At 37.6% G+C, this 115,343-nt stretch carries 109 protein-coding genes, 3 tRNA genes and 2 pseudogenes (1 of these 114 running past the window's edge); 54 read left to right on the top strand and 60 right to left on the bottom strand.

The window, feature by feature from the left end:
• Nucleotides 1-339, bottom strand: partial view of an IS30 family transposase gene (locus tag H4J70_RS00570; RefSeq protein WP_182244793.1) — the beginning only. 615 nt of this gene lie to the left of the window's left edge; the window shows 339 of its 954 coding nt (coding positions 1-339); it begins with the start codon at nucleotides 337-339; its stop codon lies beyond the left edge, outside the window.
• A 208-nt stretch (nucleotides 340-547) separates the two neighbouring features.
• Between H4J70_RS00570 and H4J70_RS00565 the strand changes: the two genes are divergently transcribed.
• The 18 genes and pseudogenes from H4J70_RS00565 to H4J70_RS00480 all read left to right on the top strand — a co-directional run.
• A complete protein-coding gene (locus tag H4J70_RS00565) occupies nucleotides 548-958 on the top strand; it encodes a hypothetical protein (protein ID WP_182250476.1) in 411 nt (136 codons plus the stop codon).
• A gap of 127 nt (nucleotides 959-1,085) precedes the next feature.
• Nucleotides 1,086-1,367 (top strand): hypothetical protein, encoded by a 282-nt coding sequence (locus H4J70_RS00560; RefSeq protein ID WP_182245197.1) that lies wholly within the window; start codon nucleotides 1,086-1,088, stop codon nucleotides 1,365-1,367.
• Between the two features lie 109 nt (nucleotides 1,368-1,476).
• The gene (locus H4J70_RS00555) at nucleotides 1,477-1,926 is read left to right on the top strand and encodes a DUF6174 domain-containing protein (protein WP_182244792.1); all 450 of its coding nucleotides are present in this window, start codon (nucleotides 1,477-1,479) and stop codon (nucleotides 1,924-1,926) included.
• 121 nt (nucleotides 1,927-2,047) lie between these two features.
• Entirely contained in the window at nucleotides 2,048-2,386 is a 339-nt protein-coding gene (locus H4J70_RS00550) for a PDZ domain-containing protein (protein WP_182250475.1), read from the top strand.
• Between the two features lie 134 nt (nucleotides 2,387-2,520).
• On the top strand, nucleotides 2,521-2,895 hold the full coding sequence (locus tag H4J70_RS00545) for a hypothetical protein (protein ID WP_182215136.1): 375 nt from the start codon (nucleotides 2,521-2,523) through the stop codon (nucleotides 2,893-2,895).
• Nucleotides 2,896-3,017: 122 nt separating this feature from the next.
• Nucleotides 3,018-3,416 (top strand): DUF1801 domain-containing protein, encoded by a 399-nt coding sequence (locus H4J70_RS00540; protein WP_182221961.1) that lies wholly within the window; start codon nucleotides 3,018-3,020, stop codon nucleotides 3,414-3,416.
• A gap of 97 nt (nucleotides 3,417-3,513) precedes the next feature.
• A complete protein-coding gene (locus H4J70_RS00535; protein WP_182250474.1) occupies nucleotides 3,514-3,894 on the top strand; it encodes a hypothetical protein in 381 nt (126 codons plus the stop codon).
• A 103-nt stretch (nucleotides 3,895-3,997) separates the two neighbouring features.
• The gene (locus H4J70_RS00530) at nucleotides 3,998-4,252 is read left to right on the top strand and encodes a hypothetical protein (protein ID WP_182250473.1); all 255 of its coding nucleotides are present in this window, start codon (nucleotides 3,998-4,000) and stop codon (nucleotides 4,250-4,252) included.
• A gap of 103 nt (nucleotides 4,253-4,355) precedes the next feature.
• Nucleotides 4,356-4,814, top strand: coding sequence for a hypothetical protein (locus tag H4J70_RS00525; RefSeq protein ID WP_182250472.1), 459 nt, complete (start codon nucleotides 4,356-4,358; stop codon nucleotides 4,812-4,814).
• 133 nt (nucleotides 4,815-4,947) lie between these two features.
• Nucleotides 4,948-5,391 (top strand): hypothetical protein, encoded by a 444-nt coding sequence (locus tag H4J70_RS00520; protein ID WP_182250471.1) that lies wholly within the window; start codon nucleotides 4,948-4,950, stop codon nucleotides 5,389-5,391.
• Between the two features lie 64 nt (nucleotides 5,392-5,455).
• Nucleotides 5,456-5,809 carry a hypothetical protein gene (locus tag H4J70_RS00515; protein WP_182221957.1) on the top strand — a complete coding sequence of 118 codons (354 nt, stop codon included), beginning with the start codon at nucleotides 5,456-5,458 and terminating at the stop codon, nucleotides 5,807-5,809.
• Nucleotides 5,810-5,980: 171 nt separating this feature from the next.
• The gene (locus tag H4J70_RS00510; protein WP_182250470.1) at nucleotides 5,981-6,316 is read left to right on the top strand and encodes a hypothetical protein; all 336 of its coding nucleotides are present in this window, start codon (nucleotides 5,981-5,983) and stop codon (nucleotides 6,314-6,316) included.
• 411 nt (nucleotides 6,317-6,727) lie between these two features.
• Entirely contained in the window at nucleotides 6,728-7,036 is a 309-nt protein-coding gene (locus tag H4J70_RS00505) for a peptidylprolyl isomerase (protein ID WP_182250469.1), read from the top strand.
• A gap of 375 nt (nucleotides 7,037-7,411) precedes the next feature.
• Nucleotides 7,412-7,879, top strand: a complete 468-nt coding sequence (locus H4J70_RS00500; RefSeq protein WP_182250468.1) for a hypothetical protein — start codon at nucleotides 7,412-7,414, stop codon at nucleotides 7,877-7,879.
• Nucleotides 7,880-7,951: 72 nt separating this feature from the next.
• Nucleotides 7,952-8,359 (top strand): ribonuclease E inhibitor RraB, encoded by a 408-nt coding sequence (locus H4J70_RS00495; RefSeq protein ID WP_182250467.1) that lies wholly within the window; start codon nucleotides 7,952-7,954, stop codon nucleotides 8,357-8,359.
• 114 nt (nucleotides 8,360-8,473) lie between these two features.
• The gene (locus tag H4J70_RS00490) at nucleotides 8,474-8,887 is read left to right on the top strand and encodes a hypothetical protein (RefSeq protein WP_182250466.1); all 414 of its coding nucleotides are present in this window, start codon (nucleotides 8,474-8,476) and stop codon (nucleotides 8,885-8,887) included.
• Between the two features lie 78 nt (nucleotides 8,888-8,965).
• Complete coding sequence (locus tag H4J70_RS00485) at nucleotides 8,966-9,319, top strand: hypothetical protein (RefSeq protein ID WP_182250465.1); 354 nt, start codon at nucleotides 8,966-8,968, stop codon at nucleotides 9,317-9,319.
• Between the two features lie 144 nt (nucleotides 9,320-9,463).
• Nucleotides 9,464-9,559, top strand: a pseudogene (locus H4J70_RS00480) (hypothetical protein); the annotation flags it as partial.
• A 266-nt stretch (nucleotides 9,560-9,825) separates the two neighbouring features.
• On the opposite strand, the gene H4J70_RS00475 reads toward H4J70_RS00480, so the two are convergent.
• Nucleotides 9,826-10,026: a hypothetical protein gene (locus H4J70_RS00475; RefSeq protein ID WP_182250464.1), complete on the bottom strand. Its 201-nt coding sequence runs from the start codon at nucleotides 10,024-10,026 to the stop codon at nucleotides 9,826-9,828.
• Nucleotides 10,027-10,575: 549 nt separating this feature from the next.
• On the opposite strand from H4J70_RS00475, the gene H4J70_RS00470 reads away from it, so the two are divergent.
• Nucleotides 10,576-11,463 (top strand): alpha/beta fold hydrolase, encoded by an 888-nt coding sequence (locus tag H4J70_RS00470; protein ID WP_182250463.1) that lies wholly within the window; start codon nucleotides 10,576-10,578, stop codon nucleotides 11,461-11,463.
• Nucleotides 11,464-11,553: 90 nt separating this feature from the next.
• Here the strand turns inward: H4J70_RS00470 and H4J70_RS00465 are convergent, their stop codons facing one another.
• The gene (locus H4J70_RS00465; protein ID WP_182221948.1) at nucleotides 11,554-11,997 is read right to left on the bottom strand and encodes a hypothetical protein; all 444 of its coding nucleotides are present in this window, start codon (nucleotides 11,995-11,997) and stop codon (nucleotides 11,554-11,556) included.
• Nucleotides 11,998-12,268: 271 nt separating this feature from the next.
• On the opposite strand from H4J70_RS00465, the gene H4J70_RS00460 reads away from it, so the two are divergent.
• Nucleotides 12,269-12,679, top strand: coding sequence for a hypothetical protein (locus tag H4J70_RS00460; RefSeq protein ID WP_182250462.1), 411 nt, complete (start codon nucleotides 12,269-12,271; stop codon nucleotides 12,677-12,679).
• A 353-nt stretch (nucleotides 12,680-13,032) separates the two neighbouring features.
• Here H4J70_RS00460 and H4J70_RS00455 read toward each other — a convergent pair.
• From H4J70_RS00455 to H4J70_RS00445, 3 genes are all read right to left on the bottom strand, one after another.
• Nucleotides 13,033-13,109, bottom strand: a tRNA-Pro gene (locus H4J70_RS00455).
• A gap of 98 nt (nucleotides 13,110-13,207) precedes the next feature.
• Nucleotides 13,208-14,899, bottom strand: a complete 1,692-nt coding sequence (locus tag H4J70_RS00450) for a DUF3413 domain-containing protein (RefSeq protein WP_182250461.1) — start codon at nucleotides 14,897-14,899, stop codon at nucleotides 13,208-13,210.
• A gap of 64 nt (nucleotides 14,900-14,963) precedes the next feature.
• Complete coding sequence (locus tag H4J70_RS00445) at nucleotides 14,964-15,176, bottom strand: DUF1414 domain-containing protein (protein ID WP_070373583.1); 213 nt, start codon at nucleotides 15,174-15,176, stop codon at nucleotides 14,964-14,966.
• Nucleotides 15,177-15,255: 79 nt separating this feature from the next.
• On the opposite strand from H4J70_RS00445, the gene yejK reads away from it, so the two are divergent.
• From yejK to H4J70_RS00425, 4 genes are read left to right on the top strand one after another with little or no spacing between them, the layout of a single operon-like run.
• Nucleotides 15,256-16,332 carry a nucleoid-associated protein YejK gene (gene yejK, locus H4J70_RS00440; RefSeq protein ID WP_070373582.1) on the top strand — a complete coding sequence of 359 codons (1,077 nt, stop codon included), beginning with the start codon at nucleotides 15,256-15,258 and terminating at the stop codon, nucleotides 16,330-16,332.
• Between the two features lie 29 nt (nucleotides 16,333-16,361).
• On the top strand, nucleotides 16,362-17,408 hold the full coding sequence (pyrC, locus tag H4J70_RS00435; protein ID WP_182215164.1) for a dihydroorotase: 1,047 nt from the start codon (nucleotides 16,362-16,364) through the stop codon (nucleotides 17,406-17,408).
• 19 nt (nucleotides 17,409-17,427) lie between these two features.
• Entirely contained in the window at nucleotides 17,428-18,306 is an 879-nt protein-coding gene (locus H4J70_RS00430) for a 6-carboxytetrahydropterin synthase (RefSeq protein ID WP_182221945.1), read from the top strand.
• On the top strand, nucleotides 18,299-19,129 hold the full coding sequence (locus tag H4J70_RS00425; RefSeq protein WP_182243531.1) for a M23 family metallopeptidase: 831 nt from the start codon (nucleotides 18,299-18,301) through the stop codon (nucleotides 19,127-19,129). Before H4J70_RS00430 ends, H4J70_RS00425 begins: the two co-directional genes overlap by 8 nt.
• Nucleotides 19,130-19,208: 79 nt before the next feature.
• Here H4J70_RS00425 and H4J70_RS00420 read toward each other — a convergent pair whose 3' ends face one another.
• The 3 genes and pseudogenes from H4J70_RS00420 to icd all read right to left on the bottom strand — a co-directional run bounded on the left by H4J70_RS00420 (nucleotide 19,209) and on the right by icd (nucleotide 22,433).
• Nucleotides 19,209-20,450, bottom strand: coding sequence for a tyrosine-type recombinase/integrase (locus tag H4J70_RS00420; RefSeq protein WP_182250460.1), 1,242 nt, complete (start codon nucleotides 20,448-20,450; stop codon nucleotides 19,209-19,211).
• Nucleotides 20,451-20,832: 382 nt separating this feature from the next.
• Nucleotides 20,833-21,046 (bottom strand): annotated as a pseudogene (locus H4J70_RS00415) (cold shock domain-containing protein); the annotation flags it as partial.
• A 136-nt stretch (nucleotides 21,047-21,182) separates the two neighbouring features.
• Nucleotides 21,183-22,433, bottom strand: coding sequence for an NADP-dependent isocitrate dehydrogenase (gene icd / locus H4J70_RS00410; RefSeq protein ID WP_182215173.1), 1,251 nt, complete (start codon nucleotides 22,431-22,433; stop codon nucleotides 21,183-21,185).
• A 309-nt stretch (nucleotides 22,434-22,742) separates the two neighbouring features.
• Between icd and H4J70_RS00405 the strand changes: the two genes are divergently transcribed.
• On the top strand, nucleotides 22,743-22,979 hold the full coding sequence (locus H4J70_RS00405) for an RNA-binding protein (protein WP_070373576.1): 237 nt from the start codon (nucleotides 22,743-22,745) through the stop codon (nucleotides 22,977-22,979).
• Nucleotides 22,980-23,071: 92 nt separating this feature from the next.
• On the opposite strand, the gene H4J70_RS00400 is transcribed toward H4J70_RS00405, so the two are convergent.
• The 3 genes from H4J70_RS00400 to H4J70_RS00390 all read right to left on the bottom strand — a co-directional run bounded on the left by H4J70_RS00400 (nucleotide 23,072) and on the right by H4J70_RS00390 (nucleotide 27,257).
• Complete coding sequence (locus tag H4J70_RS00400) at nucleotides 23,072-25,303, bottom strand: NADP-dependent isocitrate dehydrogenase (RefSeq protein WP_070373575.1); 2,232 nt, start codon at nucleotides 25,301-25,303, stop codon at nucleotides 23,072-23,074.
• A gap of 271 nt (nucleotides 25,304-25,574) precedes the next feature.
• Entirely contained in the window at nucleotides 25,575-26,681 is a 1,107-nt protein-coding gene (locus H4J70_RS00395; protein ID WP_182250459.1) for a hypothetical protein, read from the bottom strand.
• A gap of 18 nt (nucleotides 26,682-26,699) precedes the next feature.
• Nucleotides 26,700-27,257: a phosphoribosyltransferase gene (locus H4J70_RS00390; RefSeq protein WP_146800083.1), complete on the bottom strand. Its 558-nt coding sequence runs from the start codon at nucleotides 27,255-27,257 to the stop codon at nucleotides 26,700-26,702.
• Nucleotides 27,258-27,401: 144 nt separating this feature from the next.
• Between H4J70_RS00390 and H4J70_RS00385 the strand changes: the two genes are divergently transcribed.
• The 3 genes from H4J70_RS00385 to deoD all read left to right on the top strand — a co-directional run bounded on the left by H4J70_RS00385 (nucleotide 27,402) and on the right by deoD (nucleotide 30,354).
• Nucleotides 27,402-28,307 carry an endonuclease/exonuclease/phosphatase family protein gene (locus H4J70_RS00385; RefSeq protein ID WP_182221940.1) on the top strand — a complete coding sequence of 302 codons (906 nt, stop codon included), beginning with the start codon at nucleotides 27,402-27,404 and terminating at the stop codon, nucleotides 28,305-28,307.
• A 97-nt stretch (nucleotides 28,308-28,404) separates the two neighbouring features.
• Nucleotides 28,405-29,400, top strand: coding sequence for an adenosine deaminase (gene add, locus H4J70_RS00380; RefSeq protein ID WP_182243529.1), 996 nt, complete (start codon nucleotides 28,405-28,407; stop codon nucleotides 29,398-29,400).
• 249 nt (nucleotides 29,401-29,649) lie between these two features.
• A complete protein-coding gene (gene deoD, locus H4J70_RS00375) occupies nucleotides 29,650-30,354 on the top strand; it encodes a purine-nucleoside phosphorylase (protein WP_146800086.1) in 705 nt (234 codons plus the stop codon).
• 111 nt (nucleotides 30,355-30,465) lie between these two features.
• On the opposite strand, the gene H4J70_RS00370 is transcribed toward deoD, so the two are convergent.
• The gene (locus H4J70_RS00370; protein WP_182243528.1) at nucleotides 30,466-31,686 is read right to left on the bottom strand and encodes a phosphopentomutase; all 1,221 of its coding nucleotides are present in this window, start codon (nucleotides 31,684-31,686) and stop codon (nucleotides 30,466-30,468) included.
• 256 nt (nucleotides 31,687-31,942) lie between these two features.
• Here H4J70_RS00370 and udk point away from each other — a divergent pair, with 256 nt between their 5' ends.
• From udk to upp, 5 genes are all read left to right on the top strand, one after another.
• Nucleotides 31,943-32,593, top strand: a complete 651-nt coding sequence (udk, locus tag H4J70_RS00365) for a uridine kinase (protein WP_070373568.1) — start codon at nucleotides 31,943-31,945, stop codon at nucleotides 32,591-32,593.
• Between the two features lie 37 nt (nucleotides 32,594-32,630).
• Nucleotides 32,631-33,875 (top strand): NupC/NupG family nucleoside CNT transporter, encoded by a 1,245-nt coding sequence (locus H4J70_RS00360; protein WP_182215181.1) that lies wholly within the window; start codon nucleotides 32,631-32,633, stop codon nucleotides 33,873-33,875.
• A 24-nt stretch (nucleotides 33,876-33,899) separates the two neighbouring features.
• Nucleotides 33,900-34,673, top strand: a complete 774-nt coding sequence (gene deoC / locus H4J70_RS00355; RefSeq protein ID WP_182230899.1) for a deoxyribose-phosphate aldolase — start codon at nucleotides 33,900-33,902, stop codon at nucleotides 34,671-34,673.
• A 24-nt stretch (nucleotides 34,674-34,697) separates the two neighbouring features.
• The gene (locus H4J70_RS00350; RefSeq protein WP_070373565.1) at nucleotides 34,698-35,273 is read left to right on the top strand and encodes a thymidine kinase; all 576 of its coding nucleotides are present in this window, start codon (nucleotides 34,698-34,700) and stop codon (nucleotides 35,271-35,273) included.
• A gap of 80 nt (nucleotides 35,274-35,353) precedes the next feature.
• Nucleotides 35,354-35,980 (top strand): uracil phosphoribosyltransferase, encoded by a 627-nt coding sequence (gene upp / locus H4J70_RS00345; protein ID WP_182230898.1) that lies wholly within the window; start codon nucleotides 35,354-35,356, stop codon nucleotides 35,978-35,980.
• Nucleotides 35,981-36,086: 106 nt separating this feature from the next.
• Here upp and deoA read toward each other — a convergent pair whose 3' ends face one another.
• From deoA to H4J70_RS00330, 3 genes are all read right to left on the bottom strand, one after another.
• Complete coding sequence (gene deoA / locus H4J70_RS00340; RefSeq protein WP_182221936.1) at nucleotides 36,087-37,388, bottom strand: thymidine phosphorylase; 1,302 nt, start codon at nucleotides 37,386-37,388, stop codon at nucleotides 36,087-36,089.
• A gap of 12 nt (nucleotides 37,389-37,400) precedes the next feature.
• Nucleotides 37,401-37,820 (bottom strand): cytidine deaminase, encoded by a 420-nt coding sequence (locus tag H4J70_RS00335; RefSeq protein ID WP_070373562.1) that lies wholly within the window; start codon nucleotides 37,818-37,820, stop codon nucleotides 37,401-37,403.
• A 160-nt stretch (nucleotides 37,821-37,980) separates the two neighbouring features.
• Entirely contained in the window at nucleotides 37,981-41,121 is a 3,141-nt protein-coding gene (locus H4J70_RS00330) for a TonB-dependent receptor (RefSeq protein ID WP_182250458.1), read from the bottom strand.
• Between the two features lie 661 nt (nucleotides 41,122-41,782).
• On the opposite strand from H4J70_RS00330, the gene H4J70_RS00325 reads away from it, so the two are divergent.
• The 4 genes from H4J70_RS00325 (at nucleotide 41,783) to H4J70_RS00310 (ending at nucleotide 46,001) form a co-directional block, all read left to right on the top strand.
• Nucleotides 41,783-42,427 (top strand): TetR/AcrR family transcriptional regulator, encoded by a 645-nt coding sequence (locus H4J70_RS00325; RefSeq protein WP_259367747.1) that lies wholly within the window; start codon nucleotides 41,783-41,785, stop codon nucleotides 42,425-42,427.
• Between the two features lie 54 nt (nucleotides 42,428-42,481).
• Nucleotides 42,482-43,663 carry an endonuclease/exonuclease/phosphatase family protein gene (locus tag H4J70_RS00320; protein ID WP_182250457.1) on the top strand — a complete coding sequence of 394 codons (1,182 nt, stop codon included), beginning with the start codon at nucleotides 42,482-42,484 and terminating at the stop codon, nucleotides 43,661-43,663.
• A gap of 28 nt (nucleotides 43,664-43,691) precedes the next feature.
• On the top strand, nucleotides 43,692-45,095 hold the full coding sequence (locus H4J70_RS00315) for an alkaline phosphatase (protein ID WP_182221933.1): 1,404 nt from the start codon (nucleotides 43,692-43,694) through the stop codon (nucleotides 45,093-45,095).
• 507 nt (nucleotides 45,096-45,602) lie between these two features.
• Nucleotides 45,603-46,001, top strand: a complete 399-nt coding sequence (locus tag H4J70_RS00310; protein ID WP_070373558.1) for a type II toxin-antitoxin system HicB family antitoxin — start codon at nucleotides 45,603-45,605, stop codon at nucleotides 45,999-46,001.
• A 262-nt stretch (nucleotides 46,002-46,263) separates the two neighbouring features.
• On the opposite strand, the gene bioD is transcribed toward H4J70_RS00310, so the two are convergent.
• Genes bioD through bioB form a run of 4 tightly spaced genes read right to left on the bottom strand, consistent with a single transcriptional unit; the run spans nucleotide 46,264 to nucleotide 49,952 of the window.
• Entirely contained in the window at nucleotides 46,264-46,953 is a 690-nt protein-coding gene (gene bioD, locus H4J70_RS00305) for a dethiobiotin synthase (protein WP_182215192.1), read from the bottom strand.
• Complete coding sequence (bioC, locus tag H4J70_RS00300; RefSeq protein ID WP_182215194.1) at nucleotides 46,946-47,731, bottom strand: malonyl-ACP O-methyltransferase BioC; 786 nt, start codon at nucleotides 47,729-47,731, stop codon at nucleotides 46,946-46,948. The genes bioD and bioC overlap by 8 nt, the downstream gene beginning before the upstream one ends.
• Nucleotides 47,731-48,870: an 8-amino-7-oxononanoate synthase gene (locus H4J70_RS00295; RefSeq protein WP_182244670.1), complete on the bottom strand. Its 1,140-nt coding sequence runs from the start codon at nucleotides 48,868-48,870 to the stop codon at nucleotides 47,731-47,733. The genes bioC and H4J70_RS00295 overlap by 1 nt, the downstream gene beginning before the upstream one ends.
• A 35-nt stretch (nucleotides 48,871-48,905) precedes the next feature.
• Nucleotides 48,906-49,952, bottom strand: a complete 1,047-nt coding sequence (gene bioB / locus H4J70_RS00290) for a biotin synthase BioB (protein ID WP_070373554.1) — start codon at nucleotides 49,950-49,952, stop codon at nucleotides 48,906-48,908.
• Nucleotides 49,953-50,064: 112 nt separating this feature from the next.
• Between bioB and bioA the strand changes: the two genes are divergently transcribed.
• Nucleotides 50,065-51,366 carry an adenosylmethionine--8-amino-7-oxononanoate transaminase gene (gene bioA, locus H4J70_RS00285; RefSeq protein ID WP_182215200.1) on the top strand — a complete coding sequence of 434 codons (1,302 nt, stop codon included), beginning with the start codon at nucleotides 50,065-50,067 and terminating at the stop codon, nucleotides 51,364-51,366.
• A 49-nt stretch (nucleotides 51,367-51,415) separates the two neighbouring features.
• Here the strand turns inward: bioA and H4J70_RS00280 are convergent, their stop codons facing one another.
• Nucleotides 51,416-51,679 (bottom strand): hypothetical protein, encoded by a 264-nt coding sequence (locus H4J70_RS00280; RefSeq protein ID WP_259364644.1) that lies wholly within the window; start codon nucleotides 51,677-51,679, stop codon nucleotides 51,416-51,418.
• Between the two features lie 303 nt (nucleotides 51,680-51,982).
• On the opposite strand from H4J70_RS00280, the gene asnS reads away from it, so the two are divergent.
• Complete coding sequence (gene asnS / locus H4J70_RS00275; protein ID WP_070373551.1) at nucleotides 51,983-53,383, top strand: asparagine--tRNA ligase; 1,401 nt, start codon at nucleotides 51,983-51,985, stop codon at nucleotides 53,381-53,383.
• Between the two features lie 66 nt (nucleotides 53,384-53,449).
• Here asnS and H4J70_RS00270 read toward each other — a convergent pair whose 3' ends face one another.
• Together H4J70_RS00270 and H4J70_RS00265 are read right to left on the bottom strand one after the other, a co-directional pair.
• Nucleotides 53,450-53,869, bottom strand: coding sequence for an N-acetyltransferase (locus H4J70_RS00270; RefSeq protein ID WP_182204314.1), 420 nt, complete (start codon nucleotides 53,867-53,869; stop codon nucleotides 53,450-53,452).
• A 17-nt stretch (nucleotides 53,870-53,886) separates the two neighbouring features.
• Nucleotides 53,887-54,435 (bottom strand): NAD(P)H nitroreductase, encoded by a 549-nt coding sequence (locus H4J70_RS00265; RefSeq protein WP_182215208.1) that lies wholly within the window; start codon nucleotides 54,433-54,435, stop codon nucleotides 53,887-53,889.
• 270 nt (nucleotides 54,436-54,705) lie between these two features.
• On the opposite strand from H4J70_RS00265, the gene sppA reads away from it, so the two are divergent.
• Nucleotides 54,706-56,592, top strand: a complete 1,887-nt coding sequence (sppA, locus tag H4J70_RS00260) for a signal peptide peptidase SppA (protein WP_182230894.1) — start codon at nucleotides 54,706-54,708, stop codon at nucleotides 56,590-56,592.
• Nucleotides 56,593-56,712: 120 nt separating this feature from the next.
• Complete coding sequence (ansA, locus tag H4J70_RS00255) at nucleotides 56,713-57,723, top strand: asparaginase (protein WP_182250456.1); 1,011 nt, start codon at nucleotides 56,713-56,715, stop codon at nucleotides 57,721-57,723.
• A 371-nt stretch (nucleotides 57,724-58,094) separates the two neighbouring features.
• Here ansA and H4J70_RS00250 read toward each other — a convergent pair whose 3' ends face one another.
• From H4J70_RS00250 to lrp, 12 genes are all read right to left on the bottom strand, one after another.
• A complete protein-coding gene (locus H4J70_RS00250) occupies nucleotides 58,095-60,920 on the bottom strand; it encodes a DUF349 domain-containing protein (RefSeq protein WP_182250455.1) in 2,826 nt (941 codons plus the stop codon).
• Complete coding sequence (locus H4J70_RS00245; RefSeq protein ID WP_070373547.1) at nucleotides 60,917-61,207, bottom strand: YeaC family protein; 291 nt, start codon at nucleotides 61,205-61,207, stop codon at nucleotides 60,917-60,919. The genes H4J70_RS00250 and H4J70_RS00245 overlap by 4 nt, the downstream gene beginning before the upstream one ends.
• Nucleotides 61,208-61,256: 49 nt before the next feature.
• Entirely contained in the window at nucleotides 61,257-61,583 is a 327-nt protein-coding gene (locus tag H4J70_RS00240; RefSeq protein WP_182244672.1) for a zinc ribbon domain-containing protein, read from the bottom strand.
• A gap of 139 nt (nucleotides 61,584-61,722) precedes the next feature.
• Entirely contained in the window at nucleotides 61,723-63,213 is a 1,491-nt protein-coding gene (locus tag H4J70_RS00235) for a sodium:alanine symporter family protein (RefSeq protein ID WP_182244673.1), read from the bottom strand.
• Nucleotides 63,214-63,344: 131 nt separating this feature from the next.
• Nucleotides 63,345-64,472 (bottom strand): carboxypeptidase family protein, encoded by a 1,128-nt coding sequence (locus H4J70_RS00230; RefSeq protein WP_182215217.1) that lies wholly within the window; start codon nucleotides 64,470-64,472, stop codon nucleotides 63,345-63,347.
• A 73-nt stretch (nucleotides 64,473-64,545) separates the two neighbouring features.
• The gene (locus H4J70_RS00225; RefSeq protein ID WP_310733602.1) at nucleotides 64,546-65,031 is read right to left on the bottom strand and encodes a TlpA disulfide reductase family protein; all 486 of its coding nucleotides are present in this window, start codon (nucleotides 65,029-65,031) and stop codon (nucleotides 64,546-64,548) included.
• 147 nt (nucleotides 65,032-65,178) lie between these two features.
• Nucleotides 65,179-66,459: a serine--tRNA ligase gene (serS, locus tag H4J70_RS00220; protein ID WP_070373544.1), complete on the bottom strand. Its 1,281-nt coding sequence runs from the start codon at nucleotides 66,457-66,459 to the stop codon at nucleotides 65,179-65,181.
• A 49-nt stretch (nucleotides 66,460-66,508) separates the two neighbouring features.
• Complete coding sequence (crcB, locus tag H4J70_RS00215; RefSeq protein ID WP_146800116.1) at nucleotides 66,509-66,910, bottom strand: fluoride efflux transporter CrcB; 402 nt, start codon at nucleotides 66,908-66,910, stop codon at nucleotides 66,509-66,511.
• Complete coding sequence (locus H4J70_RS00210) at nucleotides 66,903-68,231, bottom strand: replication-associated recombination protein A (protein WP_182221977.1); 1,329 nt, start codon at nucleotides 68,229-68,231, stop codon at nucleotides 66,903-66,905. The genes crcB and H4J70_RS00210 overlap by 8 nt, the downstream gene beginning before the upstream one ends.
• 46 nt (nucleotides 68,232-68,277) lie before the next feature.
• On the bottom strand, nucleotides 68,278-68,970 hold the full coding sequence (lolA, locus tag H4J70_RS00205; RefSeq protein WP_182230892.1) for an outer membrane lipoprotein chaperone LolA: 693 nt from the start codon (nucleotides 68,968-68,970) through the stop codon (nucleotides 68,278-68,280).
• Between the two features lie 46 nt (nucleotides 68,971-69,016).
• Complete coding sequence (locus H4J70_RS00200) at nucleotides 69,017-71,542, bottom strand: DNA translocase FtsK (protein WP_220470349.1); 2,526 nt, start codon at nucleotides 71,540-71,542, stop codon at nucleotides 69,017-69,019.
• Between the two features lie 140 nt (nucleotides 71,543-71,682).
• The gene (gene lrp / locus H4J70_RS00195) at nucleotides 71,683-72,165 is read right to left on the bottom strand and encodes a leucine-responsive transcriptional regulator Lrp (protein ID WP_182244674.1); all 483 of its coding nucleotides are present in this window, start codon (nucleotides 72,163-72,165) and stop codon (nucleotides 71,683-71,685) included.
• A gap of 134 nt (nucleotides 72,166-72,299) precedes the next feature.
• Between lrp and ald the strand changes: the two genes are divergently transcribed.
• From ald to infA, 6 genes are all read left to right on the top strand, one after another.
• Nucleotides 72,300-73,421, top strand: coding sequence for an alanine dehydrogenase (ald, locus tag H4J70_RS00190; protein WP_182244675.1), 1,122 nt, complete (start codon nucleotides 72,300-72,302; stop codon nucleotides 73,419-73,421).
• A gap of 160 nt (nucleotides 73,422-73,581) precedes the next feature.
• Nucleotides 73,582-74,421: an isopenicillin N synthase family oxygenase gene (locus tag H4J70_RS00185; protein WP_070373539.1), complete on the top strand. Its 840-nt coding sequence runs from the start codon at nucleotides 73,582-73,584 to the stop codon at nucleotides 74,419-74,421.
• Nucleotides 74,422-74,584: 163 nt separating this feature from the next.
• Nucleotides 74,585-75,541, top strand: coding sequence for a thioredoxin-disulfide reductase (trxB, locus tag H4J70_RS00180; protein ID WP_070373538.1), 957 nt, complete (start codon nucleotides 74,585-74,587; stop codon nucleotides 75,539-75,541).
• Between the two features lie 68 nt (nucleotides 75,542-75,609).
• Nucleotides 75,610-76,260: a leucyl/phenylalanyl-tRNA--protein transferase gene (aat, locus tag H4J70_RS00175; protein ID WP_231907399.1), complete on the top strand. Its 651-nt coding sequence runs from the start codon at nucleotides 75,610-75,612 to the stop codon at nucleotides 76,258-76,260.
• A 1-nt stretch (nucleotide 76,261) separates the two neighbouring features.
• Nucleotides 76,262-76,963 (top strand): arginyltransferase, encoded by a 702-nt coding sequence (locus H4J70_RS00170; RefSeq protein WP_182250454.1) that lies wholly within the window; start codon nucleotides 76,262-76,264, stop codon nucleotides 76,961-76,963.
• An 84-nt stretch (nucleotides 76,964-77,047) separates the two neighbouring features.
• Nucleotides 77,048-77,266 (top strand): translation initiation factor IF-1, encoded by a 219-nt coding sequence (gene infA, locus H4J70_RS00165; RefSeq protein ID WP_011043571.1) that lies wholly within the window; start codon nucleotides 77,048-77,050, stop codon nucleotides 77,264-77,266.
• A gap of 100 nt (nucleotides 77,267-77,366) precedes the next feature.
• On the opposite strand, the gene H4J70_RS00160 is transcribed toward infA, so the two are convergent.
• The 3 genes from H4J70_RS00160 to H4J70_RS00150 all read right to left on the bottom strand — a co-directional run bounded on the left by H4J70_RS00160 (nucleotide 77,367) and on the right by H4J70_RS00150 (nucleotide 80,168).
• Nucleotides 77,367-77,837, bottom strand: coding sequence for a low molecular weight protein-tyrosine-phosphatase (locus tag H4J70_RS00160; protein ID WP_182215224.1), 471 nt, complete (start codon nucleotides 77,835-77,837; stop codon nucleotides 77,367-77,369).
• 201 nt (nucleotides 77,838-78,038) lie between these two features.
• Nucleotides 78,039-79,574 carry a Na+/H+ antiporter NhaC gene (gene nhaC / locus H4J70_RS00155; protein ID WP_182250453.1) on the bottom strand — a complete coding sequence of 512 codons (1,536 nt, stop codon included), beginning with the start codon at nucleotides 79,572-79,574 and terminating at the stop codon, nucleotides 78,039-78,041.
• Between the two features lie 138 nt (nucleotides 79,575-79,712).
• Complete coding sequence (locus tag H4J70_RS00150; protein ID WP_182215228.1) at nucleotides 79,713-80,168, bottom strand: hypothetical protein; 456 nt, start codon at nucleotides 80,166-80,168, stop codon at nucleotides 79,713-79,715.
• Nucleotides 80,169-80,613: 445 nt separating this feature from the next.
• Between H4J70_RS00150 and H4J70_RS00145 the strand changes: the two genes are divergently transcribed.
• The gene (locus H4J70_RS00145) at nucleotides 80,614-80,817 is read left to right on the top strand and encodes a hypothetical protein (RefSeq protein WP_182244678.1); all 204 of its coding nucleotides are present in this window, start codon (nucleotides 80,614-80,616) and stop codon (nucleotides 80,815-80,817) included.
• Between the two features lie 352 nt (nucleotides 80,818-81,169).
• Here H4J70_RS00145 and H4J70_RS00140 read toward each other — a convergent pair whose 3' ends face one another.
• From H4J70_RS00140 to H4J70_RS00100, 9 genes are all read right to left on the bottom strand, one after another.
• On the bottom strand, nucleotides 81,170-81,898 hold the full coding sequence (locus H4J70_RS00140) for a PRC-barrel domain-containing protein (protein WP_182244679.1): 729 nt from the start codon (nucleotides 81,896-81,898) through the stop codon (nucleotides 81,170-81,172).
• Between the two features lie 303 nt (nucleotides 81,899-82,201).
• Entirely contained in the window at nucleotides 82,202-85,243 is a 3,042-nt protein-coding gene (locus tag H4J70_RS00135; protein ID WP_182244680.1) for an efflux RND transporter permease subunit, read from the bottom strand.
• 2 nt (nucleotides 85,244-85,245) lie between these two features.
• Nucleotides 85,246-86,364 carry an efflux RND transporter periplasmic adaptor subunit gene (locus tag H4J70_RS00130; protein WP_182250452.1) on the bottom strand — a complete coding sequence of 373 codons (1,119 nt, stop codon included), beginning with the start codon at nucleotides 86,362-86,364 and terminating at the stop codon, nucleotides 85,246-85,248.
• Between the two features lie 88 nt (nucleotides 86,365-86,452).
• Entirely contained in the window at nucleotides 86,453-86,923 is a 471-nt protein-coding gene (locus tag H4J70_RS00125) for a Dps family protein (RefSeq protein ID WP_182244682.1), read from the bottom strand.
• A gap of 225 nt (nucleotides 86,924-87,148) precedes the next feature.
• The gene (gene putA, locus H4J70_RS00120; protein ID WP_182250451.1) at nucleotides 87,149-90,973 is read right to left on the bottom strand and encodes a bifunctional proline dehydrogenase/L-glutamate gamma-semialdehyde dehydrogenase PutA; all 3,825 of its coding nucleotides are present in this window, start codon (nucleotides 90,971-90,973) and stop codon (nucleotides 87,149-87,151) included.
• A 133-nt stretch (nucleotides 90,974-91,106) separates the two neighbouring features.
• A complete protein-coding gene (locus tag H4J70_RS00115; protein WP_182250450.1) occupies nucleotides 91,107-92,792 on the bottom strand; it encodes a thiamine pyrophosphate-dependent enzyme in 1,686 nt (561 codons plus the stop codon).
• Nucleotides 92,793-92,890: 98 nt separating this feature from the next.
• Nucleotides 92,891-93,388 (bottom strand): pyridoxamine 5'-phosphate oxidase family protein, encoded by a 498-nt coding sequence (locus H4J70_RS00110; protein WP_182215241.1) that lies wholly within the window; start codon nucleotides 93,386-93,388, stop codon nucleotides 92,891-92,893.
• Between the two features lie 334 nt (nucleotides 93,389-93,722).
• On the bottom strand, nucleotides 93,723-94,430 hold the full coding sequence (locus tag H4J70_RS00105) for a Crp/Fnr family transcriptional regulator (protein ID WP_182215242.1): 708 nt from the start codon (nucleotides 94,428-94,430) through the stop codon (nucleotides 93,723-93,725).
• A 418-nt stretch (nucleotides 94,431-94,848) separates the two neighbouring features.
• Nucleotides 94,849-95,613: a Crp/Fnr family transcriptional regulator gene (locus H4J70_RS00100; RefSeq protein ID WP_182215244.1), complete on the bottom strand. Its 765-nt coding sequence runs from the start codon at nucleotides 95,611-95,613 to the stop codon at nucleotides 94,849-94,851.
• 540 nt (nucleotides 95,614-96,153) lie between these two features.
• On the opposite strand from H4J70_RS00100, the gene H4J70_RS00095 reads away from it, so the two are divergent.
• Nucleotides 96,154-96,603, top strand: coding sequence for a universal stress protein (locus H4J70_RS00095; protein ID WP_182215246.1), 450 nt, complete (start codon nucleotides 96,154-96,156; stop codon nucleotides 96,601-96,603).
• A 391-nt stretch (nucleotides 96,604-96,994) separates the two neighbouring features.
• Nucleotides 96,995-99,733, top strand: coding sequence for an aconitate hydratase AcnA (gene acnA / locus H4J70_RS00090; RefSeq protein ID WP_182250449.1), 2,739 nt, complete (start codon nucleotides 96,995-96,997; stop codon nucleotides 99,731-99,733).
• Between the two features lie 168 nt (nucleotides 99,734-99,901).
• Here acnA and H4J70_RS00085 read toward each other — a convergent pair whose 3' ends face one another.
• From H4J70_RS00085 to H4J70_RS00070, 4 genes are all read right to left on the bottom strand, one after another.
• Nucleotides 99,902-100,117, bottom strand: coding sequence for a hypothetical protein (locus H4J70_RS00085; protein ID WP_182215249.1), 216 nt, complete (start codon nucleotides 100,115-100,117; stop codon nucleotides 99,902-99,904).
• A 139-nt stretch (nucleotides 100,118-100,256) separates the two neighbouring features.
• A complete protein-coding gene (hflC, locus tag H4J70_RS00080; RefSeq protein ID WP_070373525.1) occupies nucleotides 100,257-101,240 on the bottom strand; it encodes a protease modulator HflC in 984 nt (327 codons plus the stop codon).
• Nucleotides 101,237-102,355: an FtsH protease activity modulator HflK gene (gene hflK / locus H4J70_RS00075; protein ID WP_182215250.1), complete on the bottom strand. Its 1,119-nt coding sequence runs from the start codon at nucleotides 102,353-102,355 to the stop codon at nucleotides 101,237-101,239. The genes hflC and hflK overlap by 4 nt, the downstream gene beginning before the upstream one ends.
• Before the next feature lie 466 nt (nucleotides 102,356-102,821).
• On the bottom strand, nucleotides 102,822-103,331 hold the full coding sequence (locus H4J70_RS00070; protein WP_182215252.1) for a DUF1269 domain-containing protein: 510 nt from the start codon (nucleotides 103,329-103,331) through the stop codon (nucleotides 102,822-102,824).
• Between the two features lie 567 nt (nucleotides 103,332-103,898).
• On the opposite strand from H4J70_RS00070, the gene H4J70_RS00065 reads away from it, so the two are divergent.
• Both H4J70_RS00065 and H4J70_RS00060 read left to right on the top strand, forming a co-directional pair.
• Nucleotides 103,899-104,354 (top strand): cytochrome C, encoded by a 456-nt coding sequence (locus tag H4J70_RS00065; RefSeq protein WP_182250448.1) that lies wholly within the window; start codon nucleotides 103,899-103,901, stop codon nucleotides 104,352-104,354.
• 17 nt (nucleotides 104,355-104,371) lie between these two features.
• On the top strand, nucleotides 104,372-104,566 hold the full coding sequence (locus tag H4J70_RS00060) for an MBL fold metallo-hydrolase (RefSeq protein ID WP_220466035.1): 195 nt from the start codon (nucleotides 104,372-104,374) through the stop codon (nucleotides 104,564-104,566).
• Between the two features lie 193 nt (nucleotides 104,567-104,759).
• Here the strand turns inward: H4J70_RS00060 and H4J70_RS00055 are convergent, their stop codons facing one another.
• The 9 genes from H4J70_RS00055 to rlmKL all read right to left on the bottom strand — a co-directional run bounded on the left by H4J70_RS00055 (nucleotide 104,760) and on the right by rlmKL (nucleotide 114,644).
• Nucleotides 104,760-105,005: a CDGSH iron-sulfur domain-containing protein gene (locus H4J70_RS00055; protein ID WP_070373520.1), complete on the bottom strand. Its 246-nt coding sequence runs from the start codon at nucleotides 105,003-105,005 to the stop codon at nucleotides 104,760-104,762.
• A 380-nt stretch (nucleotides 105,006-105,385) separates the two neighbouring features.
• Nucleotides 105,386-106,210, bottom strand: a complete 825-nt coding sequence (locus H4J70_RS00050) for a LytTR family DNA-binding domain-containing protein (RefSeq protein WP_182250447.1) — start codon at nucleotides 106,208-106,210, stop codon at nucleotides 105,386-105,388.
• Nucleotides 106,207-107,280 carry a sensor histidine kinase gene (locus H4J70_RS00045; RefSeq protein WP_070376930.1) on the bottom strand — a complete coding sequence of 358 codons (1,074 nt, stop codon included), beginning with the start codon at nucleotides 107,278-107,280 and terminating at the stop codon, nucleotides 106,207-106,209. Before H4J70_RS00045 ends, H4J70_RS00050 begins: the two co-directional genes overlap by 4 nt.
• Before the next feature lie 120 nt (nucleotides 107,281-107,400).
• The gene (hinT, locus tag H4J70_RS00040) at nucleotides 107,401-107,751 is read right to left on the bottom strand and encodes a purine nucleoside phosphoramidase (protein ID WP_182250446.1); all 351 of its coding nucleotides are present in this window, start codon (nucleotides 107,749-107,751) and stop codon (nucleotides 107,401-107,403) included.
• 20 nt (nucleotides 107,752-107,771) lie between these two features.
• On the bottom strand, nucleotides 107,772-108,425 hold the full coding sequence (bluB, locus tag H4J70_RS00035; protein ID WP_182250534.1) for a 5,6-dimethylbenzimidazole synthase: 654 nt from the start codon (nucleotides 108,423-108,425) through the stop codon (nucleotides 107,772-107,774).
• Between the two features lie 106 nt (nucleotides 108,426-108,531).
• Complete coding sequence (locus H4J70_RS00030) at nucleotides 108,532-110,328, bottom strand: DUF3466 family protein (RefSeq protein ID WP_182250445.1); 1,797 nt, start codon at nucleotides 110,326-110,328, stop codon at nucleotides 108,532-108,534.
• Between the two features lie 24 nt (nucleotides 110,329-110,352).
• Nucleotides 110,353-112,260: an ABC transporter ATP-binding protein gene (locus H4J70_RS00025; protein ID WP_182215263.1), complete on the bottom strand. Its 1,908-nt coding sequence runs from the start codon at nucleotides 112,258-112,260 to the stop codon at nucleotides 110,353-110,355.
• 3 nt (nucleotides 112,261-112,263) lie between these two features.
• The gene (locus H4J70_RS00020; protein WP_182243499.1) at nucleotides 112,264-112,509 is read right to left on the bottom strand and encodes a glutaredoxin family protein; all 246 of its coding nucleotides are present in this window, start codon (nucleotides 112,507-112,509) and stop codon (nucleotides 112,264-112,266) included.
• Nucleotides 112,509-114,644 carry a bifunctional 23S rRNA (guanine(2069)-N(7))-methyltransferase RlmK/23S rRNA (guanine(2445)-N(2))-methyltransferase RlmL gene (gene rlmKL / locus H4J70_RS00015; RefSeq protein ID WP_182221907.1) on the bottom strand — a complete coding sequence of 712 codons (2,136 nt, stop codon included), beginning with the start codon at nucleotides 114,642-114,644 and terminating at the stop codon, nucleotides 112,509-112,511. The genes H4J70_RS00020 and rlmKL overlap by 1 nt, the downstream gene beginning before the upstream one ends.
• A 363-nt stretch (nucleotides 114,645-115,007) precedes the next feature.
• Here rlmKL and H4J70_RS00010 point away from each other — a divergent pair.
• Both H4J70_RS00010 and H4J70_RS00005 read left to right on the top strand, forming a co-directional pair.
• Nucleotides 115,008-115,084, top strand: a tRNA-Met gene (locus tag H4J70_RS00010).
• A gap of 150 nt (nucleotides 115,085-115,234) precedes the next feature.
• A tRNA-Met gene (locus H4J70_RS00005) sits at nucleotides 115,235-115,311 on the top strand.
• Nucleotides 115,312-115,343: the final 32 nt, after the last annotated feature.

Here is a 115,343-nt window from a genome sequence, read left to right as displayed (position 1 = left end):
AGTTTCATGACTGAAGCAGCGAAGACCTTGCTGCTTGAGGTGCCCCGTTATTTGCTCAGGGCTCCATTGTTTATGCAATAACCGCCGAACAATGGCGTAATCTTTCTGAGTAAAGTGCTGATTTCGTCTAGAGCGACTACGCCGAGCTTTTGTCCGTCGCTGTGCTTTACTTGGTCTATATGAGTCATCAATAATCCAACAACTATTACGATTTACCTCTCGATAAATAGTACTTCTGTCTCTATTCATTGCTTTTGCAATATTAGTAAAGCTTAAGCCTTGCCTTTTTAAGGCGGCTAAAGTATATCTATCACCCTCGGTGAGCTGCTTGTATTTCATAGTGTTTTACTTCTTGGCGGGAGCAAAAAACTAAGGATATCGCAGTTCATCGTTTTTATTAACTTGGGTGTCGCACTTAGTATATGAATTCGGCCCTTATAACAAGGCGTTCAAACGGACAAAAAACAGTTGGCTGTTTCACTCCGTTCACATTTTAGCCAACAATTTTTTGCCGCTTAACGTGGCGTTAGGCTTCAAAGGAATCTGCGTGTACCGAGTTATTATGATGTTGTTCGTTTTAATATTTTGCTTAGGATGTACAACTATTAACTCCATCTCTTCTCTTCCAAGAGAAAAAGCAGAGCCTGAATTTGTTGTACAAAAAAACGTGGAAGGGGAGATTTATCATTTCGATGTAGGTATAACGCTTTCTGAGTTAAATTTAATTTTGGATGAGTTAAGTGATAAATATCCTAAGATACTTATTAATACAAATAACTTTACTATTTCTAAACTTTCTAAAATAACTTCCAATAACACAACATATACAAGAATCGTTATTGAGTACTATTATAAACAGATAAAATCCATGCACGGTGGTCCATACCAAAAGTTTGTAGTTTGGAAAAATGAAAGCAGCTTACTAATATTTCCTAAAAATAAGAGTTGGCCTATTTAATAACCAAAAGCCTAACAAGCTATTCAAGACGGACGCTAAACAGTTGGCTAGCTTCGTTCCTCGCATTTTAGCCAACAATTTATCGCCGCTTAGTAAGGCGTTATAAGTATCCAAAAGGGAAGTGTTTATGTCACAGGATGAGATCAAATCAATCGTTAAAAAATATAAATTCAAATCGGTTAAAATCTTAATGGGTTTTTTATTAATAGCTGTTTTTGCAAATTGGTACTTAATTAATTTAAGTATTGAACGTCATGCTGAGTTAGGTTTACCTTATACAAGTAGCGATTCTGGTTTTATTTGGGGTGCAATAAGCACAGGGTTATATACAGTTTTGGCCTTATGTTTTTATTCTATCGAAAAAATATTGTTAAAACTGTTAATCAAACCTAAAACAGAGTCAGAGTAAAATACTTATAACAAGCCACTCAAGTAGGACAAAAAACAGTTGGTTGTTTTCACTCCGTTCAACATTTTAACCAACAATTTTTTGCCGCTTAATGGGGCGTTAGAGTTTTATGCAAATATTCGATAGTCGCAATCCATATTCAGTATTCTTTGTATTAGGAACTATAATAGTTTTTATATTTAGTTTTTGGGGTGTTGGTTATCAATCCGTAAGCTCTCAAACAAACGAAAAAATACAAAGACAATTAGATATTTGGCAACAAAATGAGCCTGAAAGGTATAGCTATGTTGCCCAAGAAGGTTGTATGTATGTAGCAGGTTCAAAAGTTCTTGTTGTAAATGACGTAGCACTTTTTGAAAAACTAGGTGAACACGAACACAATTTAGTAATAAATGATCTTTTTATAGCTGCAAATAAAGGGTTATTTGAAGCTGCAAGCATGGACATTAAATATCACCCTAAATATGGATTTCCAGAAGTCATTGAAATTGATTGGAATAAAGACATAATGGATGATGAGTGCTTTTACGAAATTAGTGAATTCAAAATCATCGAGTAAAAAACTATAAGCCATTCAAGCAGGACTTTTAACAGTTGGTTAGGTTCCGCTTCGCTCCACATTTTAACCAACAATTAAAAGCCTCTTAATGGGGCGTTATATTTTAAGGATAAAATCTACCATGAGAGTATTAATCACAATTTTGTTAACTATGTTTTCTTTCTATACTTTTGCAGAGGAGCAAGGTGAAAAAGGTTTTAAAATGGATGTAAATGTATCTGGATTTTTTAGTCCTGAAGTAACTAAAGCTACTATCAAATCAGTTGTTCAAGGTTCTTCCGCTGAAAAAGAAGGGCTTAACGTTGGCGATGACGTAGTTGCAATTGATGGCTGTAAAATTCCTGGCTGTTCAGCTTCAACAGCTAAGAGCTATTTACAAAAGAAAGTTGGTGATAATGTCGTTTTGAGTATGTTGAAGCCTAACGGTGAAACATATGAAGCCAATATCACTCTGCAATAAAAATATAACAAGTCGTTAAAGCAGGACAAATAATTGTTGGCTTTTGCTCCTGCGTCGCTTATTTTAGCCAACATATTATTTGCCTCTAAAAGTAGGCAATAGGTTTAACCATACATTGGAGTTCTTTTTAAATTATGGAAGAAGTAATAGTAGAAAAAAATATCGAAGTCGAATCAGTCGGTACAAATAAAGCGAAGAATGAAACATTGACAACAGAGCTTCATTTTGAATTATTAAAACAATATGCGTGGCTTTCATCTGCTGTCATTGGTGCAATAATAATTCTTATACAATTAAACGTTGTTGTAATTGGAAATGGTATCTATGTTTCATTAGCTTTTTTAGCTCTATCAATATTTTTTTCTTTGGTTGGGCAAGACCATATTGTTGATTCACTGCTCAAAGGTAAAAACATATATGAAATGTCTAAAATTTTAAAGGTTATTCGTGGAGCTTCTATGGGGTTTTTGGGCCTTGGTGCAGGTATTTTTTCTGCAGGCTTTCTTTAAACCTAACAGAACTTCAAACGGAAAAATTACAGTTGGCAGTTTAACTCCGTTCACATTTTAGCCAACTATTATTTGCCACTTAATATGGCCGCAAGGCATTTCGATAATTTTGGAGCAGTCAAATGGATGAAATCAACAATTTTATATCGTGCATTGAAAATGAGACCAGAAAATCGGATTCATTTGCGTTGTTATCTTTTTTGGAAAGAGTATCTGGGTATAAGCCTTATTTAAGTGGCAGCATAATTGGCTTCGGTAAATATCACTATAAATACGATAGCGGTCGTGAAGGAGATTCCGCAGTAATCTCGTTCTCTCCTAGAAAACAAAACTTAGTGGTTTATATAATGCCTGGTTTTGACAAAATCGAAGACTTATTACAGGAACTAGGTAAACATAAGCTGGGCAAATCTTGTTTGTATATTAATAAACTATCCGATATCAAACTGGATGTTCTCGAAAAAATAGCTAAGTTATCCGTTCAGTATATGCAGCAAAAATATAGGTGTAAAAATGCCTAAGAGATTAAACAAGGACAAAAAAAGTTGGCTATTTCACTCCTTTTGCAACATTAACCAACAATCTTTTGTCGCTTAACGTGGCGTTTGGAGTGTCTGGATGGTTCTAATCTACATGTTCTTTGTTTTATTGTATCTTGCGCCAATTGTAATATTTGTTTATCTTAAATTATCAAGAAAAAAATTAGCGTTTCCATCGAAAATCAGTCTTTATATTTTTGCCATTTCATACGGCTTAATAATATATTCAGTCTTTGGATATGAAGTTTATTTAGAATTTCAATTAAATAAGTTCGATCTTAATAATGACGGTATGTTTAATGGTTTAGAAATTACCGCATCTCAAGAGCTAGCGATGAGTAAGGTCATATCCGATACGGGAAGAACATTTGCTCCGCTTACAGGCTTTATATGTTCTGGTCTTATTAGTTTATTATCACTTTTAATACTTAAGTCGCTTGGTTTGGGTAAAAGTACCTAATAAGAAAATCAACAGGACTAAAACAGCAGGCCGTTCTCTTGGCTCCATTTTAGCCCACTATTTTTAGCCTGTTATTTGGGCGTTATATTTTACAAGGACGAGCATGGCACTTTTTAAACTATTTAAAGGCAAAGAAATTGGCGCATTAGGTCAAATAGATGCGTTAGCTAAAACTTTAATAAAAACTAAGGTTAATGTACATAAGCTAGGCTTAGAAGACGGTTCCGTTGGTGTTGGTCTAAACATAGTATCTAAAGGTTTTTTGTCTTATTCTTCTTTACCTATTTCACTTAATGAAGCTCAAGCTAAAGAATTGGTTAATAAAATTAATGAAGCATTCAGTTTGAAGTCACTATAAGCCATTCAAGCAGGTCTTTTTAACAGTTGGTTAGGCTCTGCTCGCTTCACGTTATAACCAACAATTAAATTTCCCCTTAGCGGGACGTTAGGTGTACCTAAAATTGAAAGCAATAATAGAGTTAACGTTTCTGCGTGATGACACAGCAAAGGTTTGGATTACTGCCAATAATGGACGTTTTTCGGGGGAAACTGAACAGTATATAAATGCGGATGTTTTACAAACACTATCTGAACAACTAGTTGGATTCCCGAAATCAAATTCTGATGAAGTGATATTTGAAATTGGAGAGAAAGGCTCAATTTATGGACATTGTAAATTTAAATTTTATTGTTTTGATTCCGCTGGTCACACAGCAGTTATAGTGTCAGTATCAAACGAAATAGCTGGTAATGAATCTGCTGATAACATTTGCTTTGCCAAATTTAAGATCCAGTTTGAGGCATTATCATTGGACGAATTTAGTTCTTCAATAAAGCGTGCTCTAAATTCTGGTGAAGGTAAGTCAGTATTATTGGGTATCAATACTTACACACAAAACATACCGAGCCATTACTCCTAACAATTCGATCAAGAGTGAAAACTTACAGTTTGCTGTTTTCTACTCCTTTCAACATTTTAGCAAACTATAAATTTCCCTTATCGGGGCGTTAGGGAGCAGAGATAGTCTCTGTGAATTATCAAGGAGTTGCGAAATGATTAAGTTTTTATTTTTGTGTTTGTGCATAATACCTACTGTTGTATTAGCTGCTAATGATGAATTTTATGACACAAGTACGATTCAAGAAGTAGAATCTATTTATTGGCTAAATCAAAAGCAAGATAGTGCAATTATTTATGCTAGATGGGAAAATTTTAAATTAATAAAAAATTTTATTGATACCGTAGTATTAACGGCTACAACAACCAAAAATCCAGTCAACCTAGAAAGTGCTGACATATTGTTGTTAATGTCTCCAAATCAGAATGAATTGTTTAAAGTGTACTTTACTGATGGCTTCATCACTATAAATGGACAATCATATACTGCAGACTCAGCAGTAATATCTAAGTTTAGAAGAATTAATAATAGTAGGATTGTTAAGGGGGATTCAATAATTCCCAAGGCATTAAAACGCGCTTTTAAATCAAATAGTTAGAGGTGAATGGTGTTAACTGCTCTCTGACAAGCGCTCAAGCGAGTGTTATATGTATAGGATAGTCATGTTCAAACTGATAGTTTTAAGCTCAATCTTTATAGTCTCAATATTTTCACCTAAGGCGAAAAGTGATGAGTGTAATCTTACTGGTATTTGGGATCACTCAGCTAAACCGGCAAAACTTTTTATTGATTTAACTAAAGGTGAAATCTCAGTTTATTCTCATAACTTAAACCCTGAGTCCATTGGTTTAGTTGTATTAAAAAGTCTGAAGATAGACTCAACGAAATCTTCTTGGGATGCAAAAATGTATAGTGCAGCTGAAGGTTCATTTGTCGATGTCCAAATAACGGCAAAAAGCTGTAATCAATTAAGTGTTGGGTTTCAAGGCGAAGAAGTATTAGGACTAGTTAGGTAATTTACATATACAAGCTATTTAAGCGGGAAAAATTGTAGTTGGCTGGTTCCGCTTCGCATCATATTTTAGCCAACTATTATTTGCCCGTTAATATGGGCGTTAGTTGCTTAGGAGATTTCTGTGTATTTCATCACTACGTTTGGTTTAATAATGATCTGTCTAAGCATCGTCATGATTGTTAATCCAAATTATTGGTCAGATGGGATCGTAAGTTTCAGTAATAGAAGTTATTTCCATTGGTTCGAAGTTATTAGTCGGTTAGTTGCAGGGGTTGTCTTTGTACTTTTTAATCAATCTACACTGTATCCTCAATTAATACTTAGTATTGGCTATTTACTAATCGCTGTTGGTATTGGGCTTGTAATTATGGGTTCTGATAAGCATCGTAAATTTGCTGTTTGGTCAGCTCATAAATTTAAAAGCACATTCAGGCCTGCGGGGGTTGCTTCTCTTATATTTGGTATCTTTCTGATTTATGTATCAACTATTGGTGTGATCAGCAACTAACAACACGTTCGCACGGACAAAAACAGTTGGCTGCTGTTTGTTGCTCACCTATAGTCAACTATTATTTGCCGCTTAATATGGGCGTTATAAGCTACAAGGATTGTATGAAGATCGTTTTAAAGTTTTTTAGGGTTTATTTGGACAATTGCCTTCGTTTCATTTTTTGTACTTTCTCTTTACTCTGGATCTGGAGGTGAAATCCCACCTATAGCGAAAGAGTATATTGTTAGTTTCCAGCACCTATCAGAACAGTTTTTAACATCTTATTGGTTTTCTGTTGTTTTTGTTACCGGATGGTTTGGGGTTTCATATACGTTAGGAAAACAGAGTGGTTGGCAAAAACTAGCTAAAGAATATGGTAATAATCAACAGAAAAACTCAGTTGTTAAATTCCACACAGGAAATGGTTATGTGGGTAAAATTAGGCACAATGGTATTTTAAGAGTTGCCGGAAATAAAAGTGGGCTTTACTTAAGCGTTATTTTTCCTTTTAAGTTTGGTCATAAAAACCTGTTTATTCCTTGGGCTGATATTTCGGTCATTACATTAGAAAGTGGCTTATTTGCAGACAAAACTCCTGATGTTCTTAAGAAATTTGGTAAGTTGCTAACTAAGAATGTATATTTAAATATTAAATTTCATAAATTTCCAGAGCAACGCTTTATGATTCAAAGCTTTCAAGAGCTGACAGGTTTAATACCAAATTACTTAGAAAGATAGGTTTGGAGTTAAGTAGCTTATAACAAGCTATTCAGAGGCAACACAATTTCTTAACTATTATCGGTGTGTTTGTCCCTTAACATCAAAGGATTAGTGTTTGCTTCCTCCCTTTTTTGTTGTAATTATTTTGTTTATAATTTGTTAAACATTCTGTGTTATTGTTTAACTATTAAGTTTTGTGGCTAAGTGATGCGGTAATTTATGCTTATCACTTCCATCAGTACAGTGTAAAATCTTGTTTTTTTTAACTAAATTTTTGCTAACAAGACATTCAAACTACAAACAACAGTTGACTGTTATCTCTGCGTTGTCAATTTTAGCCAACAATATTTTTACCGCTTAACGGGCGTTAGACATTTAAGGATAAATCATAGTATGGAGTTTCTAAAAAAGTTAATGATGTGGCTTGGTGGTCTATTTACGTTGATTGTAATCTTAATTATATTTTTAGCGGCAGGTTCATCTAGCTTTAGGGACGAACAAGAGCCATTTGTGCAACAGTTTATGGCTGATTTCAGTGAGCGCTGGGAAACACAGGACATATATGCTCGTTTGAGTAATGAATTTATTGAACAAATCAATACTCAAGAGAGTAATATAATACTGGCCCAATTCAAAACGATGGGGAAAATTAAAAGTATTTCAGATTTTGAAATTGGTAATTACAATGCTCATACGTCTGGTACAACAGGCGAGTTTTCGTTCAAAGGCACTTTCGAAAACGGTGATGCTTTAATAAATATTACCATTAAAACTTCAGACATTGGTGTTCGTGTAGTATTTTTTAGGTTAACCCCTTCGACACCATTTATTGATGTTGAGCCAATAAATCAAAAAGCTTAACAATAACTTCAAACGGATAAAAACAGGTGACTGTTTACCTCTTAATTGGGCGTTATATTACAAGGAAAGTTTGTGCGCAAAATAACATTATTAACTTTAGTACTTATTTCTATTTGGGGCTGCGCTACAAAGCAGATAAATCCGGAACCGTCACCATTTAATTACCTTGAAGCTGATCAAAGTTTAATTGAGTTGCTCATTCAGAAAGGATCTAATGCTAAGAAAGTACACTGGGTAAGTTTTATGGTTGACTGCAAAAGTCAGCAACAAGTTGCTGAAATAATATCAAGAGCAAAAAATGTTGGCATTGACGATGATTACATATTCTATTCTGAAAAAAGTAAACTTTGGTCTTCATCTTTAAGCGCTTATATGAAGTTGAATTTAAGTGAGATTTCTTCATTTAGAGCTAAATTAATGCCCTTAATTCCATCAAACTCATGCGGAACAGTAGGTTGGGGCGCATCGGTAGAAATGTAATATAAGCTATACAAGCAGGAAAAATAACAGTTGGCTATCTGCTCTTTCGTCGCTTATTTTAGCCAACGATCATTTGCCTCTTAATGGGCCGTTAAACGCAATGGGTTATCTAATATGGTTTGGAAGAAGCATCTCAAAAAAATACTATTTTTTCTATTGGCTCTAAATATAGGCAGAATGGCATACAATGATTTAATGCAACCATCTCAGGAAGAATTAAAGACATCGTTTGAACAATATTTTACTGAAAATGATGATCGTATAAAAATGACATATTTTCACGTTGATAAAAATACTGTAGGTTTAGCATTAGAATTAAGTGGTATAGGTGAAAATCTTGATTCAAATGATAAAACTAAAATAAAAACGAACTCTGGTAAGTACATAAAAGATAAAGTTTGTAGCGACGCACAGCTTGTAGAATATATAAACGCTGGGAACTATGTTTCTATAGATATTAGGAATGGAGATAGTTATCGATTAGAGAATATTATGAATTTAAGCTTTTCAAAAGGTTCGTGCGTATAAGCCATTCAAGCCGGGCGTTAGGCTTTTATTGATGTTTAGAAATTAATTAAAATTCATCATAATTAAAGGAAAAAATAGATGAGTGAAGTAACAGTGGAAAATAGCCGTACAACGAAAGGGTCTGCCAAAATAGTTTACATACTTTATATGGTCGGCTTAATCTTTGGTATAACCGGGATCATTGGCGTTGTAATGGCCTATATCAATAGGGACGAAGCACCTAAATGGTTAAAAACACATTATCAATTCCAAATTAGAACTTTTTGGATTGGTGCTCTTTTTATCTTTTTAGGTTCAGTTTTATCTGTGATCTTAATTGGTTGGTTTGTGCTGCTGTTTTGGATGGTCTGGCTAATAATTCGTTCGGTTAAAGGCATGAAAGCGCTTGACCAGGAAAAGGCTATTGATAATCCAACGGGTTGGTTTTTTTAAACGCCTCACAAGCTGTTAAAGCAAGATAATTATAGTTGGCTAGTTATTAGGGCATTATAAAGATAGGGAAGGTTTGGTGTAAGCGTAGATTATTAATATTGATTTTAGTAGGTTTCACATTTTTACAGGGTCAATTTTGCAAACGCTACATCTCTTAATGAAGCATATAAAAATCATCAAAGTAATGTTCAAGTTAAAAGCTCTGGCAAAGTTATTCGTATTTTAAGTAATGCCACTTAATTACATTCAACTATGCCACAATATCCCGGCCTTATTAAAGCTGTCACCTTTGGATAAGGTGAATACTACTAATGGACACTGCTTTCTCGCTTCGAACCTTGGTCATGAACAGTACGAACAGATTTTTGATTAGACACGCATGAATAAAACAACATATTATTCTGTTATTGGCTTACCTTGAATACGCCAATACAAAGTGAGTATATAAAATCACAGCTATTTATCACTGTTTCTGCGGTCAGTATCTAAACCGAAAACAACATTGCTTATTCAATATTAGTAGGTCCATGTCGATTAAGGATATCCCTTATTTCCTGTTCTTCACTCTCTGGCATCTTCACCTTAATCTGTAATTTTTTTTCATTGATTAAAAAATTTTCCATTGGGACTCCCTTATTCTTAAGTTCATCATCAACATTTTTAAGGGAAATTTTATCTGTATATGTTGCCGTAGTCATTTTGTACATAACAATTCGCTCCTGTTTTTCAAATATTTTCTATAGGGTAGAGTTGATCTCATGAACAGTAGTTTTATAATTCATTATGCACCATTCATCAAATATTTCTACACCACTTCGATTTGAATTAAGTTTATCGTTTAGGAATATTAAGCTCCCTGATAAATGTCATTTATTATCTATTAAACGTCTATTTACCTAGTTATTTTGACTTGGGTAATTTCATTCTTCACAATTCTTGTTATGCCATAAATTTACTTACTTGAAATGAAATTTATCTCTCAAAGTAAGCCCTTTTAAATTGCTCTGGCTGTTTGAATTAGGGCGCTCAAAAATAAAAATACAGTTACTACTTATATTGCCAACTTTATACTTTTCGCGTTATTGTCTTTGTGTGCTTTTCCTTATTTAGGCGAGCTACCTTAGGTGTAATCCGTTCATAAGATCTTCAAGCAGGACAAATTGTAGTTGGCTGGTTCGGTTTTGTTTCATATTTTAACCAATCATTATTTGCCTGTTGACAGGGCGTTAGGCATCAAATATATACAGGGACAGTGTATGAAATCATATTTAGCATTTATATTTCTCTTGGTAAACTTTAGCAGTACAGCCAACGATGAAACTCTATTACCAACAAAGAAAGGACATTATGATGTTGGTGGTTTTAAACTTTATTTAGAATGTTATGAAAACGATAAACCTAAGCTTATTTTAGAGCAAGGTTATAGCAGAGCAGGCTCGGATGGAGCTTGGATGAATAATGTTAAGCGGTTAAATAAAACTTTCAGTATTTGTTTATACGATCGTTTAGGGTTGGGGAAAAGTGAGAAAGGGCCTGTACCTTTTACCGTTTTTGATACGGCAAACTGGTTACATGAATTATTATCTGTCGCCAATGTTAAACCTCCATATTATTTTGCTGGTGGTTCCTATGCATCCTACATTATTCGAGCTTACAATCATTTATATACCAGTGATGTTTTAGGTGCTGTATTCATTGACCCAGGTATTTATGGGTATTTTCATACAATGGCTACAAGATGGCCTGATGGCTTTGAAACAGAAAATAAAGATTTGCGAGATATAATGGAATTTGAGTTAGGTGTAAAAGACCCTATGTTTAAAAACATGGCTGAAAAAGTAGATCACCTTAAAAGTTATGAGTTAATCACAGCTTCCAAAACTTTTGAAGGTAAGCCTCTTATTGTTCTTTTTTCAAAAACAAGTAAAGATTATATTAACCAAACACCTAGATATGATGAACCTTTTGTTCCCGACAGTATTGCTAAGCCTATGAATGATTTATATGCTAATGCAATTAACAGTTTTAAAGCTTTATCGACTGATACTAAAATTATTTTTTCTGAATCAAAAAGACATCATCTACATATAGCAGATCCTGATCTAGTTGTTAGTAATATTGAATCATTGATTGGTTGTCATTGATGCATAGCAAGGCATTCAAGCAGGCATTTAAACCATTGGTTAAGTGGCGTTAACATTGTAATCAACAATTAAAAGCCTCTTGATGGGGCATTAGCTGTATTTGTAGTATCCTGCTATTTTTTTGAATATTTCTGTTATTTCAGGAGATTGCTCAATTTTTCTTAATTCCAATATTTTATTTTGAGCCTTAAGATATGCTTGTTCAAAGGTTTTATTATCAATTGTGATATCAGTTTTTTTCTGTTTGCCATTTACGATAATTTGAATATGTAAAATTTGCTTTATTGAACCACTTTTATTTTTTAATGTTCGTTTTAGTCCAATAACGGTTCCATCAGGATGAAATATCTTATTTATATCTAACTGCATACGTATTTGACGATATAGTCTTTTTTGAGAGATTTCTTTTTGTCTTTTCTCTGCTAAAATTTTAGCTTTGTCACCATGCTTGGCAATAGAAAAGTATTCTTGAATACCAAAAACCTTATCTTGAACTCTATATCGCTTAACATTTTGTAAATTTGGGTGTGCCATGACAGTCATAATTGTAATATTTACCTGCGTTTAATGGAGTTAATTATAAATCGTTCATTCCTTAAACTTATTAGCCAGCAGGATTATAAATATTTTAATGTAATATTCAAGCTTAAATAGAAGACAAAAATGTAGTTTTTTTCTACGTAACAAGTAGGTAACATAAGGCTAACAAGCCATTTAACAAGGACAAGTAAGAGTTCGCTATTTGCTCCCTCGTCACTTTTTTAACCAACAATTAAAACCTCTTAATGGGGTGTTAGGAAGCTAAATGAAGGTTCAGCATATCATCGACGATTTAGAGTCTGTCTTTAGCAAGCAGCCTAAAACAAAAGACTATGATGTCGCCTTTGCTTGTTACTCAGAAGATGGGTCAGGAAGTATAGAAATTGACTACGTGGAAGCCTTTGATTGGGATGAAGATGAAGAATTTTTTCTTATTCCTGAAAACTGTGCGAAACACTATGAGCGAGAAGCCGTTAAGTATAAAGCAGCGCACTTTGTAGAAGAATTAAAAAACATTAAAATTGAGAACTTTTCAGAATTTGAAACTTATGTAAGAGAAAAGATTAAAATAGCAAAGGACGGTTCTGTTATTTCATTAAACTCACCTATGTGGGGAACAGGCGTTCACGATATTGAGAAGTTTGTATATTTCTATCACGGTAAAGAGAGAGCATAGCTAAAGTAATAATGTGATCTCTTTTATCCATTATCATTTCTTGGTGTCATTTGTAAGCCTAAAGTATCAGCAAAATTATAATTTTTGTCTTTTGCGGCCTAACTTAAATATTACCTAATGGTTATGCTATTTTGCTATGACACATCAATAGTATAGTAATTAAACAATCAGGTCTTTCTAAATAACATCATAATCATGAGTAATAGATAGTGTTACTTGGAGTGTTACATTAGCGGTGGGATTTCATAACACAATATAGGTCTGTAAAAAGCGTTATCATTTTGCTGTTTAGTCGTTTAGATTGGTCTTTAGGCATAAAAAAAGACGTCCTAGGACGTCTTGATTCATTAATATGGTCGGAGTAGCAAGATTCGAACTTGCGACCTCACGTCCCCCAGACGCACGCGCTACCAAGCTGCGCTATACCCCGAATCAGTAAACATTAAGAGGGTTAATATGTTTACTGCCTGTATAATAATGGTTTAAATACTGATTGCAATATAAAATATAGAAAATCAATCTGTTAGTTTATTTATTGTTCAATTTCTCTGCCTGCTTACTAAACTGCTTAATAAAGTTAACCCCATCAATCATTAATGGAAAATCAGAGTTTACCATTATGGGAGCCGCTAATTGTCGAGAGTAGCTTTGGAAATTACCGTTTTGATCAATAAACACCGATTTGTCTTTACTAAATACCATCATGCCATCTTCCATGGTATTGGCAATAATACGGTCTTTGGATAACCGCAGAACATTTTTACCATTACTATAGGTTGTTTCATTAATGTCACAGTTTAACCATTCCTGTATAAGGGTTGGTTGAATATCCATGTGACTGGTTAAATGGCTCACTGTTTTACTTTTACTTTCAGGTAAAATAAGTAACGAAGGTTTAATAGATAAACTGGTCGCCTTGGTCTTATTGCCAACGGAAGTGATCCAAATAATATCTTTAGTTTGTTTTGTTTTTTGTGCTAGTAGCAAAGCATCCATAAACAATTCAAATTGGTAAGTATTACTGTCAGCAAAATAAAATAAATGTAAGCCTACAGGTAAGCTATTAAGCTTATCAGCAAAGACTAGTGATGAAATATTATCAAGTGTCGTTTGCTGGCTAAATAAATGTTCAAAACCTTGTGATTCTGAAACTAGTTCTTTATTTATCTTGTCATGGATCATTGTGTAAGAACTTGCCAACTTATTTCTGTCTAATAATTGAAAGAGTAAAGGGATCGCCTTTTGTTCTTCCAAGCCTTCTTGGTAAATACTAGGCAAGCTGTAAAACAAGTTAAACCACGCGTTTTTGTGTAAGGCGTTATCTATATGATGTTCGAGCGTTAACTGGTTTTGAGTGTTTCTCTGCTTGAATTGCTTGATCTGCTTATCTGTTAAGCTCACATCGTTAACCACCATAAATACTGATTTTTGTATTGGTGTTTGTGATACACACGCTTCATTGAGCAGCGGGTATTGAGGAATAGCATTGGTAAAGGCTAGTGGGCTTGTTGTTCTTTCTATGTATGCTTCACGGTCAAACATACCGTATTTGGTGAGTAATGTTTTTGCCGTCGAAGGGTATGACAAAGGTAATACTGTGTCTTGCCTTAAAATATCATATTCTAAGTTCGCATCAGCCCAAATATGTAATAAGTGGCTAAAGAAAAAAGAACAGACTAAACCAATAACAACAAATTTTGCGAAGACGACTTTCTGTAAGTCTCTTAAATGTTTCCACGCATAATTACTCAGAATTAATTCAAAGGCTAAAATAAACAAGGTTAATACGATACTAACAAACCAAAACATACGGCTGTTATGTTGTATTTGCGTGCTAATTAGATCAACAATTTGTGCACTTGAAGAAGCATTTAGATGGTAACCCAAACTGTTATATATATAAGCATCTAGCAGTAATATTAACAATTGCAGGGTAAAGACCACAGAGGCTGTCGCACGAATAAAACGGGTATGTGGAAATATTAAGGTGATCGGGAATAGTATTAAAACAAAAGTCATAAAGGTTAAAAAACCCATATGACTAAACCACGTGGTGATTAAATAAAATTGTCCAAGGAATGTCTCGGGACCTCCTTCACTAAAAATATAAAAGGATGATAATCCAATGGCGGCAATTATATTAAAAAAAGTGAACCAATGGCTCCAACTGATCAGGTGTAACAGGCGCTTGCTATACGTTTTTGAATCAAATGCAACCATAGTTAATTATCATTCTCTTATTATTGTAGTTTATCAGTTCTATATTTTATGAATATAGTGGTAATTATAGGACTGACTTTTTTAAAGCATTAGTGAAATTGGTTACAATATCAGCTCTTTTTGCTTCAGGAATATTTTTATTAATAATTTCTGTTAAGGTATTTCCTAAGCACATTAGCGCTAGATCAGGGGTTGCAGACTCATTAACTAAAACATTATGTAAATCTTGGATAATTTTTTCTACACGTTCATTCGAATACTTGGATACAATAGGCATCTTAAATACTTAATAGGTTATTTGATAGATTGGTACAAGTTTATCAAATGCCTGAACAATATAAAACTGGCCTTTAACTATGAGCTTAATTATTTCAAACATTGCCCTACATTTTTTAACCAAAAAAGAAGAAACCGGTGAAGTTGTGCTGCGTTTAGGGCCAGAATCTATCGAAATCAGCAATAAGATTGAAAATTTTGTTGATGGACTTCATAAAATCTATAATGCTAAAGCGAGTAAAGCCTACGGACATTTTACTACTATGCCTGCAGCAGGAGATACTGCTCGTTTTGTTGATATTATGGAAAGCTATTTAGGTGAATCACAAAGTTTTTATGCTTTTAGTAGTCAGGCGGCTAATTTATTAAAAAATGAATTGGAAAAATATAACCTGGCAGAAACAGGCTACTTAGTTGTTTGCCACTATGAGTACATGGGCGGTCGTTATTTACTTGCTACAGTGATCCCCGTTTCTGAACATTATTCTGTCGATGGCGAATTAAATATTTCTGCTGACAAACACCTTGATACCGCGCGTATGCAATTAGCAGCGCGTATCGATTTATTTGATTATAAAGAAAACCAGCAAGGTAATAAGTATGTTTCGTTTATCAAAGGTAGAGCGGGTCGTGTTGTTTCTGATTTCTTTTTAGACTTTTTAGGTTGTGAAGAAGGCTTAAACTCCAAAGAACAAACACAAACGTTAGTGCAGGCCGTTGAAGATTATGTTGCTGTTAATCAACTTGATGCGACAGAAAAACAGAATACTCGCAAAGAATTATTGAGTTACTGTAAAGAACAAAAAAGTGCTGCTCAGGATGTCTCCATTCAAGAAATAGGGCAAGTGATCAAGCAAGAGGGCGCCACTCAAGATTTTCACCAATTTTGCCAAGAGCAATCTTATCCGTTGGAAGAATCTTTTCCACATGATCAAACGGTTGTTAATAAGGTCACTAAGTACTCAGGGTATGGTAACGGGATCAGCTTGAGCTTTGAACGCAGTCACTTTGGCGAAGACGTTGTTTACAATGCGGCAAATGAAAGTATTACTATTTATAAAGTACCACCAAATTTAAAAGATCAATTATTAGCGTTATTGCAAACGGCTGATAAGAAAGAGCAAGACGCTCATCAATCTGAAAATACAGAATTTTAAACTTAGTTAACTAATTTATAGGTATAAAAATGACAACATTAACCATTACTCGCCCAGACGATTGGCATGTACATTTACGCGATGGCGATGCTTTAACGACCACAGTTCCAGATACTAGCCGTTACTTTGGCCGCGCTATTATTATGCCAAACTTAGTTCCTCCAGTTACCAATGCTGAATTAGCGACGCAATATCATCAACGCATTATGGCTGCTAATGTAAACGGCTCAAAACAAAGTACGCCATTTCAACCATTAATGGTGCTTTATTTAACTGATAAAACCACCGTACAAGAAATATACGACGCTAAAGCAACGGGTCTTGTTTTTGCTGCTAAGTTGTATCCTGCTGGGGCAACGACAAACTCTTCTTCTGGTGTGACGAGTGTTGATAACATCGCTGATGTACTTACAGCAATGCAAGAAGTGGGCATGCTTTTATTGATCCACGGCGAAGTGACTGACAGCCATATTGATATATTTGATCGTGAAGCGATATTTATTGAAACTATTTTAACGCCCTTAGTAGCAAAATATACGGAATTAAAAATAGTTTTAGAACATATAACCACTAAAAATGCGGTTGAATTTGTTGAGCAAGCAGGTGATAACGTTGCGGCGACAATTACCGTTCACCATTTATTATTTAATCGTAACGATATGTTAGTTGGCGGAATTAAACCTCATTACTACTGTCTACCTATTTTGAAACGTAACATTCATCAACAAGCATTAATTGCTGCAGCAACTGGAGGCAGTCGTAAATTTTTCTTAGGAACTGATTCTGCTCCTCACCCACAACATGCCAAAGAATCTGCTTGTGGCTGTGCGGGATCTTATACGGCACATGCTGCAATTGAGCTTTATGCTGAAGCATTTGAAGCAGCAGGGGCCTTGGATAAATTAGAGGGCTTTGCGAGTTTACATGGGCCAGCATTTTATAATTTACCCGTTAATAACGATAAAATAACTTTAGAAAAAGCCCAATGGCATGTACCAGCGACGATGTCGTTTGGTCATGATGTTGTTGTGCCAATCCGTGCTAACGATACTATTGCTTGGCAAGTAAAAGACTAGATTTAAATAGGAAGTAATAATGCAATTATTTGTAAATGATTTAACGGTCATTGATTTTTCATACTGTTGCCAGGAACGTGGCATTGTCGGCGAGAGTTGGATCGTTGATGTACTCCTTGATGGTGCTCTCAATGAAATGAGCATGGTGCTTGACTTTGCTGTGGTTAAAAAGCAAATTAAAGCAATTATAGATGATGCTGTTGATCATAAATTATTATTACCGATGAAAAACGAATGTATTACTGTTACTGATTCATTACATCAGGAAAACCATGAATACGTTGATTTTATTAGTGAGCGAGCCAGTTACTATTTACAGTCACCAAAATGTGCTTTTGCTAAAATTACTAGCGATACGATTGATGTAGCATCTGTTACTGAGCATTTAACCGCAATAATTCTTGAGCAATTACCACAAAATGTTCAAGGTCTTAAGCTAACCCTTCGACCAGAGAATATAAGTGGCGATTTTTACCACTACACCCATGGTTTAAAATTACATGACGGAAATTGTCAGCGTATTGCCCATGGTCACCGTTCTACTATTCATATCTTACAAAAAGGTCAACGGGTAGCTGCATTAGAAAAAGCTTGGTGCTTACGTTGGCAAGATATTTATATTGCTTCAGATGTTGACCGTGTTGCAAAAGCAGATATTGAACTGTCAAATTTTGCTCAACATAATTTGACGCCCGATCACCATTTCTTTTCTTATACCGCGCCACAAGGTCGCTTTGACATCGCGGTTGAGAATAAGGTATTAGACGTTGTCGATTGTGACTCAACCGTTGAGCTTTTAGCCGACTTTATTGCCAGACAATTAGTTGCTGATAATCAAAGTGATGTAACGGTTGTTGCCTTTGAAGGTGTTGGTAAAGGCGCTATTGCAAATGCTTAATACTAAAAAAATTAAGCTTATAACCTTTTGTTTAGTCGGTGTTTTTTTTAGTCCGCATACGTTTGCTGATATTAAGCTTTCGGGAGAAATAAAGCAGGGCGCTTTAGTCATAGGTAAAACAGCTAATAATAATGTCGTTACTTTTGATGGGAAAGTGCTGCCTTTATCTGCATATGGCGATTACGTTTTTGGATTTAGCCGCGATGATGATAAAACACATCAATTAGTGATCACTCAACCAAATGGTGAAAAAGAATTAAAGTCTTTAACACCGGCAAAGCGTCAATACGATATACAGCGTATTGAAGGTATTGCCAAAAAAATAATGAACCCAAATCCGAAAGCTATTACTCGTTCTAAGCAAGATGGCGCGCAAGTGAGTGCAGCCAGAAAAACCTTAAGTACTAAAACTGATTTTGCTAACGGATTTATTGCACCAATAACAGGTATTATTACGGGTGTTTATGGTAGCCAACGGGTTTTTAATGGTGTGCCTAAACGTCCACATTATGGTTTAGATTACGCAGGAAAAACCGGCGATCCAGTCAAAGCTCCCGCAGCGGGCACTGTGGTAATGTTCGTACCTGATATGTTTTATTCAGGTGGCACTATGATAATTGATCACGGTCATGGTATTACTTCTAGTTTTTTACATTTAAGTAAATCTTACGTTAAAACCGGTGACGAAGTTAAAAAAGGACAAGTTGTTGCTGCCGTTGGCTCTAGTGGCAGAACTACAGGTCCTCATTTAGATTGGCGTATTAATTGGTTTAATATGCGTTTAGATCCCGCATTAGCGTTAAGAGCTGTTGCCATTAAATAGAAAATATTAACGCTATATATTAAGGTCTACATTCATTTATTAAGTCAGTAGTAAGTTATACAAATAAATGAGTGTAGGATTAATTAACCCGTCGTTTTTTACCACTTTCAGCACGTTTCTTATTTTCACTTTGAACATATACCGTATCGGTTGTTGCCATGCTTGCATGACCCAGATCTTCTGAAATATCTTTAAGAGGGCGCCCACGTTCAATTTCCATACTTGCACCGGTATGCCTTAACCAATGGGCAGAAGCTTCTTTCAATTTTAATGCCTTATTTTCACCTTCGGATCTACGCATATTTTCATGTGCTTGATCAAAAACACTTTGAACTAAACGGCGTAAATGTCGAGATGTCATACCACCTTGGCCACGAACTTTCTCAACAAGAATTGAATTTTCATTACTTGATGGCAAACCTAATAAACCTCGGGAAGAGCGGTAACGCTCTAAAAAAGGTAAGAAATCAAGAGGAACCGTGATGTCACGCAATTTACGGCTTTTTCCAAAGACTTTAAGCCACCAATTTTCATCATCATCTTGCCAAAAGTGTCCCATTGTAGGTGACCAATTTTCACGTTCTGATAGTTCGGAAATTCTTAAAAAAAGGGTTTTTAATGCGGATATAACAAATAAATTTCGTTCAAATAGTGGGTTTTCATCAGCCATTTCAATGGCTGTATCTAAAACATATTGCCATTGGCTAGCGGTTAGACGTTTAACTTCTTTAACTTGAGAGTCTATTATAAAATGTCGGCAATCTTTTTTAGCTATTTGTGCAGGATTACCAATGCAAAGATCCTCAGCCATTAAATAGTTGTAAAAAACGATAATTGCGGTAAACATTGATGAAAGTGTTTGTTGTGATGGACGATATTTTTTCTTATCAATGATGTATTCAGATTTTAGACTTTTAGGTGCTTGGATTTTATACGGGAACCAAAGCTCATTAGCCAAGGAATAACCATTGGATATTTTGAAACGTTCTTGATTTGATGTACCAATCCAAGTAACTGGTGGCTGCCAACAAAAGTCAGCATATTCAAGTAAGTCTGATTTACGTAATTGGTCTATTGGTTTTTTCTTTTCAATAAATGACCATAAAAGAAAACGTTCAACGTCGTTTCTAAATCGGTCATAAGTGTGAGTAGATTTATTTCTACCTATATAAGTAAGGAAGATTTTCCCCCAATCAAATTGTTCAAGCCACCAAGGTTCATTTGATGAGAATATTTTATCTAACTCTGGGTAGTCATCAAAATCAAAATCACACAAATCAATGTATGGTGGATATAAAGGAACAGGTTTATTTAACAACATTATTTTGAAAACCAAGTAGATAGTACGTATAAAGGCAGTCTAAACCATTATACTCACTATGTCCAATACTGAAGAGTATCGGACATAGTGAGCTATGTGGAATATAGGGAAGTGCTCCCCGTAATTACTCGTAGATTAAAAAGCTTCTGATCTGCTATTTTAGTCTTAATTTACTTTAATCTACTTTAATTTTTTTCATAAACTTGTCGTCTAGCAACGCGATAAATTACGAACGTTGTTTATCGCGTCAAGTGTTAAGGCGCTAACCCTAGTCGTTGAAATGCAAAAGCACCAATACCTACTAGCACTAATAATAAAACAAGCTTACTTTTAACGGCTGAAGTATTTCTGTAAATACGGGGTTTATGTTCTTGTATCACTTTAGCTTCAACACCTTCAATACGACAATTAACGGCTTTGCTTTTACCGTTAGTTTGTTTTTCTACTTCAAAGTAAATTAAATCACCTACTTTAGGTTTTCTGCTCATCTCTTTTAATGATGATATATGAATAAAGGTATCTTTAGTCAGTTCACTCGATTGAATGAAGCCAAAGCCTTTATTATCTTTCCAACTTGTTAATTGTCCTTTGTGCATCACGGTTCCATTACAGATTTTGGTTATAAACTATTAAAGCTTGTTCTAGGGTAAATATCACAATAATTATCATTAAAAAAGACCAGTCGAATTTGGTTCGACTGATCCTCTTTACTATAACTTAATGGCGTTAATATTACATATGGTCAATAATACAATCACCAAACTCTGAACATGTAACGAGTGTTGCACCATCCATCAAACGTTCAAAATCGTAAGTGACTGTTTTAGCGTTAATGGCACCTGACATACCTTTAAGTAATAAATCAGCGGCTTCAACCCAACCCATATGTCTCAACATCATTTCTGCAGACAAAATAACAGAGCCTGGATTAACCTTGTTCAAACCCGCATATTTTGGTGCTGTGCCATGTGTTGCTTCAAAAATTGCAATATCATCATTCATGTTCGCGCCTGGTGCAATACCAATGCCGCCAACTTGTGCTGCTAATGCGTCAGATATATAGTCACCGTTTAAATTTAATGTTGCGATAACACTGTATTCTGCGGGTCTTAATAAAATTTGCTGTAGCATTGCATCAGCAATAACATCTTTAATGATAATCTCTTTACCCGTTTTTGGGTTTACAAATGAACACCAAGGACCACCCGCAATAAAGTCAGCACCAAATTCATCACGTGCTAATTGGTAACCCCATTCTTTAAAGGCACCCTCGGTATACTTCATGATATTACCTTTGTGTACTAAAGTTACCGACTCTCTGTCGTGATCAATAGCATACTGAATGGCTTTTCTCACTAAGCGTTCGGTACCTTCTTTAGATACTGGCTTAATACCTATACCACAGTTCTCGGTGAAACGAATTTTTGTTGCGCCCATTTCATCGATTAAAAACTTAATCATTTTCTTCGCTTGATCAGATCCCGCTTTATACTCAATACCAGCATAGATATCTTCTGAATTTTCTCGAAAAATAACCATATCTACTTCGCTTGGTTTTTTAACCGGGCTGGGTACACCGGTGAACCATTGTACTGGGCGTTGGCAAACATATAGATCTAATATTTGTCTAAGTGCTACGTTTAATGAACGCATGCCACCACCTACAGGCGTAGTTAACGGCCCTTTTATACCAACTTTAAACTGCTTAAACATTTCTAATGTTTCATCAGGTAACCATGTTTCTGAATCGTAAACTTGGGTTGCCTTTTCACCGGCATAAACTTCCATCCAGTGGATCTTACGATCACTGTTATAAGCTTTTTCAACAGCAGCGTTAACAACTTTTATCATTGGCGGTGTTACATCGATGCCAATACCGTCACCTTCAATAAAAGGGATAATAGGATTATTCGGGACACATAGCTGCCCGTTTTCACAGGTAATGGCTTGACCTTCAGTCGGGATTGTTACGTTCGTAGACATATATGATTCCTCTTCTTTAGCACAATAACGTTAACAGGTATTAACTTTAAAGCTATATTGTTTGAATTATGGATAAAACTGCTTATTTTAGTATAGGTTATCTTTACTTGAATGTTAAAAATAAATGAAAAAGACCTGCAACACTAATACAGAATAGATGATATTGACTATAACCGAGGTGAATAATTTAAACAACCGTTTAAATTATGTGTTTGAAAGCTATTAATAACCGCTAATGAAATAAAATAGCTTGGTGAAAGTTAACTATCTTGAGATAATTACTTTTAATATTATTTTTTAGGATTGTTGATGAAACTATTAGTACGTAACTTATCTCGCTCTACAACCGAACAAGAAATTCGGATTTTATTTTCAGCTCATGGTGGTGTCACCGAATGTACTTTAGTTTTAGACCAAGAAACGGGGAAATCTAAAGGTTTCGCGTTTGTGGCAATGCCTAATGAAGCAGAAGCTAAAAAAGCGATTAAAGCACTGCACGAAACTAGAATTGGTAGTAATAGAATTAGAGTGAAAATATCTAAGTAAGACTAATTATCATTATTAGCATTCAATAAAAAGGCTGAGTATCAATTAAGATACTCAGCCTTTTTTATATTTATAACTTAACGAATGTTACGTTACAGTAAGCTAGACAATATAGTATTAAACGTTTCGCTTGGACGCATCGCTTTACGCGCTAGGTCAACATCAGCATAATAATAACCGTTGATGTTCATTGAAGGACCTTGAGCGGCATTTAATTCAGCAATAATTTTAGCTTCTTGCTTAGTTAATGCTTGAGCAATAGCAGTAAAACTCGCTTTTAACTCTTCATCATTTGTTTGTTCAGCAAGTGCTTGTGCCCAGTACATAGCAAGATAAAAATGGCTACCACGGTTATCTAATTCACCCACTCTACGTGAAGGCGATTTGTTTTCATCGAGGAACTTACCTGTTGCTGAATCTAGCGTATCAGCAAGTACTTGCGCTTTGTTATTCTTGGTATGAACGCTTACATGTTCTAAAGAAGCAGCAAGGGCTAAAAATTCACCCAAAGAATCCCAACGTAAATGGTTTTCTTTTTCAAATTGTTGAACATGCTTAGGTGCTGAACCACCCGCGCCTGTTTCAAATAATCCGCCGCCATTCATTAGTGGCACAATTGAAAGCATTTTAGCGCTGGTGCCCAATTCTAAAATTGGAAATAAATCAGTTAAGTAATCACGTAAAACGTTACCAGTTACTGAAATAGTATCTTCACTCTTAGCGGTACGCGCTAAAGTAAACTCACAGGCTTTAACGGGTTCTAAAATCTGAATATCTAAACCTGTTGTATCATGGTCAGCTAGGTAGGTATTTACCTTTTTAATCATCTCTGCATCATGGCCACGATTTTCATCTAACCAAAATACTGTCGGTACGTTAGTTGCTTTAGCACGTGTAACAGCAAGCTTAACCCAATCTTGAATAGGCGCATCTTTAACCTGACACATTCTCCAAATATCACCTTGAGCAACGTTATGTTCTAACAAGGTTTCGCCGTTGTCATTAACTACTCGAACCGTACCTTTACCTGTCATGGTAAATGTTTTGTCATGTGAACCGTATTCTTCAGCTTTTTGCGCCATTAGACCTACGTTCGGCACTGTACCCATTGTTGTTGGGTTGAATGCACCATTTTCACGACAAAAATCGACAACCGCTGAAAAAACACCGGCGTAGTTACGATCAGGGATCATAAACTTAGTATCTTTTTGATTGCCATCACGATCCCACATCATACCAGAAGCTCTTAAAGCCGCAGGCATTGAAGCATCAATAATTACATCGCTTGGTACATGAAAATTAGTAATACCTTTGTCTGAATCAACCATCGCAACTTCTGGACGTGTGGTATAAACAGCGGCTAAATCGGCTTCAATTTCTTTTTGTTTTTCGCTTGGTAAACGAGATATTTTTGCATAAACATCGCCAATACCATTATCGGCATCTACACCAAGTTGTTCGAAAATAGCAGCATGTTTGTCAAAAACATCTTTATAGAAAACTTTTACTGCATAGCCGAACATGATTGGATCTGAAACTTTCATCATGGTTGCTTTTAAGTGAAGAGAAAGTAAAACGCCCTCTTCTTTAGCTTTAGCTGTTTGTGTTTCATAGAATTCAATTAATGCCGCTTTACTCATTACTGCCGCATCGATAATTTCTTTGTCTAATAACGGTAAGTGCTCTTTTAATAAAGTGACCGCACCATTTTCGCTAACGAATTCAATCTTTACATTGGTTTCGCCATTAATAGTGGTTGATTTTTCACTACCGTAAAAGTCACCCGCTGACATATGAGCAACGTGTGATTTAGAATCTTTTGACCAAGCACCCATAGAATGTGGATTTTTGCGTGCATATTGTTTAACCGAGCTAGGCGCACGACGGTCTGAGTTACCTTCACGGAGAACAGGATTAACCGCAGAGCCTAAAACTTTTGCGTAAGTAAGCTTAATAGATTGCTCAGCTTCATTTTGTGGTTCAGCTGGGTAGTTTGGTAAGTTATAACCTTTAGCTTGAAGCTCTTTAATAACGGCTTCTAGCTGTGGTATTGAAGCTGAAACATTAGGTAATTTAATGATGTTAGCTTCTGGTGTTTTAGCTAACATGCCTAATTCGGATAAAGCATCACTAACACGTTGTTCTGCTGTTAAGTATTTTGGAAAGTTTGCTAATACACGTGCCGCAAGTGAAATATCACGCGTTTCAACGTTAATACCAGAAGAAGCCGTAAATGCCTGAATAATTGGTAATAAAGAGTGAGTCGCCAATGCAGGCGCTTCATCGGTAATCGTATAAATTATTTTTGTTGAATCTGAGCTCATTTACTTTCCTATTGCTAATTGCCTAATAAAGTGAAAATACCACCTATTGGCGTTATTCATCACTCTATTACTATTAATTATTCCGCGAGAACGCTAAAGCGTATTAAAAATTTATGACTATTTATTCGCGATCTATGTGCCTGAGTAAGTACAGACATAAAAAACCAGTGGCTGTACCACTGGTTAACCTGAGTATTATAAACCTTCAAGTAAGCTTCGTAAACAATATGGCTATAATTACAAATAACTATGTTGTATATATAGCCATTATTTATTCTAACCAACCTTTGTCAATTGTTAATGAAAACAATAAAGGCGAAAAAGATTTGTATTTTTCATAATTTGACGGACACTTTGCATTCTCTATATAATGCGCTTTCCATGGATCATTGATTAGCCAAATTTTATTATTCGCTACTGCAACGCCTTCTAATGAGGTGTTACCGATAGGCTCCCAATCACTGCATTCATTATTTTCAGCACTCACTGGCGCTAAAAAATTCATCGCAATAATTTTTGTTGGTTGTTTCTTTGCCAAATCGATAATCCATAATTGATCATCATTCCTAGCTGCAGCAACGATATAACCAGGGTGATTATCCTTCGAAAGATAGTCCATACCATTTATAGGGTGCCCACCCTGACTAAATGTCGGTAATAGAACTTCAGTATCAATTACCGGAGCAAATTCATCAGTCGCCCAAAAATTTTCGCCTAATACCAACGAAAAAATACGCGCTAAACCCTGACTGTCTTTTTCCAAACCAAGGTATAAAGTATTGTCCTGACCAAAAGCTAGTCCCTCGATACCATCATTAGAAAAGTCACCCACGTTATAACTTGCGTCAAATTGTAAGGGTCTAACATGCGTCATCGATAATATATTATTATCATCAAGCGCTAATCTCACAATAAGTGTGGGGTATGTTGTCGAACCGGTATTTTGAAAGCGCTGTTGACATGCCGATGAAAGTTCATCGCCATTACGGGCATCTTCGGTCACTATAATGAAAACTTTATCATTGTTAGGGTCAACCGCTAAAGCTTCAAAATCAGGCTCACCTGCTAGATACGAGGAAAAGCAGCTGGACTTTACCTGGCTAGACAGGGTCATGAGCATTGATTTTTCTTCTACTAATCCACTCGTGGGCTCAATAATATGTAATTGTTTCTGCTGAGACTTATCAGCTGAACCATCAGAGAGAGTCAGTAATTTTCCGCGCCATAGCTTTAACGCGGAGGTTTGTGGATCGAACATAACTTGCTGATCAGCTTCTACCAGCCACTTTCCCTTTAAAGTCACTTGCTGATGAATGTTATCATCAGCAAGTACAGTAAAAGCAGAGAGATAGATAGCTATAAAGGGTAGCAGCTTCATTAACAACTCAACCTGTAATTATTTTAAAAGGTGTAATATATTGGTAAGGTCAGATTTGCCTTCAGCAATTTCTTCTTGTGTTAATCCTGACAATTCATGTGGGAATACCAACCATTCATCAGACTCGTGAACATAGTAGTCTGGTTTGATATCAACCACGTTATTGGTTGGCTTATACCAAGGACAAGCAATGCGAACATCTGTCGGCATATTATTACGCGCTAATTTTTTAAGTTGTTTTATTAATGCATCAATACTGCGGCCTGAATCAAAAACATCATCAACAATTAATAAGCCATCAGTTGCATTGGCATTTTCGATAATGTAATGCAAACCATGCACTTTGATTTCTTTACTTTGTTGGTTAATGCCGTAGTAAGAAGAAGTACGGACAGCGATATGATCTGTTTCAATATTTTTAAAATCAAAATACTCCTGAACAGCAATACCAACAGGTGCTCCACCACGCCATATGCCTATGATAAATTGTGGACGAAAACCATCTTCAAAGACTTTTGCGGCCAGTCTAAAAGAATCTTCTAGTAATTCTTGTGCGGTGATAAATTTTTTATTCATAGTGGTTGTTTCTTACTGTAAAAGTAGTGTAATGTGGCGAATTATATCAATTCTTGACCGAATGGTTAAGTAAATTATTCAGTGAATTAACGTTTATTATTTACCTGTACTCAAAAAACTTGAGTTTAACTAAGAGAAGTATTAATGCAAAAAACAATATTAACAACTGCTAGTTTACTATTTAGCTTAATGTATGTTTCACCAAGTTACTCTCAAGAACTAAAAGTAGCTTCATGGAATATCGCTTGGTTAGGTTCTCATGAGTATAATAAACGAAAATCAGATGATTATCAGCAATTAGCCGTCTATGCTAAACAACTTGATGCCGATGTGATTGCTTTACAAGAAGTTGAAGATGAAAATTGGGCGAAAATGGTCTTCGGTAACGAATACGATTTTTATTTTTCAACTAAAGATTGGGTACAGCGTGTTGGTGTTGCTGTTAAAAAATCAGCGGGCTTAACAGTGGTTGCCAAAGAATATAAAGCATTAAATGTTACCCGTGTCAGACATGGTATGGACTTAACCTTATCTCGAGATGGTAAACAAATCAGGTTACTTGCCGTACATTTAAAGTCTGGTTGTTTTGCTTTGCCACTTGATAGCAAATATCTTGCAGCGATGCCAAGTAGTACAGATAAAGAATTAAGACTAAAAGAAGCCTGCACTACATTAAGTATGCAAATAGACCCACTTGAACGTTGGGTAGATGAACGAGCTAAAGATAATGAAGCCTTTATTGTACTTGGCGATTTTAACCGCAGGTTCTCACAAGATGTAAGTCATCAATATGCCGAAGACCAAGGTTTATGGCAAGCACTTGACGATGAAGGCAATGAAGCGCTTTGGACACCAACAATGACTAAAGAGTCTGCTTGTTGGGGCGGTTACTACAAAGATTATATCGACCATATTGTTTTTAACCCTAGCGCTAAAAACATGTATATCGAAAACTCTTTTGAGCAATTAGTTTTCAAAGAAAAATATACTCGGGAGCTTGCTAATACATTAACAGACCATTGCCCTATTTCGGTTAAAGTACAGCTTTAAACATTTAATAAGGATTTTGAGCTAGAATAGACGACAGACATAAACCGTTGCTAGTGATAACTAGCAACACTTTATATTATCAGGACAATAGACCCACATGTATAATAAGCAACTGCCACTTATAGACCTTCACCGACATTTAGACGGAAACATTCGACCTAAAACTGTTTGGCAATTAGCTCAGAAAAATAATATTGCTTTACCTGAAACTAATTTCGAAGACTTTTTACCTCATATTAAAATTACTGATAATGAAGCCGACCTGCTCGCTTTTTTAAAGAAGTTAGATTGGGGCGTGCAAGTACTCTCTTCATTAGATGATGTTATTCGCATCGGTTATGAAAATGTTGAAGATGCTTATCTGGCTAATATTGATTATGCCGAATTACGTTTTTCACCTTTTTATATGGCAATGACCCATAAACTCCCTATTGAAGGTGTTGTGGAAGCGATTATTGAAGGCGTTAACCAAGGCCGTAAAAAGTATCCGACCAAAATAAATTTAATTGGTATTTTGAGTCGTACTTTTGGAGTAGACAATTGTGAAACTGAGCTCAACGCCCTTTTAGCCCATAAAGATAATATTGTTGCACTTGATTTAGCGGGAGACGAATATAATTTTCCTGGTAGCCTTTTTGAAAGTCACTTTAAGAAAGCATCACATGCGGGTTTGCAAGTAACCGTACATGCAGGTGAAGCGGCTGGACCAGAAAGCGTTTGGCATGCTATAGAAAAATTGGGAGCGACTAGAATTGGTCATGGTGTCGCTTGTGTAAAAGATCAAAAGCTAATGGACTACATGCTTAAACATAACATTGGTCTTGAGTCTTGCCTGACGTCAAATTATCAAACAGGTACGATAAAAGATTTAAGTCAGCACCCAGTAAAAACTTTTTTAGCAAATGGCCTTAATGTTTGTTTAAATACCGATGATCCTGCAGTTGAGAATATTGAGCTTGAAGATGAATTCAACCTTGCCAGTAACTTACTTAAACTCAGTGAAGCACAAATAACGCAATTACAAAGCAATGCCATTGAAATGAGTTTTTTAAGCCATGATGAAAAACAAACATTACGCCAATTAAAACTATAGCGTAAAGATAATATTGCTATCAATCACACTGCGATTATAAATTTTATTGGTTGTTGTTAACCTTAATGATTAATAGGTAATTGATCGTTACAGTACTTAGTATTATTATACCCATATTAACTTTTAGGCGACTTTTAAATAGTCGCCATAAACATTTTTTTCAGTAAAAAACCCTTGATAGCAGTTTGATCCCATCAGGTCTGGCTAGAAACTTACTGAGTTACACTTAAAAACTAAAGGATAACTCTTATGCCAACTCCACATATTGAAGCTCAAGCAGGCGACTTTGCAAAAACTGTATTAATGCCGGGCGACCCACTTCGCGCTAAATATATTGCCGATAATTTCTTAGAAAATGTTAAATGCGTTACACGTGTTCGAAACATGTTTGGCTACACGGGCACCTATAAAGGCAAGCCTATCTCAGTAATGGGTTCTGGAATGGGGATCCCTAGCGTTTCAATATACGCGACTGAATTATACAAAGACTACGGCGTTGAAAGTATTATTCGTATTGGTTCTTGTGGCGCTGTTCGTGATGACATTAAAGTACGTGATATTGTTATTGGTATGGCAGCAAGTACGGACTCTAACGTTAACAGACAGCGTTTTCATGGCGTTGATTTTGCCGCATGTGCAGACTTTTCATTGTTAAAGAGTGTTGTAGATACGGCTGAACGATTAAATAAACCTGTCCGCGTTGGTAATATTTTTACGGCGGATTTATTTTATACTCCGCAGCCTGAAATGTTTGCCACTATGGAAAAGTATGGAATTTTAGCGGTAGAAATGGAAGCTGCTGGCCTTTATGGCGTTGCAGCAGAATACGGTAAAAAAGCTTTAACGGTATTAACCGTGAGCGATCATATTAAAACTGGTGAACAAACTACCGCAGATGAGCGCGAAACCACCTTTAAAGACATGATGGAATTAACCTTAGAAAGTATTCTATAACGTTATATTCGTTCATTCTTAATATAAAAAAAGGGGTTAGCATTTTTGCTACCCCCTTTTTTTATAATCATTATTTACACGAATAACAGCTTTTTAATCAAAGCCACTTCACTATTTATTGTTAAAGTTAAGCTCAGTTAGAAAGCTGGTACCGTAATCCATTTTATCAACATTAAACATTTCAGCTATGGTTTGCCCTAAATCAGCAAAGGTTGTTCGTTTACCTAAATTTACCGAAGCAATATTGTGATGATAAGCCAATACTGGCACATACTCACGGGTATGGTCGCTACCTGGCCACGTTGGGTCACATCCGTGGTCAGCGGTTAAAAACAGCACATCATTATCGGTCATCGCATTGAGAACTTCAGGGATGCGCAGATCGAAGGCTTCAAGTTCTTGTGCATAGCCGACCGGGTTACGTCTATGGCCAAAGTCTTGGTCGAAATTAACCAAATTAGTAAATATTAACGAATTATCTGCTGCACTATTAATATGTTTAATACTGGCATCGAGCAAAGCATCTAAGCCCGTCGCTTTGGTTTTTTCGCTAATACCTTGATGGGCAAAAATGTCAGCAATTTTACCAACACTGATCACATGAGTACCGGCATCAAAAATTTTATCTAGCACGGTTGGTGCTGGTGGTAATACCGAATAATCGCGGCGGTTACCTGTTCGAGAAAAATTGTCTGGGTTGTCACCGATAAAAGGTCTGGCAATAACTCGCCCTATATTAAGGCCTTCAAGTTCTGCTCTTACTGTTTCGCAATACTTATAAAGATTGTCTAGACCAAAATGTTCTTCATGTGCGGCAACCTGAAAAACACTATCTGCTGAGGTATAACAAATAGGTAAGCCAGTTTTGATATGCTCTTGTCCTAACTTTTCTAAGATAACCGTACCTGAGGCATGACAATTGCCAAGCATATCGCTAAAGCCAGTGGCTTTGTTAACTTTATCTATTAGGTCGGCCGGAAAGGCTTCTTCTTTATTGGTGAAATATCCCCAGTCAAAGAGAACCGGCACACCTGCCATTTCCCAATGACCACTTGGGGTATCTTTACCTGTGCTTATCTCTTGTGCGTAGCCATAAGCCCCTTTTTGAGGTTCACCGCCTTGCTGTGGAAAATCGGTATTTGACGCCTCATGGCAAGCTTTAAATAAGCCTAAACTTGCCAAATTAGGTAAGTTTATCGCTTTGCCTGTCTCTGCATAATATGCTTTAGCGAGGTTAGCAAGGGTATTTGCACCTACATCACCAAACTCGGCTGCATCAGCAGAGTAACCGATACCAAAACTGTCTATTACTAAAACTATTGCGCGGGCCATAGCATTTCCTTTATGATCTTTTTTCAATATATATTCATAAATAGCAGAATAAAACATGACCACATGGTCAAGTTGTGCTAATTTACCATCTTTTGAAAATGGGGTAAATGATGCTTTAAAATATACGCGAATAAAGTAACGTATTTTTGATCATTTAACCGTAAAAGTATAAAATTAGCGTTAATTACTATCACTTTATCACTAATGATAGGATTAAAACCATTTCTGAAGCTGAATTATCGACAGGCATAAACAATTGAACGCAAATAAACCGACAATCATTACAATCACAGGTCCTTCTGCATCGGGTAAAACCCTTTTTGCGCATACTATTCACGACGAACTTATCGATGAATTAGGTGAAGACGGTATTTCTATTCTAAGTGAAGACGCCTATTATCGCGATCAATCTCATTTGTCGATGTCTGAACGTGAACAAACAAACTATGATAATCCCAGTGCCTTTGAACATGACTTGTTAACTGAGCACTTAAAAAATATCACTGAAAATAAATCTATCGACGTGCCTATTTACTGTTATAAAACGCATACACGTTTAAATGAAACACGGGTATTTACACCAACGAAGATTGTGCTTGTTGAAGGTATTTTACTGCTTTCCAACAAAGCACTTAGAGATCAGTTTGATATAAAAGTCTACATGGACACGCCACTTGATATTTGTTTAGTTCGACGAATTAAACGTGATTTAACCGAGCGAAATAGAAGTGTTGAGTCGGTAACAAATCAATACTTAGAAACGGTTAGACCTATGTATTATCAATTTATTGAACCCTCTAAAGCATGGGCTGATATAGTGATCACACGAGGCGGAAAAAACAGAATGGCGATAGAAGTACTTAAAGCAAAAATTCGTCAACTGTCAAAATTACCACTACAAAAATAACAATAACAATAACAATAAAAAATATTAAGGGGTATGTATGGATTTTGCCGCATTTAGAGGGGTAATAGGCATATTTGTTTTATTAGCCATTGCCTATGGAATTTCTAAAAGTAGAAAGGACATTAATTTTCGTACGGTAGGTTTTGCATTTTTGCTGCAACTATTACTTGGTGCGTTTGTTTTATATGTCCCCTTTGGCAAAGACGTATTGACCACGATTACTTCAAGTGTTCAAAGTGTTATTGATAGTGCCAAGGTCGGTATTAACTTCCTCTTTGGTGGCTTGGGCACAGACGCTATGTACGAGAATGGTGTTGGTTTTGTCTTTGCTGTTCGTGTTTTACCTAATATTATTTTCTTTTCTTCATTAATCGCCGTACTTTATTATCTTGGCATTATGCAGTGGGTTATTAAAATTATTGGTGGTAGTTTACAAAAACTGTTAAAAACCAGTAAACCCGAGTCACTATCAGCGACTGCCAATATCTTTGTTGGTCAAACAGAAGCCCCCTTAGTTGTTCGACCTTACATTGCTAAAATGACTCAGTCTGAACTATTTGCCATTATGGTTGGTGGCTTAGCCTCTGTTGCTGGTTCTATTATGGCGGGTTATGCGGGTTTAGGCATAGAACTTAAATACCTAATCGCGGCGTCGTTTATGGCGGCACCGGGTGGCTTACTGATGGCTAAAATTATTTGCCCTGAAACAGAGCCTGAAAAAATTGTTCAAGACTCGATAGACTTTGATGAAGGCGATGAAAAGCCTGCTAATGTTATTGATGCTGCTGCATCTGGCGCGGCATCTGGATTAAAACTAGCGGTGAATGTGGGTGCGATGCTATTAGCTTTTATTGCTTTAATTGCTCTCCTCAATACCATTGTTGGCGGTATTAGTGGTTTATTCGGCTACGATAATATTACCATCGAACTTATTTTAGGCTACGTGTTTGCTCCCTTCGCTTTCATTATTGGTGTACCGGTTAATGAAATGCTACAAGCAGGTAGTTTTATCGGCCAAAAAGTTGTGGTCAATGAATTTTTTGCTTATGTTAATTTTGTTGAAATTAAAGATACACTTTCACCGGTAACCCAAGCCATTGTCACCTTTGCATTGTGCGGCTTTGCTAACTTATCTTCCATCGCAATTTTGTTAGGTGGTATTGGTTCAATGGCGCCTAGTCGCCGACGTGATATCGCACGCCTTGGTATGCACGCAATGTTAGCGGCAACCTTAGCTAATTTAATGAGCGCAGCTATTGCTGGCGTATTCATTTCTTTATAAATAATTGATAGGAAAATAAACGTTATGTCTGACCTTAAAGCCATCGCTCAACGCGCACTTTCGTTAATTGATTTGACAAGTTTAACCGATAGCGAAACAGAAGAAGAAATTATAACCTTGTGTCAACAAGCAAATTCTATCGGTGGCGTCACTGCTGCTATCTGTATTTTTCCTCGCTTTGTGCCTTTGGCAAAAAAGACGTTAAAAGCGCAACAAACACCACAGATAAAAATTGCTACCGTCACTAACTTCCCGCACGGTAATGATGATATAGATATCGCATTAGCTGAAACACAAGCCGCTGTCGCATACGGCGCCGACGAAGTCGATTTAGTTTTTCCTTACCGAGCTCTAATGGAAGGTAATGAAGCGATTGGTTTTGATATGGTCAAAGTGTGTAAACAAGCTTGTGGTGAATTTGCTAAGTTGAAGGTGATTATTGAAACGGGTGAGCTTAAATCACCTGCGTTGATTGAACATGCCAGTGAAATTGCTATTAATGCCGGTGCTGACTTTATCAAAACCTCAACGGGGAAAGTTGCGGTAAATGCAACACCAGAAGCCGCAAAAATAATGCTTGAAGTGATAAAAAACAAAAATATCAATGTCGGTTTTAAACCCGCAGGTGGTGTTAAAAACGCAGAAGATGCAGCCGTTTATCTTGCTTTAGCCGATAGTATCTTAGGCAGTGAGTGGGCTGATAATAACCACTTTCGCTTTGGTGCAAGTAGCTTACTTAACAGTTTACTTGACACACTAGGACACAGCACAGAAAATACCTCAGCAACTAACTACTGATCTCCTTTGATAAAGAAGTAACTCATGGCACAACTGTATTTTTATTATTCATCAATGAATGCGGGTAAATCTACTCATTTGCTGCAATCGTCTTATAATTATCGAGAGCGCGGCTTAACTACCGCAATTTATACGGCGCAAATTGATGACAGATTCGCCAAAGGCAAAGTCGCTTCGCGCTTAGGTATAGACGCAGATGCTTTCTTATTTGATGATAGCATCAATATGTTTACTGAAATAAAAGATAAACATCAAGCCGCTAAAATAGATTGTGTACTGATTGATGAAGCACAGTTTTTGTCAACTGAACAAGTTAAGCAGTTAACGGATGTTGTCGATCTCTTACATATTCCCGTGTTAGCCTACGGGATAAGAACTGACTTTCTTGGTGAAACTTTTTCAGGCAGCGCTGCCCTGCTTGCTTGGGCCGATAAGTTAGTCGAATTAAAAACAATTTGCCATTGTGGCCGCAAAGCTAATTTTGTTATCAGACAAGATGAAAATGGTGTACCTGTAAAAGTAGGTCAACAAGTAGAAGTGGGCGGCAATGAACGTTATGAGCCATTATGCAGAGCCCATTTTAAACAATTGGTCTGGTAAATATCTAGATTAAAGCACTTGTTGCTAACAATATATTCAGCTAAATTTCCTCTATACCTTTAAAAAACAAGGAATATTCCATGTCAGTTTTTGAAAGCTCTCATCCTCTGGTTAAACACAAAGTCAGTTTACTACGCGATAATAACATTTCAGTTAAAGCCTTTCGAGAATTAACCAAAGAGATATCAATGTTATTAACGGTTGAGGCCACTCAACACCTTAGTATTAAAAATATCCCATTAACTTGTTGGTCTGGCGAAATTTCAGTGCCAACTCTTGCTGATAAACAACCCACACTGGTACCCATTCTACGTGCCGGTTTAGGTATGCTTGAAGGCTCACTGTCAATACTGCCGTGTGCAAAAATAAGTGTTGTCGGTATACAACGTAATGAAGACACATTAGCGGCAGAAAGTTATTACGAGAATATTATCTCTGATATAGAAAGTCGAACAGCGATTATTATTGATCCTATGCTAGCGACTGGCGGCACAGCATTAGCAACCATAGATCTATTAAAGGCATCGGGATGTAAAACAATCATTGCACTATTTTTGGTCGCTGCCCCTGAAGGTATAAAATTGCTTGAGGATGCTCACCCTGATGTCACGTTAACGATTGGTGTGATAGATGAGAAACTTAACGAACAAGGTTATATTTTACCGGGTCTGGGCGATGCCGGTGATAAAATCTTTGGTACGCTGTAATTAATGCGACTTGCTTAAACTAATCACTTTTTTAATAAGTGATTAGTTAGCAAGATATTACCTATATCGGCATTGTCTATAACTGCTTTGTTTATATCGGCCTTATTTAATAAATAACCGGTGGTAATTCAGGACTTTCTTCAGAATAAGTGATCGCTTGTTTAAATTGCTCTGCGGCTAACAGCGCTGAATTTTCGTCTTTGGCGTGTACACGAGCGATGACTTCACCACTATTAACCTGAACCCCAAGCGGTAAAATTCTATCGAAGCCAACACTGTGATTAACTTTTTGTTTTGGCGCAGTTCTTCCGCCGCCTAATCCCACCACTGACATACCAATATCTCGAGTGTTCATTTGAGCTAAATAGCCATGTTGACTGGCTTTAACTTCCATAATAATGGCCGCTTTATTCATTGAGCCCCATGGGTTTTCAACAAAATCTTTTGGCCCGCCTAACGCCGCTATCATCCGCTCAAATATTTCAGCTGCTTGCCCTGAATGAAGGGCTTTGTCAATTTTAAGGTAAGCGGTTTGCTCATCGCTGGCTAAGCCCGAATTCACAAGCATCGCACAGGCTAATGTTTTAACGACTTTATGTAAACGAGGTTCGCGTTGTTTACCCGTCAGATATTTAGCGGTTTCATACATTTCAATGGCATTACCGGCACTGGTGCCTAATACCTGATTCATGTCAGTAATGATCGCTTGAGTATTAACCCCTGCACCATTGGCGACACTAGAAATACTATCGGCAAGCGCTTTAGCATCTTCAAGAGATGACATCATCGCGCCATTACCCACTTTGACATCCATCACTAAAGTATCAAGACCTGCCGCAAGTTTTTTAGATAAAATTGAAGCGGTTATCAGTGGAATAGATTCAACCGTCGCGGTCACATCACGAATACCATAAAGGCGTTTATCTGCTGGCGCTAAATTATCTGTTTGAGAAATAATGGCTACGCCCACGTCTTTAACAATACGCTTAAACTCGCTAATTGTTGGTTCTACATTAAAACCGGCAATACTTTCTAATTTATCTGATGTACCTCCGGTATGCCCTAACCCTCTACCTGAGATCATTGGCACATAAGCGCCACACGCAGAAACAATAGCAGCTAACATAAAGCTGACTTTATCACCTACGCCACCCGTAGAGTGTTTATCAACGATAGGGGCATCATAGCCCTCCCAAGAGAGCACATCACCCGAGTTCATCATGGCGGTGGTGAGCGTTACTTTTTCTTCAACCGATAATCCTTGCTGAAAAATTGCCATCGCCATTGCACCGACTTGGCTGTCAGAAAAGCTACCATCAACTAAACCATTAACAAAATCGTGAATTTGGCTTTGATTGAGAATTTTACCATCGCGCTTAGTGCGAATAATTTCTTGGGGTAATATCATTGATGGATATCCTTAAATGTCCAATAAATATTTTGGCGTAAAAGCATCAGGTAAAAGCTCAGCGACACTCCACACTTGTTGTTTGTCTTTGTGATTAAACGCTATCACAGGTGCTGATTGTTCAAAAAATTCAGCAATAACCTGTCGGCAAGCGCCACACGGAGGTGTCATTTTTTCTTGCTCGGTATATATAACGATCATTTGAAAACTTTGCTCACCCTTTATCACGGCATGGCTTATGCAATTTCGTTCTGCACAGACAGTTAAACCGTAAGAGGCATTTTCAACATTACACCCTTGGACAATCGTACCGGAAGTGGTTAAAGCCGCAGCACCGACATGAAACTTACTATAAGGCGCATAAGCTTTTAAATAAGCTTCTTTAGCGGCTACTTTTAATTCTGCAGGTATTTCTATGGTATTTTTATTCATTATTGTAAAAATTCAAGAGTAATGTAGACCTGTGAGAATACCATAGCTGACCAAGTGGTCAAGTAATGCATTTAAGGTATCACTTACATGGCTAAATTTTTTGTAAAAAAAAACCCTTTAGTAAACTAAAGGGTTTATATTTCAATAGATTACAGTGTGGTTAGAACTTGTAGCTAACACCCACTTTTATACGCCATGCAGAATCAGTCGTATAAAATTTATTGTCTGCGTAACTACCATCATCATTTTGTGAGATAGAACGGCCATATACATATTGTCTTGTTGCTGGGTCAACAGTAAATTCAACTAACTCTTGAGTACCGAAGTCGCTTCCGTATACTTTACCTTTGCTGCTATCTACAAGATTTAATAGATTATCAACCGTTAAGTAAACCATACCTTTGTGGCCTTCTTTAAACCCTGGGATTTCTTGACGAATGCTTAAATCAAGTGTTGTTACCCATGGAGTAGTTATTACGCCTTTTGGTAAGTAACCACCGGCATATTTATCTAAACCTAAGTCGTTAATCGCTTCAAAGAAGTTAGCTTCATTTTCCGCTGAAGTGAAAACAACGTTAGTATCACCTGGTGTAGGAATATAAGGTAAGAACGAATCGTTAGTAGTACCAGGGCTTAATAAACCATAAGGGTCGCGACCTGGGCCACTTCTTCCATCTACGTCAGTACCGTCAGCATAGAAAGTTACTGGCTTGCCTGAACGGCGTTCGAAGAACAAGTTGATATTAGTTTTGTAACCTGCAACAAATTCAGTTTCATAACCTAAGTTAACAACAAATCTGTGTTCTGTTTCAAAACCAGAACGACCTACTACAGCGTCATTACGGTTAATCACCGTATTATAGCCAAAGTTACTGCCTGCTGTAGCACTTGTACTTGTGTGTGCATCAGTTACATCTTGGTTAGTGTATGACGTTGTTAATCTAACACCACTGTCCCAATCTTTGTTCAAAACAACGCTGAAGATTTTAGAACGACCATCTTTACCGGCATTTGTTAACATTAAGTCAGTAATTGAACCATCGGCATCATCATAAATAGTACGACCGCCATCTGCTGTCGTGCCATCTTCATCACCCAACAAACTTGCATCTTGCCAAAAAGCAGTATTCTCTGACTTTTTGTATAAGTATTCTGTGGTTAATAAAAAGTCTTCACCTAATACCGGAATATCGAAGCGGTAATCAAGAGCTATCTGGTAGCGCCAATCAGAAGGTAAATCAAAGTTTGGATCAACAAAGTTTGTGCCAGCAAATGTGGTTGAATTAGCTACTGTGTCTTTATCTTCTTGACGTGGACCGCTAATATCTACATTTTCAAAGGTACCGTTTTCAAAAACTTTACCGATTCCAACGCCAGGGTTTGAATAAGAGTTAGATACCCAAACTGTTGGTTGACCACCAGAATAACGACCAACACCACCGCGAACGATAAGGTCATCACTTGCATCCCACTTAATACCAAAGCGTGGTAAGAAAATACCCGTACCGTCTAAGTTGTCAGTATTGTCATAACCTGTACGTGCTTGAGATTGTTCGTTATAGGTAGGTATGTCGCTAGACGCTAACATTTCGTATCTTAAACCCATGTCGATAGTAATATCGTCATTGAACATCCATTCATCTTGAATGTAAAAAGCATGCTCGTCACGAACAAATGAAGCGGCTGCGTCATTTGCATCTAAGCTCGTTGCATTTTGGTAGATAACTCTGTTTGCCACTTTATTTTCAAAGTCTTCAATACTACCAAAACGGTAATCGCCTTTGGTGTTTTGTAAAAACAAGTTAAAAATGTCTAAACGCTTAAACTGGTAACCAAAAGTTAAACTGTGATCGCCCACTAGGTAATCACCGTCTAAAGCCATGATAAAAGTCTTTTTATGTAAATCGTTAGAATGGCGAGAGTGATCTGCACCAATTGCGATATCACCAGAATCAGCTTGAATAACAGTGTCAGAATAATCACCTAATGAAGCTTGAGTTGTTGGGTTATCAAGGTAAGTTAGGCTAAGTTGAGTTGAAAAATCGTCATTCCAATCAGAATAAAGTTTAAACGCGTAGTTGTTTAATTCTTCAGTTCTGTCATACCAATGTGATGATAAACGTAATTCGCCACCATAAGTAGACTGGTTACGTGTACTGTTACCTTTAGTATATTGGTAAGTAAACGCTGAACGATGATCATCGTTAATGTTCCAATCGAGTTTCAACAATAATTTTTCATCGTCTACTTTAGGAGATAAATCCCATTCGCCTGGCTCTACGCCGTAGACTTCACGAGCAATTCTTTGTACTTCTAAAACATCAGCAACGCTGGCATCAGCAGAGTTAGGTACGTTAGCGCCATCTGGTCCCCACTCAACAGTTGATGTTGCTTCGTAATATTCGTATGAAGCGAAGAAAAACAATTCATCTTCAATAATAGCGCCACCAAGGGTTGCACCAAAAGTTGTTTCATCAAAATCTAATGGTGCTTCGTCTGTACCATTTTTAGGTGTGCCGGCCATGCCGTCATTTTGAGTTTCATAAAAGAATGAACCTGATAACTCGTTGGTACCTGATTTTGTTACTGCGTTAATCTTAGCGCCTTGGAAGCCGCTGTCTTTTGCATTGAAAGGAGTAACATCGATAGTTACCTGTTCAATCGCGTCAAGAGAAATAGGTGAACGCGTTGTAGGGTAACCATTGGCATTCAGACCAAAGTCATCATTTTGGCTAATACCGTCAACACTGATGCTGTTAAATCTTGGGTTAGTACCGGCAACACTTAACTCGCCATCTTTAGAAGATAAAACGGCTAGAGGGTTGTTACGAACGATATCTTTGATATCACGGTCGAAACTTGGAGCATTAACAATATCATCAGCACCAAAATAACTGTTGCTACCAATATTATTAGAAAAAATCTTGCTACCTGTTACAGAAATACGTTCAACATCGTCTGCAGCTTCAAGTTTTGCATTTAAACGAAAGGTATCACCTAGTGTTAAAAAGATATCTCTGTAAACAGTAACACCTTTTTCACCAGTGATTTTAATCGTGTAAGGACCGCCTACGCGAAGACCTTTACTTGAAAAGTTACCAGCGTCGTTAGAAGTGGTAAGCGTTTTTGTGCCTGAAGGTTCGTGGATAATTTCAATTTTTGCGTTAACTGAAATAGCACCCGCTGAATTTTCAATACTACCTCGAATAGCGGAGGAGGTATCGTTTGCCATAGCAGAAGTCGATAAGCCAAGTGCAAAAATAACTGCACTTGAAATAAGTGAGAGACGTTGAGTGTTCATCGGTTATTCCTTGATTACGTTTTTAAGTGTTTACGAATTATTTTTTTTAGCAACCAAAAAACTTAACCAGTTGCTCTGTTTTTAATTTCGGATGAAATTAGACCAGATTTTTATTACACTTTCATTACATATTTTCAGAGTTTTTGAAATTCAAATAGTATCTGTTAGTGATTAAAAAGAAATCAACCAGAAAAGTATTTTAAAAAGCTTTAATAAACAACGGGATGCATCGTAAGCTTATGACTATCATTTATATTAATAACGAAGATGGCCTTTATATAAGATATTGTTATCTATAAACAGGTTTAAGGCTTTTTAGTTATAAGCTTAGTGAGCCAATTTAGATAAAAAACAGACCATAATAAACAATTAGCCATATATACATGGCCTTAAGCCAATTAATACTCATTATTTAACTAAATGTTTTTATATAGAGAAATTAAAAACATCAACTAAAGCACTAAAGTTCCCTTTCATATAAATGGCTAAACATTTATAGTAGAATTTCATTGAAAAATGGCATTTAGTGATTTAAATCAATGATAAAATAAAGATAAGTATAACAAACCATAAAAGTTAACTATTTGGTCAACAGATAGTATTAAAGTAAAATTATAATAACAATTTAACTTAAAAATGTTTTATTTATGCATTTTAAATATTGAGCAACTTAATGAAAAATAACAAAGAAATAAAAAAAACAGGGAATATTCGCGCACTAAGCCAGCACAAGATTTTAATAGCGGCTAGTACAGAATTTGTTTTACAAGGGTATAAAGGCGCTACGGTACAATCCATTGCCGATAGAGCAAGCCTACCTAAGGCTAATATACTTTATTATTTCAAGAATAAAGAAAATATATACCATGCCGTACTAGAACATACCCTACAAATGTGGGACGAAGGCATAGGTGATATAAATCCTGAAGACGGTCCTAAAGCAGCTATTGAAAAATTTATTGAAGCAAAAGTAAGGATGTCTTTTAAACACCCTGAATCTTCAAAGATATATGCCATGGAGATTATTCAAGGTGCACAACATTTGAAAGATTTTGCTCGTACCTATCAAAGAAAATGGGTGAGAGAGAAAGCACAACTATTCCAGCAATGGATAGATAATGGAGAAATGCGCGATGTTAACCCTACTCATTTAATTTTTCTTATTTGGTCAGCAACTCAACACTATGCCGATTTTGAAACACAAATTTTAACGATTATGAATAGAGCGGATTACGAAGATGAAGATGTTGAAGATGTCATCGCTTTTCTAACTGACATGATTTTACGTGGCTGCGGTTTACACTAACGTTGATATAATCATCGACACTTAACCTATTACTTAACATTAGCACTAACTTATATGAGTAGAACACAAGCACAGCCTCTTAAAATAGCAACATTTAATGTAAGTATGGAGGCTTTAAACTATCAGTCTGCGCTGAGTTCTGAGGCTCCTAATATTTCAAATAACACCCTGCAAATAGCCATAGACAGTGATCATCAACAAATTAAAAATATTGCAGAAATTATTCAGCGTAATAACCCAGACATTCTGTTACTGAATGAATTTGATAATCAAGATAATAGCAACAATAACCACCACCACGCCCTAAAGACTTTCATTAAACGTTATTTGAACAAAAGCCAAAATGGACAAAAAGAAATTGATTTTCCTTATTTTTATCAAGGACCCGTTAATACGGGTGTCAATTCAGGCTATGATCTAGATGGCGACGGTAAACAAGGTGTTTTGCCGGGTGATGGTTTTGGTTACGGACATTTTTCAGGTCACTTTGGTTTGGTACTCTTGTCAAAGTACCCAATTAATAGTGACGCTATTCGTACCTTCCAGTACTTTAAGTGGCGAGATATGCCTAACGCCCTGCAACCTTTAGATCCTAAAACCTCGACATCTTGGTTTAGTGATGAAGCTTGGCAAAACATGCGTTTATCTTCTAAATCTCATTGGGATATTCCGGTTGAGGTTAATGGGCAAGTCGTTCATATTTTAGCAAGCCACCCTACACCGCCGATATTTGATGGTCCAGAAAATAGAAATGGTAACCGTAATCATGATGAAATTCGTTTTTGGGATGATTACATTTCGCCAGAAAAATCAGCATACATTTACGATGACAAGGGTCAAAAAGGAGGTTTGAAATCCCTTGAACCTTTTGTTATTTTGGGTGATCTTAATGCATCTAATGTTGAGGGTGATGCGTTAAATTCGGCCATATCAAGCTTACTAAATAATGATAAAATTCAAGATGCATTACCCCAAAGCGAAGGGGGAAAACAGCACAGTAAAAATAACGAACATGCAAATTACCATACGGCCTCCTGGCGAATGAGAGCCGATTACGCGTTACCATCGAAATATGGATTAGTTATTGAAAAATCAGGTGTTTACTGGCCAACAGAAAATGAAGAGACTTTTAGGTTAATAAAAAACAGAGCAGCATCTTCCGATCACCGTATGGTATGGATTGACCTGTTACTGAAGACTAAAGAGTCATCTGAAATAATCACCAACCCTTATTAATTATTAACACTTATATAAGAAGATAAAAATGAAAAAACTCCTATCTGCTGTTAGCATTATACTTGCATTAACAGCCTGTCAAACGATTGATAATGACTCAACAGCAATGCTTTTAAATACAGAGACAGCTAAGAATATTCCTTCACCAAAAAATATCATTATGGTGATAGCTGATGGCATGGGTCCCGCTTATACAACATCGTACCGATACTTTAACGACGACCCAACAACTGACATTGTAGAAGAAACAGTATTTGACCGTTTACTTGTTGGCTCAGCTAGTACTTATCCGGCAAGTGTTTCTGGTGTTGTCACTGATTCCGCCGCTGGTGCTACTGCACTTGCCACGGGTTATAAAACTTACAACGGCGCAATTGCTTTAGACGTGAATAAAAACAGCGTTGAAACTGTACTTGAATTTGCCAGAAAACAAGGTAAAAAAACAGGTGTTGTCGTAACATCACAAATAAATCATGCGACCCCTGCTGGATATTTAACACATAATGAAAGCAGAAATAATTATAATGCTATTGCTGATAGCTATATAGATAACGGTATAAAAGCAGATGTCTATTTTGGGGGGGGCTGGAAATACTTTATACGTGAAGATAGAAATTTAATTGAAGAATTTAAAGCGTCAGGATTTCAGTATATTGATAACTACAACGCCTTAAACACGCTTAAAGCAGATATGCCTGTTATTGGTCTTTTTGATGATACTGGTTTACCGTCAGCCTTAGATGATAGTGACCCATATCGTTTATCCGCCATGACTAAAGTTGCAATTAAACAACTAGAAAATAGTAAAGGTTATTTTATGCTCGTTGAAGCTAGTCAAGTAGATTGGGCTGGTCACTCTAATGATATAGCAACGGCGATGGCTGAAATGTCAGATTTAGCTAAAACGATGGAGTACTTAGAAGAGTACGTAAAACAAAACCCTGATACGTTAGTTATATTAACAGCTGATCATAGTACGGGTGGTTTAACCGTTGGTGCACGTGGCAAGTATGAGTGGCACCCTGAAGTTTTACGCACAATGAAAAGTTCGCCAAGCACAATAGCTAAACAGTTAGCTAACAGCCAAATAACACAACAAGAATTAAGTAAATTGCTTAACTTCGATGTAACAAATAACGAAGTTGAACAAATTGAAGCGGCGAAAATATTTGCAGTTGAGGAAATTGCTACTTACAAATCACTTGATGAACAAGAAAAACTAAAGACTAAAGAGCCCACCATGAATAACATCATATCAAGTGCAATTAAAAACATTATAGATATTAGAACAAACACTGGCTGGACATCAGGCGGCCACACCGCAATTGATGTTCCTTTACATACACTAGGTAAAAGCAGTGAAGTCTTAAAGGGCAAGGTTGATAATACCGACGTAGCTAAACAAATATTTTTATTACTCGGTAAAAAGTAACCTCCACGTTAATAATATAACAACGGCTAATGAAAATTAGCCGTTTTTTTTGTGTTCAAAAACTACACTCCCTGCTATAAAACCTCTTTATCTCATCAATAAATATTTTATTGATTAAACGTTTATCCATACCTTTACTACCTTACTTTATGTGAATAATTCAGCTAGAAAGAGTCGCTAAAAATCCTTTGTTGTTTGTTAATCTCCCTCAAACAACTTAATCAAAGTAACCCCAACCCCCCTGTATTAGCTTCGTTAAAGCATTCTTGACTATCTATAACGATAAAATTTAACTCGTTATCACTTTCCTTATTTTCAAGGTGTCTAGTGCTAAGTGACCAATCACTTCGTAACACAGTTGGAGTTACTAGGGTTGTCCTCGCGGTAATCGCAGGAGTTACCGGGGTTACTAAGTGGTTAAGTAAGGAGTTATCAGGGTTGTTATGTTGTTGCTATTCGGGGTTACTGGAGTTACACTTAAGGGCGTTAATTAAAGAGGCAAAAACAATGAAATACCCTATCGCATTAAAGAAAATAATTGGCGTTGAAAACTACAAAACATACGTCCCTGACTTACCCGGTTGTGTAGGTAATGGTGAGAGTATTGATGTCTCTTTAAACAATATTAATGACAGCATCGCTGCACACCTTTCTATATTGGCCGAATATGGTGAAGCCATCCCACACGCTACAACGATTGAAAATCATCTAACAGCCTATCCAAATGTTATTTGGTGTATTCTTGATATCGATATAACACCCTATTTAGGGAAAAGTCATAAAATCAATGTCACCTTACCGGAGTTGTTGATTAAACAAATTGATAACCGAGTCAGTAAGTCTTCAACTTATAAAACACGTTCCGGCTTTATCGCAAGCGCGTGTATCAGTGAGTTAAATAAATAAGAGTTTTCCCTGAATTATTATTTATAAATTATGGAAAAATAAGAAAGAGTAAGACTTAACAAGGTTCATGGTGATAAACACTGCAAGATTAGTTGTGAGGATTGTTAAAGGGAGTGCATTAAATTGATAATAGTCTTTTATCGTTAGACTTTTTTCGTAAGGATAAAAGCCTGATAATTATCTATTAATAAACCAAGCAATAAATCAGATAAGGCACTCACTTATTGCTTGTTCTATCTATAATTTAAAGTAAAACTAGTCGCTAAAGCCGTGCCGTTATCGACGATACATTAACGTTTGAACTGGCTTTATTGATATCTGTTTCAAAACCGAGTTGAGCAATCATTGGAATTGGAATAAGTGTTTTGAGTTCAGCTATATTTTCAGCGAGATAATTCATTGGCTCAACGCAGTTTGCTACCCAACCAATACAATCAAGACCATCGGCAACTATCGCTTCATAGGTGAGAACCGCATGATTTAAACACCCTAGTTTCATATTCACCACCAATATTACCTGCTGTTTTGTCTGCTGTACGAACTCAGATAAAAACCTACCTTTACCTAAAGGTAGTCGCCATCCCCCTGCACCTTCAGTGATAACAATATCGCAAGCCCTAGCAATAATTCGCTCGTAACCCGCATTTATATCAGCGAGTTTAATGTCAACATTCATTAAATTAGCGGCGATGTGTGGTGCTATTGCCGGTTCAAATGCAATAGGGTTAATTTCACTAATACCTTGTCCACAGTTTGCTTGCTGCAACAATAATTGTGCATCTTCATTGACCAGTATTTCACCCTGCGCTGTATGCTTAAGCTCACACCCTGCAGATATAGGTTTAAATACAGCAACTTGATAATCTTTTTTAACTAAGGCTGCGGTGAGTATTTGCGCAAAATAGGTTTTTCCAGCATCAGTATCTGTGGCAGTAATAAAAATTTTAAGCATTTAATTTTACCATAATTGCAGAATACACCTTATAAGTCGCCGGATAAATACCACTAGGCTCTTGAAAGTCTTGATAGCAATTAGTCATCTTTTGCCATTTATCTTTACCCGCTAAACCCTTGCCTTGCTGTTTAGGGACATGGTTTGCGCCTAGCCCTTTCAACTCTCGCGCTAGATGTATAACATTTTGATATTCTAATACTAAGTCTTGAGTTTTTTGTTCAAGTAATTTACATGAGGCCTTATCAAAAATAGCTTTTAGGTTTGCATCTGTTTTAAAGTCAATCACGTGCTGTTCATCATCGACTTGTGCCCAAGATGATTTTAACTCATGTAATGTGCCATCGAGTAAGGTGGAAAATATAAACAATCCTCCTGGTTTGAGCACGCGTAATATTTCTTCAATAATATCATCGAGTGGATCACACCACTGAATAACCAAATTAGAATAAATAACATCAATTGTGTTGGCTTTAAAAGGCAGGTAATACGCATCAGCTTCTAACCAGCAGATTTCCTTACTGCGGTTTTCTTGAGCAAAAGACAGCATTTTAGCGGAGATATCAACGCCAATAGTTTGTTGAAATTTACTGGCAAGAATGTCAGTAAAAAAACCGGTACCTGAGCCTAAGTCGACGACAGTTAGATCTGAACGGTTGGGTAATAAAGACATTAAGTGCTTACCCGTATAGCGTTGTAATCGAGATGAAATATCATACGACTGACTCGCTAAGCCAAATGACTTGGCTATTTTAATTCTGTTTAACACTTCAGGCATTAACGTAAAACCTCATTCAAACAATTAGCTAAGTATTTGATATCACATTCTTTATGGTTAGCTGTAATGGTAACGCGTAACCTTGAGCTGTTTTTAGCAACCGTTGGTGGGCGTATCGCGGTTAGCCAAATACCTCTGTTTTTCAAATGTTGACATATTTCTAGTGTTCTTTTTTCGCTGCCAATAACAATAGCGTGAATAGAAGAGGATGACGGAATTATTGTTATTTGACTATCAAGTTTATTTGATAAAAGCGCGCTCAATTCAAAAATATTATCTCTACGCCAAGACTCTTTTTGAGCAAGCTTGATACTGGTTTTTGTCGCCCAAGCAACGGCGGGGGAAATCGCGGTTGAATAAATATAATGACGAGAAAAATTGACTAAGTAATCATAAACATCTTCATCACAAGCGATAAATGCACCACTAGTGGCTAAAGCTTTGCCAAAAGTTGCCATTACTATATCGACCTGACCAAAGCTACTACTGCCCTGACCGGCATGACCAATAATTCCAATACTGTGTGCATCATCCATGTAAAGCATAGCTTGTTGCTGCTGAGCAATCATAATTAACTGGCTAACGTCTGCGCGATCGCCATCCATGCTAAAAATACCTTCAGAAATAATCAGTTTATTGTCAACAGGACTTTTCGCTAAATATTGTTCAAGTTGCTGATGATTATTGTGTAAATATCGCTTCACGGAAGCTTCACTAGCCAAAGCACCATCAATTAAAGAAGCGTGACTTAACTTGTCTAGAAAAAATTGGCAGTCTTTTTTACCCAAGGCTTGTAATACACCGGAATTAGCTGCAAAACCACTGCTATAAAGTAAGCACCGTGGTTTATTTAACCACTGACAAACTTCATCTTCTAAAGCTTGGTGTGCATAATGAAAACCGGTTATTAAACTGGAAGCACTTGCGCAACTGCCGTATTTATCGACACCTTCTTGCCAGGCTTTATTTATTGAAGGGTGATGATTTAAGCCGAGATAATCATTAGAAGAAAAATTTAAATAGCGTTTTCCTGCAACAACCACCTCTCGGCCATTTTGCTCGCTTATACATTGGCGTTGGCGATATTGTGATTTTTCTTTTTGCTGAGCGACTTGCTCAGCAATAAAGTTAAAAGACATAAATTTCAGCTTGGCTCTTGATCAGTAAATAAACGTTAAAGCGCAGCGTCGTAAAAAAGTTCTTTATTTTGCTGATTGACAACGGCAGTCGTTATTTTTTGCTCAGTCTCAATATCATCGGTGGCCACTGTTTCAGTATTAATGCCCAATTTTGCAAATAACTGCATATCTTTATTGGCTTCAGGGTTGCCTGTAGTTAACAACTTACAACCGTAGAATATTGAGTTGGCACCGGCTAAGAAACACATTGCTTGCATTTGTTCGTTCATTGCATCGCGCCCAGCTGATAAACGCACATGGCTTTTAGGCATCATAATACGTGCAACCGCTATACAACGAACAAAATCAAAAGCTTCTAAATCGTCAACATCTGCGAGTGGTGTTCCGGCAATTTTTACCAGCATATTAATTGGAACACTTTCAGGATGTTTAGGTAAGTTAGCCAATTGTGCTAAAAATGACGCTCTGTCTTGAGCATTTTCGCCTAAACCAACAATACCACCACTACAAACTTTCATTCCCGAATCACGGACGTTTTGCAGTGTATCTAATCGGTCTTGATAGCTGCGTGTGGTAATAATAGAGTTATAATGTTCAGGAGAAGTATCTAAGTTGTGGTTATAATAATCTAACCCAGCTTCTTGTAATTCATCGGCTTGACCTCCGTTAATCATGCCTAATGTCATACAGGTTTCTAAGCCAAGTGCTTTAACACCTTTGACCATCTCTAACACAAAGGGCATATCACGAGCTTTTGGATTTCTCCAACCTGCCCCCATACAAAAACGCGTTGACCCTTGGTCTTTCGCTACCTTTGCTGCTTCTAATACTTTTTCAACTTCCATCAAACGTTCTTTTTGAACATCAGTATTATAGCGTGCACTTTGCGAGCAATATTTACAATCTTCAGGACAAGCACCTGTTTTGATTGACAATAAGGTACTAACTTGTACTTCATTAGGATTAAAGTGTTCACGATGAACGGTTTGAGCTTGAAACATAAGGTCACTAAAAGGTCGAGCAAACAATGCTTCCACTTCTGCTATTGACCAATCATGACGAGGTATATTCGTTTGTGACATGTGAAACCTTTACTGTAAAATGTAAATGTGAAAATTGCATCGCTAAATATTAGCAGGTAATCTATACGCCAGTCATTAATTGTCAACATAAAAAACATTGCAAGCTTTACATATGAACAAAAAACATACAGATTTAATCGATTTTGATAAGAAACATGTTTGGCATCCCTACACATCGATGTCAAACCCTCTGCCCTCATACTTAGTTGAATCGGCCAAGGGCGTTTATATAAAGTTAGCTACGGGTGAAGAACTTGTTGATGGTATGTCGTCCTGGTGGTCTGTTTTACACGGATACAATCATCCAAAGTTAAATCAGGCGCTTGTTGATCAAACACAAAAGATGGCACATGTTATGTTTGGGGGCCTAACGCATGAACCCGCTATTAACTTGTGTAAGAAGCTCATTGAGATCACACCAGAGCCGCTACAAAAAGTTTTTTTATCAGACTCTGGCTCTGTATCGGTAGAAGTTGCCATAAAAATGTCATTACAGTATTGGCACAGTCAGGGCAAAAGTGAGAAGCATAAATTATTGACCGTTAAAAATGGTTATCATGGTGATACTTTTGCCGCAATGTCGGTATGCGATCCTGTTAATGGTATGCACCAAATTTTTGAAAGTGTATTAATGAAAAACATTTTCGCTCCTGCGCCACAGTGTGATTTTTATCAACCTTGGGATAACGCTGAGTTAGCGCCCTTAAAAGCCTTATTTGCACAACACCATAATGATATTGCCGCCTTTATTATTGAACCTATTGTCCAAGGTGCTGGTGGTATGCGCTTTTATCATCCTGAGTATTTAAAAGCTTGTCGCGCCTTATGTACGCAATATCAGGTGTTATTTATTGTTGATGAAATTGCTACGGGTTTAGGCCGTACAGGAAAATTGTTTGCTTGTCATTGGGCGGATATAAGTCCTGACATTATGTGTTTAGGAAAAACCCTGACCGGCGGTTATATGACCCTGGCAGCAACTTTGTGTACGCAAGAAATCGCAAAGACCATCAGTGATGGAGAAGCCGGATGTTTTATGCACGGCCCAACGTTTATGGCTAATCCGCTGGCTTGTGCGGTTGCAAATGCAAGTCTAGAGCTTTTGGCAACAGGAGAATGGCAACAGCAAGTGAGTTTTATTGAAGATTATTTAACGCGACACTTATTAGTGTTAAATCAACATTCAAGAGTAAAAAATGCCCGCGTCTTAGGCGGTATAGGTGTGGTAGAAACAAGGGTTGCGGTTAATATGGCAAAGATACAAAAAAGATTTGTTGAATTGGGTGTCTGGATCAGACCGTTTGGCAAGCTTATTTATATTATGCCGCCCTTTATTAGTGATGAACGGGCTTTAGCGAAACTTGTTAAGGCGATAAGCACGGTACTCGATGAGCAGCAGTGTTTTGAAGATTAACCGACACAGATTTGCTGTTAGGTAAAACGGCGTAGAATTATTAATAATCTTACGCCAAGTTAAGTTTCACTAATATATAGATGACCCAAGCAACCGTTATCGTTAGTAGCAGAACGATATTAAAATGCTTACTGTCTTGTTCTCTTCTAGTGCGATAGTGATCGACAACCAAACAAAGGTAACTACAAAGTGCACTTACCCAAAGCACGATATATAAATAGCCCGTTAATGGCGTTAACCAAAATTGCCTTATTTCGATATTTCTAAAGCGCAATAAACCATAATCTTGCTCTGGTGCAGCATAATAAGACATAACAATAGCAAAAATGAATAATATCCATCCGCTTAATGCCAAAGTTCGGCTTAAGAGAACCCAAAAATCTGTTGAATGTCGCCTGTTTTTTAATCCCAATATCATTGATTCAAACCCTCTAAAGTCAATATTACTGTTTTTTGTTTTTATATAGACCGGATCAGCAACTTTTACTTGTTAAACACCGCAGTAAAGGTAACATATCACACCTTAAAGTTAGTGCAAATAAATTCAGTATTCTACACTGGGTCTGTGCACCGACAAAATCTATGACAATAATTAAATAAAGAAAAGAGGTTGATAATGTCAGTTATCTCAATCACTGATGTACTTGCTGGTAAGTACCCAGTAAGTGAAGCAGTTACAGTACACGGATGGATCCGCACTCGCCGTGATTCTAAAGCAGGTATTTCATTCCTAGCGGTTCATGATGGATCATGTTTTGATGCGATTCAAGCTATCGCACCCAGTGATCTCGATAATTATCAATCAGAAATATTAAAATTGACTACGGGTGCTTCAGTTAAAGTCACCGGTATTTTGGTTGAGTCTCCGGGCCAAGGCCAATCTTTTGAAATTCAAGCAACTAAAGTAGAGATACTTGGTTTGGTTGATGATCCTGATACCTATCCTATGGCAGCAAAACGTCACAGCATTGAATTTTTACGAGAGCAAGCACATCTTCGTGCTCGTACTAATATGGGCGGAGCTGTTGCTCGTGTTCGTAATACGTTAGCTCAAGCGGTACATCGCTTTTTACACAGTAAAGGTTACTTTTGGATCAGCACGCCGTTAATTACTGGCTCAGATTGTGAAGGCGCTGGCGAAATGTTCCGTGTTAGTACGCTTGATATGGAAAACTTACCTCGCACCGATAAAGGTAATGTTGACTACGCTAAAGATTTTTTTGGTAAAGAAACTTTCTTAACCGTTTCAGGTCAATTGAACGTTGAGACTTATGCATGTGCCCTTTCAAAAGTTTATACTTTTGGACCGACCTTCCGTGCTGAAAATTCTAACACAACACGTCATCTTGCAGAATTTTGGATGATTGAACCAGAAATCGCTTTCGCTGATTTGTCTGATGCTGCTGACCTCGCAGAAGAAATGCTGAAATATGTCTTCCAAGCTGTGCTTGATGAACGTAGTGATGACATGAATTTCTTCCAACAACGCATTGATAAAACAGTTATTGACCGTATGAATTCTGTTATTAATAATGATTTTGTCCGTTTAGATTACACTGACGCTATTACAATATTAGAAAATTGTGATAAGAAATTTGAAAACAAAGTGGCTTGGGGTGTTGATCTTAATTCAGAGCACGAGCGTTACTTAGCCGAAGAACATTTTAATGGCCCAGTCGTGTTACAAAATTACCCTAAAGATATTAAATCATTTTACATGCGCTTAAATGATGATGGCAAAACCGTTGCTGCTATGGATATTTTAGCACCAGGTATTGGCGAAATCATTGGTGGTAGCCAACGTGAAGAACGTCTTGATGTACTTGATGCGCGTTTAGCCGAAATGAATTTAAACCAAGATGATTACAGTTGGTATCGCGATTTACGTCGTTACGGCACTGTTCCTCATTCAGGTTTTGGTTTAGGTTTTGAGCGTTTAGTGGCTTATGCTACCGGTATGCAAAACGTTCGTGACGTAATTCCTTTCCCAAGAACGCCAAACAACGCTGCGTTCTAGGCTAAGAATAATAATCCCATAAAAAAACCTCATTATTGAGGTTTTTTTATGGGTGAAATATCTGGTTTACTCAGTAAGTTCTTTTACCATAAAATATTTACAGCCTGTTTTTGGATAATTTTCTTGTACCCATTTTGTTTGATAACCTTGCTTTTCATAAAATGGCATTGCTTGAAAGTTCAGAGTATCAAGCATACTTAACGTACATCCCCTCGCCACTGCTGCAGTTTCAAGTTGTGCTAATATCTTAACACCCATTTTTTTACCACGAAGTGACTCGTCAACCCACAGCGTATTAATTAACAGCCAATTACCAAAGGTGCGTGCGGATGAACCAGCAATAATGTTACCTAGTTCGTCCTTTATTTGAATAGCTAATGGCTTTCGTTCGCTTACTTCCCAGTGAGCCCAATTGAAATCTGCAATTTTTTTATCTAAAAAATCTATTAGTGCTTGCTCAGGCGCATCCAAAATTTCAATATTCATCGCTCCCCCCCTTTATTTTACAAATATGAAACATGAGACGTTAAGCTTTTAGCGGGTTTAATAGGACGATCGTTTTCGGCGGTGCCTATGTAAATAAATCCTATAATATCATCGTCTTGGTCTATTCCTAAACCACGTTTTACTGATGAATCGTAGCTAAAATCACCCGTTCGCCACACAGCGCCATAACCTAAACTAAAGGCAGCCATTTGCATAGCATGGGCACAACAACCTGCTGCGATTGCTTGTTCAAATTTAGGCACTTTGTCGTGCGCTTGATACCGCGTGCTAACAACGATAATTAACGGTGCACGATACGGCATATTTTTGGCTTTTTGTATTTTAGCTTCAGTAAACTGATGAACTTTAGCGACATCTTCAAATATCTGGCTTAACTTATCTAACCCTTGTTCTTTAACAAGGGTAAAAAACCATGGTGATAAACAACCGTGATCAGGAACACGCATTCCAGCGTTCAATATAAATTCAACATCGCTAGCAACAGGGGCTGGTGATATTAACCTAGGATTAGATTGTCGTTTTAATAATAATTCTTTGGCATTCATTAATTATAAAGACTCATGGGTAGTTTCAATACTAAGGATTATATACCCGTTATCCTTCAAAGTGCACGCGGATCCCTACATCTTGTTTAATAAACAACATAGATAATAATCAATACGGGTCAACAGACCTGCACAAAAAATCAAAGGCGTAACATATAATGAAAAAAGTTCGCTAATAACACATTTATTTACTAATCAGACTACATAAGTGATCAATAATTAAGTAGCATAGCCAGTAATTACAATTACATACTAACTGTGCCGGATATTATGACAGAACCCACATCGTTACCTAATGCTCCTGTAAAGCAAAGTGCTTTAAAACGAGTTACTTTAAAATTTTTTAGTTTATTAAATTCATTTAGAAAAATAATTATTAATGTTGTTTTTTTTCTGGTTTTATTTTTATTTATCGCGGCACTTGGCAGCGATGATGACAAGATCGTTGTTCCTAACAATACAGCCTTAGTGTTAAATCTTACTGGAGATATCGTTGAACAAAAGAATGCGATTGACCCGATGGATGCTTTAATATCAGAAGCCTTAGAAGAAAAAGAAAAAAACCCAGAAGTTTTACTTAGCGACTTATTGAATGTCATTGAAAGAGCAAAAAATGACAGCCGTATAGAAATGATCGTATTACAGCTTCAAGGACTTAACAGCACGGGTTTAAGTAAATTACAAGACATTGCCCAAGCTTTAGAGACGTTTAAAGCTGCTGGTAAAAAAATAATTGCTGTTGGCGATCAATATTCTCAAGACCAATATTACTTGGCAAGCTCTGCTGATGAAGTATGGCTCAATCCTCGTGGTTGGTTGTTACTTGACGGTTATGGCCGTTATCAACTTTATTTTAAATCTGCATTAGATAAGCTCTCTATTAGCCAACATATATTTCGAGTCGGTACCTATAAATCTGCTGTAGAACCATACATGCGCGACGATATGTCAGCGGCGGCTAAAGAAGCCAACAAATTATGGTTAACTGATTTATGGTCACAATATAAAAGTGATGTCGCAAGCAACCGAAAATTTTCGATTGATAATTTTGATGAAAATGCTGATGTTTTAGTGGCAAAACTTGAGCAAGCTGATGGTAATATTGCGCAGTATGCTTTAGATAATCTTTGGGTTGACGCGTTAAAAAATCGTCAAGAGATGAAGCTGTCTTTGATTAAACTTGTTGGAAAAAATTCAGCCGGTGATAGCTATAATCATATTAGTTTCAAACATTATTTGTCTGCCACTAAACCTATGTATCCAATGGTTAACCCAAATACCGATAAAGTCGCCGTTATTGTTGCTAAGGGGACTATTTTAGATGGTCGCCAAAAGCCAGGAACCATTGGCGGGGATAGTACAGCATCACTATTAAGAGAAGCGCGTTTAAACAATAAGGTGAAAGCGGTAGTTCTTCGTGTCGATAGCCCGGGTGGAAGTGCTTATGCCTCTGAAATTATTCGTCAAGAAATTGAACTGATCAAGTTAGCAGGAAAACCTGTTGTTGCTTCAATGGGAACTTATGCCGCTTCTGGGGGCTATTGGATATCGGCACCTGCTGATAAAATAATAGCTTCTCCAGCAACGATCACCGGCTCAATTGGTATTTATGGATTTTTCATGACCTTTGAGAATTCATTAAGCAAACTAGGTGTTTACACTGATGGCGTTGGTACCACTGATATAGCCGGATTTGGTGTAACCCGCCCACTGACTGATGGCATGGCAAGAGTATTTCAATTAAATATTAATAGAGGCTATCAAGACTTCATTGGCCTTGTCGCTGAAAATAGAAATATGAGCCTTGAGCAAGTTGATAGTATAGCCCAAGGACGTGTCTGGTCAGGTGCAAAAGCGAAAGAGTTAGGGCTTGTTGATGAGTTAGGCAACTTAACGACCGCTATTAATGCAGCAGCAGAATTAGCCGAGTTAGCAACGTTTGAAACCTTATTGATTGAAATAGAACAAACGCCAAAAGATCTTTTCCTGCAAGGGTTATTAGGTCAAGCGAAGACTTTCTTTCCTGAAACTGAAATAATGACTCTAAGCAATACGGATAAATTATTTTTAGAAATGAAAGCACAGCTATCTCACCTCAACATACTTAATGATCCGCAAGGGGTTTACTCCTTATGTATGACCTGTGAAATTAATTAGTTCGCAGTGACCTAAATCGCTTTGTTATATTCACATGGAAGTGAATAGAGAACAATATTTAACAAGCGCACGTGATTATCAGACCAAACGACAAGATAGTAATAATTCTAAGGTAACAGCATGAAAAAACGCATTTATATCGCCTACACTGGCGGTACCATCGGCATGAAAAACAGCGGCCAAGGTTGTGTTCCGGTAAAAGGACATTTAACCGAGTCAATTAATGGTACGCCTGATTTTCATCGACAAGAGATGCCTGACTTTACCATTAATGAATATTCACCATTAATTGATTCATCAAATATGACGCCGCAAGATTGGCAACGTATTGCCGATGATATAAAAGCTAATTACGATAATTACGATGGCTTTGTTGTTCTTCATGGTACAGATACCATGGCTTATACCAGCTCTGCGCTTTCGTTTATGTTTGAAAATTTATCTAAACCTGTCATTGTTACCGGCTCACAAATTCCGTTAAGCCAATTACGCTCAGACGGACAAGTAAATCTGTTAAATTCACTTTATATTGCGGCAAACTACCCCATTAATGAAGTGGGCTTGTATTTTAATAATAAATTATACCGGGGTAACCGTTGCATTAAAGCTTACGCTGATGGTTTTAACGCTTTTGATTCCCCCAATATGTCGCCACTTCTCGAAGCTGGAATTAATATTAAGCTCCTTGAAGGTAAACTCAACGTTGCTGTTACCCAACCATTCTCGGTCGCACAAATAACACCACAACCGATAGGTGTTGTTCATTTGTACCCAGGGATTTCTAGTGAACTAGTCGCCAATATTATCAAGCAACCGGTAAAAGCGTTAATTATTCGCAGTTATGGCGTCGGTAATGCGCCACAAGATGAACAGCTACTTGCTTGTTTAACGCAAGCTTATCATCAAGGAATTGTCGTGGTAAATTGTAGCCAATGTATAAAAGGGACTGTGAATATGGAAGGTTATGCAACGGGCGTCGCATTAAGTAAATGTGGTGTTGTCGGTGGTGGTGATATGACGCTAGAAGCAACATTAACTAAACTACATTACTTACTCAGTAAAGAATTAGCTCAAGCTGAAATTTGTCGTCTTTTACAAGAAAATCTCCGTGGTGAACTCACGACTCATTAAACCATTACGCTCTGGTTGCTATGATTAAGAAACATGGCAGCCTTATTTATCTCTCCTATACTGCCAAATCACCCCTAGCCCAAACAAAGAATATAAAACATTTAAAATCAACAACTTAGAACAACACCGGTACTTATACTCGTCGATTTACAAGGATTATCCTTTAAATAAACAGTTACGCGTTACCGGTGATCGGGATAAAATCAACATTAAATATAATAGTAGCCCGTTTTTACTCTCCTTAAAAAACTGGCAATATTTAGTAAACACCAGAAAAGGAAAAGCCACTAAATAATCAGTGGCTTTGGGCTATTGTTAAGTATAATTAATGAAATAAACTCACATTCAACTCATATAAAACTTATGTTACATTAACAGTAAATAGGTTTAACTCTGGCCAGTAATGGTAAATCATTTGCAGATAACGCCCCTAATTTTAACCATTCAATAAGCGATTTAGTTAAATCGATAGATTGCCCTGACAACATTTGATTTTGTAATAATTGTACCTGTACTTGCATCCGCTCGGCTTTAAATTCTGCAGGTGACTCTTTACTTGCTAAAATTTCGAGTTCAAGGGTTTTGTTACTTCGGTCAATCAGTTTGCTGTTTTGATAACACTCTTGTAAACGTTTCTGCCAAACATTGGGTAAATCTACCAGTGTTTCAGAAAAATCTGCTGCCGTTTCCGGTTTATTAGTAGCTAAACTTTCTAAGCAATCGAAAACAAGTTGCCAAGTCTTGGCCTTTTTGTTTTCTGTCATTTGCATGAGTTGTTGAGATATTTGCGCAAGTAATTTTTCAGCTAAGGTTACGGCACTTCTTATTACCGGACGTTGACTGGTAATTTTTACACGTAATTCTTCAATACTTACTTGTAAGCTTAATAACGCTGTTTCTGATATATCCGCGACTAGTTGTTGCTGATAGCTTTGTAATTGTTGTGATAATTCAATTTGTTGATTTTCACGGTTCGATTGTTCAAGCAACTTAGCTTCATCACGCTTTGAAAATAGCTGGTCATTCACTTTTCTAAATTTTTGCCAAAGCTGATTCTCTTCACGTTGACCGCTGTAGCCAATGGCTTGCCATTGTGTTTGCAGTTTTTTAACACTCTCAATTGCAGAGAAAACGTCATCGTCGTTCAATGCTTGAGTAACTTGAGCAATCAATAGGTTTTTGCTATCACTGTTACGTTGATGATAATTTCTTAATTCAGCTTTAACGGGTTGTAAGCTCGCCGTAAACGATTGACTAAGTAAGTTGAATTTAGTTTTATCAACCTGCCCCGCGTTTTGCCATTGCTGTATTAATTTATTGAGTGTTGCATCAGTAAACTTCCAATCGATGGCTTCATTATCAATGCCTTCATTGAGTTTTGCAGAAAAGTCGTCGGCAAAGCTTTGCGCTTTACTAATAAGTTGTTGGCGAGATTCAAGATGTAGTTCACGTAACTTTTCTTGTTCTGCATAAAATAACCGACATGGAGCAAAAGCTTGTTCGCAAAGTGCGTTGAATTGGTAATTTAACTCTTTTTCAATTGATTCTTCAGCATGTCCAAGTGAATTCCACGTAACACGAAATTGTTTAACTTTTGCTGCTTGCTCATTGGGGTTATCAATTGGCTGATCAACGAGTAACTTAATATCCACAAGTAACTGCTGTTTTCTAGGCGTAGCAATAGATTGCTCTAAATCACTTAATTCGGCAATTTTATCTGCTATATCATCAAAGTCACGTTGAACTCGTGACTTTTGCTCTTCTGATAAACCATCAAAATGTTTTTTAGCTTTTTTGAAAACACCAAAAGCCGCATTGTACTTACCCGTCATTATTAAGCGCTTTACGTCAGCAACTTTTTTCTGGCATTGTGATAAGAGTAAGCCTTGTTCTTTAATTAACGATTTTAGCCCTTGCTGCCATTGTTGTTTTATTTCTTTAAAGGCGTCAACAATAGATTGTGGTAATACCCCTGCCGCTTTTAGCTCAACAGTTTTCCATTCTTGTAGCCACTGATCGAACAGAGGTTTACGAAGGTTCAATTCTTCAATGTTTTTAGGTAAAGCTACTTGTGATATTTTTGAAATTAGATGGGTTGCATCACTCACCGATTGTGCAATCTCAGGCAATTGAGCCAGTTTTTTTGCTTGGGCTTTTACTAAAGCAATAAAGTGTTGTTGTTCTTTACTGTTTAATATTGAAGAGGTTATTTCTCCACGTAATTGTTCAAGTTTATCTTGATACTCAGCTTCATCAAGGTCACCACTTTCAAAAATTGTTGTGGTAAGCTTTTTACTCATTTCATTAAGGGCACTATTAAAATGCTCATTAGCCAAACGTTTGTCTGCCACTAATTTTTCAGCAATGATTTCTTGTTGATGGGCTTCATGTAACGGAGAAAAATGTTTAATGAGTTGGCTATTAATGATTTTATACTTGTCTGTAAAGTTTTCAGCTTCTGGCGAAGAGAGACAAGAGAAGTCTTGATAATAGTTTTGCCACTGCGTTTCTAATTCAGCTTGTTTTTCTTTGAGTTGCAGATAATCATTGACCTCTTTCAAAGCAAGTAACTTTGCTAAAACTAACTGAACACCTTTTTTAATTTTGTCAGGTTGTTCTGCCAACTCGTGTAAATGTTGTAACTGTTGCTCAATATTAGTTTTTATTTTTTCATTACATGATTTTTTAAGTAATTTATCTAATACATCAAGAGGCAATACTTGTTTGAGTAAATAAGCTTGTACGACTTCATCTTGCTTATGGGTAAAAATTGAATGGGTTAACGATGGTTTATTAATTTTTTCAAATAAAGCGATAACAACATCGGCTTGTGTTTCATTTTGTAACCATAGTTCCAAGGACGGTAACTTATCATTGCTTTTCAATAAGATTAATTTGTCTTGATTACTGATCGTTATTTCGTGCTGGCCAAGCAGAATCTTTTCTACTTGCTTAAGACAATATTCACGGACTTTTTTATTATCGTTGTCGATACTGTTTCTATGCCAAACAGTAAAATCAGCCATTTTAATGAGAGCAGCGCGGCGCACTAATTCGTTAGGGTCTGTTTGTGCAAGATTTGTTAATATAACTAAGTCATCGGGATTGCTAAGTAATAAATCTTCACTGATTGCCGTTAACCGAACATTGTGTTCTTTACTTTGCCATTTTGCTTTGAAAAATTTAGAAAAAATCATAAATCGGAAAACCTTGCAATATTATTGTCTGGGTTGTTTTTAAGATCAGCGAACTCGCTTTTCAACTGGCGTTTAGTTTTATCTACGATAAGTCCATCTGCGCCAACGCTTAAGATTTGATCTGAATTTAAATGTCTTGATTGATAAGCCATGGTAATTTGCAGCGCTGATGTTTTTTGTGCTGTATCAACTATAGTTCCCTCTGGCCATTTGCCCGTTTCAGCGGCACACTTTAAGCGCAAGTACATTTCTTCTGACATATCGTCTACTAATGAAATAATATCCATTGTTATATTTACAGCCTTTGTTTCTTAATTCTTACGAGAAAAGTTAATGTTAATTTCGGTATTTAAGCATCAGCAAACGAATGCGAGTTGCAATATACCAAATAAAGCCAACCACTGCCGCACCAATACTTATAAAATATTGCCATGTGCCCTGCTGTGCGTCTTGCCAATACAAAAATAGAAAACCACCACAAAAAAGTAACATAGCGATAAATGAGTGATTCATCAGTTTTTGGGATTGATCTATTTTGCTCAATTTTTTCATTGATGCTATTTGACTGGCATCAACTTTGGTCAAATCGATTTCACAATGAGAGCAAAACTTCGCTTTGTCAGATATCTTTTTCTTACAGTTTGGGCAATTAATTACAGCCATAGGAAGATAACGCTCCATAAAATAATTAGTGTTAATATTCTACCTAAATTTAAGCAAAAAAAAACGTCCTATTGGACGTTTTTTAAAGTAATTTTACTTTTATTGCAAATTAATAAAAGTAAATCAATTATAAATAAAATTACTTGTTTTTATTAAAACGATCTTCCCAGAATTTAGCTTTTTCAATACCAAGCTTTTTAGGGTCAAAGGTAAATTTTGTCACCCCTAATTTCTGCTGACGTTCATAATCTTTTAGTGCTTTAATCGCGGGCTTAGCCATAAAGAAGATGGCGATAAGTGCAAAAATATTCAACCAAGCCATTAACCCAACACCAATATCACCAAGACTCCAAGCAGCACTAGGTTCTGCAACAGTACCGTAAAAGACTGCTGACATTAGCACCACTTTAAGGAGGAATCTAAGTGCCGGCATTTTAATTGTTTTATTAATATAAGAAACATTATTTTCCGCGATAAAGTAATAAGCTAGTACCGTTGTAAAGGCAAAGAAAAACAAAGCAATAGCAATAAAGGGTTTACCAAAACCGGTTAAAACACTATCGACCGCAATTTGCGTAAAAGCAGGACCACTAATAACAACGTCACTGGCTAAGTTACTAACAACAAAACTAGTCGCGCCTTCTGGCATAACATTATACGACTGTGTGATTAAGATCATAAACGCAGTAGCAGAACAAACAAATAAGGTGTCAATATAAACTGAGAAGGCTTGCACTAATCCTTGTTGCGCTGGATGTTCAACTTCTGCAGCAGCAGCAGCATGTGGTCCAGTACCTTGTCCGGCTTCATTTGAATAAACTCCGCGTTTAACACCCCAACCAATTGCTGCACCAAACCCCGCCATTGGCGTAAAAGCATCGGTAATAATTAGCATAAAGACACCAGGTAGCTGATCAATATGCAATGCTATGATAGTACACGCAATGATAATGTAAGCAAGCGCCATAAAAGGCACCACAATTTGGGTAAAGTTAGCAATACGCTTAACACCACCAAAAATGATAAAACCAAGTAATAAAACAATAAATACTGCTGCATATACTTTCGTTAAAGGTAAGTCGCCCATAAAAGAGCTAACTGAACCACCGGCACCAAACACATTGACCATAGCATCACCGATGCCGTTTGATTGCACAACAGGTAATAAAACACCACAGGCAAGAATAGTTGATAAAGCAAATATCCAAGCATACCATTTTTGACCTAAGGCTTTTTCAATGTAGTAAGCTGGGCCACCACGGTACTGACCGTCCTCTTCTTCTTTATAAATTTGAGCATTAGTTGATTCGATATAAGCCGTTGCTGCGCCTAAAAAGGCAACCACCCACATCCAAAATACCGCGCCAGGTCCACCAAAACCAATGGCAGCGGCAACCCCTGCAATATTACCAGTACCAACACGTCCAGATAAAGACACCGCTAATGCTTGAAAAGATGAGATACCCTTTTCTGAGCTTTTACCCGAAAGCAATAGGCGAAACATTTCTCTAAAATGACGTACTTGCGCAAATCGCGTTAAAACAGAGAAAAAGACCCCCGTTCCTAAACAGAGATAAATTAAGTACGGGCTCCAAATATAGCCGTTAATGGTATTTACAATCGCTTCCACATGACACTCCAGATTTATTATTATTATTATTTAATTTGTTGTTCGACGGTTGAGGGCCGCTAATCATTTAAGTGCAACTTGATATAGCACTTAAACGATCATCGAACTTCAATTATTGATTTTAGATAGGTTTAGCGTAAATCATCAACAACATGATAAATAGCTGTTAAAAAGTCACGACCAAATAAGCTACTACGCGTGTCTGACCAACCGACACTGCGGTCTGGTAATAAGTCATTATCTTTAAAAGGCATTTCTACGGTATAAGACAAACATTTGAAGTTATTACCCACCCAATTAGCACCCACAGTTAAGTTAGCTTGGCCGGGTTCATCTTTATCATATCCTTTGTCATCTTGAAACTCAGGAGTTACCGCTAGAAGAATGGCTTTGAATTTTTCTTCTAAGGCTTGATGTTTAGCGTCATATGCGGGGACACCTTCACAGCCAGCAACAAAGTTAAACGGTAGAGCTTCATCGCCATGAATATCAAGAAACATGTCAACACCGGTAGCTAACATTTTCTCACGCACCAAGAATACTTCTGGGCTACGTGCCATTGAAGGCTCTAACCACTCACGATTTAAATTAGTACCGATAGCATTTGTTCTTAAATGTCCTCGAACTGAACCATCAGGATTCATATTAGGCACTAAATAAAACACCGAACTGTCTAAGAGTGAGCGAGCAACGCCATCGTCTTCATCGAGCAAACGGTCAATAAAACCTTCCATAAACCATTCAGCCATACTTTCACCAGGATGTTGACGAGCAGTAACCCAAATAACTTTCTTGTTGGGACCTTCTTCTCCAACTTTTAATACTGACACATCGCGTCCATCAAGGGTTTGTCCTAAAACTTGCAACTGGCAATCAATATCTAATTGCGCTTGATGCAGTAAGTCTTGATGACGTTCGTAGCTATACGGAGCAAAATAAGCAAAGTAAACTGAATCATATTCTGGGGTTAAAGTAATACTCAGTTTTTCTCCATCAAATTCAGTTGGTACACGAAACCAATGCTCACGGTCGTAGGAAGCCACTGCTTGATAATCTGTCCATCCTTCTGTGTAAGCAGAAGTTCCAGCATTCATTAAATGAAGGGTATGTTCACAACGATCGGTATTATTAAGTTTAAAATGAAACCACTGATAAAAATCAGATTGGTTGTCTTTAACAATTTCAAGTTGAATATTATCGGCTTGGCTTGCATCAATAACGCGGATATTTCCACTATCAAAGTTAGAGGTAATTTGCATGACAGGATCTGCTATTTTTATTATGAATAGCCACAGTGTACACAAACAATGAAAAGATCAGAAGTAATATGCGTTAAAGTGTTCTAAGAAACAGCCCAATTTCAGAAGAATAGCCCATTGATTTTGCAATAACGGTATTTTTATCATCAATGACATAATAACTTGGATAACCTTCTATCTTGAATTGATGCTTGATTTGCTCTGTACCTAAAGCAATAGGGAAAGTTAATTGATGCTGGCTAGAAAAATCAAAGACCTCTTTTTTATCAACATAATCTAATGCAATGGCGATAACATTTATCTGTTGGTTATTTTCATATGTCTCTTGAAGATTACTGATACTGATATGACATATTTGACACCAAGGAGCAAAAAAATAAATAATGGTAGTTTTCTTAAAATTGGCAAGTTCAATGGTTTTATCATCGAGCGTTTCTAATGAAACAGTTTGTGGCGTTATCTGTTCTCCCGTTGATAGCATGTCTGATTCTCTGAACATTGTCAGTGCTTGAAAGATAGCTAAAAACACCACAGCTTGAATAAATAAACTCTTCAACACAACTCACCTTTATAAATAATATAATAACGAAATAGTTATATTTATAGACCCGATCACCCGATTAAAAATTCAAATTAAAACAAAAAAATCCAATACCTAGGTATTGGATTTTTATTGCTATTAATAGAGGAAGGTTAACAAGTAGCGTTAGCCTATCTGTGTTAAACCATTCATGTAAGGTTGTAATGCTGTTGGAATTTTTACACTGCCGTCAGCTTGTTGGTAATTTTCTAAAATAGCGACTAATGTACGACCAACCGCTAAGCCAGAGCCATTTAAGGTGTGCAATAATTCAGGTCTCTTCGTTTCACTGCTTCTAAAGCGTGCTTGCATGCGGCGAGCTTGAAAGTCGCCCATGTTAGAACAAGAAGAGATTTCACGGTAAGTATTTTGTGCAGGCAACCATACTTCGATATCGAATGTTTTAGTTGCACTAAAACCAATATCACCCGTACATAAAATAACGGTACGGTAAGGTAATTCTAATCTTTCAAGAATTTTTTCAGCATGACCTGTTAAGGCTTCTAACGCGGTAAATGAATCTTCTGGCTTAACAATCTGCACCATTTCAACTTTATCAAACTGATGCTGGCGAATTAGACCGCGAATATCACGACCACCTGAACCGGCTTCACTTCTAAAACATGGGGTATGCGCGCACATCTTAATAGGTAACTCGGCCTCTTCTACAATTTCATTTCTTAATAAATTTGTTAAAGGGACTTCAGCCGTTGGGATCAAAGAGAATTTTTTATTACTTAAATCAGTGTGAAATAAATCTTCACCAAATTTAGGTAACTGTCCTGTGCCATAAAGTGAATCTTGATTCACTAAATAAGGCACGTACATTTCTTGATAACCATGCTCTTCGGTATGAACATCAAGCATTAACTGTGCAAGCGCACGGTGCATTTTAGCAATTTGGCCACGTAAAACCGCAAAACGTGTTCCCGCAAGTTTAGCACCACTTTCAAAATCTAAACCGTTGCCAATACCAGCACCAACATCAACATGATCTTTAACTTCGAAATCAAAGACACGAGGTGTTCCCCAGCGTTTAATTTCAACATTATCATCTTCACTTGCCCCGTCTGGGACTGAATGATCGATTAAATTTGGTACCGCCGAAAGAATATCATCAATTTTAGCAAGCACATCATCTTGTTCAATTTTGGCAGCATCTAGATCAGCACCTAATTGACTCACTTCAGCTAATAATGGCTGAATATCTTCTCCACGCGCTTTAGCTTGGCCAATAGATTTTGAACGGGTATTGCGTTGATTTTGTAATTCTTGGGTTTTGATCTGAAAAGCTTTTCGTTGCTCTTCTAGATCGATTAATAACGCAGTATCTAAAGAAAAGCCACGTTTCGCTAATTGTGCCGCAGTGGCTTCGATATCATTTCTAAATAATTTTGGATCAAGCATTTTATTCACATCTACAAGTTAAGTGGTTGTTTATTTATTTTAGCTTTGTTTACTTAGTCGCATAAGTTACTAAGTACAGCCCAATACCAGCAGCAAAAACACATAAGCTGACATTAAGTAATATATTTATCATGCCTTTTAGGAATTCACCTTGTTGCATTAACAAAAGTGTATCCAATGAAAAGGTTGAAAATGTGGTGAAAGCTCCTAGAAACCCGATACCTATAAGGGTTCGGTAGACACTTACTTCAATTACACCATTTTCAATAAGACCATATAAGGTGCCCATGATCAATGAACCGGAAATATTAACCGCCAATGTCGCAAAAGGGAAACCTTTTCCGAGCCAATTCAATATTAATTGCGAAAAATAAAAGCGTAGACTTGCCCCACACGCTCCGCCAAGTGCTACAAATAGATATAATGAAAAGGTACTAATGGTATTAGTCATAACGTTTATTATTACTTTGGTTATTTAATTCATTGAGAAAATTTTGTTTATCTTTTAACTGTTTTTCCAAGCCACGGTCTGTTGGTTGATAAAGCAAGGTATGTTGCAAGGATTCAGGAAAATAATTTTCCCCTGCAGCAAAGCCATTATCTTCATTATGAGCGTACCTATACTCGCTGCCATGACCGAGTTCTTTAGTAATACTACTGGTGGCATTTTTTAAATGAAAGGGGACGTCGAGCTCTGCAGTATTTTTAGCAAGCTCTTTGGCCTGGTTAAAAGCCATATATACGGCATTACTTTTCGGTGCTAAAGCCATGTATACAGTTGCTTGAGCTATAGCTCGCTCACCTTCACTAGGTCCGACACGCTGAAAAGTATCCCAAGCATTAATAGCGAGTTGCATTGCTCTAGGGTCGGCATTACCAATGTCTTCACTGGCGATCGCTAACAGCCGACGGGCGACGTAAAGTGCATCTCCGCCCCCTGCTAATATTCTCGCGTACCAATAAAGTGCGGCATCAGGAGAGCTACCGCGCACAGATTTATGAAAAGCACTGATCAAATCATAAAAGGCATCACCACCTTTATCGTATAAAGCAATTTTATTGCCCGCTACTTGCACAACAGTTTCTAAAGTAATAGTGATTTTGGATCCTGACAGAATATCAACGCAGTTTTCAAAGACATTCAATAGACGTCGTGCATCGCCATTCGCCAAGGTTAATAATTGCTGCTGGGCATTATCGGCAATAGATATCTTAATGTTTTTGCTGTTTTGCTGATTTTCACAAGCGCGCGTTAAAATAATTGATAAATCATCACGCGTTAACTTTTTTAAAGTATAAACACGTGCACGTGATAAAACTGCTTGGTTAAGTTCAAAAGCGGGATTTTCAGTGGTCGCGCCAATAAAAATAATGGTGCCATCTTCAATAAAAGGCAAAAAAGCGTCTTGCTGTCCTTTATTAAAACGGTGAACTTCGTCAACAAATAATACGGTGCGTTTTTTATGGCGAAGTAAACGTTGCTTAGCATTATCTATTGCTTGACGTATATCTTTAATACCCGAGGTTACCGCCGATAAGCGTTCAACCTCGGCATTTGCATGACTAGCGATAATTTCTGCTAAGGTGGTTTTGCCTGTACCCGGCGGCCCCCAAAAGATAACAGAATGACACTTCCCCTGCTCAATCGCGATCGTTAACGGCATACCTGGCGATAAGATATGTTGTTGACCTTGATAATCGGCTAATGTTTTAGGGCGAAGTTTGGCCGCTAATGGTTGAAACTGATCATCGTCATTGTCAGTTTCAATCATTCCTTCATCAGCGAAATCTAAAGGTAAAGAGCCATTAGCGTCGTCGTTAGCGTTGATCATCTAACTCAACACCTTCGGGTATTTTAAAGGTAAATAGTGCACTTTCGGGAACAGTTACTTGGTCAAACTGTGAAAGCTTAAACAGGCTTAACTGCCCTGTTGCGTCTAAAATAGTAAAGCTAGTAAGCATATTACTATTTTTCTTAAAACGTAATTCTAACGTCTTCACTTGGGCATTATTATCATTGGCATGAATGAGGTAATTGTTTTCATCGGTCGAGCTAACACTATAATGTTGCCATAGTGTTGGATCGCTGCTTGTTAATAATAAAATGGGGGTATTGAGTAGCGCTTTTTCTAAAAGATAAGCACTAACCTGCTCTACAAACGGGTCAAAAAACCATAAGGTATCACCATCTGAAACGATTAATGACTCATCTGGTTCTGCCGTTTTCCAGTGTACTAAGTTAGGTTTTTTAACCGCTAGAGTACCCAAAGCGTTTTGTAACTCATTACCTTCGGCATCCAGAACTTGCTGGTTAAAATTTGCCGTAAAATATTCAAGTTTTGCTAATTTTTGTATTAAATTACTTTTAATGATTAGAGCATCGTTGCTTGGCTTTTCTATAACATTGGTCGGTTCATTGAACGGCAAAGCAAAAACGGAGGTACTTGCACTGCTTAATACAACAACAGAAAAAAATGATAAAAGTGCTGTTTTTTTTAGGGAAAAATTCATTCAGTTATCCTTATAACTTGACTACATAAGTCGGGAAAAATAACACCTACAAATCTCTTACAGGTGGTGGTGCCAATACTTCACGGGCACCGTTATGGCCTGGTGAACTTACCACACTTTGGTTTTCCATATCTTCAACAATACGTGCTGCACGGTTATAACCAATTCTAAATTTACGTTGCACACTTGATATGGAGACACGTCGACCTTTAGTGACAAATTCAACCGCCTCGTCATACAAGGTATCAAGTTCAACCGCTTCATCGGCTTCGGCTTGCTCTCCGGGTAATAAAATTTCATTATCAGTATCACCTGACAATATTTCTTCAACATAATTAGGTTCGCCACGAGACTTCCAGTCGGCAACAACAGCATGTACTTCGTCATCGTTAACAAAAGCGCCGTGAACACGCACAGAAACAGCCTCGCCAGGCGGTAAATAAAACATATCTCCCATGCCTAACAGCTGTTCAGCACCTTGTTGGTCAAGAATAATACGTGACTCCATTCTTGATTGTACTCGCAGTGCCATACGGGTTGGAATATTAGCTTTAATTAAACCGGTAATTACATCCGCTGAGGGGCGTTGAGTCGCTAAAATTAAGTGCATACCCGCCGCTCGGGCTTTTTGAGCAATACGCGCAATAAGTTCTTCGACTTTTTTACCTGCAACCATCATCATATCGGCAAATTCGTCAACGAGTATAACAATCGCAGGCAATTTTTCTAACAAAGGCGGCGTTTGCGTAAAAGCATCATTAGGTTGCCAAGTAGGATCGATTAACGGCTCTCCAGCTTCAATAGCATTAAGCACTTTTTCATTGTAGCCTTTAAGGTTACGTACACCCAGAGACGACATAAGTTTATAGCGACGTTCCATTTCACCGACACACCAGCGCAGCGCGTTAGCCGCTTCTTTCATGTCGGTAACCACTTCAGCTAACAAATGTGGAATACCGTTATAAACAGAGAGTTCAACTTGTTTGGGGTCGATCATTATCATCCGCACATCTTCAGGTGTGGATTTATACAATATACTGACAATCATGGTATTAACCGCAACTGACTTACCTGAGCCTGTTGTTCCTGCCACTAATAAATGAGGCATCTTGGCTAGATCGGCTATCACGGGTTTACCTGAAATATCGCTACCAATCGCCATGGCTAAATGGGATCTTGATGCAGCAAATGCCGGGGCAGAAATGACATCAGTAAAATACACCGTTTCTCTATATTTATTGGGTAACTCAACACCAATGACAGATTTACCTTCAATAACTTCAACGACACGGACACTTTTAGCGGATAAAGAACGGGCAATATCTTGCGACAAACCGCTTACTTTACTGGCTTTAACACCTGGCGCTAAATTTAACTCGAAACGGGTAATAACAGGTCCGGGATAAACACCAACGACTTCAGCTTTTACACCAAATTCTAAGAGTTTTTCCTCAACTAGTCGACTGACTAATTCAAGCTCTTTCTCGTCAATAGGGTTTTCAGTCCGGTTGGGGCGATCTAATAAATCAAGCCCCGGTAGTCCTTGGTAAGTTGCGCTATCTCTTTTTACCGCGACCTTTATCGGTTCTTCAACATTGATTGGATCAACTTTCTCAAAGGCAGCCGTTATTTCATCATCGCTAACATGTTCTTGAACATTAAAAGCGAGTGGTTCACCGATAAGGTCATCTATTGCGACAAAGTGCTCAATGTCTTCTTCGAGATCAAAAGAAAGATCTTTTTTACTCGGGGCAATAATGTCTTCATATTCTTGTTCATTTATTGCATCAAAAGCATGATGTAGCTCTTCGTTTTCATCCACTAGATTTTCATCTATTTGAAAACTTGCCGGTTGTTTTTCAGTTAGCTCAGGTAAAGCCACTGGCTGTTCTTTTTTCTCAACAGTACTAACCAATACTTGTTTTTTTACTTTTTCAGTCTTCAATGCAGTGAAGTAGGCTTGTAGTTTTTGAGGTATCGTTAATAAATATTGGGCGAATAGTATTGTATAAGCACCGGTTTTATCAATAAAGGCGATCAATGAGAAACCGGTTAGTAGCACAAAACCAGAGAGGAGAAAGGTCAAGAATAATAAAGTACTACCGACAAAAGAAAAATAAGGCAGCACCGTTTGACTTAACGCGTCACCAATAATACCACCAGCTGAAAAGTAAAAGACATCATCAAAATTCATACTGGCAATTGATGTTATACCAATATAAAAAAGAATAAAGCCAATACACTTTAACCCTAAGGTTAAGTAATCTAATTGAATTAAGCGATGATATTTTTGAAACAATAACCACCCTGTTATTGCAGTAACAAAGGGTAGACTATAAGAAATAAAACCAAATAAGTTTAACAGTAGGTCAGAAATATAAGCACCAACAGCACCGCCTAAATTACGAATAGGTGTTTGATAACCACTTTGAGACCAACCAGGATCAGCGGGGTTAAAGCTAAATAGCGCTAACATAATAAACATGGCAAAAAGAAAAGAAACCAACAAACCAGCTTCTAGTAATCGTTGCACACCATTTAATTTACTTTGAGTAGGAGATTCTGTAGACAATATAATAAACCGAGTTAATAACTATTTTATAGCCATACCACTCAAGTTGCAGTAATACGGGTATGTTTATATACAGTAAAATAACAAACTATTGTAAGGAGTTAAATGTTTAAATCACTTACTTGAGCTCAATGATGCGATTAACGTTTAATCGGTAGAAAATTAGTCGATTTAACCTCTTCCATAACAACATAACTTCTACTTTCGCTTACAGAGGGCAAACGAAGTAAAGTATCACCTAGTAATTCTCGATAGGCGACCATATCTGCAACGCGGGTTTTAAGTAAAAAGTCAAAGTTTCCAGACACTAAATGACACTCTTGTATAACATCAAGGTCATGGACCGCCCTAGAAAAATCATCAAAAACATCAGGACTGGTTTTGGTTAAGGTTATTTCCACTAATACAAGTAATGCAGCTTCAAGCTTTTGGGGGTTTAATATCGCTTGGTAGCCTTTGATATACTTCTCTTTTTCTAATCGCTTAACCCTTTCTAAACATGGTGTTGGACTTAGCCCTACTCTTTTAGACAACTCTATATTGGATATACGAGCATTCTTTTGCAGCTCAATGAGAATATTACGATCGATGCGATCAATAGTTTTGCTTTGAGAAGACGACATTATATAAAACACTACATTTTCTAGTTGTGGCAGGATTATATATCGATATATAAAATATTACGATAGGTTAATTCGAGAATAACGCACTATAATAGCCGCAAATAATATAAATACATTTAACAGGTGAGACGATTATGATTATTGGTGTTCCTAAAGAAATTAAAAACCATGAGTACCGTATAGGCTTAACTCCAGCAGGTGTTAATGAACTAACGGTTAATGGTCATGTAGTGATTGTTGAAAATAACGGCGGCGAATCTATTGGTTTTGAAAACGAGCAATACATAGCAGCTGGTGCCAAAATTATAAACACGGCGGCGGAAATTTTTGCAACCGCTGACATGATAATAAAAGTAAAAGAGCCACAACCTAATGAGTGTAAAATGCTACGCCCAGGTCAAATACTTTTTACTTACCTACATTTAGCACCCGATGCTAAGCAAACTGAATTATTAGTTGCTTCTGGCGCAACCTGTATTGCCTACGAAACGGTAACCTCTGCTCAAGGTGGTTTACCTTTATTAGCGCCAATGTCTGAAGTCGCTGGCCGTATGTCTATTCAAGCAGGTGCTCATGCGCTTGAAAAAGCACAAGGCGGTTTAGGTGCTTTATTAGGTGGTGTTCCGGGTGTTGCTCCTGCGAAAGTATTAATTATAGGTGGCGGTGTTGTTGGTACTCAAGCTGCTCGTATGGCAATAGGTATGGGCGCTGATGTAACGATATTAGATCGTTCATTACCCCGTCTACGTCAATTAGATACTGAATTTGATGGCCGTTTAAAAACAGTTTACTCTACTGCCGATGCGATGGACCAATTAATTGTTGAAGCTGACTTAGTCATAGGCGCGGTCTTAATTCCAGGTGCAGCTGCACCTAAATTAGTAACAAGAGCCCACATCAAAATGATGAAAAAAGGTGCTGTTGTTGTTGATGTCGCGATTGACCAAGGTGGTTGTTTTGAAACATCAAAAGCAACAACTCATCAAGACCCAACGTATGTTGTTGACGACGTAGTACATTACTGTGTAGCTAACATGCCAGGTGGCGTAGCACGCACATCAACAATGGCATTAACTAATGCAACCATGCCATTTGCGGTAATGCTTGCCAATAAGGGTGCAAAACAAGCCATGCTTGACAACGTACACTTAATGAATGGTTTAAACGTATTAGGCGGAAAAATCACTTACCAACCTGTTGCTGAAGTTTTAGGCTACGACTACATACCACCTGAAGTGGCTATAGCGACTTTATAACGACTGAAAATAATACTTTGTGAGTTCTTCATAAAAACAATAAACCTCTGTTATATTTTTAATAGAGGTTTTTTTTACGATGAATCTTAAACCTGACCATTTGGTTAGCTTGTGTTATATTTCAATAAATATCACTAAAATTAGAGTTAGGGAATCAATCATGGAAATTCAGGTTGTCGACTATCAAGATAAAAATGCTGGAAAATTATTTGTTCAAAGCTTAAGAGAAACAGGTTTCGGTGTATTAATTAATCACCCTATTGAGCAACAGCTTGTTGAATCTATTTATAAAAATTGGTATGAATTTTTTAGCGGTGAAGAAAAGCATAACTTAAGTTTTGATCCAAAGAAACAAGATGGCTACTTTTCAACCGAGATATCTGAGACGGCTAAGGGTCATGCAAATAAAGATATAAAAGAATATTTTCATGTTTATCCTTGGGGCAGGATCCCTGATCAACTTAAAGATGAAATACTTACCTATTACCAGAAAGCCTCTGAACTTGCTGCAGAATTACTTGATTGGGTAGAAAAATATAGTCCAGTCGACGTCTCAGAAAAATATTCAGAACAACTAGCGAATATGATAAAAGATACGCCAAATACTTTATTACGTATTTTACATTATCCGCCACTAAGTGGAGATGAAGAACCGGGCGCAGTGAGAGCCGCTGCGCACGAAGATATTAATTTATTAACCATATTACCGGCAGCAAATGAACCCGGTCTGCAAGTACAAAAGCAAGACGGGTCTTGGATTGACGTTCCCAGTGATTTTGGCAGTTTAATTATTAATATTGGTGATATGTTGCAAGAAGCCTCAGGTGGATATTTCCCATCTACCAGCCATCGGGTTATTAATCCTTCAGGTAAGGCCAGTAAAAAGTCTAGAATATCATTGCCGTTGTTTCTTCATCCACGAGACGAAGTCGTCTTGTCTGAACGACATACTCAAAAAAGCTACTTATTAGAAAGATTAAAAGAGCTTGGCGTAAAATAGCGATGAGTGGTGGTGTATAAGGGTTTATATGCCATCACTGTACATTTAACATTGCACTCATAGAAATTTTTATCAAAAAATTAATTTACCCTCTTGAGTTCTTTGCTTAAACTCCCAACTAATACCTTTTAATTATACTTTTTATCAATCTTTGGAGTCATTCATGAGCGAAGCAAGACATTGCCCGTTACTCATTTTAGGATCAGGTCCAGCTGGTTACACTGCTGCAGTTTATGCCGCACGCGCAAATTTAAAACCAGTGATGATCACTGGCATGCAGCAAGGGGGTCAATTAACAACGACCACTGAAGTTGAAAACTGGCCTGGTGATGCCGATGACCTTACGGGTCCAGCATTAATGGATCGTATGCAAAAGCATGCAGAAAAGTTTGATACCGAGATTATTTTTGACCATATCAATGAAGTTGACTTTTCGAAACGCCCTTTTACCTTAAAAGGCGATAGCATGAGCTATACTTGTGATGCACTTATCATTTGTACGGGTGCTTCTGCACAATACCTAGGTTTACCTTCAGAAGAAGCATTTATGGGTAAAGGCGTTTCAGCCTGTGCTACCTGTGATGGTTTCTTTTACCGCAACCAAAAAGTTGCTGTTGTTGGCGGTGGTAATACCGCTGTTGAAGAAGCGTTATATTTATCAAATATTGCCTCTGAAGTTCACTTAGTGCATCGTCGTGAAACTTTTCGCTCTGAAAAGATTTTAACTGACCGTTTATACGAAAAAGTTAAAAACGGCAATATTACCTTACACTTAAATCAAACCTTAGATGAAGTGTTAGGCGATAAAATGGGTGTTACTGGTGTACGTTTAAAAGAAACGCAATCTGACACCACTAAAGATATTGACGTTATGGGTTGTTTTATTGCGATTGGTCATAAGCCAAACACTGATATTTTCAACGACCAATTAGCGATGAAAGATGGCTACTTAACGATACAAAGTGGCACTAACGGTAATGCAACACAGACCAGTGTTGAAGGTGTTTTTGCCGCGGGTGATGTAGCTGACCATATTTATCGTCAAGCAATTACCTCTGCTGGAGCTGGTTGTATGGCAGCCCTTGATGCAGAACGTTACTTAGACGCTAAAGGCTCTTAGTCATTAAAAACCAGATTGTCGCATTACTCGATGTCGATGATCTGGCATTTCCACCCTTAAAGCATGCGTTGATTGAACCTAATGGCTTACTTGCTTTTGGTGGTGATTTATCTGTAGCGCGATTAAAGTCGGCCTATCGAAGTGGTGTCTTTCCTTGGTACAGTGCTGGCGAAGCCATTATGTGGTGGAGCCCAGATCCGCGTGGTATTATCCTAACCGACCAATTACGTATTAATCGCACCTTGCGAAAAGTACTAAAACAACAGAACTTCACCGTAACCTTAAATCAAGCCTTTGACCGTGTTATTCATTATTGTGCCGATGCTCCCTTTCGTAAGGAAGATACTTGGATAGTTGATGATATGTTAGCGGCTTATCAACAACTGCATGACAATGGTGTCGCACATTCGATAGAAGTGTGGATGGATGGTGAATTAGCCGGCGGTTTATATGGCGTGGCAATTAATGGCAGCTTTTCTGGAGAATCGATGTTTTATCGAAAAAGCAATGGTTCTAAAATCGCATTAGTTTATTTAAATGCTTTATTAAAAGGCCAAAACATTCCATTAATTGACTGCCAAATGCTCAACCCTTTTTTAGAAGACATGGGCTGTATTGAGGTTTCACGCTCGCAGTTTATGACATTGAAAGCACAAGCATTAACGGTTTCATTACCACCGGATTTTTGGCTACCCCGCCAACTGACAGAAGAGCCTTAGTATGAGCACAAATTTTCAGTTAGGCATTACCGGTTCGTTTCCTTGTAACTACTTGCCCAACCAAGAAGAACGTTTACTGATTGCAACCGATGAACGTTTACATAACAGTGAACATTATGGTTGGTTAATGTCACAAGGCTTTAGACGCAGTGGTGATCAGATATACCGACCTCATTGTGAACTTTGCTCTGCATGCAAATCTCTGCGGGTCTTAGTTAAGGAATTTTTGTTATCTAAAAGTCAAAAACGAAATATAAAGAAAAATAACCTATTTACTATTAACATTTCAACTGAAAAAAAAGCTATTTATTACCCGCTGTACGAAAATTACATCAATACTTTACATACCGATGGCTCAATGTTCCCCGCGACAAACGATCAATACAATAGTTTTATCCGTTGTAATGTCACAGAGCAGCTCTACCTTGAAATTTGGCATGATAATCAACTTATTAGTGTTGCAGTAACCGATGTACTAAAAGATGCTCTATCAGCCGTATATACCTTTTATCATCCGGATTATAATAAGCACGGCTTAGGCGTGTTTTCTATTTTGCAGCAAGTGTATTTAGCAAAAGATATGCAGAAGAACTTTCTTTATCTGGGTTACCAAATTGATGACTGCAAAAAGATGAACTACAAGGATCGTTATTACCCACATCAAGTATTGATAGAAAACAGATGGCAAACAGTAAATAAATAACACTATAGCTTTACATTCCGGCCTGTTTTCGGCATCATCTGCCCAGATTTTTGTTTATGCACAACTTTAGAGGTTTAGCGCCCAATGGCGAAAGAAGAAAATATTGAAATGCAAGGTACGGTTCTTGATACCTTACCAAATACTATGTTCCGCGTTGAACTAGAAAATGGTCATGTTGTTACGGCACATATTTCAGGAAAAATGCGTAAGAACTACATTCGCATATTAACGGGTGATAAAGTAACGGTTGAATTGACACCGTATGATTTATCTAAAGGCCGTATTATTTTCCGTGCTAGATAATTAAGACCCTATAAAGCTAAAAGCCCTGTGAATAATATTCACAGGGCTTTTTTATTGCTTTAGTTTTAGATCCTTAAACCTAACATTCAATCATTGACGATTAAGCCAGCTTTTTTAATAAGCCGTCGCTAGCATCTTCAACTAAATCTAAGACAAACTTAAATCCCCTCGCCCCACCATAATATGGATCAGGTACTTCTCGTTCTTCAAAATTATCTGCATATTCTAAAAATAATTGAATCTTTTCATGTAAATGCTCTGGTGCTAACTTTTTTAGCTCTTTAACATTTTGCTCGTCCATCGCTAAGACTAAATCAAATTTGGTGAAATCTTCAACAATAACTTTACGTGCTTTAATTTTGTCAAATGAGTAGCCACGTTCAGTACCTATCTTTTGCGCACGATGATCGGGCTTTTCACGCGCATGAGAGCCCGTTGTACCCGCAGAATCTATCGTTAAAGAAATACCCTTTTCTTTAACTTTATGACGAAAGACCGCCTCAGCACTTGGCGAACGACAAATATTGCCCATACAGACAAACAGAATGCTATTTATTTCTTTATAATTCATAAGTTTAGTTACCAATCTCCATGTATTTGACATCTGATCACTAGTGTTTTCATACCAGTAAAATCAATGACTTATGTATTGTTAGTGTATTTAACGAAACTATCTTGAGCTATTTTTATAAGAAGGTAAAGGATAATTCTTGATAGAAAGTTGCTTTACGTCAAACTAAATTCAATGGCGTAATAAATCATATCAACAACACTATGACTTTTTCGTGACTGAATTGTTATCTACATCATCTTTCGCAGTATCTTCAACTTTTGGTGTACCGTTAGCATTAAATTCAGCTATTGCTTCACCAGAAGATTCCCAATGCTCTCTTTCTTCTTCGGTTGCTTTGGGTGAGAATAATCCAGTAAAAGCATAGAAGATCCCAATAAGTGGTGCCAACCAGCAGGCAAAAGCAAGGGGGATATACAAAAGGTTTTCTATATTGCCATCAGCAATACCAAGACCTAGCGCTGAAATTACAAATGCACCACCCGCATTCCATGGAATAAGGGGAGACATTAATGTTCCACCTTCTTCGATTCCACGTGATAGATTTAAGGTTGAATAGCCCATACCACGATAAACAGGCGAGTACATTCGTCCCGGTAAAGCAATCGATAAATAAGGGTCACCGGCAACTAGGTTAGTCGCAAAGGCAGTACCAATCGCTGCGGTTTGAATACCGGCAAAACTACTCACCTTACTTTTAATAGCATTAATAATTGACTTCAAACAACCTGTTTTTTCGAGTGCACCGCCAAAGCCTAGTGCAATTAATATCAAGGAAATGGTCCACATCATCGATTGTATGCCGCCCCTATTTAACAAGCTGTCAATTTCTTCAATCCCCGTACTTATCGAGTAGCCATTATTGGCAAAATCAAAAATTGATTGCAGACTCTGCCCCTGTACAACCATTGCCGTTGCACCACCCGCAACAACGCCAGCGAATAATGATGGCATAGGGGGATATTTTTTTATCGCTAAACCCATGACAACCAAAGCAGGTAATAATACCCATCCTGAAATATAAAAGTTTTCGTCTAGGGTGTTAGTGATAGCGTCAATTCTTTCAAATGAAATGCTTTGAGTGTCGATGACGAAAAATCCCACCAACAAATAGATGATAAGAGCGATGAGCATAGCTGGGATGGTCGTTGCCATCATATTTTTTATATGAGAAAAAACATCGGTTCCAGTCACTGCAGGGGCCAAATTAGTTGTGTCGGAAAGTGGTGATATTTTATCACCAAAAAAAGCACCAGAAACTACAGCGCCAGCTGTCCAATATGCAGGAATGTTAAAACCTTCGCCAATGCCCATTAAGGCCAAACCAACCGTACCGACACTCGCCCAACTAGTGCCAAGAGAAAGTGAAACAACAGCACAAATGACCATACCAGCAGCCAGAAAGATTTCAGGCGAAAGGACCTTTAAACCATAATAAATAATGCTGGGTACTGTACCGCTAGCAATCCAGACCCCAATAATCATCCCAACCGTTATTAAAACAGACACTGAAGGTAAAGCGACGTGAATAACGTGAAAAATTCCTCTTTCAATATCTTTCCATTTCAGCCCTAACTTAATGCCAACAATACTGGTAATGGCTAAACCAATGGCAAGAGGAATGTGTGGCTCAAAAACGCCAAAGTAAAATATTTGTGTCCCAAGAATAAGTAGCGTTAATACGACAGGCGTCAAGGCAAGTAATAAACCCGGATTGGCATTTTTTGTCCGTTTCATTTAAATACCTCATGTTTTGTTATTCATAGATTAGGTGAAGAACAGTCATCGTGATGGGTAAAGCAATAGGCCAATTTAACTTGTTACGGCTTTGAAAGAATCATTACATCGTAGATATAAGGGATAACAAAGGTAGGGTCACACATCATTCATCCTTTGGAGGCCATGCATTATTTGCTGATTTTTTTGATGTAAATTATTGATCAGATCCAGAAGATACTCTTTACTGTAATTGTTGATTATCAAGGGTAAAATGGATCTTAACCACATTTCTATCTTCTCATTTACCTCTAGCATTACAGTGGTTATTGTTTCACTGTTTGCATTAGGAGCTAACGCTAGTGTTTCTATATAAACTAATAATTGTTCGTCAATATCGTCATCAAACCACATTTCAAATGTTTTAATAGGCGCCTCTATCAATGAGGTGATTAAATATTGGTTTCTGACTTTTTGCTTGTCTGTTAAATAATGTAAAAACATTCTAGCGCGCTCTTGCTCTGTCACTTTAAGACTTCTCTCATAAAACGCTAGCGTTGCGGTATTCAATGTTATTAGGTGTTCAAATACTTCACTTAACTGGTGATAACGCATAACTTTCCTTCCTATTCTAAATTTTTGTGAGCCTATTTTCGAAGAACCTAACGATTAACTTATAAATTAAACAACGCCACTTGAATTTTCTGCTTATGAATAATTTAGTCATGTAGGATTTATTTTTACAACTCAAAGTAACAAAATATCAGCCTGCTAGATGTGCGCTAGCGCACATACTTAATTGATGTAGCAGAACAAAAATCAATTTTTAGCATTATAAAAAGCCTAAAGGGAGATATGTTACTTATACCGCTAATATACACATTTAAATATAACCTAGACTACTGAGAATATAGCAATACAGGGGGTAGTAGCTTTGTAGATAAGAAAACCGTTAAGTTTTGTGTGATGGCGTACATATTTATTTTCACATTCCGTGCAAAATAATAGCCGTAACCTATAACTTAACTAATTTAACAAAACTGAACTATTGGGATTTAATATGAGCAATGAAAACGAACGCAGTATCGCGACCTTTGCGGCTTTAAAAACTTGCATAGCAAATGGAGAAACACAATCAGTAAAAGAATTATTAGCAAAGCAGCCAATACATGCACTTGAAAAAAGCTATCTTATTGACTTAGCAAAATTAAATAACAATCCTACTATAATAAAACTCATTGAAGAAAGCCCAATAAACGAATGAATTAATTAAAACTTAACATCACAATTTAAAGAGTTCCAGATGCAAGCACCAATGCATTCAATTGAATGACTTTTTAATCAACAGGGCTAGCAAGGAACAAGAAAGGCTAATATCTATTTTATTGATTATCTAATTTTATTGGTAACAATGCGCCTATAGCCAGCGATGTTAAGCGACACGAAACAGCTTTATGGTCTGAAATAGTCGCGCAACTTAACCTGTTACTACGTTAGAGTTTAACGAAAATTTCTAGCTTAAGAATGGAGAAGGTATCGTAATATATTATCCATTTTTGTTAGCCAACGCTTATTTACCTTGGCTAACGGTAACCCTTAACAAAGTTTAATAACTTTTAATAATACTTACGGAGCTCGTTTTCATATTCTGGGTCAATAAACCGCTCTTGATCGAATGGTGGATTTTCCATTATTTTCTCAGCGTTTACATTAACGGTTATATAAGAGTCAGTCCAATTGACTGCCTCAATACATTTATGACTAATCAAAACCTTGCGACCACCGGGTGCCCAATTACGCGTATCTATGACGATATACGAAATAGTCCAATTATCGTCATTTAAAATAAAGTCTTTAATATGGCCAATTTTTTGATCTTTCGCATAGATCTCAAATTTCTTAACATCATTGGTTGAATGTAAATGCCAATCTTCTGATTTTACTTGAGTATTATCCTTAGATAACTTTGTATCAACTAGGGGGTTGGGACTAGGAGAAGTTCTCCATAATCCTTCGTTCATCCAATAGTAAGCATAACCGTAGAATTGAAATAATTCAGTTTCATATTGATGAGATATTTGTTGGTGTTCCTCAAGTGGAGGACTATTTTTAATTTTTTGTTGAGTTAAATCAACAGGGAATTTGTACTGTTCCCACTGAGGTTTTTGCAGTGAGATGGTGCTGATTAATATTTTTCGTTCTCCACAGAGCCACTTTTTAGTATCAGGAACTATGTAACGTATTACCCATAATTTATCGTCAAAGAGGAAATCTTTACAAAGACCTATTGTTTTGTCGATACCTTGTAATTGAAAACGCATAAGTTCATTGAGACTTCGTAACATTGTCCTACCCTTCTATATTAATTAAGCTTTAATTTTCGAAAGTCATGGCTTATATCATACTCGGTCAGTTATTTTTCGTATGTACGTCAACACACTTAGCAGTGATATTTTCACTCAAAAACATGGAGATAATATTTATACCTGTTATCAATCAAGCACCTGAAACATGCATTTTGATTGGTAGCGGGTACATACCCTTGTTCTACTCGATATAGATATAAATCATGGTAGATTCAATCAACGTGAACTTTCTTAAAAAGAAAGTTCACTCTTAGATGATGATAGCTTTATCGTTGGAGGTCCTTATGTTTCCTGATTTGACGTCTTAATTTTCTTTGCTAACACAATGTAGAACGCTGGCAACACGTACAGTGTTAATATAGTACCAATACCAAGCCCTGCAACAATAGTAATACCAATCGCAAAGCGCGACTGTGCGCCTGGACCCACTGCAATTAACAGCGGGATCATAGCCACAATAAGTGCCAGCGACGTCATAATAATGGGTCTCAAGCGAATCGCAGCCGCTTCAATGACCGCGTCGCGTTTGTCGCGCCCTCGCTGTTGTAGAGTATTCGCGAATTCCACGATGAGAATACCATTTTTTGCGACTACACCAATCAGAGTGATCAGGCCCACTTGCGTATAAATATTCATTGAAGCAAAACCAAGCATAATAAAAGCCATAGCGCCGGCAATAGACATAGGTACAGACACCAGTATAATAAGTGGATCGCGCCAACTCTCAAATTGCGCCGCCAGCACAAGGTAGATAACGAGTAACGATATAAAGAAGGTAACGATTAGTGCGCTACCAGAATTTTCGAATTGTCTAGACTCGCCCTTAAAATCGTAGCTAAAGCCGCGTGGCAAGATATCAGCAGCCCTGGCTTTCATAAAACCAACAGCATCTCCCATGGGTACTGATGGCACGGGAATACCTTCAATTGTTATCGAATTTAGCTGATTAAATTGTGTCCTTGACGAGGGTTCAACATCATGTTCGAAATTAACGACCGAACCAAGTGGAACCAACTCGCCAGAATCAGCGCGGATGTAATAATCGTTTATTGCCAGTTCACTATCTCTAGCATAACGCTCAACCTGAGGAATAACTTCGTAAGAGCGCCCTTCCATATTAAAACGATTAATATAGCCACCACCAAGCATACTACTGAGCTCCTGACCGATTTCTTCCATCGACAAACCTAAATCTGCAGCGCGATCTCTGTCAACCTTTACCCGAGTAACTGGCTTGTCGATATCGATTGATTTTTGCACGAAGGTAAAATTGCCACTTTGCATGGCGGCTCCAACCAATTCATCTGCCACCTGGTTAAGCTGATTAAAATCACTCCCTGAAGTCACTACAAACTGAAAAGGTAAACCACCACTGGAACCAGGCAAGGAGGGGATCGGAAATAATGCTGTTTTTAAACCAGTAATATTTGCCACAGATGCCTGTAGTTGAGGCATTATGTCGAACTGCGATATATCACGTTCACTCCAAGGTTTCATTTTGAAACCACCAAATACAGCATCGGAACTTGTCATACCCACCAACATAAATGTCTCGTCGTAGCCTGGCACCTGCTCAAACGCTGTCTGCATTTCCGCGCCATACTTTTGCAAGTATTCAAGGGTAGCTGTCTGTGGTCCTTTGCCCTGAAATAGGATAATGCCACGATCTTCAGTGGGTGCCAGCTCTTTCTCACTTAACATGACCATAAAAAATATCGACACGAGAACAACCAATGCAAACATGATCACAGGTGACACGGCCTTAACAACGATAGTCAATGAGCGCTGATAAACGTTGGCGAGCTTTTCAAACAAGCCTTCTACAGCACTTTCAAAACGCGACGACTCTCCATGAGGTTTCAGTACCTTGCTAGCTAGCATAGGCGATAAGGTCAAGGCGATGATCCCTGAAATAACGACCGCACCTGCAAGCGTGAAAGCAAACTCAGTAAATAGCGAGCCAACTAGCCCTCCCATAAAGCCAATAGGTGCATAAACAGCCACCAGCGTGATTGTCATCGCAATAATTGGACTTGCCATTTCACGGGCGCCAATGATCGCAGCTTCCTTCTTTGACTTACCATTAACGATGTGACGATGGATATTTTCGACAATAATAATAGCATCGTCGACGACTAAGCCAATGGCCAAAACAAGTGAAAGTAATGTCAGTAAATTGAGTGAGAAACCCAGTACAAGCATTATAAAGGCACCACCAATCAGTGAGAGTGGAACCGCTAGTGATGGAATGATGGCAGCGCGAAGGGAACCAAGACACAAAAACACAATAACAAGCACAATACCTATTGCCTCGATCAGCGTTTTAATGACCTCATTAATTGAATCGTCGATAAATTCTGATGCATCATAAGGCAGTTCAACCAGCAAACCAGACGGTAGTTGAGATTTAATCTCAGGTAGAAGTTCTTTTACCCGTTCTGCCACAGACAGCGGATTTGAGCCAGGAGAGAGGCTAATAGCCACGTAGGTCGATGGTTTTCCTTTGTATAACGCAATGTTTTCGTAGGTTTGCGATCCAAGTTCCACCCTCGCAACATCCTTGAGACGAATAATCGTGTCTTCAGTTGATTTGATAACAAGATTCTTGAACTGTTCAGTGTTAGAAACGTCAGTGTTACTGGTAAGACTAATCTTTATTAACTCTCCTTTTGTTTGTCCAACACCAGAGAGATAATTGTTTTCGCGCAGGGTCTGAACAATCTCGGTCGAGGTAAGATTAACCGCAGCAAGTCTTTGGGGGTCTAACCAAACTCTCAGAGCAAAACGCCGTCCTAAAAGTTCAGCTTTACCCACACCCGATAGTGCCTGTAGTTTTGGCTGTACTTCACGAGCAAGATAATCGGTGATTTCTGGTACCCGCATAGTCTCACTGAAGAAAGCAATGTACATAAGCGCGCGACCTTCACCTGTTGTCGAATTAATAACAGGGTCTTGAGCGTTTACAGGTAATGCGTTCCGCTGACTAGCGACTTTAGATTGGATCTCGGCCAACGCGTCATTAGCATCGTAATTAAGTTCCATCTGTGCTTCGATAGTTGAAAACCCCTGCGTGCTCGAAGAGCTTAAGAAGTCGATGCCTTTAGCTTCGGCGATGGCCTGTTGCAAAGGTTGGGTGATAAACCCCTGAATTAGTTCGCTGCTAGCACCTGGATATGCAGTCGTAACCGTGACTTTAGTGCTTTCTAGCAAAGGATATTCGCGGATCTCCATTTCCATGATGGATCGCACACCAACCAGTAATATCAGCAAACTTACTACCGTGGATAAAACGGGCCGTTTTATGAATATGTCTGTAAAACGCATGGCTATTTTACTCCTGTGCTAACAGAAGCAGGGTCGAGTGAGGAGTCGTTCTGCTTGATTTTTACTTGCTGGCCAGCCCTGAGGCGCAAGAGGCCTGAGCCAACAATACGCTCTCCAGCTTCAAGTCCTTGCTTAACTTCTGTCATACTTCCTCGTTTAAAACCTGTTTCTAATGTTCGGCGCTCAGTAACCAGTTGACCCGCTGAATTTTCTGTTAATACATAGGCAAAGTTACCGTAGGTGTTGAATGATATTGACGTGTTTGGGATCGCTACCACCTCTCGAGGACCTTCTGCGAAGGTTCTGACAGTAGCAAACATTCCAGGTTTGAGTCCTTGTTGTAAATTAAGAAGCTGAGCACGTAATTTAACGGTGCGTGTTTCAGGTGTGACCGAACTGTTGATAGCGGTAACGGACCCCTTAAATACCTCGGAACCTTTTGCCGCAACAGTGACTTCAACAGGGTCTGCTATGTCAACACTTCGCAGCTCTTTTTCAGAAAGTGTATATTCAACAAGAATTGGGTTAAGCATATTGATTTCAACGATAGGCGTACCTACGAATAGATATTGGCCAATGTCGGCTAAACGGAGCCCGAGAACACCATTGAAAGGTGCTGTAATGACTTTTTTGCCAAGCTGAGCCTCTGCCTCTTGCACTCTTGCTCTGGCAGAATCTTCCGCAGCCTTAGCTTTATCATAGGCTAACTGTGAAACAGCTCGTTTGGAAATCAGATCGACGTTATGTTGAAACTCCTTCGATGCAAGCTGTTCCTCAGCCCTACTTTTTTTAAGTATGGCTTGCTCTATTTCGCTATTCAGGCGAATAAGGATATCACCTTTTTCAACACGCTGACCCGATTCGAATAAGACCTCAGTTATAACGCCTGGCATCTCATTAGCGATCCGAACACCATTTATAGCCCTAATACTGCCAATTGATTGAATGCTCGTTTGCCAGGTAGCCATAACAACCTCTGTGGCTTCAACAACCGCAGGTGGTCGTGGCTGCGAGAACTTCGCCTTTATTTGCTCTAGTTGATAAAACTTGTAGCTGAATACGCCACCAAGCAAAACAAGCAGTAAAACAATAGCCATTGCAAAGCGAGAAAAAGTGCCCATTCTGGTGATCCTTTTAAATAAAATAGGTGAATAACGTTGAAATATATAACGAATTTAATTTCAAAACATTGAAAGGTAATTACTCAAGCTACTTATTTGAAGCTCTTAGCATCCACGATGTTTTTTCATGAATTCGCATTCGGTCAGAGACAAGAGATACCGTTGATTCATCGTCTAATTGATGAGCCACTTTTAAAACGTCACGTGCGGTCTTTATAAGTGTTTCATGCCCAACAGTTAATACTGCAATCATTTCTGTGGCATTAGGAACACCATCCACCTCGTGGATTGAGCTTAATCTGGAAAATTCTTTATAAGTGCCTGGCGCGGCAACATCAAGCGTTCTAATACGTTCTGCAATGTCGTCTACAGCAATTGCTAATTCTGTATATTGATCCTCAAACATTAAGTGTAACTCTCTAAACCTCAACCCCGTAATATTCCAGTGAAAGTTATGTGTTTGTAAATAAAGCGTATAAGAGTCTGCTAGTAATTTTTTTAATCCTTCAGCGATTTTACTTCTATCTTTTTCATCAATACCAATATCAATGGTGCTCATAATTACTTTTCCTTTTTTCATTAAAAAAATCAATATAGGGAGGCGATTTTTGCCGCCCCACCAAAAACATAGTGTACGACTTTATCGATTTAGGCTCTGTGCGATATCGAACCAAAAACGTTTGGCTGATGAGTATACGGGGGATAACTCTATTGGCTTTAGGTTGCCTGCCGATAGTTATTGTAGATTTATAACAATATCTAACGGCTAACAATGGATTATTAACTAATATTCTTCCTCTAAAGTCATAAGCGATGTGTTACCACCAGCAGCGGTCGTATCAATGCTAACTGATTTTTCTGTTAATAGACGCTGAATTAAATTATCCAAATATTCTGAACTGATCACCGGTAATATTGCGCCTTGACGTTCAGCTAACTTCTCACTGATATAATGTTTTCGGTCGCAATGACTATCAACAACAACACCTGACAAAGCAGGATGCGCTAACAGCGCTGATAAATGACATAACTTGGCAACTTGAAAAACATTTTCATCTTCGCCTGTTGCAACAAACTTATCTCTAAAGGCTAAAGCTTCCTCATAAAATAAATCAGAGACAACCGTAATAACGGTATTACCCGTCGCCAACGCCGTTATAATAGACATCAACAAAAACTGAAAGCTGACATTTTTATCCGCAAAGCAAATAATATTACCGCGGTTTTCTAAATACAACATATTAGACTCACCTGTTGGCCCAGGTAGAGTTAGTGGTTTATTAAGGTGTTTTTCAATACGTATTAATTGTTCACGAGCCGCTGTTAACGTAAGATTTAGGTCATCAAATAAATCATCAACAATATCAACATCAGCAATTTTGGCTAACAATTGACGCACGCAAGAAATACGGGGATTTAACTCAGTTAAACGCCAGCATTTTTGCGCAACATCGGCCTTATCCATAAGTAAAACTGCCTCTTTTTTAGCTTTTTCATCTCCCTCTAACACTTCCTCTTGTGAGGGCGATACATTAAGTTTCGCCGCATCAGGGGTAGATTTTTCTTTCACTAAGCGCGTTAAATAATTGGGCCCCCCTGCTTTTGGCCCAGTACCAGAAAGACCTCGACCACCAAAAGGTTGTACACCAACAATGGCGCCAATTATATTACGGTTGATATAAACATTACCGGCACGTGACCGCTTAGCTAAATCAAAGGCACGGTGTTCAATACGTGTATGAATACCCATGGTTAAACCAAAACCTGTACCATTAATTTTATCGATAACCCCTTCTATCTCATTACCTTTAAAACGTACAATGTGCACACAAGGACCAAAGACTTCTTTTTCTAACACGCTAATATCTTCAATTTCATAAAGACGCGGGGCAAAAAAGAAATGCTCATTATTTTCTACCTCGGCAGATATTTCACATTGGTATAATAACTGACCATGTGTTTTCATATAATCGCTGTGCGCATTTAAAACGCCGAGTGCTTTTTTATCTATAACAGGCCCTACATCAGTGCTTAAGTACGCTGGATTACCGACATGTAATTCTGCTAAGGCACCCTTAAGCATAGTAATAACATTATCAGCGATGTCTTCTTGTAAAAATAATACCCGAAGCGCAGAACAGCGTTGACCTGCCGATTGAAATCCTGAAGAAATAACATCGTCAACAACTTGCTCAGGCAAGGCAGTTGAGTCAACTATCATACAATTTTGTCCACCCGTTTCAGCGATGAAAGGCACCTGATCGCCACCTCTATCAGCCAAGGTTTGTGAAATTATTGTCGCTGTGTCACTAGAGCCAGTAAAAATAACGGTTTTAATACGATCATCCGGAATAATTACACTACCCACTTTACTACCACGGGCAATAACCTCTTGTACAACGCCTTCAGGTAGTCCAACAGATTTCATCAGTTCAATGGTGCGCAGCGCAATCAAACTGGTTTGTTCAGCGGGTTTTGCCAATACAGTATTACCCGTAACAATGGCTGCAGCGATCTGCCCTAAAAATATCGCTAAAGGAAAATTCCATGGGCTGATACAGAGCACTACACCACGAGCTTCGAAACGTTCGTCTTCCGCAAGATTAATAGCTTTTTCAGCATAATAACGACAAAAATCAACCGCTTCACGTACTTCATCGATGCCATCTTGAGCTGTTTTACCCGCTTCTTTAATACATAAGGCGATAAGCTCGTCCATATGATGTTCAAGAATATCGGCAACGCGGCACAATAACGCTGCGCGTTCAGATACTGGTGTTTGTGACCATGATGAAAATGCTGTTTTAGCCAACGTTATCATTGCCAGCATTTCATCTTCGTTGTGATGACGATAAAAGCCTATTATTTCAGTTTGGTTGGCAGGATTATTAACGGCAAAAGCCCCTTTTGGAACGTTACTTTCAGAGAGTAGATGATCAGTAAACCAGCTATCTAAAAACGACTTCAAGGGTGTGATTGTATTAATATCAGCTAAATCGACGCCTTTAGAGTTATCACGACCGAGACCTTTTTCATCATGGTATAAAGCTATGGGTTTGGTGATTTGGGTGTTATATTTATCTTTTAAACGCTGCGTTTTTTCAACGGGATCTCTCAGTAAAGATTCAACAGGTTGAGTCTCATCAACAATGGCATTAACAAAAGAAGAGTTAGCACCATTTTCTAGCAAACGCCGCACTAAATAAGCTAATAGCTCTTCATGATGACCAACTGGGGCGTAGATGCGACATTGAATATTTTCACTAGAAACTATTTGATCATACAAAGAGTTCCCCATGCCATGTAAACATTGAAATTCAAAACCCTCTTTATTGCCATCAACGAGTTCAAGAATGGCGGCAACAGTGTATGCATTATGCGTAGCAAACTGTGGATAAATGGTATCTCTATAAGCTAATAATTTTTTTGCACAAGCGCGGAAAGAAACATCAGTAGAAGATTTTCGTGTAAATACAGTGAAATGCTGATGACCCTCTTTTTGAGCCTTTTTAATTTCAGTATCCCAATAAGCCCCTTTTACTAGGCGGACCATCATTTTTCGGTCAACTCGCACCGTTAATTCACGTAACCAATCAACGACAAAAATAGCCCGCTTTTGATAAGCTTGTAATGCCATACCAAAGCCAGTCCAATTTGCTAAATCACTATCACTAAAAACCGCTTCAATAATATCAAGTGATATATCTAAGCGTTCAGACTCTTCGGCATCAACGGTTAAACCAATATTGTAGCTTTTAGCTTGTAAACAAAGCGCCTTAAGTTTTGGCACAATTTCAGCCATAACGCGTTCTTTGTGGTTAAATTCATAACGAGGGTGAATTGCAGAAAGTTTCACTGAAATACCAGGAACTTTACGAGGATCATCTTTACCCGTAGCACGCGCTACATTCCCAATCGCCTCTATTGCCTCTTGATAAGCTTTAAAATACTTATCAGCATCATTCATCGTACGGGCACCTTCACCGAGCATGTCAAATGAATAGACATAGCCTTGCTGCTCTTTATCGGCAGCACGCTCAGTTGCGGCAATGATTGTATCGCCCATCACAAACTGCTTACCCATAATTTTCATGGCGTAGTTCATTGATTTACGAATAACAGGTTCACCTAAACGACCAACAATCTTTTTCAATAAACCAAAGCTTTCCTTTTTGCGTTTATCGGCATAATTCACCATAGTGCCGGTAATTAACAAGCCCCATGACGAGGCATTAACGAACAATGAATCGCTGCTGCCTAAATGACTGTTCCATTGCCCTTGAGAAATTTTGTCACGAATTAAAGCATCTTGAGTATGTTTGTCTGGTACTCGTAACAAGGCTTCGGCCAAACACATTAAGACCACACCTTCTTCACTTGATAGGGTGTATTCTTTTAATAAGGCGTCTATTGCACCATTACCTGACTCGACTTTACGAATTTGAACAGCCATTTTACGCGCTCTTTCCCACGCTCGACTTCTGGCACCAACATTTACTTCTGCCAATGGTAAGATATGATCTACCGCGATTTTTTCATCGATACGGTAAAACTCACGAATTTTTTGACGAAGAGGACAGTCTGTATTAAACGAACCATTGAAAAGCATATAGTTATCCTTAAAAAATTATTAAATAGTCTTTTGTAATCACTTAAGTGATTACAATTTAATTTATGCTACGAATGCTTTGTTAGCTCTTTGTCAATCATCGCCGACAAGATACGTAACAAAGTCTGTCCTTTTAATTTAAAAACTCTTTAGCTTTAGCAATCGAATAATTTACTGCTTGTGACAGTTCAAGTTTGGGCGGCATAACCAATTCATTTGGATCGATATGGACATCAAGCACACAGGCCTCAGTACTAGTAAATGCCTCTTTCAATGCGTCGACTAGCATTTCAGGGCGTTCTACACTCCAACCCTCACCACCACATAATCGAGCAAATTCAGCAAAATCTGGATTTTTTAATGCCGTTTTATAATTGGGGTAACCGCTGCTTTCTTGTTCGAGTTGAATTAGTCCCAATTTGGCATTGTTAAAAATAATAACCTTTATCGGTAATTTACGATTGACCACGGTAATAAATTCTTGCATTAACATACTAAAACCACCATCCCCGATAAGTACTATTACCTGCCGGTCAGGAAATTTTAATTGTGCGCCTATCGCGCCAGCCATGCTAAATGCCATCGTGGCCAAGTTACCTGAAAGGGTAAATAGTTGGTGTTCAGTTACGGGTAAATGACGTGCGGCCCACGCAGTCACCGTGCCAGTATCACAAAGAAAAATTGCATCTTTGTTGGCAAGCTCGCCGATTGTTCGTGCTAGAAACTGCGGTTTTATTGGCGCTACTTGCGAGCTTTCTTTTTCGCCTTGTTCTCTTGACCATTTCATTTTCTGGTGACGACATTCATCAAGAAAATTTTTGTCATCTTTTTGGGGTAAATCAATAATTAATTGCTCTAGCACCTCACTTACCTCTCCAACTATAGATACATCGACAGGGCAACGTCGACCTATGTGTCGAATATCCTTGTCCACTTGAATGACTTTCGCTTTTCCAGGGTAATATTCTTTGTAGGGAAAATCAGTACCGAGCATAATAAGTAAATCACAATTATTTATTGCCTCAATTGATGGTCGCGTACCAAGTAAGCCAAGTCCTCCTAAGGAATATTCATGCTCATCTGGCAGTAATACTTTTGCTTTTAATGTTCTAATAAGTGGTGCATTGCATTTTTTCAACAAAGTAAGTAGCTGTTGACGCGCTGGAATAGCCCCTACGCCCGCAAGAACTACAATTTTATTAGCTTGCTGAATTAGGCTAAGTGTATTGTTTAATGATGATGCTAAAGGTTTTGTACTGCCCTTTTCAGTGCCAGCGATTGGATGACAAGTAATACCTGCTTCTATTTGCTCCGTGGCCACATCTACAGGTAGGGCAATATGAGCAACTCCGCTTTCAGTAATCGCACTATTACACGCTTGCTGGATGATCTCAGGGACACGATCAGCAGCAAACAAGGTTTGATTAAACACAGCGACATCAGAAAAAAGAGCGGATGAATTGATTTCTTGATGTGAGTTATTACCTATTTCAGAACGCGGTAACTGCCCCGTTATCGCTAGGACAGGTGCATGGTCGAGCTTAGCGTCGTACAAGCCATTGAGTAAATGTATGGCTCCACCTCCAGCAGTACCAACACAAACGGCAAGCTTACCGGTTAATTTTGCTTGGGCTGATGCGGCAAACGCCCCACTTTCTTCATGACGGACCTGTATGAATTCTATCTTTCCATTGCGGCGTATAGCATCCATCAAATCATTAATCGCATCACCTGGAATACCAAAGACATGGCGGACACCATATTTGTAAAGTGTCTCTACAATGTGGTCGACAACTTTACGTTTTTTGATTGTAGACATGTATTCCCCTTTCAATTTCAAATAAGTTCATCGATATTTACTTTAATTAAGCACAACGCTCAAAGCGTTATGAATTTATCTATTATATTTACTCACTGTTAACGACTTTCATCAGGCTCAATTGATTCATGAACATTATTTACTGCTGAAACTCCCGGAGTAAATAGTTGTCTGATGCTGTTCAACATCGTGTTATGCTTCCAATGCTCTGCTCGCACTAAACTTACTTTCAATAAAGCAATGTCTGGGTTATCCAATCCATCTTGAATCCACGTTTCATAACGTGACTCCCATAATTTAATCAACATAGCTTCACTTTTAATTACCTGAGTGATCCCAGATACCGAAATAAAATTGTTATCTTCTTTGATAAAACTAAGATTGACGAAGCTGTTTTCAGTCAATTCACCAATCAACTCTGAAGATAGCGTTGTAAAAAAGAAGAGTTCTCCTTCAGCGCTAACTTCAACGGTTTCCATCGGTCGACTTTTCATTATTCCATCAGCGGACCTAGAAACAAGCATTGCTACATCACCTATATTAATGAGCTTTTGAATATGTGAGATATCTCTCTGTAAATGCTTTTCACTTTGCATGCTAATTTTCTCCGATTAAATGTATTCAACGGTGTTATCTGTTTTTAGAGACGGCTAAGATAGTTAACATAAAAACAGTTATATTTGATTTATTAAGCTAAATCTAAAAATATTATACGGTGACAAGGGAGGTCGCTCTGTACGTTAGCGTACTGTCTAAAGAGTGTGTTTTATCCTAAACGGCTTAAAACTAATGCTGGCAAGTTGAAACAGAGGGTTTTTAAGGTGGTCTTAGCGCTGATTAACAGACTAAAAATAGTGTAAAATACTGTTTGAGGTTATAATAGATGTCTTTACTAATGCTTATTTAAAACAAACGAATAGCTAAAGTGGTCTAGTTTAACCTATTGGTATAATTACCTTTCATCAGCTGATAACACTCACAAGCTTCCCGCTCTAAGCCCTTACGATTAAGTATCTGAATGGTACCTCGTGTATAGCTAATTAACTTTTTATCTTTTAATAAGCAAGCGGCTACTGTTATCCCGCTTCTTCGAACACCAAGCATATCAGCAAGAAATTGATGTGTTAGGTTTAAATGAGTAGAATGTGCCCTATCATCAGTCATGAGTAACCAACGAGCAAGACGAGATACTATGGGATGAAATCGCATGCAGACTAATGATTGTGAACCTTGCACAAACAAAATATAAAGGTAATCATTCAATCTTTTTAACAGTAATGGAAAGTTTTTCAGTTGATACTGAAATTGCTTAACAGATAAGCGCAGCGCTGTTCCGGACCCCTGAACAACAGCTCTATCAGGTGCCGATTGTACTCCTGAGATATTGGAAATACCCAACATACCTTCATTACCGATAATACACAGTTCAAGCGGTGGGTGTCTCGTACCTGTAGTGACCAGTGAAATATACCCTGTTAAAGGATAAAATATGTAGTCAATGCCTTGCCCGCGCTCATGCAATATATCACCGGAGGTTAAATGGACTTGCTCGCATTGCGCTACAATAGTTTTTCTGAGTTTACTTGGTAGCCCATCTAACAGCTCATTGGTGACTTCTTGCTTTTCTTTTGATCGCATATGTTTGCTCTCTGATACAGAAAAATGATATTGCCTTAAATAATTAAAATTTAATTTATAGCAGCAATAGTCAAGTGTAAGCGATATAAAATAGAGGATCTGTGCGCTGGCAAACATTACTCACTTATATGATGACTTTATAACTTACATATTGAAAATGATTAGTTCACTAAGCAATAGCGGTGTCTATAATGTCGCGAGGTTTTCTTCAATGTCAGCGCTAAAGTCTTAACGTTTTGATGCGGATATTGCAGGAAAATTTTTGATAAAAGTCAATGGCGTGACAGCCTTATTTAGCGCAATAGCTGATATTGTGCTAAATATCTAAGCTGATTAAAAACTGAGCTTTAATACTGATAAAAATCATCAATTTATAAAGATAAAAGACAGTATTACTCATTAAAACAAATAACCTTGATTAAAGATTAATAACGTTTTTTGATTGATAATAAACTTTTTCGTTTTCATGAGGGAGCAATCGGTCGGTTTCTTTTTTTACAACCGCGTAGCATTCACAACTTAAGCTTTCAAGTTTCTGCCTATTTAATACGGTAATATGACCGCGATGATAATCAATGACACCCAACTTCTGCAGTTTTCCCGCAGCTTCGGTCACACCTTCTCGGCGAACCCCTAACATATTACCAATAAGTTCCTGAGTCATCACTAGGGTATTATCGGGTAAACGGTCAAGCGACAGTAAAAGAAAACGGCATAATTGCTGATCAATCGTATGGTGGCGATTACATACTGCAGTCTGTGACATTTGAGTAATAAGGGATTGGGTATAACGAAGCATTACTCCTAACAATTTTCCATGTCGATGGAATTCTTCGGTTAAGCGTTTTCCTTTAAGCCGATAAGCATAACCTGCACTTTGAACCACAGCTCGGCTAGATGTACTTTCTCCGCCCATAAACAACGCAATACCAACAACGCCTTCGTTACCGACCACAGAAATTTCTGCCGAAGCGCCACTCTCCATTACGTATAATAAAGAAACAATAGAGTCAACGGGAAAGTATACATTAGCGAGCTTATCACCGGCTTCGTACATCACCTCGCCTAACTCTAGCTTTACTAATTCAACAAAAGGAAAAAGTCGTTCTTTTACTTCATCAGGCAAGACAGCTAGTAAGTTATTTTGTAAGGGGGTAATTTGAGTGTCGATTATTTTTTGCATCGTGAGTCGTCCCTTCTTAAGAATTAAATCAAGCTACTAGATATTATTATACCTTAACAAAAACAATCTCGCTGTTCGGTTCGATACCGTACACAACACTCTTTTTAGATGATCATTTTTATTTTAGGTAATTAAAGTATATATCGCACTAATCGACATTTAGACCACCTAAAGTAGATGCGCTTACATTCAGATATAACAACATAAAAAACAACAATAACATTTAAAGACAAAAACTTAAACTTTCCACTACGGTAAAGTCTAACGAAGAAATAGCCTACTGCTCTAGTGGCTTTCGCATAAAAAATAGTACGATAATTATTAGGTTATGTGTGACAGCGTACAGATATATCTTTACGTAAAGTACAAGGTAGTATTTAGAGCTTAGCGTTATAAAATTTTATTCATTAATGGAATGGACAAGACCATAAAAGTTTTACTTCAGTAAAAGAAGTAGCACCCTTTAAAACAGGTAAAACAACAAGTTAATGCTTTGCCAGCCACCAATAAAACCCTTATCATTTAATTGAGGAAAACGTTATGTATAAACATATTTTATTTGCCACAGAACTTCATGATTCAAAAAACTATATTGAAGATAAAGTCGCTCAATTACAACAGTTCACCGACGCTAAACTCAGTATTATTCATGTGGTAGAGCCGATACCTAATTATGGTGGAGCACTCGGTGTTGTTCCGAGTCCAGACCCAGTTGGCAGTTTTGGTAATACAGAAAAACGAAAAGAACAAGCCAAAGAGATACTTCAACCATTAGCTAAAAGGCTAAATATCACCGAACAACACTTGTGTATATCGGTCGGATATATTAGCGAAGAAATATTGGCTTTCGCAGAGCACGAAAATGTCGATTTAATTATAACCGGTAGCCATGGGGTACATGGTTTACGGTTATTATTAGGCTCTACCGCAAATGCCATTTTACACGGCGCAAAATGTGATGTGTTGGCAGTGCGCTATAAAGAGCAATAAGCATTGATTTAAGCAATAAATATATTGCTTTGAATATTATGATGGTAACGAACCTGCTGTGAACGAGCCAATCAATTAAGTCGGTAATTAATATAATATCGTTAATTATCTATCGGTTGCAGCAAGACTTACCTTTCCATAACAGGTTTTTATCGAGGGTCGTATCACTAATTTATCCTGTCTTATCAAATCGACTTATCATGATAAATTATTTGACTCGAGTCTCATTTGTAATAAACACCCTACTGATTGTTATATAACTATACATGTTACCAGCCCTTTATTTTGGCTGCCACATTATGTTTTCGTCCATGTATGCTAGGGTATATTAACTACGTTTATCATTATGCGTATACCAATCAGATTAATACTTTTAATGGAGATAACGACAATGGCCAACTCTATACAACGTTTGAAGCAACTTGAAATTAATGGTGAAATTTGCCACTACCACAGTTTTGATGGTTTAGCGGATAAGTATGACCTTTCACGTTTGCCTTTTGCCGCTAAAATCCTTTTAGAAAACTTATTACGACATGCAGATAGTGATTTTGTCCAACAAGGGGATATTGAAACCTTAGCCAATTGGGATGTAGACAACTGGCAGGATACTGAAATTGCCTTTGTACCTGCTCGCGTAATTTTGCAAGACTTTACTGGGGTACCCGCCGTAGTTGATTTAGCGGCTATGCGAGATGCGATAGTCAAAATGGGTGGAAAAGCCGAAAAAATAAACCCATTAAATCCAGTCGAATTGGTCATCGACCATTCAGTTATGGTCGATGTGTTTGGTCAAGCTGATGCGATGGAAAAAAACACCGCAATTGAGTTTCAGCGTAATCGCGAACGTTATCAGTTTTTACGTTGGGGTCAGCAAAGTTTTGATAATTTTAAAGTGGTACCACCGGGCCGTGGTATTGTACATCAGGTAAATCTCGAATATTTAGCCCGCGTAGTATTCAAAAAGCCCGACGAGAATAATTTACTTTACCCTGATACCTTGGTTGGCACCGATTCACATACCACCATGATTAATGGCTTAGGTGTGTTAGGTTGGGGAGTCGGCGGTATCGAAGCTGAAGCGGCGATGCTGGGACAACCCGTGACCATGTTAATACCTGAGATTGTTGGTTTTGAATTAACGGGGAAATTACCTGCAGGAACTACAGCGACTGACTTAGTCTTAACGGTAACCGAACAATTACGTGCTGCAGGTGTGGTTGGTAAGTTTGTCGAGTTCTTTGGTTCTGGGGTGAATGAGCTGACCTTGGCCGACCGAGCGACCATAGCCAATATGGCGCCAGAATATGGGGCAACGTGTGGAATTTTCCCCATCGATCATCAAACTACCGATTATCTGCAATTAACCGGGCGTGACAGTGACCACATTGAACGCGTAGAGTCCTATTTAAAAACGATGGATATGTGGGGAACGCAATCTCAACAGCATGCTGTTTATCATAGCCGATTATCATTAAAACTAGATGAAGTAGTGCCTTCTATTGCTGGTCCTAAACGTCCTCAAGACAGAATTTCACTTGACCGTGCCGGTCTGGCGTATCGTGACTGGTTAGCTTTACAACACGGTATAAAACAAGCAGTCTCGAGCGATAGTGAAAGTGGCTTTGAAAGTGAAGGCGGACAACCTTCGGTACTATTACCTGCTAGTAATGAAGATTCAGGCGTTCCCTGTCAGTATGCTGATGAAGACTTTGTATTAAAACACGGATCCGTCGTTATAGCGGCAATTACCAGTTGCACTAATACCTCAAATCCATCGGTATTAATTGCCGCTGGACTATTAGCCAGAAATGCCCGGTTGCGAGGATTAACGGTTAAACCTTGGGTAAAAACCAGTTTTGCACCTGGTTCACAAGTGGTCACTGATTATCTGCTTAAATCTGGCTTAAATGAAGATTTAGATGCCCTTGGTTTTCAGTTAGTCGGATACGGATGTACTACCTGTATTGGTAACTCCGGCCCTTTACCTACCGAAATTAGCGACGCTATTCATCAAGGCGATTTATCTGTTACCTCTGTTTTATCGGGTAACCGTAACTTTGAAGGTCGTATTCATCCAGAAGTCCAAGCTAATTATTTAGCCTCTCCTCCTTTGGTCGTTGCTTATGCTTTAGCGGGTAATATGAAGATAGATATTACCACGGGCTCACTAGGTGATGACCCTACAGGTAAACCGGTTTATTTACATGACATCTGGCCAGATAGTCAGGAAATTAAACAAGTTATCGAAAAAGTTATCGACAGTTCAATGTTTATTTCCCGATATGAAGATGTTTATAGCGGTAATAAAGACTGGCAAGCGCTGGATATAGTACAAAGCCAAAAATATGATTGGCCAGCTTCTACCTACGTTAAATTGCCACCATTTTTTAATAATATTAGCGCAAAAATACCAACTATTAACCCAATTAAAAATGCTCGATGTTTATTAAAACTGGGTGATAGTGTCACTACTGACCATATATCTCCTGCCGGTTCGATTGCGCTAGATAGCCCCGCGGCTGAGTATTTAAAAAGTGAAGGCGTCTCACCCAAAGACTTTAATTCTTATGGCTCTAGACGCGGTAATCATGAAGTGATGATGCGCGGTACTTTTGCCAATGTTCGTTTACGAAATTTATTAGCACCCGGCACTGAGGGCTGTTGGACGACACTGATGCCATCGGGTGAAAAAATGAGTGTTTTTGATGCGGCGATGCAATATCAACAACAAAACATTGCTTCGATTGTTTTAGCTGGAAAAGAGTATGGTACGGGCAGTTCTCGTGATTGGGCCGCCAAAGGGCCAGCTTTATTGGGCGTTAAAGCGGTTATTGCACAGAGTTACGAACGTATTCATCGCTCTAATTTAGTCGGCATGGGGATATTACCATTGCAATTTATGCCAGATGATAATGCCGAGTCAATAAAACTAACAGGTGAAGAGCAATTCAGTATTCCTGCCGTGAGTATTGGGCAGAAAACGGTGACAGTATCTGTTAAAAATGAAGAGGGTAATGAACGTTCCTTTGAAGTAAAAATTCGTATTGATACACCCAACGAATTCAAATACTACCAACATGGTGGCATATTACATTATGTGCTACGAAATTTAGCGTCGACAGACTAATGTTGTTACCCTTCTTAATTAATTTTGAAGGGTAAATTTTTTAGCATAATGTATAAACAGGTCATATTGTTGACCTGTTTATTATTCATTGTTGTAGAGGTTAACATTCAACTTTAGATTTTAAATGTAAATGCCTGAACCCTAGTCAATATTAACGATACTAATGGCCTATTCCTTAACAGGAATACCTTCGAGTAGTTCTATAATACTGGGGTTGTTGTTTATATAGGCTAAATTAATGAGGTATTTTTTTTCAAGATCTTGCATGGATTGATTTGCTAGTAAGTTTTTTATTAATAACGCTTCGCCATTTCCTATTGCGGTTTTCAAAGCAGAGAAGTTCACGGTAGCGTGTTTATTTTGATTCGTATGATGAGATCCCATGATAACACTCCGTTAATTATTCTTTATGATAGTCACCGCTACTCCTAGCATCTAACGATGCAAATTAGGAGTACCAGTAAAGCAGTTTTTATATGTAGACTTATTCGTATTGATGCTATTTAAAATATCAATGTAGCGCTTACTTTTCGATGATATTTTTTGGGGGGTTGGCATTGTGTAAATATTTAAATAAGTCACTGTTAGTCGACAGTACTAATGTCGTATCTTCGCCAATAGCAAGCTCATAGGCTTGTAAGGTTCGTGTAAAAGCATAAAATTCAATAGATTCTTGGCTTTGGCTATGTGCGGTAGAATAAATTCCAGCGGCTTTAGCATCGGCTTTACCGCGAATTTCTACAACTTGACGATAAGCTTCTGATTGAATTTTATTTAAATCACGTTCGCGGTTGCCTAATATTCTAGCTGCCTCACCTTTGCCTTCAGATAAGAACCTTTCGGCAATTTGGCGACGTTCACTGATCATCCGCTCATAAATTTTAGGTCGTACACTTTCATTATAATTAATGCGCTTAAAACGAATATCTAATAGTTCAATACCAAACACCTTAACCTTTTCTGCCGCGGCGTTAAATATGTCTTGTTCGACAAGTTTCCTACCTTTATGGATAGGTACTAAACTGCCCATATCTAATGCTTTTTCTGCATCAGTTAACAATGGGTCACGCAGAGGTTGACGGCCTTTCGTGGTCCGAATAATTTCAATTAGCTTATGTGTTGCTACCGCATTTCGTGTCTCACTACCAAAAATATCATCTAATCTCGATTGCGCACTGCGTTCATCACCCAGACGTAAAAAATACGGCAATGGGTCGGTTATCTGCCAGCGTGCATATAAGCTAACAGAAATATATAACTTGTCCTTTGTCGGCATATCTGAAGGTGTACCTTCCCATTCCAACACACGTTTATCAATCGAATTAACCTGCTGAATATAAGGTAATTTAAACTTAATACCAGCATCAACAACCGGCTCCCCCACGGGACGACCAAATTGCGTAATAATGACTTGTTCGACTTCATTTACGGTATAAAAGGCGCCATAAAGTAAGGTAATAATAACGAATAGCAAAATACTCGTGAATAAGCTTAAATAACGTTTCATGGTTTTCTCCCTTCAATAGATGTTAAATCAAGCAAAGGTAAGACATCTATTGTGCCACTATCGATGATAATTTTATTGCTTATGGATGGCATTACTTTTTGCATGGTCTCCACGTAAATGCGCCTGCGCGTGACCTCTGGCGCCAATTTAAATTGGTCATATAGTGCATTAAAACGTAATACATCACCTTCTGCTTCATTAATTCGTTTTATTCTATAGCCATCTGCTTCGCGAATACGTTGATCTCGCTCGCCTTCTGCCAATGGGATAATACGATTGTAATCTCGGCGCGCTTCATTAATCAGCTTTTCCTTTTCTTGTTGAGCCTGATTTACCTCATTAAATGACGCTTGAACGGGCTTTGGCGGATTAATATTCTTTAATTGAACTTGGTCGATACTAATGCCCATTACATATTTAGTTGCCAAAGCCTGCATTTTTTTAAGTGCTTCAACTTCAATTTCTTGGCGGCCAATAGTGATCACTTCGTCAACAGTTCTATCACCTACCACTTCACGCATCACTGATTCAGAAACATAGCGTAACGTACCTGCTGGATCACGTACTTCAAATAAGTAATTTTTGGGATCAGCAATTCGATACTGAATAACCCATTCCACCAGTGCAGTGTTCAAATCCCCCGTCACCATTTGCGTTTCACCCACTTGATTACTTGCTACGGCTAAGTCACGCTCACGAGCACTACGGCCTATATTGTTTAAAGAATCATTGAACGAGTTGTTTATGGAGATATTTTGGTCAGGGTCTTTAGCACCAGGCGTTGAAAAGCCAAACTCTTGCTTCAACTGCCGCTTTGTTGGCACTATGTTCACTTGCTCTATACCTAAAGGTAATTTGAAATGTAAACCCGCGGGGAAAATAGCTTCAAACTTACCAAATCTCAGTACAACGGCTACAGAATCGCTAGGAACTGTGTATACCGCGGTATAAATACCACCAGTGAGTAATATAACTGCAAGGATAATCCATCCAGGTTTTTTGCCACTACTCGTTGGCAGTAATTCTTGATACTTTTGAAAAAATTTACCGACTACTTTGCTTAGATCAGGTAGCTCTGATTTGGGCTTTTTAGCGTTGTTATTATCTGGCGTCATAGGCTCCTCTCTTTATTAACTAACCTTCGAAAAATAGGTTTTAACTTTATAATTAATGACTGCCCCATCCTATCAAACTGTAAAATATAACTTTAATTAAATAAATCGTATTATATTATTTGTTTTTGGATAGACACACTTTGTAATTTCCTAGTCAGGATCATCAGAAAATTCTACGATAAATAATATTAGTTTTCTGTTCGATACCACACGTAGTCGTCATAAATCATTTCAGTTAATACAGCCGGTGATAGATAGAACATCATCACAAATATTGAATTTTGATTGAAGTTGAGTGTCGAAATAACGTTTTCACAGCTTGGATTTATTAGATAACTTTCCATTGAATCTGAAAAATTCAAATGGTGATTTTTTTTTATAAGTGCTTACGTTAACCCTTGATGTGGCCAGTAGTAGATAATTACTGACGCACTTGTGCAGGCAAGGTCTCTATTTAAAAGGAGGGCTAAAGTGGTGGGACAGTAATTTCTGTTTGACGAATCTCAACCAGCGGACAAACACTGGCTACTTTATCGTGATATACCTCAATCTGGTGATCAGCTGGAACATCCAACATCATCAGCACTTCGCCATTACTAATTGCAGTTTCGCATGCAACCTTCTCCTGATCACTTAAACCAGCGCCTACCATACCTGAGACCCAAGCACCAAAACTCGCACCCGCAACGGTAAAACCTAAAATAGCGGCACCACCAAGGGCTAAACCCGTAGCCGGAAGGGTTATAACCGCCAGACCTGCCAATAATCCAGTAGTTCCACCAGCAATAACACCCCGTTTGATCGCTGGGTACAAGTCTGAATCATCCAATGCATCCGCTTTGGGGAGTTCGCTTAAATCGATTTTATCGTTTGCTATTAGATGCATTTGACTGTCGTTAATGCCATCAGCACGAAACAAGTTTACCAATTCACATGTAACCTTAACATCGGGGGCTAGAAAATAAATACGTTTCATTTGTTGCTCCTGTGTGCAGCCACACTGGCTAAAAACCTTATAATGTTAACAGGCATGAACTGCAGTATTTGATTAAAACAAGAAGGAAAATTTTAATAATTCCCCTATCGATAAAGTGCATGTTTATCCATAAGTCATCATAAATTCATATCCACAAAGCGTCTGTGCGTTGCCACACATTATTTAATGAAGTGATCTAAAGTCATAAATTGCATTGCTTAAGCTATGATAAACAACGTCAAAACTTACTCTCTGCTTATCAATGAGATCTTAACTAACGACAAGCTGATTGATCTGTATCAACCTTGATTCAGATAAACTAGCGCTCTTTATCAACAGTAACTAGACTAAAAATCAATCGATTAGTAGAAGCTACTACCTCTACCTTTGCTTAGGTATCTGTTTAATTTATTCTGCTATTTAATGAATGACCCTTGATATGATTAGAAATTTTTATTTCATTTGTCATTATTAATGGGCAAGAATTGATTCTCTATTATCTTCATATAGCGCAGAGTGTTAACTAGCTGGCTAATAATTCAACCTAAAAATGATTAAGGAATAATAATGAAATACTTTCTATTGAGTTTACTTGTCGTTATGTCATTAACACTGTTCAGTTGTGATAACGGAATTGACTCACCAAGAGGATTTAGTCTGCCTACAGGGAATATTGAAGCAGGTAAAATAGCTTTCTTAAAATATCAATGTTTAGCCTGCCACACACTCGATGGTGTTAATGATGATAGTATTGCAAAGCAGCAAACCCTTTCAATTTCCCTGGGTGGTAAAAAAACTAAAATAGTCACTTATGCTGAATTGGTTACCTCTATTATTAATCCATCCCATAAATTTTCAAATTTACATTCACCACAGTTTAGAACACCTCAGGGTGAATCAAAGATGAAAGTCTTTAATGATGTAATGACTGTGACTGAACTCATTGATTTAGTATCTTTTTTACAACCTAACTATTCATTAAAACCTTATCAACAAACCAGATATCAATATTATCCACATTAAAAGGTATGGGAGTTAACATGAACATTAAATTTTTTGGAGCCACTAGAGAAGTCACTGGCTCTTGCTATTTGGTACAGGGTAATAACAAAAATATACTGATTGAATGTGGTATGTTTCAAGGTTCTCATCACCATGAAAAACACAACCATGACCCCTTCCCTTTTGATGTTAGTGAGTTAGATGCTGTGGTGATCACACATGCATCAGGCTAATGTAACCCAAGCAAGTTATAAGTAAAATATTATAATCTAAGAGGGGGTGGCAATTTGCATGGTCATTGACCAAGATATTATTATAAGGAAGGGAATTGGTTAATATCTTTGTTAATTGGTTTGTCGACAATACTGATAAAACTAGGGTCAAACAAAACAGCGTTTGTCTTTGCCTAGTCGCAGATAAAAAATTTTAGCTTAGGGCTTTTTTATGGCTACCATCACACATCGGCTGAGATGCCGTTTGTTTACAGCCACAAAAAAATACTTTTTTTGACTCTGTTGCGGTATATCTTACTGGTGAGAATTCTGAGCCTTTATGAGAGCCATCACAAAAGGGTTGTTTTTGGCTTTCCCCACAAGAACACCAAGAATATTTTTTACCTTCTTCAACGTCGACTGCAAAAGGTGTGTCAGATGCTCGTACTGGTGTAGACATAGTAATCTCCATTAATTGATATATAGCGCCCGATAAATAGGCAAGTAACTGATATTTAAAGTAAGCGATAAAGCCATAAAAGCCAACTGTTATTTATCCCAGTTGAACTTTAATTATCTGTTGAGTAAAAAAATCATAAGAAAACTGCACTAAAGTCCAAGGTCAATAAAGGGATTTTAAAATTTTATCCTCTGACATTTGAAGAATAACTATGCCAAGTGAAGTAACAATAATAAAGTTAACCCAAAAGACTAAAGCCATTAAAAACAAGGCTGCTTAAGGAATAGCGTTCAATGAAAAGGTGGATTAAAAAAACCTGCGCTGTTTAATAACAGAGACGTAAAGCAAATAATTCAATTGGAAATACTAATTTTGACGCTTTAAATACCAACAGCTTGTTTAACTTTTTCTTTGTAACTTCGACTAACTTTTAATTCTTTGCCATTACTCATCACTAAGTAATATTCGCCATTAAGTTGGCTACAAAACTTATCTACATAATTTTTATTAACTATGGTTGAGCGATGACTGCGCACAAATTGCTTTGGGTCTAATATTTCTTCAAGCTGCTTCATGGTTTTACGTAATATATGTGTAGCACTATGGGTATGAACACACATATAGTCTCCCGCAGCGTCAATCCATAAAATGTCTTTAACTGGTACTCTACTCACTTCGCCTGCATCTTTTATAGCCAAGATATCAGAGTAAGAGGATAAACTTACCGGTTGATTATTTGCGAGCTCAGCTAAAATTTTATCACAATCATTACCGGTAACATCACTAACTAGCTGAATAAGTTTAGATTTATGAGCAGCATTTTCTGAGCTGATCAGGCTCTGCCTAACCTTGTCCATAGATTCGGCTAGGCGATTTTCATCAGCAGGCTTTAACAGATAGTCTTGTGCGTGAACTTCAAAGGCTTGTAAGGCATATTGATCAAAGGCGGTGACAAAAATAACAATGGGTAGCTTTAATCCTCTTTCAATAATAGCTTGCACGACTTCAAAACCATTGAGGCCTGGCATTTGAATATCAAGAAACATTAAATCAGGTTCATAGGCTCGCACAGCTTCAAGTGCTTCACGACCATTATGGCATTGCGCAATAATATCAACGTCTTTATGATCCGCTAATCTTACGGCAAGGCCTTTCCTTGCTAAAGGTTCATCATCAACTATGATTGTTGACAGAAGCTTTGTCATGTATTTATCTCTAGTTCATAGGGCATTCTAATGCTCACTTTAACACCTTTTGGCGTATTATTGGCAACAACTAAAGAAAAATCACTACCGTACAATGCGGCTAATCTTTCTCGGCTATTTGCGAGGCCAACACCATTCTCACGATAAAGATTACCATTTTTAATTTCAGCGCCAGGACCATCATCGGCAAGTTCTAATAATAAGTCATTGGCAAAGCGGGTCACCGTAACTTTAATGGTACCGCCACTCTCTTGAGAAGCAATAGCATACTTAATAGAGTTTTCAGCAATAGGTTGTAATATCATACTGGGTACTAAGGCATTTTTACAATCATCCGCTGCGATAAACTCTACACATAATCGGTCTTCAAATCTAACTTTTTCTATATCTAGGTAAAGTTTTAGTGCATGCAACTCACTATTTAAGGTGACTTTTTTCATCGGATCTTTATCAAGAGAATAACGAAGAAACTCACTTAATTTAGTCACCATACCATTGGCTATTTTATTTTCATTAACCAAAATAAGGGTAGAGATTGCATTAAGAGTATTAAACAAAAAATGAGGATTGAGCTGATAACGCAGCATTTTAAGCTGAGCCTGGTGAGCGACACTGTTAGCTTCTAAAACATTTTGTTTTTCTTTTTGCAGCATTTGATAATATTTTGTACCAAAGTATAAACCACTCCAGCTCAAAATAATAAAAAATGAATAAACACTGTTAGTGGTGTAGTACAGCCAAAAATCAGGGCGATAACCGTGCTTGTATATTTCCCAGTGGTTAATGTTTTTAACAACTTGCCAAAGTACGCCAACCAAATAAGAGGCGACTATGACCACAACGGCTATTTTTGCCGGACTAAAATTCCAAACTCTACGATATAGGTAGCGCAGAGGCACAGTGAACAGCCAACCTGCATAAGCATTGAGAAAAATTATCACGACAAAAATATCACGAGGATCATGTAATAATGATCCTAAATAATGCACTAAAGCAAATCCAAACCAACTTGTGCTATGCACTAACCAAAAAAGTCGGTTCTTATTTTCTAATAATTCTTTCCAATTCACGCAGTATAACCAATAAAAAATCTTATAATAATTATGAAGTAGCTTTGCCATTCACGCATTACCGTTGACCGTAGCATTTCAGCGACTCAACTCATTTGTATTCAATATAAATACAAAGCTTTAAAGCGCTATCATTTTACCTAAACGTTGCCCACCGACTAAGTGCATGTGGATGTGATAAACCTCTTGGCCGCCATGCTCATTACAATTAATAATAAGGCGGTAGCCATTTTCAGCAATGCCCTCTTCTTTGGCTATTTTTTTAGCAACAGTGATCATACGCCCTAGAGTGAGCTCATCATCGCCAGTGACATCATTAACCGTCGGAATTAATTTATTTGGAATAATAAGGACATGGGTACTCGCTTGTGGTGTTATGTCTCTAAATGCTGTCACGAGTTCATCTTGATAGAGTAAAGGTGTTGGTATTTCTTGTCTGATTATTTTTGAAAAAATAGTTTCTTCTGCCATGATATGCTCCGTTGTGTCTGTTAGTTTACTTCTGGTGTCCACTTATTATAGTGTATCGCGTTATCAACTGAACGTCTCGGTAACCACCCTGCACTTTCTAATTCAGGTTTGTCTTTGAAATGTGTGACATAACCAACGCATAAATAAGCAATGATTTCAATTTTTGTGGGAATATTCAAAGCATCTCTAAGCTTGTCGTCTTCGATAATACTTACCCAGCCAACGCCTAAATTTTCTGCTCTTGCGGCAAGCCATAAGTTTTGTACAGCGCAAACCGCGCTGTATAAATCCATTTCAGCTTTGATCGTTTTTCCTAAGACAACTGGGCCATTTCTTTCTCTATCACATGTGACACATATTCCTATCGGCGCTTCTAATATCCCTTCAAGTTTTAACTTTTGATAGCTTTGTTGTTTATCATCAGTAAACATTTTTTCAGAGACCGAATTTGCTTGCTCAAATCCATGCTTAATTTTTTGTTTTGTTTCTTTATCATTAATAACAATAAAGTCCCACGGCTGCATGAAACCAACACTGGGAGCATGATGAGCGGCGGTTAATACTCGCTTTAAAACATCTTCTGGGATGGGTTTGTTAATATAATCGCTTCTAACATCTCGACGTGAAAAGATAGTTTTATAAACCGCGTCTCTTTCTTTTTCAGAAATATGCATTTGAATAATTTTTGCTTGAGGTAAATGAAATAAATAACAATGTCGCATAAAAAAGGTCTAGGTTAATAATTAACCTAGACCTAATCATATATTTAAAAACTCATCGTTAGCTTTTTTTAAACACTCGTCGAGTAAAGCCAAAGGTTAATAGAGCGAATAAACTGATAAAGCCTAAACCAGCGCCTTCTCTTTCTATTTTTTTCTCTACCGCTGAACAGTCATCTATCTCACCCGCTAACGGTCTCAATGTAACAGCACGAACAACATCTTCTAAAAGCTGCTCGCCAGTATCTAAATCAAACATCAATTCACCTTTTGCGTCACGGCGAGGTGCTTTAACAAGTGCTGAAGCAGATATTTCATTTTTATCGTTAATGTCTCGCGCTTCGATAATTGTGTACTGTGAGTCACAAGTTAAAAAGTCATTGAGATCGGTAAAGGTCTTACTGGCAATCTCATACATAAAAGCATGTCTACGACGAGGAGACTGCTGATCGTTATGTGTTTCAACTTCACCTTCACCAACAATAATACCATTTTCGTTAATAGCACGTGCAGTACTTGATGAGCCCTTGAAAAAGTCATCAGGCATTATCATTTGCATACCACTATCAAAATCATTGGTATCTACATGAAAGAATTTTGTACGCGTATTACCATTAACCACAGTTTTAGTATGGCCGATAGCAATACCAGCATTATTAATACCGTAAGTACGAGAATCAAAAAACTTACTATGATCATCAGTGAAGTCTTTCACTTGACCATTTTTATAAACTACCGCATATAAATTTCGACGTTCACTTCTGCTTGGTTCGGTTTCGTTCTCATCCACCCAACCATGAGCAAAACCAACAGCAACGCCATCATTATTAATAGCCTGTGCGTAGTTAAGGAATTCTCTTGTATCATCAACATTTGGTGTAACTAAATGCCCTAAAGTCTCAGTCTTTGTCACCCCTTCTAAACTTAGCGTCCATTTTATTGCTTCAGTGTTATACATACTCGACACTGCATTTTGAATACAAATTTCGAACGGAGCATTTGCTAAAATAGCAGGGTCTGCACAGCCACCCGTTTCATCAAAAATAAAATCAAGCGCTTCTTGATCGATACTCGTACTGGCATAACCTACAGCAAATAAAGATTCACTCATGTCTAAAATAGCAGAATCACCGCCTAAGCGAAGATTCTCGGCAACATCGTCACCTTCAGTCGGTGGCTTTAATTCAATAATGGTATTGCCTGCATCAGGAGAATAAAAGGCTCTTGAGGTAAAATCACGAACCCAATAGACAACAGGGTTATTATCAGTGCCCGTAAATGGCAATGCAGTATATGGAGCTGAGCCGTTACCATAAATCCAGCCATCATTAGTAATACCGTTTACATAATCAACCGTTGAACGCGTCAATGTTGTGGTATCTGGGAAATATTGGTCAAATACAGCAAAGCTTTCAGTATCACCCGCTTTACCTGTTAAGTTACGCATAGCCAAGATATTACCAATTTTTTGATAAAACCTAGCTGAGCTACTGCTGTTTTGACTAGTCAAATACAGGACAGCCCAAGCTAAATCATTAGCGGTTGGATTGCCTAACCTTAAGTCGTTTTCGTTTTCAATATCGACTAAGCCATCAACATCTTCATATTGTAAATTGGCAAATCTAACAATACTATCAAAATCATTAGTATCAAAGTACTGAAATTGAACGGGAAAATTATAAATATCTGAGCCAGAAATAGCCATTTGATTTTGGTTGTTTTCTTGCTGAGCATAACTATATTTAACTATATCAATGCCACCTTTATCGATAACTTCATATTTAGCTGCCTGTGCCATTGATAAACTTAACGCACTGCTAATTCCTAAAACTAATACAGATTTTACAAATTTGTTCATATACTACTTAACTCTCATTTCTTGTTATAATTCATCTAGCTCTTGCCATCTTGCGAAAGCGATTTCGAGTTTTGACTCACTTTCTTCAAGCTGGTTCAATATATTTTTTGTTTTATCACTATCTTGAGCAAAAAAGTTAGCGTCGTTGACTTGTTCTTGCAATGAATTTATTAATGCTTCAAGTTCATCGACCTGTCCAGGTAGCGCTTCTAATTCACGATTATCTTTGAACGATAATTTTTTTTTAGTAGGCACATTAACTGCAGATTTACTCTCACTCACTGAATTAACAGGGGCTTTTATACCTTCAGCTAACTGCTTACGCTGTTCAGCTTTGTATGCTAAATAACTATCAACATCATCATAACCGCCAACAATATTTGTTATTTCACCACTGCCGTCAAAGTAAAGACAACTATTTACACAATTATTAACAAAATCTCGATCATGGCTTACTAAAATAACGGTTCCTGCATAATTTGCAACGACTTCTTCTAATAATTCTAAAGTTTCTATATCTAGATCGTTAGTTGGCTCATCGAGAATAAGTAAGTTGCTGGGTCTTAAAAATAGACGTGCTAATAACAAGCGATTTTTTTCACCACCTGAAAGCGCACGTACAGGAGTTCTAGCACGTTTAGGACTGAATAAGAAATCTTGCAAATATCCCAATACATGGCGTGTTACACCATTAACAGTGACTTCTTGCTTACCTTCGGCAACGGTGTCCTGAACGGTCATACTCAAGTCTAAAGCATCGCGATGTTGATCAAAATAAGCCACATCTAAATTAACACCAACACGCATCTTTCCTGAGGTGGGTTGTTGTTGTTCCATGATTAATTTGATTAACGTTGACTTACCCGTGCCGTTGGCACCAATAAGGGCTAAACGGTCGCCACGCGTTATAAGTAAATCTAAACCATTAAATATGGTTTTATCACCAAACGCCATATGCAAGTTTTCACACTCAAAGACTAACTTACCTGAGCGATCTCCGGTTGATATATTAATATCGCCCTGCTTCTTAACTTCACGTCGTTCTTGGCGTTCGACTCGTAACTTTTCAAGTGAACGAACTCTGCCTTCGTTACGAGTTCTGCGAGCCTTAACCCCTTGTCTTATCCATACTTCTTCTTCAGCTAGACGCTTATCAAAAAGCGCATTTTGTGTGGACTCAACTTCTAAGTCGTGAGCTTTTTGTTCGATATAAAGATCATAGTTACCAGGATAGCTAACAAGCTGACCACGGTCTAAGTCTAAAATACGGGTCGCTAAACCACGAATAAATGCTCTATCATGACTAATAAATATGATAGTGCCTTTAAAGTCTTTTAGAAATTGCTCTAACCACAACACACTACTAATATCTAAATGGTTAGTAGGCTCATCAAGTAATAGCACGTCAGGCTCGCTGACTAATGCTTTCGCTAATGCCAGTTTACGTAACCAACCACCAGAGAGATCGCAAATCATTTTGTCTGCTTCTAGCGCTAGCGTGGTTAATACTTTATCGATACGTTGTTCATCTTGCCAAGCATTGGCTTGGTCAAGTTGTTGTTGAACGTTCGATAATTTATTAAGATTCTTCTCTGAAGGGTCTTCACCAATAATATGAATTATATGGTGATATTGCTTAATCAATTCTGCATTTTCAGCAACACCTTGAGCAACATAATCAAAAACGCTCATTTCAGATGATTCAGGTGGATCTTGCTCTAACATCGCTAACTTAATGTTGCTCGACATCAAAATTTGACCATCGTCTAGGTTCTGTTTACCCATCAACACTTTCATTAATGAAGACTTACCTGCGCCATTTTTACCAACTAGACAGACGCGTTCGCCCGTTTTTACCGTTAAGTCTGTCTTATCTAAAATACTGTCTTCACCGAAGGCTAATTCGCCTTGAGCTATTCGGATTAATTCCATGGTTTATATCAACTCTACTACTTGTGATTGTTCGAAAGGCCAGAATAATAATGTGTTATCACTCAAGCGCTCTAATACGGGAATATGAACACCGTATAAATTTACTAAATTATTTTCATTACTGGTGTCATCATCAATAATATCAACCACCTTAATTTGGTGATCGGGTATTATATCAACAATTAACTCTGCAGCTTGCTCACAAAGGTGGCAACCGGCACTACTATATAAGTGAAATAAAACACTCATTAAGCCGTAACTTTTTTACGGGTAATTAACCAACTGTTATGGATGTGCTTATTACGCTGAAAATCTTTATCGCGGGTTAACTCTGAAATTGACTTCACCTCAAAATTTAAAGCAGCAACAGCGTCAAAGTCCATTTTGAAGTTTCGCTTATTATTCGTGAAAATAAGCTCACCGTTTTCAGCAACACATTTCATTGCATCAGTAATTAACGCCACGTGATCGCTTTGCACATCAAAACTGTCTTCCATACGCTTAGAATTTGAGAACGTTGGCGGATCAACAAAAACAACATCATAAGTGCCCCTATGCTCTTTTAACCAAGTTAAACAATCGGCTTGTACAAATTGATATTTATGACCTGACAATTTATTCAAGGCAAAGTTTTCTTGTGCCCAGTTCAAGTAAGTATTCGACATATCAACAGTAGTAATACTTGTTGCGCCATGCAGTGCGGCTTGCAATGAAACAGAACCGGTATACGCAAATAAATTAAGCAATGATTTGTTTTTAGCTTTCTGTGCAACAATTTGCCTGGTTTTACGGTGATCTAAAAATAAGCCTGTATCAAGGTAGTCCCATAAATTAATTTTTAATTTTGCACCATGTTCGTTGATAATCATCGACTGTTTGCTTTGATCAACACGTTGATATTGGTCACTGCCCTTTTGCTTGGCACGGGTTTTTAATATCACCTTATCGGTAGGAACACCGAGTACCTTAGGAGCAAAATAGATAACTTCTTGCAAACGTTTTGCTACTTTACTTTCTTCGATAATTTTAGGTGCTGAATACTCTTGAATAACCAAATACTCACCATAAACATCAACCGCGACATTATATTCTGGAATATCTGCATCGTATAAACGATAACATTCAATATTTTCTTTTTTCAGCCAGCTTTTTAAATTTTTCTTATTTTTTAATAAGCGATTACCAAAATCCGAATCTTTATCTTCGAATTCTGCATCATTGTTTTGCCCTGAAGCTTGTTTTTCATCGACGTTATAAAGAGCAAGTTGACAATCTAATGGACCATTCTTAAATTTATAGCGTTTGTGGCTTGCTAGCTTCATCATCGAAAGCAATTCAACATTCGCTGTTAAAATAGCAATACGCCAGTCCACAAATTGTGCTTTTAGTTTTCGACCTAATAAAACAAAATTTTCAACAAGTTCTGGTAATTCACCAATACGCTCCCCATAAGGAGGGTTAAGTAAAAAAGTACCATTGTGGCCAAAACCATTATTTAAATTATTGATATCTTTACATGAAAATTCAATAAACTTTTGTACACCGGCATTACGAGCATTTACTTGTGCGGTATTTATTACTCGGCTATCAATATCAATACCAAAAACTTTTGCTTTTAATTCTTCAAGACCAAGATGTGATTTTTGTTTAGCTTGAGTTAATTGTGCTTGCCACGGGTATAATTGATGACCAAGCCAACAATCAAATCCCCATTTTACTCTGTCGATACCCGGCGCGTAACCTGCGGCCATCATTATAGCTTCAATTAAAATCGTGCCAGAACCACACATAGGATCAACAAGCGGTTTAGTGGTATCATCTAACCAGCCCGAACGAGTAATAATAGCCGCCGCTAGATGCTCTTTTAATGGCGCAGCACCCGAGTGCTCGCGATAGCCACGCTTAAATAAACTACGACCAGAGAAATCAAGATAAATAACAACCTTTTCTCTTAACAAACGCGCTTGAAAACTGATGTCTGGCGTACTTTTGTCAACAGAAGGTCTATCCATACCTTGATCACGAAAATGATCAACTAGCGCATCTTTAATCGTAAGCGCACCAAACTGGGTATTTCTGATTTCATCACTTGACCCGACAAAGTCGATAGCAAAGGTATGGTTACTCGAAAATTGTTCAGACCAATTAACACTTTGCGCGGTTGCAAAAAGTTTATCTTTATTTTCAGCATCACCTTCAGCAAGTTTTAATAAAATTCGCGTTGATAAGCGACAATAGAGACAGATTTTATAGGCCTCTTCAATTGTTGCCGTAAAATATACGCCTTCAGGCTTTTGCACGACTTGTGATGCTTTTAAATCTTTTAGCTCTTGAGCTAATAAAATTTCTATACCAGGAGATGTTAATGCTAAAAATTGCTGCATGAGTGTTTTCCAGACCGATTTATGCCCGCAATTATAAACAAAGACGCTAACTACTTATATAGAGACGTGCATAAAACACCAATATTCACTGATATATATTTTAAAATATTTTTAATAACCGTATTAACAGACCTTAAAGGTCACAAAACCACCATTTAGACTACAATTAGGGCAATTAACTGCCTTTTTTTAATAGATGTAAAAATGTTAAAGAAACGCCTTGCAATGTGATGTAACTATCCTTAAGATACGCATCGCTTTCAAGGGCTGAGGCTTTTGAAATGCATTCGTTAATAACAAGAATTAAAACAGTTATGGCTTGTTTATGTGTAACCTTTGATGGGAATACTTAAACCATTCGGACGCGGGATGGAGCAGTCTGGTAGCTCGTCGGGCTCATAACCCGAAGGTCGTCAGTTCAAATCTGGCTCCCGCAACCAACTTACGCTTAAGTATAAAAAGCAGGTCGTCAGTTCCCTCTCGAAAGATACGGGATCCGATAACCAACTTACGCTTAAGTATAAAAAGCAAATTCTTAAGTTTGAATTAAAACAACTTGGCTTTCCTAAGAAGTTATTAGGACATTCGGACGCGGGATGGAGCAGTCTGGTAGCTCGTCGGGCTCATAACCCGAAGGTCGTCAGTTCAAATCTGGCTCCCGCAACCAACTTTAACTCAAGTATAAAGAGTGTTTGTACT

The sequence above is a fragment of the Colwellia sp. BRX8-9 genome (assembly GCF_014077245.1).
GTDB lineage: Bacteria > Pseudomonadota > Gammaproteobacteria > Enterobacterales > Alteromonadaceae > Colwellia_A.
This window is presented reverse-complemented; position numbering and strand designations above follow the sequence as displayed.

What these genes read in the sequence shown, in the direction of transcription:
- H4J70_RS00560 (WP_182245197.1), top strand. Translation starts at nt 1,086, where the DNA reads ATGTCACAGGATGAGATCAAATCAATCGTTAAAAAATATAAATTCAAA.
- H4J70_RS00555 (WP_182244792.1), top strand. Translation starts at nt 1,477, where the DNA reads ATGCAAATATTCGATAGTCGCAATCCATATTCAGTATTCTTTGTATTA.
- H4J70_RS00550 (WP_182250475.1), top strand. Translation starts at nt 2,048, where the DNA reads ATGAGAGTATTAATCACAATTTTGTTAACTATGTTTTCTTTCTATACT.
- H4J70_RS00545 (WP_182215136.1), top strand. Translation starts at nt 2,521, where the DNA reads ATGGAAGAAGTAATAGTAGAAAAAAATATCGAAGTCGAATCAGTCGGT.
- H4J70_RS00540 (WP_182221961.1), top strand. Translation starts at nt 3,018, where the DNA reads ATGGATGAAATCAACAATTTTATATCGTGCATTGAAAATGAGACCAGA.
- H4J70_RS00535 (WP_182250474.1), top strand. Translation starts at nt 3,514, where the DNA reads ATGGTTCTAATCTACATGTTCTTTGTTTTATTGTATCTTGCGCCAATT.
- H4J70_RS00530 (WP_182250473.1), top strand. Translation starts at nt 3,998, where the DNA reads ATGGCACTTTTTAAACTATTTAAAGGCAAAGAAATTGGCGCATTAGGT.
- H4J70_RS00520 (WP_182250471.1), top strand. Translation starts at nt 4,948, where the DNA reads ATGATTAAGTTTTTATTTTTGTGTTTGTGCATAATACCTACTGTTGTA.
- H4J70_RS00515 (WP_182221957.1), top strand. Translation starts at nt 5,456, where the DNA reads ATGTTCAAACTGATAGTTTTAAGCTCAATCTTTATAGTCTCAATATTT.
- H4J70_RS00510 (WP_182250470.1), top strand. Translation starts at nt 5,981, where the DNA reads ATGATTGTTAATCCAAATTATTGGTCAGATGGGATCGTAAGTTTCAGT.
- H4J70_RS00500 (WP_182250468.1), top strand. Translation starts at nt 7,412, where the DNA reads ATGGAGTTTCTAAAAAAGTTAATGATGTGGCTTGGTGGTCTATTTACG.
- H4J70_RS00490 (WP_182250466.1), top strand. Translation starts at nt 8,474, where the DNA reads ATGGTTTGGAAGAAGCATCTCAAAAAAATACTATTTTTTCTATTGGCT.
- H4J70_RS00485 (WP_182250465.1), top strand. Translation starts at nt 8,966, where the DNA reads ATGAGTGAAGTAACAGTGGAAAATAGCCGTACAACGAAAGGGTCTGCC.
- H4J70_RS00475 (WP_182250464.1), bottom strand. Translation starts at nt 10,026, where the DNA reads ATGTACAAAATGACTACGGCAACATATACAGATAAAATTTCCCTTAAA.
- H4J70_RS00470 (WP_182250463.1), top strand. Translation starts at nt 10,576, where the DNA reads ATGAAATCATATTTAGCATTTATATTTCTCTTGGTAAACTTTAGCAGT.
- H4J70_RS00465 (WP_182221948.1), bottom strand. Translation starts at nt 11,997, where the DNA reads ATGGCACACCCAAATTTACAAAATGTTAAGCGATATAGAGTTCAAGAT.
- H4J70_RS00460 (WP_182250462.1), top strand. Translation starts at nt 12,269, where the DNA reads ATGAAGGTTCAGCATATCATCGACGATTTAGAGTCTGTCTTTAGCAAG.
- H4J70_RS00450 (WP_182250461.1), bottom strand. Translation starts at nt 14,899, where the DNA reads ATGGTTGCATTTGATTCAAAAACGTATAGCAAGCGCCTGTTACACCTG.
- H4J70_RS00445 (WP_070373583.1), bottom strand. Translation starts at nt 15,176, where the DNA reads ATGCCTATTGTATCCAAGTATTCGAATGAACGTGTAGAAAAAATTATC.
- yejK (WP_070373582.1), top strand. Translation starts at nt 15,256, where the DNA reads ATGAGCTTAATTATTTCAAACATTGCCCTACATTTTTTAACCAAAAAA.
- pyrC (WP_182215164.1), top strand. Translation starts at nt 16,362, where the DNA reads ATGACAACATTAACCATTACTCGCCCAGACGATTGGCATGTACATTTA.
- H4J70_RS00430 (WP_182221945.1), top strand. Translation starts at nt 17,428, where the DNA reads ATGCAATTATTTGTAAATGATTTAACGGTCATTGATTTTTCATACTGT.
- H4J70_RS00425 (WP_182243531.1), top strand. Translation starts at nt 18,299, where the DNA reads ATGCTTAATACTAAAAAAATTAAGCTTATAACCTTTTGTTTAGTCGGT.
- H4J70_RS00420 (WP_182250460.1), bottom strand. Translation starts at nt 20,450, where the DNA reads ATGTTGTTAAATAAACCTGTTCCTTTATATCCACCATACATTGATTTG.
- icd (WP_182215173.1), bottom strand. Translation starts at nt 22,433, where the DNA reads ATGTCTACGAACGTAACAATCCCGACTGAAGGTCAAGCCATTACCTGT.
- H4J70_RS00405 (WP_070373576.1), top strand. Translation starts at nt 22,743, where the DNA reads ATGAAACTATTAGTACGTAACTTATCTCGCTCTACAACCGAACAAGAA.
- H4J70_RS00400 (WP_070373575.1), bottom strand. Translation starts at nt 25,303, where the DNA reads ATGAGCTCAGATTCAACAAAAATAATTTATACGATTACCGATGAAGCG.
- H4J70_RS00395 (WP_182250459.1), bottom strand. Translation starts at nt 26,681, where the DNA reads ATGAAGCTGCTACCCTTTATAGCTATCTATCTCTCTGCTTTTACTGTA.
- H4J70_RS00390 (WP_146800083.1), bottom strand. Translation starts at nt 27,257, where the DNA reads ATGAATAAAAAATTTATCACCGCACAAGAATTACTAGAAGATTCTTTT.
- H4J70_RS00385 (WP_182221940.1), top strand. Translation starts at nt 27,402, where the DNA reads ATGCAAAAAACAATATTAACAACTGCTAGTTTACTATTTAGCTTAATG.
- add (WP_182243529.1), top strand. Translation starts at nt 28,405, where the DNA reads ATGTATAATAAGCAACTGCCACTTATAGACCTTCACCGACATTTAGAC.
- deoD (WP_146800086.1), top strand. Translation starts at nt 29,650, where the DNA reads ATGCCAACTCCACATATTGAAGCTCAAGCAGGCGACTTTGCAAAAACT.
- H4J70_RS00370 (WP_182243528.1), bottom strand. Translation starts at nt 31,686, where the DNA reads ATGGCCCGCGCAATAGTTTTAGTAATAGACAGTTTTGGTATCGGTTAC.
- H4J70_RS00360 (WP_182215181.1), top strand. Translation starts at nt 32,631, where the DNA reads ATGGATTTTGCCGCATTTAGAGGGGTAATAGGCATATTTGTTTTATTA.
- deoC (WP_182230899.1), top strand. Translation starts at nt 33,900, where the DNA reads ATGTCTGACCTTAAAGCCATCGCTCAACGCGCACTTTCGTTAATTGAT.
- H4J70_RS00350 (WP_070373565.1), top strand. Translation starts at nt 34,698, where the DNA reads ATGGCACAACTGTATTTTTATTATTCATCAATGAATGCGGGTAAATCT.
- upp (WP_182230898.1), top strand. Translation starts at nt 35,354, where the DNA reads ATGTCAGTTTTTGAAAGCTCTCATCCTCTGGTTAAACACAAAGTCAGT.
- deoA (WP_182221936.1), bottom strand. Translation starts at nt 37,388, where the DNA reads ATGATATTACCCCAAGAAATTATTCGCACTAAGCGCGATGGTAAAATT.
- H4J70_RS00335 (WP_070373562.1), bottom strand. Translation starts at nt 37,820, where the DNA reads ATGAATAAAAATACCATAGAAATACCTGCAGAATTAAAAGTAGCCGCT.
- H4J70_RS00330 (WP_182250458.1), bottom strand. Translation starts at nt 41,121, where the DNA reads ATGAACACTCAACGTCTCTCACTTATTTCAAGTGCAGTTATTTTTGCA.
- H4J70_RS00320 (WP_182250457.1), top strand. Translation starts at nt 42,482, where the DNA reads ATGAGTAGAACACAAGCACAGCCTCTTAAAATAGCAACATTTAATGTA.
- H4J70_RS00315 (WP_182221933.1), top strand. Translation starts at nt 43,692, where the DNA reads ATGAAAAAACTCCTATCTGCTGTTAGCATTATACTTGCATTAACAGCC.
- H4J70_RS00310 (WP_070373558.1), top strand. Translation starts at nt 45,603, where the DNA reads ATGAAATACCCTATCGCATTAAAGAAAATAATTGGCGTTGAAAACTAC.
- bioD (WP_182215192.1), bottom strand. Translation starts at nt 46,953, where the DNA reads ATGCTTAAAATTTTTATTACTGCCACAGATACTGATGCTGGAAAAACC.
- bioC (WP_182215194.1), bottom strand. Translation starts at nt 47,731, where the DNA reads ATGCCTGAAGTGTTAAACAGAATTAAAATAGCCAAGTCATTTGGCTTA.
- H4J70_RS00295 (WP_182244670.1), bottom strand. Translation starts at nt 48,870, where the DNA reads ATGTCTTTTAACTTTATTGCTGAGCAAGTCGCTCAGCAAAAAGAAAAA.
- bioB (WP_070373554.1), bottom strand. Translation starts at nt 49,952, where the DNA reads ATGTCACAAACGAATATACCTCGTCATGATTGGTCAATAGCAGAAGTG.
- bioA (WP_182215200.1), top strand. Translation starts at nt 50,065, where the DNA reads ATGAACAAAAAACATACAGATTTAATCGATTTTGATAAGAAACATGTT.
- H4J70_RS00280 (WP_259364644.1), bottom strand. Translation starts at nt 51,679, where the DNA reads ATGTCTTATTATGCTGCACCAGAGCAAGATTATGGTTTATTGCGCTTT.
- asnS (WP_070373551.1), top strand. Translation starts at nt 51,983, where the DNA reads ATGTCAGTTATCTCAATCACTGATGTACTTGCTGGTAAGTACCCAGTA.
- H4J70_RS00270 (WP_182204314.1), bottom strand. Translation starts at nt 53,869, where the DNA reads ATGAATATTGAAATTTTGGATGCGCCTGAGCAAGCACTAATAGATTTT.
- H4J70_RS00265 (WP_182215208.1), bottom strand. Translation starts at nt 54,435, where the DNA reads ATGAATGCCAAAGAATTATTATTAAAACGACAATCTAATCCTAGGTTA.
- sppA (WP_182230894.1), top strand. Translation starts at nt 54,706, where the DNA reads ATGACAGAACCCACATCGTTACCTAATGCTCCTGTAAAGCAAAGTGCT.
- ansA (WP_182250456.1), top strand. Translation starts at nt 56,713, where the DNA reads ATGAAAAAACGCATTTATATCGCCTACACTGGCGGTACCATCGGCATG.
- H4J70_RS00250 (WP_182250455.1), bottom strand. Translation starts at nt 60,920, where the DNA reads ATGATTTTTTCTAAATTTTTCAAAGCAAAATGGCAAAGTAAAGAACAC.
- H4J70_RS00245 (WP_070373547.1), bottom strand. Translation starts at nt 61,207, where the DNA reads ATGGATATTATTTCATTAGTAGACGATATGTCAGAAGAAATGTACTTG.
- H4J70_RS00240 (WP_182244672.1), bottom strand. Translation starts at nt 61,583, where the DNA reads ATGGCTGTAATTAATTGCCCAAACTGTAAGAAAAAGATATCTGACAAA.
- H4J70_RS00230 (WP_182215217.1), bottom strand. Translation starts at nt 64,472, where the DNA reads ATGCAAATTACCTCTAACTTTGATAGTGGAAATATCCGCGTTATTGAT.
- serS (WP_070373544.1), bottom strand. Translation starts at nt 66,459, where the DNA reads ATGCTTGATCCAAAATTATTTAGAAATGATATCGAAGCCACTGCGGCA.
- crcB (WP_146800116.1), bottom strand. Translation starts at nt 66,910, where the DNA reads ATGACTAATACCATTAGTACCTTTTCATTATATCTATTTGTAGCACTT.
- H4J70_RS00210 (WP_182221977.1), bottom strand. Translation starts at nt 68,231, where the DNA reads ATGATTGAAACTGACAATGACGATGATCAGTTTCAACCATTAGCGGCC.
- lolA (WP_182230892.1), bottom strand. Translation starts at nt 68,970, where the DNA reads ATGAATTTTTCCCTAAAAAAAACAGCACTTTTATCATTTTTTTCTGTT.
- lrp (WP_182244674.1), bottom strand. Translation starts at nt 72,165, where the DNA reads ATGTCGTCTTCTCAAAGCAAAACTATTGATCGCATCGATCGTAATATT.
- ald (WP_182244675.1), top strand. Translation starts at nt 72,300, where the DNA reads ATGATTATTGGTGTTCCTAAAGAAATTAAAAACCATGAGTACCGTATA.
- H4J70_RS00185 (WP_070373539.1), top strand. Translation starts at nt 73,582, where the DNA reads ATGGAAATTCAGGTTGTCGACTATCAAGATAAAAATGCTGGAAAATTA.
- trxB (WP_070373538.1), top strand. Translation starts at nt 74,585, where the DNA reads ATGAGCGAAGCAAGACATTGCCCGTTACTCATTTTAGGATCAGGTCCA.
- H4J70_RS00170 (WP_182250454.1), top strand. Translation starts at nt 76,262, where the DNA reads ATGAGCACAAATTTTCAGTTAGGCATTACCGGTTCGTTTCCTTGTAAC.
- infA (WP_011043571.1), top strand. Translation starts at nt 77,048, where the DNA reads ATGGCGAAAGAAGAAAATATTGAAATGCAAGGTACGGTTCTTGATACC.
- H4J70_RS00160 (WP_182215224.1), bottom strand. Translation starts at nt 77,837, where the DNA reads ATGAATTATAAAGAAATAAATAGCATTCTGTTTGTCTGTATGGGCAAT.
- nhaC (WP_182250453.1), bottom strand. Translation starts at nt 79,574, where the DNA reads ATGAAACGGACAAAAAATGCCAATCCGGGTTTATTACTTGCCTTGACG.
- H4J70_RS00150 (WP_182215228.1), bottom strand. Translation starts at nt 80,168, where the DNA reads ATGCGTTATCACCAGTTAAGTGAAGTATTTGAACACCTAATAACATTG.
- H4J70_RS00145 (WP_182244678.1), top strand. Translation starts at nt 80,614, where the DNA reads ATGAGCAATGAAAACGAACGCAGTATCGCGACCTTTGCGGCTTTAAAA.
- H4J70_RS00140 (WP_182244679.1), bottom strand. Translation starts at nt 81,898, where the DNA reads ATGTTACGAAGTCTCAATGAACTTATGCGTTTTCAATTACAAGGTATC.
- H4J70_RS00135 (WP_182244680.1), bottom strand. Translation starts at nt 85,243, where the DNA reads ATGCGTTTTACAGACATATTCATAAAACGGCCCGTTTTATCCACGGTA.
- H4J70_RS00130 (WP_182250452.1), bottom strand. Translation starts at nt 86,364, where the DNA reads ATGGGCACTTTTTCTCGCTTTGCAATGGCTATTGTTTTACTGCTTGTT.
- H4J70_RS00125 (WP_182244682.1), bottom strand. Translation starts at nt 86,923, where the DNA reads ATGAGCACCATTGATATTGGTATTGATGAAAAAGATAGAAGTAAAATC.
- putA (WP_182250451.1), bottom strand. Translation starts at nt 90,973, where the DNA reads ATGCTTTTCAATGGTTCGTTTAATACAGACTGTCCTCTTCGTCAAAAA.
- H4J70_RS00115 (WP_182250450.1), bottom strand. Translation starts at nt 92,792, where the DNA reads ATGTCTACAATCAAAAAACGTAAAGTTGTCGACCACATTGTAGAGACA.
- H4J70_RS00110 (WP_182215241.1), bottom strand. Translation starts at nt 93,388, where the DNA reads ATGCAAAGTGAAAAGCATTTACAGAGAGATATCTCACATATTCAAAAG.
- H4J70_RS00105 (WP_182215242.1), bottom strand. Translation starts at nt 94,430, where the DNA reads ATGCGATCAAAAGAAAAGCAAGAAGTCACCAATGAGCTGTTAGATGGG.
- H4J70_RS00100 (WP_182215244.1), bottom strand. Translation starts at nt 95,613, where the DNA reads ATGCAAAAAATAATCGACACTCAAATTACCCCCTTACAAAATAACTTA.
- H4J70_RS00095 (WP_182215246.1), top strand. Translation starts at nt 96,154, where the DNA reads ATGTATAAACATATTTTATTTGCCACAGAACTTCATGATTCAAAAAAC.
- acnA (WP_182250449.1), top strand. Translation starts at nt 96,995, where the DNA reads ATGGCCAACTCTATACAACGTTTGAAGCAACTTGAAATTAATGGTGAA.
- H4J70_RS00085 (WP_182215249.1), bottom strand. Translation starts at nt 100,117, where the DNA reads ATGGGATCTCATCATACGAATCAAAATAAACACGCTACCGTGAACTTC.
- hflC (WP_070373525.1), bottom strand. Translation starts at nt 101,240, where the DNA reads ATGAAACGTTATTTAAGCTTATTCACGAGTATTTTGCTATTCGTTATT.
- hflK (WP_182215250.1), bottom strand. Translation starts at nt 102,355, where the DNA reads ATGACGCCAGATAATAACAACGCTAAAAAGCCCAAATCAGAGCTACCT.
- H4J70_RS00070 (WP_182215252.1), bottom strand. Translation starts at nt 103,331, where the DNA reads ATGAAACGTATTTATTTTCTAGCCCCCGATGTTAAGGTTACATGTGAA.
- H4J70_RS00065 (WP_182250448.1), top strand. Translation starts at nt 103,899, where the DNA reads ATGAAATACTTTCTATTGAGTTTACTTGTCGTTATGTCATTAACACTG.
- H4J70_RS00060 (WP_220466035.1), top strand. Translation starts at nt 104,372, where the DNA reads ATGAACATTAAATTTTTTGGAGCCACTAGAGAAGTCACTGGCTCTTGC.
- H4J70_RS00055 (WP_070373520.1), bottom strand. Translation starts at nt 105,005, where the DNA reads ATGTCTACACCAGTACGAGCATCTGACACACCTTTTGCAGTCGACGTT.
- H4J70_RS00050 (WP_182250447.1), bottom strand. Translation starts at nt 106,210, where the DNA reads ATGACAAAGCTTCTGTCAACAATCATAGTTGATGATGAACCTTTAGCA.
- hinT (WP_182250446.1), bottom strand. Translation starts at nt 107,751, where the DNA reads ATGGCAGAAGAAACTATTTTTTCAAAAATAATCAGACAAGAAATACCA.
- bluB (WP_182250534.1), bottom strand. Translation starts at nt 108,425, where the DNA reads ATGCATATTTCTGAAAAAGAAAGAGACGCGGTTTATAAAACTATCTTT.
- H4J70_RS00030 (WP_182250445.1), bottom strand. Translation starts at nt 110,328, where the DNA reads ATGAACAAATTTGTAAAATCTGTATTAGTTTTAGGAATTAGCAGTGCG.
- H4J70_RS00025 (WP_182215263.1), bottom strand. Translation starts at nt 112,260, where the DNA reads ATGGAATTAATCCGAATAGCTCAAGGCGAATTAGCCTTCGGTGAAGAC.
- H4J70_RS00020 (WP_182243499.1), bottom strand. Translation starts at nt 112,509, where the DNA reads ATGAGTGTTTTATTTCACTTATATAGTAGTGCCGGTTGCCACCTTTGT.
- rlmKL (WP_182221907.1), bottom strand. Translation starts at nt 114,644, where the DNA reads ATGCAGCAATTTTTAGCATTAACATCTCCTGGTATAGAAATTTTATTA.